General features: G+C 62.3%; 109 protein-coding genes and 10 pseudogenes (2 of these 119 running past the window's edge). 55 read left to right on the top strand and 64 right to left on the bottom strand.

Annotated features, from left to right (window positions below; translation table 11 throughout):
• The 4 genes and pseudogenes from ppsA to mfnA all read left to right on the top strand — a co-directional run.
• Nucleotides 1–1124 (top strand): annotated as a pseudogene (gene ppsA / locus A4G99_RS12925) (phosphoenolpyruvate synthase); it begins 1176 nt to the left of the window's first position.
• Nucleotides 1125–1238: 114 nt separating this feature from the next.
• Nucleotides 1239–1457 (top strand): hypothetical protein, encoded by a 219-nt coding sequence (locus A4G99_RS25210; protein ID WP_150123102.1) that lies wholly within the window; start codon nt 1239–1241, stop codon nt 1455–1457.
• 145 nt (nt 1458–1602) lie between these two features.
• Nucleotides 1603–3069, top strand: coding sequence for an extracellular solute-binding protein (locus A4G99_RS12920; protein ID WP_066144252.1), 1467 nt, complete (start codon nt 1603–1605; stop codon nt 3067–3069).
• A 39-nt stretch (nt 3070–3108) separates the two neighbouring features.
• Complete coding sequence (gene mfnA / locus A4G99_RS12915) at nt 3109–4167, top strand: tyrosine decarboxylase MfnA (protein ID WP_066144247.1); 1059 nt, start codon at nt 3109–3111, stop codon at nt 4165–4167.
• Here mfnA and A4G99_RS12910 read toward each other — a convergent pair.
• A complete protein-coding gene (locus tag A4G99_RS12910) occupies nt 4162–4794 on the bottom strand; it encodes an HVO_2922 family protein (protein WP_223301864.1) in 633 nt (210 codons plus the stop codon). The two genes, mfnA and A4G99_RS12910, sit on opposite strands and share 6 nt — an antisense overlap.
• Before the next feature lie 72 nt (nt 4795–4866).
• Here A4G99_RS12910 and A4G99_RS12905 point away from each other — a divergent pair, with 72 nt between their 5' ends.
• Entirely contained in the window at nt 4867–5433 is a 567-nt protein-coding gene (locus tag A4G99_RS12905) for a YqaA family protein (protein ID WP_066144241.1), read from the top strand.
• 394 nt (nt 5434–5827) lie between these two features.
• Nucleotides 5828–7894 carry a methionine--tRNA ligase gene (metG, locus tag A4G99_RS12900; protein WP_066144238.1) on the top strand — a complete coding sequence of 689 codons (2067 nt, stop codon included), beginning with the start codon at nt 5828–5830 and terminating at the stop codon, nt 7892–7894.
• Nucleotides 7895–7900: 6 nt separating this feature from the next.
• Here the strand turns inward: metG and A4G99_RS12895 are convergent, their stop codons facing one another.
• Nucleotides 7901–8185 (bottom strand): GYD domain-containing protein, encoded by a 285-nt coding sequence (locus A4G99_RS12895; RefSeq protein ID WP_066144235.1) that lies wholly within the window; start codon nt 8183–8185, stop codon nt 7901–7903.
• A 115-nt stretch (nt 8186–8300) separates the two neighbouring features.
• Between A4G99_RS12895 and pyk the strand changes: the two genes are divergently transcribed.
• The 5 genes from pyk (at nt 8301) to A4G99_RS12870 (ending at nt 13022) form a co-directional block, all read left to right on the top strand.
• A complete protein-coding gene (pyk, locus tag A4G99_RS12890; RefSeq protein WP_066144233.1) occupies nt 8301–10049 on the top strand; it encodes a pyruvate kinase in 1749 nt (582 codons plus the stop codon).
• A gap of 66 nt (nt 10050–10115) precedes the next feature.
• Nucleotides 10116–10298: a hypothetical protein gene (locus A4G99_RS12885; protein WP_066144230.1), complete on the top strand. Its 183-nt coding sequence runs from the start codon at nt 10116–10118 to the stop codon at nt 10296–10298.
• Between the two features lie 38 nt (nt 10299–10336).
• Nucleotides 10337–10894, top strand: a complete 558-nt coding sequence (locus A4G99_RS12880; protein WP_066144228.1) for an NfeD family protein — start codon at nt 10337–10339, stop codon at nt 10892–10894.
• An 81-nt stretch (nt 10895–10975) separates the two neighbouring features.
• A complete protein-coding gene (locus A4G99_RS12875) occupies nt 10976–12169 on the top strand; it encodes an SPFH domain-containing protein (RefSeq protein ID WP_066144225.1) in 1194 nt (397 codons plus the stop codon).
• A gap of 238 nt (nt 12170–12407) precedes the next feature.
• Nucleotides 12408–13022: a MarR family transcriptional regulator gene (locus A4G99_RS12870; RefSeq protein ID WP_066144222.1), complete on the top strand. Its 615-nt coding sequence runs from the start codon at nt 12408–12410 to the stop codon at nt 13020–13022.
• Nucleotides 13023–13151: 129 nt separating this feature from the next.
• Here A4G99_RS12870 and A4G99_RS12865 read toward each other — a convergent pair whose 3' ends face one another.
• On the bottom strand, nt 13152–13391 hold the full coding sequence (locus A4G99_RS12865; protein ID WP_066145204.1) for a hypothetical protein: 240 nt from the start codon (nt 13389–13391) through the stop codon (nt 13152–13154).
• Between the two features lie 218 nt (nt 13392–13609).
• Between A4G99_RS12865 and A4G99_RS12860 the strand changes: the two genes are divergently transcribed.
• Nucleotides 13610–15430, top strand: coding sequence for a flippase-like domain-containing protein (locus A4G99_RS12860; protein ID WP_066144219.1), 1821 nt, complete (start codon nt 13610–13612; stop codon nt 15428–15430).
• On the opposite strand, the gene yjjX is transcribed toward A4G99_RS12860, so the two are convergent.
• Together yjjX and A4G99_RS29840 are read right to left on the bottom strand one after the other, a co-directional pair.
• Nucleotides 15427–15942 (bottom strand): inosine/xanthosine triphosphatase, encoded by a 516-nt coding sequence (yjjX, locus tag A4G99_RS12855; protein WP_066144216.1) that lies wholly within the window; start codon nt 15940–15942, stop codon nt 15427–15429. The genes A4G99_RS12860 and yjjX overlap by 4 nt on opposite strands.
• A gap of 132 nt (nt 15943–16074) precedes the next feature.
• Nucleotides 16075–16750: pseudogene (locus tag A4G99_RS29840) on the bottom strand (helical backbone metal receptor).
• Nucleotides 16751–16998: 248 nt separating this feature from the next.
• Between A4G99_RS29840 and A4G99_RS12845 the strand changes: the two are divergent.
• From A4G99_RS12845 to A4G99_RS12825, 5 genes and pseudogenes are all read left to right on the top strand, one after another.
• Nucleotides 16999–17960: pseudogene (locus tag A4G99_RS12845) on the top strand (transcription initiation factor IIB family protein).
• Between the two features lie 55 nt (nt 17961–18015).
• Nucleotides 18016–19044: a site-specific DNA-methyltransferase gene (locus A4G99_RS12840; protein ID WP_066144213.1), complete on the top strand. Its 1029-nt coding sequence runs from the start codon at nt 18016–18018 to the stop codon at nt 19042–19044.
• Nucleotides 19045–19074: 30 nt separating this feature from the next.
• Nucleotides 19075–19749, top strand: a complete 675-nt coding sequence (locus tag A4G99_RS12835) for a type I 3-dehydroquinate dehydratase (RefSeq protein WP_066144209.1) — start codon at nt 19075–19077, stop codon at nt 19747–19749.
• A gap of 109 nt (nt 19750–19858) precedes the next feature.
• The gene (locus A4G99_RS12830; RefSeq protein WP_066144206.1) at nt 19859–20269 is read left to right on the top strand and encodes a hypothetical protein; all 411 of its coding nucleotides are present in this window, start codon (nt 19859–19861) and stop codon (nt 20267–20269) included.
• Nucleotides 20270–20348: 79 nt separating this feature from the next.
• Nucleotides 20349–20777: a zinc ribbon domain-containing protein gene (locus tag A4G99_RS12825; RefSeq protein ID WP_066144203.1), complete on the top strand. Its 429-nt coding sequence runs from the start codon at nt 20349–20351 to the stop codon at nt 20775–20777.
• On the opposite strand, the gene A4G99_RS12820 is transcribed toward A4G99_RS12825, so the two are convergent.
• Complete coding sequence (locus A4G99_RS12820) at nt 20764–21939, bottom strand: 3-dehydroquinate synthase II (protein WP_066144200.1); 1176 nt, start codon at nt 21937–21939, stop codon at nt 20764–20766. The two genes, A4G99_RS12825 and A4G99_RS12820, sit on opposite strands and share 14 nt — an antisense overlap.
• 118 nt (nt 21940–22057) lie before the next feature.
• On the opposite strand from A4G99_RS12820, the gene A4G99_RS12815 reads away from it, so the two are divergent.
• A complete protein-coding gene (locus A4G99_RS12815) occupies nt 22058–22729 on the top strand; it encodes an HAD family hydrolase (RefSeq protein ID WP_066144197.1) in 672 nt (223 codons plus the stop codon).
• A gap of 3 nt (nt 22730–22732) precedes the next feature.
• Here the strand turns inward: A4G99_RS12815 and A4G99_RS12810 are convergent, their stop codons facing one another.
• The 4 genes from A4G99_RS12810 to trpC are packed head-to-tail and all read right to left on the bottom strand — an operon-like array spanning nt 22733 to nt 26513.
• Nucleotides 22733–23527 carry a 2-amino-3,7-dideoxy-D-threo-hept-6-ulosonate synthase gene (locus A4G99_RS12810; RefSeq protein WP_066144194.1) on the bottom strand — a complete coding sequence of 265 codons (795 nt, stop codon included), beginning with the start codon at nt 23525–23527 and terminating at the stop codon, nt 22733–22735.
• A gap of 21 nt (nt 23528–23548) precedes the next feature.
• Nucleotides 23549–24430, bottom strand: a complete 882-nt coding sequence (gene trpA / locus A4G99_RS12805; protein ID WP_066145203.1) for a tryptophan synthase subunit alpha — start codon at nt 24428–24430, stop codon at nt 23549–23551.
• Nucleotides 24431–24480: 50 nt separating this feature from the next.
• Nucleotides 24481–25758 carry a tryptophan synthase subunit beta gene (gene trpB / locus A4G99_RS12800; RefSeq protein WP_066144191.1) on the bottom strand — a complete coding sequence of 426 codons (1278 nt, stop codon included), beginning with the start codon at nt 25756–25758 and terminating at the stop codon, nt 24481–24483.
• Nucleotides 25755–26513: an indole-3-glycerol phosphate synthase gene (gene trpC / locus A4G99_RS12795; RefSeq protein WP_066144188.1), complete on the bottom strand. Its 759-nt coding sequence runs from the start codon at nt 26511–26513 to the stop codon at nt 25755–25757. Before trpC ends, trpB begins: the two co-directional genes overlap by 4 nt.
• Before the next feature lie 85 nt (nt 26514–26598).
• On the opposite strand from trpC, the gene A4G99_RS12790 reads away from it, so the two are divergent.
• Nucleotides 26599–27060 (top strand): MGMT family protein, encoded by a 462-nt coding sequence (locus A4G99_RS12790; RefSeq protein ID WP_066144185.1) that lies wholly within the window; start codon nt 26599–26601, stop codon nt 27058–27060.
• Here A4G99_RS12790 and A4G99_RS12785 read toward each other — a convergent pair.
• Complete coding sequence (locus tag A4G99_RS12785; RefSeq protein ID WP_066144184.1) at nt 27037–27405, bottom strand: hypothetical protein; 369 nt, start codon at nt 27403–27405, stop codon at nt 27037–27039. The genes A4G99_RS12790 and A4G99_RS12785 overlap by 24 nt on opposite strands.
• An 83-nt stretch (nt 27406–27488) precedes the next feature.
• Here A4G99_RS12785 and A4G99_RS12780 point away from each other — a divergent pair, with 83 nt between their 5' ends.
• A complete protein-coding gene (locus tag A4G99_RS12780) occupies nt 27489–28085 on the top strand; it encodes a GNAT family N-acetyltransferase (protein ID WP_066144181.1) in 597 nt (198 codons plus the stop codon).
• A gap of 54 nt (nt 28086–28139) precedes the next feature.
• Here A4G99_RS12780 and A4G99_RS12775 read toward each other — a convergent pair whose 3' ends face one another.
• The 3 genes from A4G99_RS12775 to A4G99_RS12765 form a co-directional block, all read right to left on the bottom strand.
• Nucleotides 28140–28862 (bottom strand): methyltransferase domain-containing protein, encoded by a 723-nt coding sequence (locus A4G99_RS12775; protein WP_066144178.1) that lies wholly within the window; start codon nt 28860–28862, stop codon nt 28140–28142.
• Nucleotides 28859–29257: a nascent polypeptide-associated complex protein gene (locus A4G99_RS12770; protein WP_066144177.1), complete on the bottom strand. Its 399-nt coding sequence runs from the start codon at nt 29255–29257 to the stop codon at nt 28859–28861. The genes A4G99_RS12775 and A4G99_RS12770 overlap by 4 nt, the downstream gene beginning before the upstream one ends.
• A gap of 125 nt (nt 29258–29382) precedes the next feature.
• Nucleotides 29383–29847 carry a PUA domain-containing protein gene (locus A4G99_RS12765; protein WP_066144174.1) on the bottom strand — a complete coding sequence of 155 codons (465 nt, stop codon included), beginning with the start codon at nt 29845–29847 and terminating at the stop codon, nt 29383–29385.
• 131 nt (nt 29848–29978) lie between these two features.
• Between A4G99_RS12765 and A4G99_RS25955 the strand changes: the two genes are divergently transcribed.
• Entirely contained in the window at nt 29979–30155 is a 177-nt protein-coding gene (locus A4G99_RS25955) for a hypothetical protein (RefSeq protein WP_190303753.1), read from the top strand.
• On the opposite strand, the gene A4G99_RS12760 is transcribed toward A4G99_RS25955, so the two are convergent.
• The 3 genes from A4G99_RS12760 to A4G99_RS12750 all read right to left on the bottom strand — a co-directional run bounded on the left by A4G99_RS12760 (nt 30152) and on the right by A4G99_RS12750 (nt 31741).
• The gene (locus A4G99_RS12760; RefSeq protein ID WP_066144171.1) at nt 30152–30649 is read right to left on the bottom strand and encodes an NYN domain-containing protein; all 498 of its coding nucleotides are present in this window, start codon (nt 30647–30649) and stop codon (nt 30152–30154) included. The genes A4G99_RS25955 and A4G99_RS12760 overlap by 4 nt on opposite strands.
• 49 nt (nt 30650–30698) lie before the next feature.
• Nucleotides 30699–31340, bottom strand: coding sequence for a metallophosphoesterase (locus tag A4G99_RS12755; protein ID WP_066144168.1), 642 nt, complete (start codon nt 31338–31340; stop codon nt 30699–30701).
• Nucleotides 31341–31408: 68 nt separating this feature from the next.
• Nucleotides 31409–31741, bottom strand: a complete 333-nt coding sequence (locus A4G99_RS12750) for a hypothetical protein (RefSeq protein ID WP_066144164.1) — start codon at nt 31739–31741, stop codon at nt 31409–31411.
• Nucleotides 31742–32029: 288 nt separating this feature from the next.
• On the opposite strand from A4G99_RS12750, the gene dapA reads away from it, so the two are divergent.
• From dapA to A4G99_RS12720, 6 genes are read left to right on the top strand one after another with little or no spacing between them, the layout of a single operon-like run.
• Nucleotides 32030–32920, top strand: coding sequence for a 4-hydroxy-tetrahydrodipicolinate synthase (gene dapA / locus A4G99_RS12745; RefSeq protein ID WP_082837809.1), 891 nt, complete (start codon nt 32030–32032; stop codon nt 32918–32920).
• A complete protein-coding gene (gene dapB / locus A4G99_RS12740; RefSeq protein ID WP_066144161.1) occupies nt 32917–33675 on the top strand; it encodes a 4-hydroxy-tetrahydrodipicolinate reductase in 759 nt (252 codons plus the stop codon). The genes dapA and dapB overlap by 4 nt, the downstream gene beginning before the upstream one ends.
• The gene (locus A4G99_RS12735; protein ID WP_066144158.1) at nt 33672–34511 is read left to right on the top strand and encodes a 2,3,4,5-tetrahydropyridine-2,6-dicarboxylate N-succinyltransferase; all 840 of its coding nucleotides are present in this window, start codon (nt 33672–33674) and stop codon (nt 34509–34511) included. The genes dapB and A4G99_RS12735 overlap by 4 nt, the downstream gene beginning before the upstream one ends.
• Nucleotides 34508–35755, top strand: coding sequence for a diaminopimelate decarboxylase (gene lysA, locus A4G99_RS12730; RefSeq protein WP_066144155.1), 1248 nt, complete (start codon nt 34508–34510; stop codon nt 35753–35755). The genes A4G99_RS12735 and lysA overlap by 4 nt, the downstream gene beginning before the upstream one ends.
• Nucleotides 35752–36588 carry a diaminopimelate epimerase gene (gene dapF, locus A4G99_RS12725; protein WP_066144152.1) on the top strand — a complete coding sequence of 279 codons (837 nt, stop codon included), beginning with the start codon at nt 35752–35754 and terminating at the stop codon, nt 36586–36588. Before lysA ends, dapF begins: the two co-directional genes overlap by 4 nt.
• 4 nt (nt 36589–36592) lie before the next feature.
• Nucleotides 36593–37705: a M20 family metallopeptidase gene (locus tag A4G99_RS12720; RefSeq protein ID WP_066144149.1), complete on the top strand. Its 1113-nt coding sequence runs from the start codon at nt 36593–36595 to the stop codon at nt 37703–37705.
• A gap of 303 nt (nt 37706–38008) precedes the next feature.
• Here the strand turns inward: A4G99_RS12720 and A4G99_RS12715 are convergent, their stop codons facing one another.
• Nucleotides 38009–38371, bottom strand: a complete 363-nt coding sequence (locus tag A4G99_RS12715; RefSeq protein ID WP_066144146.1) for a DUF5518 domain-containing protein — start codon at nt 38369–38371, stop codon at nt 38009–38011.
• Between the two features lie 41 nt (nt 38372–38412).
• Nucleotides 38413–38631: a zinc ribbon domain-containing protein gene (locus A4G99_RS12710; RefSeq protein ID WP_066144143.1), complete on the bottom strand. Its 219-nt coding sequence runs from the start codon at nt 38629–38631 to the stop codon at nt 38413–38415.
• Nucleotides 38632–38718: 87 nt separating this feature from the next.
• Between A4G99_RS12710 and A4G99_RS12705 the strand changes: the two genes are divergently transcribed.
• On the top strand, nt 38719–39090 hold the full coding sequence (locus A4G99_RS12705; RefSeq protein ID WP_066144140.1) for a hypothetical protein: 372 nt from the start codon (nt 38719–38721) through the stop codon (nt 39088–39090).
• A gap of 16 nt (nt 39091–39106) precedes the next feature.
• On the opposite strand, the gene A4G99_RS12700 is transcribed toward A4G99_RS12705, so the two are convergent.
• Complete coding sequence (locus A4G99_RS12700; RefSeq protein WP_066144138.1) at nt 39107–39778, bottom strand: hypothetical protein; 672 nt, start codon at nt 39776–39778, stop codon at nt 39107–39109.
• A 52-nt stretch (nt 39779–39830) separates the two neighbouring features.
• The gene (gene purB, locus A4G99_RS12695) at nt 39831–41207 is read right to left on the bottom strand and encodes an adenylosuccinate lyase (RefSeq protein ID WP_066144135.1); all 1377 of its coding nucleotides are present in this window, start codon (nt 41205–41207) and stop codon (nt 39831–39833) included.
• A gap of 167 nt (nt 41208–41374) precedes the next feature.
• On the opposite strand from purB, the pseudogene purH reads away from it, so the two are divergent.
• A pseudogene (purH, locus tag A4G99_RS12690) lies at nt 41375–42990 on the top strand (bifunctional phosphoribosylaminoimidazolecarboxamide formyltransferase/IMP cyclohydrolase).
• A 169-nt stretch (nt 42991–43159) separates the two neighbouring features.
• Here purH and A4G99_RS12685 read toward each other — a convergent pair.
• Entirely contained in the window at nt 43160–43762 is a 603-nt protein-coding gene (locus tag A4G99_RS12685; protein ID WP_066144131.1) for a hypothetical protein, read from the bottom strand.
• A gap of 239 nt (nt 43763–44001) precedes the next feature.
• On the opposite strand from A4G99_RS12685, the gene A4G99_RS12680 reads away from it, so the two are divergent.
• From A4G99_RS12680 to A4G99_RS12670, 3 genes and pseudogenes are all read left to right on the top strand, one after another.
• A complete protein-coding gene (locus A4G99_RS12680) occupies nt 44002–44544 on the top strand; it encodes an SHOCT domain-containing protein (protein ID WP_066144128.1) in 543 nt (180 codons plus the stop codon).
• Between the two features lie 130 nt (nt 44545–44674).
• Nucleotides 44675–47121 (top strand): annotated as a pseudogene (gene folP / locus A4G99_RS12675) (dihydropteroate synthase).
• 37 nt (nt 47122–47158) lie between these two features.
• On the top strand, nt 47159–49201 hold the full coding sequence (locus tag A4G99_RS12670) for a S9 family peptidase (protein ID WP_066144125.1): 2043 nt from the start codon (nt 47159–47161) through the stop codon (nt 49199–49201).
• A 197-nt stretch (nt 49202–49398) separates the two neighbouring features.
• Here the strand turns inward: A4G99_RS12670 and A4G99_RS12665 are convergent, their stop codons facing one another.
• The 7 genes from A4G99_RS12665 to A4G99_RS12635 all read right to left on the bottom strand — a co-directional run bounded on the left by A4G99_RS12665 (nt 49399) and on the right by A4G99_RS12635 (nt 54017).
• Entirely contained in the window at nt 49399–50208 is an 810-nt protein-coding gene (locus A4G99_RS12665; protein WP_066144121.1) for an ABC transporter permease, read from the bottom strand.
• A complete protein-coding gene (locus tag A4G99_RS12660) occupies nt 50208–50879 on the bottom strand; it encodes an ATP-binding cassette domain-containing protein (protein ID WP_082837808.1) in 672 nt (223 codons plus the stop codon). Before A4G99_RS12660 ends, A4G99_RS12665 begins: the two co-directional genes overlap by 1 nt.
• A gap of 125 nt (nt 50880–51004) precedes the next feature.
• Nucleotides 51005–52081, bottom strand: a complete 1077-nt coding sequence (locus A4G99_RS12655) for a glycosyltransferase family 4 protein (protein ID WP_066144115.1) — start codon at nt 52079–52081, stop codon at nt 51005–51007.
• A 37-nt stretch (nt 52082–52118) separates the two neighbouring features.
• On the bottom strand, nt 52119–52718 hold the full coding sequence (locus A4G99_RS12650; RefSeq protein ID WP_066144112.1) for a hypothetical protein: 600 nt from the start codon (nt 52716–52718) through the stop codon (nt 52119–52121).
• A gap of 262 nt (nt 52719–52980) precedes the next feature.
• Nucleotides 52981–53439 (bottom strand): hypothetical protein, encoded by a 459-nt coding sequence (locus A4G99_RS12645; RefSeq protein WP_066144109.1) that lies wholly within the window; start codon nt 53437–53439, stop codon nt 52981–52983.
• An 84-nt stretch (nt 53440–53523) separates the two neighbouring features.
• Nucleotides 53524–53718: a hypothetical protein gene (locus A4G99_RS12640; protein ID WP_066145199.1), complete on the bottom strand. Its 195-nt coding sequence runs from the start codon at nt 53716–53718 to the stop codon at nt 53524–53526.
• Nucleotides 53719–53723: 5 nt separating this feature from the next.
• On the bottom strand, nt 53724–54017 hold the full coding sequence (locus A4G99_RS12635) for a HalOD1 output domain-containing protein (RefSeq protein ID WP_223301863.1): 294 nt from the start codon (nt 54015–54017) through the stop codon (nt 53724–53726).
• A 216-nt stretch (nt 54018–54233) separates the two neighbouring features.
• On the opposite strand from A4G99_RS12635, the pseudogene A4G99_RS12630 reads away from it, so the two are divergent.
• Nucleotides 54234–56038 (top strand): annotated as a pseudogene (locus A4G99_RS12630) (S9 family peptidase).
• Here A4G99_RS12630 and A4G99_RS29395 read toward each other — a convergent pair.
• Nucleotides 56035–56433, bottom strand: a pseudogene (locus tag A4G99_RS29395) (type II toxin-antitoxin system VapC family toxin). The pseudogenes A4G99_RS12630 and A4G99_RS29395 overlap by 4 nt on opposite strands.
• Before the next feature lie 629 nt (nt 56434–57062).
• Nucleotides 57063–57566 carry an N-acetyltransferase gene (locus tag A4G99_RS12620; RefSeq protein WP_223301860.1) on the bottom strand — a complete coding sequence of 168 codons (504 nt, stop codon included), beginning with the start codon at nt 57564–57566 and terminating at the stop codon, nt 57063–57065.
• 121 nt (nt 57567–57687) lie between these two features.
• On the opposite strand from A4G99_RS12620, the gene A4G99_RS12615 reads away from it, so the two are divergent.
• From A4G99_RS12615 to A4G99_RS12600, 4 genes are all read left to right on the top strand, one after another.
• Nucleotides 57688–58632, top strand: coding sequence for an ABC transporter ATP-binding protein (locus A4G99_RS12615; RefSeq protein WP_066144103.1), 945 nt, complete (start codon nt 57688–57690; stop codon nt 58630–58632).
• Nucleotides 58629–59468, top strand: coding sequence for an ABC transporter permease subunit (locus tag A4G99_RS12610; RefSeq protein ID WP_066144099.1), 840 nt, complete (start codon nt 58629–58631; stop codon nt 59466–59468). The genes A4G99_RS12615 and A4G99_RS12610 overlap by 4 nt, the downstream gene beginning before the upstream one ends.
• A 64-nt stretch (nt 59469–59532) precedes the next feature.
• On the top strand, nt 59533–60468 hold the full coding sequence (locus A4G99_RS12605) for an ABC transporter ATP-binding protein (protein WP_066144096.1): 936 nt from the start codon (nt 59533–59535) through the stop codon (nt 60466–60468).
• The gene (locus A4G99_RS12600) at nt 60465–61292 is read left to right on the top strand and encodes an ABC transporter permease (protein WP_066144093.1); all 828 of its coding nucleotides are present in this window, start codon (nt 60465–60467) and stop codon (nt 61290–61292) included. Before A4G99_RS12605 ends, A4G99_RS12600 begins: the two co-directional genes overlap by 4 nt.
• A gap of 15 nt (nt 61293–61307) precedes the next feature.
• Here A4G99_RS12600 and A4G99_RS12595 read toward each other — a convergent pair whose 3' ends face one another.
• From A4G99_RS12595 to A4G99_RS12585, 3 genes are all read right to left on the bottom strand, one after another.
• The gene (locus A4G99_RS12595) at nt 61308–61883 is read right to left on the bottom strand and encodes a response regulator (RefSeq protein WP_066144090.1); all 576 of its coding nucleotides are present in this window, start codon (nt 61881–61883) and stop codon (nt 61308–61310) included.
• A gap of 264 nt (nt 61884–62147) precedes the next feature.
• On the bottom strand, nt 62148–62798 hold the full coding sequence (locus tag A4G99_RS12590; protein WP_066144087.1) for a helix-turn-helix domain-containing protein: 651 nt from the start codon (nt 62796–62798) through the stop codon (nt 62148–62150).
• Between the two features lie 252 nt (nt 62799–63050).
• Nucleotides 63051–64100 carry an NAD(P)-dependent glycerol-1-phosphate dehydrogenase gene (locus tag A4G99_RS12585; RefSeq protein WP_066144084.1) on the bottom strand — a complete coding sequence of 350 codons (1050 nt, stop codon included), beginning with the start codon at nt 64098–64100 and terminating at the stop codon, nt 63051–63053.
• Nucleotides 64101–64237: 137 nt separating this feature from the next.
• Here A4G99_RS12585 and A4G99_RS12580 point away from each other — a divergent pair, with 137 nt between their 5' ends.
• Complete coding sequence (locus A4G99_RS12580; protein WP_066144081.1) at nt 64238–65200, top strand: formate/nitrite transporter family protein; 963 nt, start codon at nt 64238–64240, stop codon at nt 65198–65200.
• 1222 nt (nt 65201–66422) lie between these two features.
• Here the strand turns inward: A4G99_RS12580 and A4G99_RS12570 are convergent.
• On the bottom strand, nt 66423–67412 hold the full coding sequence (locus tag A4G99_RS12570) for an NAD-dependent epimerase/dehydratase family protein (RefSeq protein WP_066144076.1): 990 nt from the start codon (nt 67410–67412) through the stop codon (nt 66423–66425).
• 264 nt (nt 67413–67676) lie between these two features.
• Here A4G99_RS12570 and A4G99_RS12565 point away from each other — a divergent pair, with 264 nt between their 5' ends.
• Complete coding sequence (locus tag A4G99_RS12565) at nt 67677–68411, top strand: GNAT family N-acetyltransferase (RefSeq protein ID WP_066144073.1); 735 nt, start codon at nt 67677–67679, stop codon at nt 68409–68411.
• Between the two features lie 18 nt (nt 68412–68429).
• Here A4G99_RS12565 and gltB read toward each other — a convergent pair whose 3' ends face one another.
• The 6 genes and pseudogenes from gltB to proS form a co-directional block, all read right to left on the bottom strand.
• Entirely contained in the window at nt 68430–72935 is a 4506-nt protein-coding gene (gene gltB, locus A4G99_RS12560) for a glutamate synthase large subunit (RefSeq protein ID WP_066144070.1), read from the bottom strand.
• A 215-nt stretch (nt 72936–73150) separates the two neighbouring features.
• Complete coding sequence (locus tag A4G99_RS12555; protein WP_066144067.1) at nt 73151–73651, bottom strand: Lrp/AsnC family transcriptional regulator; 501 nt, start codon at nt 73649–73651, stop codon at nt 73151–73153.
• Nucleotides 73652–73894: 243 nt separating this feature from the next.
• Nucleotides 73895–76020, bottom strand: a pseudogene (gene ppk1 / locus A4G99_RS12550) (polyphosphate kinase 1).
• Between the two features lie 25 nt (nt 76021–76045).
• Nucleotides 76046–76743 (bottom strand): annotated as a pseudogene (locus A4G99_RS24410) (metallophosphoesterase family protein).
• A 143-nt stretch (nt 76744–76886) separates the two neighbouring features.
• Nucleotides 76887–78530 (bottom strand): AMP-binding protein, encoded by a 1644-nt coding sequence (locus A4G99_RS12545; protein ID WP_066144064.1) that lies wholly within the window; start codon nt 78528–78530, stop codon nt 76887–76889.
• A gap of 87 nt (nt 78531–78617) precedes the next feature.
• Nucleotides 78618–80075, bottom strand: coding sequence for a proline--tRNA ligase (proS, locus tag A4G99_RS12540; RefSeq protein WP_066144061.1), 1458 nt, complete (start codon nt 80073–80075; stop codon nt 78618–78620).
• Nucleotides 80076–80419: 344 nt separating this feature from the next.
• Between proS and A4G99_RS25205 the strand changes: the two genes are divergently transcribed.
• The gene (locus A4G99_RS25205) at nt 80420–80626 is read left to right on the top strand and encodes a hypothetical protein (RefSeq protein WP_150123101.1); all 207 of its coding nucleotides are present in this window, start codon (nt 80420–80422) and stop codon (nt 80624–80626) included.
• A 394-nt stretch (nt 80627–81020) separates the two neighbouring features.
• Here the strand turns inward: A4G99_RS25205 and A4G99_RS12535 are convergent, their stop codons facing one another.
• The gene (locus A4G99_RS12535) at nt 81021–81482 is read right to left on the bottom strand and encodes an 8-oxo-dGTP diphosphatase (RefSeq protein WP_066144058.1); all 462 of its coding nucleotides are present in this window, start codon (nt 81480–81482) and stop codon (nt 81021–81023) included.
• Nucleotides 81483–81572: 90 nt separating this feature from the next.
• Between A4G99_RS12535 and A4G99_RS12530 the strand changes: the two genes are divergently transcribed.
• Nucleotides 81573–81962, top strand: a complete 390-nt coding sequence (locus A4G99_RS12530; protein ID WP_066144055.1) for a hypothetical protein — start codon at nt 81573–81575, stop codon at nt 81960–81962.
• Here A4G99_RS12530 and A4G99_RS12525 read toward each other — a convergent pair.
• Nucleotides 81959–82435: a hypothetical protein gene (locus A4G99_RS12525; protein WP_066144052.1), complete on the bottom strand. Its 477-nt coding sequence runs from the start codon at nt 82433–82435 to the stop codon at nt 81959–81961. The genes A4G99_RS12530 and A4G99_RS12525 overlap by 4 nt on opposite strands.
• 300 nt (nt 82436–82735) lie before the next feature.
• Between A4G99_RS12525 and A4G99_RS12520 the strand changes: the two genes are divergently transcribed.
• Nucleotides 82736–84652 carry a beta-CASP ribonuclease aCPSF1 gene (locus A4G99_RS12520; RefSeq protein ID WP_066144050.1) on the top strand — a complete coding sequence of 639 codons (1917 nt, stop codon included), beginning with the start codon at nt 82736–82738 and terminating at the stop codon, nt 84650–84652.
• Nucleotides 84653–84750: 98 nt separating this feature from the next.
• On the opposite strand, the gene A4G99_RS12515 is transcribed toward A4G99_RS12520, so the two are convergent.
• Both A4G99_RS12515 and mce read right to left on the bottom strand, forming a co-directional pair.
• Nucleotides 84751–85611, bottom strand: a complete 861-nt coding sequence (locus A4G99_RS12515; RefSeq protein ID WP_066144047.1) for an alpha/beta fold hydrolase — start codon at nt 85609–85611, stop codon at nt 84751–84753.
• A 165-nt stretch (nt 85612–85776) separates the two neighbouring features.
• The gene (gene mce / locus A4G99_RS12510; RefSeq protein ID WP_066144044.1) at nt 85777–86160 is read right to left on the bottom strand and encodes a methylmalonyl-CoA epimerase; all 384 of its coding nucleotides are present in this window, start codon (nt 86158–86160) and stop codon (nt 85777–85779) included.
• 182 nt (nt 86161–86342) lie between these two features.
• On the opposite strand from mce, the gene A4G99_RS12505 reads away from it, so the two are divergent.
• Nucleotides 86343–87458, top strand: coding sequence for an aminotransferase class V-fold PLP-dependent enzyme (locus tag A4G99_RS12505; RefSeq protein ID WP_066144041.1), 1116 nt, complete (start codon nt 86343–86345; stop codon nt 87456–87458).
• A 133-nt stretch (nt 87459–87591) separates the two neighbouring features.
• On the top strand, nt 87592–87921 hold the full coding sequence (locus A4G99_RS12500; RefSeq protein WP_066144038.1) for a DUF1330 domain-containing protein: 330 nt from the start codon (nt 87592–87594) through the stop codon (nt 87919–87921).
• Nucleotides 87922–87975: 54 nt separating this feature from the next.
• Here A4G99_RS12500 and A4G99_RS12495 read toward each other — a convergent pair whose 3' ends face one another.
• The 3 genes from A4G99_RS12495 to A4G99_RS12485 form a co-directional block, all read right to left on the bottom strand.
• Nucleotides 87976–89658: a methylmalonyl-CoA mutase gene (locus A4G99_RS12495; RefSeq protein ID WP_066144035.1), complete on the bottom strand. Its 1683-nt coding sequence runs from the start codon at nt 89656–89658 to the stop codon at nt 87976–87978.
• A gap of 219 nt (nt 89659–89877) precedes the next feature.
• Nucleotides 89878–90189, bottom strand: a complete 312-nt coding sequence (locus tag A4G99_RS12490; RefSeq protein ID WP_066144032.1) for a transcription factor S — start codon at nt 90187–90189, stop codon at nt 89878–89880.
• Nucleotides 90190–90249: 60 nt separating this feature from the next.
• Nucleotides 90250–90507 (bottom strand): hypothetical protein, encoded by a 258-nt coding sequence (locus A4G99_RS12485; RefSeq protein WP_066144029.1) that lies wholly within the window; start codon nt 90505–90507, stop codon nt 90250–90252.
• A 181-nt stretch (nt 90508–90688) separates the two neighbouring features.
• Between A4G99_RS12485 and A4G99_RS12480 the strand changes: the two genes are divergently transcribed.
• A complete protein-coding gene (locus tag A4G99_RS12480) occupies nt 90689–91936 on the top strand; it encodes an MFS transporter (protein WP_066144026.1) in 1248 nt (415 codons plus the stop codon).
• Nucleotides 91937–91970: 34 nt separating this feature from the next.
• On the opposite strand, the gene A4G99_RS12475 is transcribed toward A4G99_RS12480, so the two are convergent.
• Entirely contained in the window at nt 91971–92747 is a 777-nt protein-coding gene (locus tag A4G99_RS12475) for an enoyl-CoA hydratase/isomerase family protein (protein WP_066144023.1), read from the bottom strand.
• Between the two features lie 890 nt (nt 92748–93637).
• Between A4G99_RS12475 and A4G99_RS12470 the strand changes: the two genes are divergently transcribed.
• On the top strand, nt 93638–94138 hold the full coding sequence (locus A4G99_RS12470; RefSeq protein WP_066144020.1) for a DUF5797 family protein: 501 nt from the start codon (nt 93638–93640) through the stop codon (nt 94136–94138).
• 3 nt (nt 94139–94141) lie between these two features.
• Here A4G99_RS12470 and A4G99_RS12465 read toward each other — a convergent pair whose 3' ends face one another.
• Nucleotides 94142–95176, bottom strand: a complete 1035-nt coding sequence (locus tag A4G99_RS12465; protein WP_066144016.1) for a DUF5787 family protein — start codon at nt 95174–95176, stop codon at nt 94142–94144.
• A gap of 135 nt (nt 95177–95311) precedes the next feature.
• Here A4G99_RS12465 and A4G99_RS12460 point away from each other — a divergent pair, with 135 nt between their 5' ends.
• A complete protein-coding gene (locus A4G99_RS12460) occupies nt 95312–96025 on the top strand; it encodes a PGF-CTERM sorting domain-containing protein (protein ID WP_066144012.1) in 714 nt (237 codons plus the stop codon).
• Nucleotides 96026–96049: 24 nt separating this feature from the next.
• Here the strand turns inward: A4G99_RS12460 and A4G99_RS12455 are convergent, their stop codons facing one another.
• Nucleotides 96050–96478 (bottom strand): bis(5'-nucleosyl)-tetraphosphatase, encoded by a 429-nt coding sequence (locus A4G99_RS12455; protein WP_066144009.1) that lies wholly within the window; start codon nt 96476–96478, stop codon nt 96050–96052.
• A 191-nt stretch (nt 96479–96669) separates the two neighbouring features.
• On the opposite strand from A4G99_RS12455, the gene A4G99_RS12450 reads away from it, so the two are divergent.
• On the top strand, nt 96670–97002 hold the full coding sequence (locus tag A4G99_RS12450; RefSeq protein WP_066144006.1) for an uS10/mL48 family ribosomal protein: 333 nt from the start codon (nt 96670–96672) through the stop codon (nt 97000–97002).
• 88 nt (nt 97003–97090) lie between these two features.
• Here A4G99_RS12450 and A4G99_RS12445 read toward each other — a convergent pair whose 3' ends face one another.
• The 6 genes from A4G99_RS12445 to A4G99_RS12420 all read right to left on the bottom strand — a co-directional run bounded on the left by A4G99_RS12445 (nt 97091) and on the right by A4G99_RS12420 (nt 101130).
• A complete protein-coding gene (locus A4G99_RS12445; RefSeq protein ID WP_066144003.1) occupies nt 97091–97534 on the bottom strand; it encodes a hypothetical protein in 444 nt (147 codons plus the stop codon).
• Nucleotides 97535–97638: 104 nt separating this feature from the next.
• Nucleotides 97639–97899 carry a hypothetical protein gene (locus tag A4G99_RS12440; protein ID WP_066144002.1) on the bottom strand — a complete coding sequence of 87 codons (261 nt, stop codon included), beginning with the start codon at nt 97897–97899 and terminating at the stop codon, nt 97639–97641.
• The gene (locus tag A4G99_RS12435) at nt 97896–99467 is read right to left on the bottom strand and encodes a Na+/H+ antiporter NhaC family protein (RefSeq protein ID WP_066143998.1); all 1572 of its coding nucleotides are present in this window, start codon (nt 99465–99467) and stop codon (nt 97896–97898) included. The genes A4G99_RS12440 and A4G99_RS12435 overlap by 4 nt, the downstream gene beginning before the upstream one ends.
• 81 nt (nt 99468–99548) lie before the next feature.
• Complete coding sequence (locus A4G99_RS12430) at nt 99549–100184, bottom strand: hypothetical protein (RefSeq protein ID WP_066143995.1); 636 nt, start codon at nt 100182–100184, stop codon at nt 99549–99551.
• Nucleotides 100185–100296: 112 nt separating this feature from the next.
• Nucleotides 100297–100854: an SRPBCC domain-containing protein gene (locus A4G99_RS12425; protein WP_066143992.1), complete on the bottom strand. Its 558-nt coding sequence runs from the start codon at nt 100852–100854 to the stop codon at nt 100297–100299.
• 90 nt (nt 100855–100944) lie between these two features.
• Nucleotides 100945–101130, bottom strand: a complete 186-nt coding sequence (locus A4G99_RS12420) for a hypothetical protein (RefSeq protein WP_066143990.1) — start codon at nt 101128–101130, stop codon at nt 100945–100947.
• Between the two features lie 158 nt (nt 101131–101288).
• On the opposite strand from A4G99_RS12420, the gene A4G99_RS12415 reads away from it, so the two are divergent.
• Together A4G99_RS12415 and A4G99_RS12410 are read left to right on the top strand one after the other, a co-directional pair.
• Entirely contained in the window at nt 101289–102572 is a 1284-nt protein-coding gene (locus A4G99_RS12415) for an amidohydrolase (protein ID WP_066143988.1), read from the top strand.
• 173 nt (nt 102573–102745) lie between these two features.
• Complete coding sequence (locus A4G99_RS12410) at nt 102746–103063, top strand: HalOD1 output domain-containing protein (RefSeq protein WP_066143985.1); 318 nt, start codon at nt 102746–102748, stop codon at nt 103061–103063.
• A gap of 171 nt (nt 103064–103234) precedes the next feature.
• Here A4G99_RS12410 and A4G99_RS12405 read toward each other — a convergent pair whose 3' ends face one another.
• Nucleotides 103235–104602 (bottom strand): geranylgeranyl reductase family protein, encoded by a 1368-nt coding sequence (locus A4G99_RS12405; protein WP_066143982.1) that lies wholly within the window; start codon nt 104600–104602, stop codon nt 103235–103237.
• Between the two features lie 122 nt (nt 104603–104724).
• On the opposite strand from A4G99_RS12405, the gene A4G99_RS12400 reads away from it, so the two are divergent.
• Nucleotides 104725–105054 carry a 2Fe-2S iron-sulfur cluster-binding protein gene (locus A4G99_RS12400; protein ID WP_066143980.1) on the top strand — a complete coding sequence of 110 codons (330 nt, stop codon included), beginning with the start codon at nt 104725–104727 and terminating at the stop codon, nt 105052–105054.
• Nucleotide 105055: 1 nt separating this feature from the next.
• Here A4G99_RS12400 and A4G99_RS12395 read toward each other — a convergent pair whose 3' ends face one another.
• Together A4G99_RS12395 and A4G99_RS12390 are read right to left on the bottom strand one after the other, a co-directional pair.
• Entirely contained in the window at nt 105056–105892 is an 837-nt protein-coding gene (locus A4G99_RS12395) for an aminoglycoside N(3)-acetyltransferase (protein ID WP_223301859.1), read from the bottom strand.
• Nucleotides 105889–106473: a flavin reductase family protein gene (locus tag A4G99_RS12390; protein ID WP_066143977.1), complete on the bottom strand. Its 585-nt coding sequence runs from the start codon at nt 106471–106473 to the stop codon at nt 105889–105891. Before A4G99_RS12390 ends, A4G99_RS12395 begins: the two co-directional genes overlap by 4 nt.
• Nucleotides 106474–106600: 127 nt before the next feature.
• On the opposite strand from A4G99_RS12390, the gene A4G99_RS12385 reads away from it, so the two are divergent.
• Together A4G99_RS12385 and A4G99_RS25950 are read left to right on the top strand one after the other, a co-directional pair.
• Nucleotides 106601–107389, top strand: coding sequence for a YihY/virulence factor BrkB family protein (locus tag A4G99_RS12385; RefSeq protein WP_066143974.1), 789 nt, complete (start codon nt 106601–106603; stop codon nt 107387–107389).
• A gap of 55 nt (nt 107390–107444) precedes the next feature.
• Nucleotides 107445–107606, top strand: coding sequence for a hypothetical protein (locus tag A4G99_RS25950; RefSeq protein WP_190303752.1), 162 nt, complete (start codon nt 107445–107447; stop codon nt 107604–107606).
• 3 nt (nt 107607–107609) lie between these two features.
• Here A4G99_RS25950 and A4G99_RS12380 read toward each other — a convergent pair.
• Together A4G99_RS12380 and A4G99_RS12375 are read right to left on the bottom strand one after the other, a co-directional pair.
• A pseudogene (locus A4G99_RS12380) lies at nt 107610–108759 on the bottom strand (MBL fold metallo-hydrolase).
• A 65-nt stretch (nt 108760–108824) separates the two neighbouring features.
• Complete coding sequence (locus A4G99_RS12375; RefSeq protein ID WP_082837805.1) at nt 108825–109862, bottom strand: phosphotransferase family protein; 1038 nt, start codon at nt 109860–109862, stop codon at nt 108825–108827.
• A gap of 109 nt (nt 109863–109971) precedes the next feature.
• Here A4G99_RS12375 and A4G99_RS12370 point away from each other — a divergent pair, with 109 nt between their 5' ends.
• Entirely contained in the window at nt 109972–110595 is a 624-nt protein-coding gene (locus A4G99_RS12370; RefSeq protein ID WP_066143970.1) for a rubrerythrin family protein, read from the top strand.
• A 50-nt stretch (nt 110596–110645) separates the two neighbouring features.
• Complete coding sequence (locus A4G99_RS12365; protein WP_066143968.1) at nt 110646–111011, top strand: hypothetical protein; 366 nt, start codon at nt 110646–110648, stop codon at nt 111009–111011.
• Between the two features lie 28 nt (nt 111012–111039).
• Here the strand turns inward: A4G99_RS12365 and A4G99_RS12360 are convergent, their stop codons facing one another.
• Together A4G99_RS12360 and A4G99_RS12355 are read right to left on the bottom strand one after the other, a co-directional pair.
• The gene (locus A4G99_RS12360) at nt 111040–111459 is read right to left on the bottom strand and encodes a DUF5518 domain-containing protein (protein ID WP_066143965.1); all 420 of its coding nucleotides are present in this window, start codon (nt 111457–111459) and stop codon (nt 111040–111042) included.
• 89 nt (nt 111460–111548) lie between these two features.
• Nucleotides 111549–111780, bottom strand: the final stretch of a protein-coding gene (locus tag A4G99_RS12355; protein WP_066143962.1) for an NUDIX hydrolase. Its footprint extends 260 nt past the window's final position; the window shows 232 of its 492 coding nt (coding positions 261–492); its start codon lies off the right edge, out of view; its stop codon occupies nt 111549–111551.

The following is a 111780-nucleotide window of genomic DNA, read 5'->3' as shown; positions in this document are numbered from 1 at the left end:
GCGGGCATCATCACGGACGAAGGCGGGATGACCAGCCACGCCGCCATCGTCTCGCGTGAACTCGGCGTCCCGGCGGTCGTCGGCTGTTCGAACGCGACCGACTCCCTCGAAGACGGCCAGATGGTCACGCTGGACGGCGACAAGGGGACCGTCCGGGAGGGCGAACCGGAGCGACAACGCGAGCGGGAAGCACAACGCGAACCCATCGAGGACGCCCGACCGAAGACGCCCGTCAAACCGATGACGGCGACGGAAGTCAAGGTGAACGTCTCGATTCCGGAGGCCGCCGAACGCGCCGCCGCGACGGGTGCGGACGGCGTCGGCCTGCTCCGAATGGAGCACATGATCCTCTCGACCAACAAGACGCCCGAGCGCTACATCGAGGACCACGGCGTCGACGCTACGTGGACGAAATCGTGGAGGGAATCCGCGGCGTCGCCGAGGAGTTCTACCCCCGGCCCGTCCGCGTTCGCACGCTCGATGCGCCGACCGACGAATTCAAACAGCTCCAGGGCGGCGAGAGCGAACCCAACGAGCACAACCCGATGCTCGGCTGGCGCGGCATCCGCCGAAGCCTCGACAAGCCCGGCGTCTTCCAGCACGAACTCGACGCCTTCCACGAACTGTATCAGATGGGCTACGACAACGTCCAGATCATGTTCCCGCTCGTCAACGACGCGGAGGACGTGTACCGCGCCCGCAGGTTGATGGCAGACACGGGCATCGACCCCGACAAGCGCGCGTGGGGCGTGATGATAGAGACGCCAGCTAGCGCGCTCCAAATCGAGGAGATGGCGAACGCGGGCATCAAGTTCGCCAGTTTCGGCACGAACGACCTCACGCAGTACACCCTCGCGGTGGACCGGAACAACGAGAACGTCGCCAATCGGTTCGACGAACTCCACCCCGCCGTCCTCCAACTCATCGGCCAGACCATCGATTGCTGTCGTGAACACGACATCAACACGAGCATCTGCGGACAGGCCGGATCGAAACCGGAGATGGTTCGATTCCTCGTCAACCGCGGCGTCTCGTCCATCTCGGCGAACATCGACGCCGTCCGCGACGTGCAACACGAGGTCAAACGCGTCGAGCAGAAACTGATGTTGGACTCGGTTCGATAAGGAAAATTCGTTTTTCGGTCGTCTTCAGCTGTTTTCAGTCTCCATAGCTGTATTTGAACGGTGTGGAGCGAAACGATTATTGTATTCGGTGGGATAATGACGGAACACTAACTCATGCGACGACGATCATTGCTATTCCTCTCTATCGTCTATCTTGGATTCATGATCCTCTGGGGGACGGCATCGGTAGTATACCGACTTCACCTCGTCGAATCTCCGCTACTCGAACATGCGCTGATGGCCGTCACCGGAATTTTCGTCGTTCTCGGTTTGCTACTGTTCCTCTGGCGCGGTATCCACTGGCTCCAGTCCGAATGGTACGCGCGGACGTGATTGACGATCCGATTCGTTTCTAGGAGGGACGAAGAGGACCGCCGGGATTCTTTCTCGCGTTCTGACGGCTACGTAGCGAGGAGATGACCCGCCCTCCCGCCGCAACGCTAAGAAGCACTGACGGCGTATTTCATTGGGGAACACGATGAGGGGGGAACATAGGGGACACGAAGAACGGATCGTCTCGCGCCGCGACGTGCTGAAAGCGGTCGGTGCGGGCGGCGCAACCGCCGCGATTACTGGTGGAACAGCGAGCGCACAGCGTGCGCCGATTTCGGTCCAGTGGGGGGCGGACTCGGATCTGGCGTCGGTCGCCGGACCGCTTCAGGAACTGTTGTGGGAGGTCGGCCTCCCGAGAAACATCAACATCGACGTCATCGCCGGTACCGAGGAGACGGACATCCGCGAGGAGCAGTACACGCGATGGCTGTCGGGGAATCTCGCCAATCCGGATATGCTGCTCACCGACAGCGGGTGGACGCTGAACTTCGTCGTCCGCGACCAACTGCTGAACCTCGATCAGCACCTGCCGAAGTCGCTGGTGAACCGGGTGAAAAACGGCTACTTCGAGGCGAGCGTTTCGACCGCGACGGGACCGAACGGCGACCTGTACGCGATTCCGCTGTATCCGGATTTCGGGGTGATGCTGTATCGGAAGGACTTGGTCGAGAAGGCGGGGTACGAACCGGAGGCGGAGAACTGGGCGGAAAACCCCATCTCGTGGCGGAAGTTCTCGCACGCGACGAAGGACGCGATGGACAAATCGGGAGTGCCGTACGGCTACACGTTCCAAGCCGACCTCTACGAGGGGTTGTCGTGCTGTGATTTCAACGAGTTCATGACCTCGTGGGGCGGCGCGTACTTCGGCGGGCGAAAGGACCTCTTCGGTCCCATCGGCGAGCGCCCGGTGACCATCGACGACCCCGGCGTGATGAACTCGATTCGGATGATTCGAACGTTCATCTGGGGGCAGGGCGACCCCGCCGCGCTCGACGGCTACGCCGGGAAAATCTCGCCGACCGGCGTCCTTCAGTGGATCGAGGATTCCTCGCTCGGTCCGTTTACGGCGGGCGACGCCGTGATGCACCGCAACTGGCCGTACGCCATCGCCAGCGCGGGGGCCGAGGGGGTGCTCGGCGACCGACTCGGCGTGATGCCGATACCGTACGCGGTGAGCGAGAAGGAGTCCGAATACCCCGGTATCGGCGGTTCGACGTCGGCCCTCGGGGGGTGGCACATGGCGGTCAACCCGAACACGGAGAAATTGGATGCGGTGCTCCGGATTCTGGAGGCGATGACCGACAAGCGGATTCAGTTGATGCTGTTCGAGAACATCGGACTCCTCCCGCCGGAGGTCAGCGTGCTTGAGTCGAAGGCGGCCCGGCAGGTTCCCATCGTCGGCGATCACGTCGACACGCTCAGAATCGCCGGAGCCAACGCGATTCCGCGGCCGGTGACGGTCGCGTGGACACAGGAATCGACGAAGATAGCGGAACTCGTCCACGAGGCGTATTCGGGCGGAATGATGCCCGAGGCGGCGATGGGAGAACTCCAGTCGCAGATCGAGGAGATCGAGGGGTACAACCGCGTGGGCGGTGCAGAGCGGAACTGATAACGGAACCGATAAACCCGTCCCGTCGAATTTTTTGATATGCAGGTGGCCGCGAGTCAGTCGTTCCGCCGGGTCCTTTCGTCGATGTGCACCGAACCCCATCCGGCGGCGCGTGACGCCGCCGAACGATTTCTGGCGTCGAACCCGGGCGACCCGACGACGTACCCGACCGTTGCCGCGCTCGAAGACGAAGCCGTCTCGCTGCTCGGCGAAATAACCGGGCTGTCGAACCCGCACGGCTACGTCGCGAGCGGCGGAACCGAAGCCAACATCCAAGCCGTCCGCGCCGCGCGGAACCTCGCCGAAACCGACGACCCGAACGTCGTCGCACCCGAGAGCGCACATTTCAGCTTTCAGAAGGCCGCGGACGTACTGGGCGTCGAACTCAGACTCGGTTCGGTGGACGAGGACCGGTGCGCCGACCCCGATACGATGGCGGAACTGGTGGACGACGATACCGTTCTCGTCGTCGGTATCGCCGGGACGACCGAATACGGGCGCGTCGATCCGATTCCGGCGCTGTCCGAAATCGCACACGACGCCGGAGCGTTGCTCCACGTCGATGCCGCGTGGGGCGGGTTCGTCCTCCCGTTCACGGACCACGAGTGGAACTTCGAACACGCCGAAGTCGATACGCTGGGTATCGACCCGCACAAGATGGGACAGGCGGCGGTTCCGGCGGGCGGGTTCCTGGCCCGCGAATCCCGCGTCCTCGATGCGTTGGCCGTCGAAACGCCGTACCTCGAATCGACTTCGCAAGCCACGCTGACCGGAACGCGGAGCGGTGCAGGGGTTGCCAGCGCGTGGGCCGCGATGGACGAACTGTGGTCCGACGGCTACCGAAAGCAGTACGAACGCTCTCAAGCCAACGCCGAGTGGGTTGCCGACGCCTTCGAGTCGCGGGGCTACGACGTGGTCGACCCAGTGCTCCCGCTGGTCGCCATCGATGTGCCCCGCAACACGGTCGAGGCACTCCAAGGGCGTGGCTGGCGCGTCTCCCCGACCGGGTCGGGCGAACTCCGAATCGTCTGCATGCCCCACGTCACCCGTTCCATGCTGGAGGAGTTCGTCGCCGACTTGGATTCGCTGAACCTATGATTCGGCCGGTTCTTCCGTCTCCTCCATCGGTGCGCCGATGGCGTTCCGCTTGACGCTCTTGATTCCGTTTTTCGCGGCGCGTTTCGACGAATAGCCCTCGCCGCCGTCGGCGATGATGTTGCCGTTTCGGTGGACGAGCCGCCAGCGCCACTCCCCCGCGTGATCCTCGTACACCTGAAACGTCGCCTGCGCCGGCGGGCGCAGCGCTTCCACGACGCTCCCGTCGTCCTGTGTGACCGCGACGGGCCACGAGTCCGGTTCGGGACTTTTCTCGCCTCCACCTCGTTTTCTCTCCGACTCTACTGTCCGTTTGCCCCGGTTCGTAAGTCGCCGGGCCAATCCGACGACCGACGAACCGTACTCCTCGATGAGTTCGGCGTCGAACTGCTTTTCCAGCAATGACTCGCCGTCGCGGGTGATGGCGATCTGCCGCCCACGCAGTTCGATGTCTCCCGCCGATTCCTCCCACTTCCCGTTGCGTCGGTACTCGACCGCCACCGTCACCGCCGAGCGGTCGTCCGTGTACGCTACCCGCGCTTGTAGCGACGGATGAACCGTGACGCGATATTCTCTGTCCGAGTTCATGCGTTTCGGTTCGTCTTCGTCCGCCATGAGTCTGTTTGCCACGACGGCGGTCGGTCCGTCGCCATCCGAGTTTCAAGCTCAAGCTTTACGTCGGTCGGTTGCCGACCTACTGCTGTGCTCGATACCCTCATTCCGCTCTCCCCCAGCCTCACCGACGGCGTCGTGCTCGGGTCGTTCGGCGGGTTGGAAGCCGCCGTGAAAACCGCTACCGGGTGGGTCGGTGTCGTCTTCATCGCCGTCTACTCCTTCCTCATCTCGTTCCTTCTGCCCCTCCCCAGCGAAATCGTCCTCCTTGCACCCCTCGACCTCGGCATCGGGAAAATCGGACGGTACTCGCTCATCATCCTCGTCAGCGGGTTCGGCAAGGCCGCCGGAAGCGTGTTCGCGTTCCACATCGGTCAGGAGGCCAAGGAGTCCGGCCCGGTCATCCGCGCACTCCGCCGTTCGCGGATCGACATCGTGGAATGGTCCGAGCGGAAGACCGTCGGACTCGCCCAACGCTGGGGTTACTTCGGCCTGGCGGGCGCGCTGTGCGTCCCCGGATTCCCCGATACCATCTCCATCTACGCCTTCTCGATCCTGGAGACGGATTACGTGAAGTTCGCCTTGGCGTCCTTTGCGGGCAGCGTCGGACGGCTCGTGTTGGTGTTGCTCATCACCAAAGGCATTCTGTCGGTCTGAACGACGAGAACGGGTGTTGCGAATCGGGTGGCGTTTTGCGGTCGTGAATGGGTCGCTCGGGAGTAAATTCGGGGCTGAAGACGATTTTTCCGTCATGGCGGAAAATCAGCATCCTCTCCCGGCCAAGCGTTTATATACGATAACGAACCTACTGCGTGGTATGCGTTCGACGGCCCACCTCACCCGATTCGCTATGCGCATGCGCCGATAGCGTCGGGTGAATCCTTCTGGGCCGGTCGCGGTCGGTTTTCGGGGGTGAAACCCGTCGATTTCGATTTTCGAGAGCGACCGCTACACGAATATAACGCAGCAGCGACCACATCATCGATGACGAACACGAACACGAACACACGAAATCGGCGGGTTTTACACCCGCAAGGAAGGAGACGATAGTATGAGCCACGACAGTTTTCCCACCGAGGAACCGGCGGTGGTGACGTGTGGACTTCCCTACGCGAACGGGGAACTCCACATCGGACACCTCCGAACCTACGTCGGCGGTGACGTCTACTCGCGCGCCCTCGACACGCTCGGCCAGCGGACGGCCTTCGTTTCGGGGTCCGACATGCACGGTACGCCCGTCGCCGTGAACGCCGAGAAGGAGGGCGTTTCGCCGCGGGAATTCGCGCTTCGCCACCACGAGAAGTACGAAGCGACGTTCCCGAAGTTCAACATCGAGTTCGACAACTACGGCCACACGGACGACGAGACGAACACGGAACTCACCCAGGAAATCGTCCGCAAACTGGACGAGGAAGGGTACATCTACGAGAAAGAGATCAAGGTCGCGTGGGACCCCATCGAGGACGACCCGCTCCCCGACCGCTACGTCGAGGGGACCTGCCCGTATTGTGGTGCCCACGCGCGCGGGGACGAGTGTGACGAGGGCTGCGGACGGCACCTCGAACCCGGCGAAATCGAGGACCCGACGAGCATCCGTACCGGGAACCCGGCGGAGTACCGCGAGCGGACGCACAAGTTCTTCCGCGTCTCGGACCTGCAGGAGTACCTGCAGGGGTTCATCGACCGACTCGAAGGGACGAGCAACGCGAAGAACCAGCCCCGAGAGTGGATCGAGGGCGAACTCCAGGACTGGTGTATCTCCCGCGATATGGACTGGGGAATCGATTACCCTGGTGACGAGGGAGACGAGGTGTCCGAAGACCTCGTGCTCTACGTCTGGGTGGACGCCCCCATCGAGTACATCGCCAGCACGAAGCAGTACACCGAGCGCGTCGGTCCCGACACCTACGACTGGGAGGAGACGTGGAAGGACGCAGGGGAAATCGTCCACATCATCGGACGCGACATCATCCAGCACCACACCGTCTTCTGGCCCGCGATGCTCCACGTCGCGGAGTACAACGAACCCCGCGCCGTCATGGCGAGCGGTTTCGTCAACCTGAACGGCAAGGGCTTCTCGACCAGTCGCAACCGCGCCGTCTGGGCCGACGACTACCTCGACGAGGGCTTCGACCCGGACCTGCTGCGCTACTACCTCGCCACCAACGGCGGGTTCCAGCAGGACGTGGACTTCTCGTGGGACCGGTTCCAGGAGCGCGTCAACGGCGAACTTGTCGGTACCGTCGGCAACTTCGTCTACCGAAGTCTGCTGTTCGCGTCGCGGAACTACGACGGCGCGCCGGACGCCGAGGCGAGCGACGAGGTGACGGAGCGAATCGAGGAAGCCGTGGAGGCGTTCACCGCGGCCGTCAACGACTACTCGCTCAAGGACCTCGGCGACGCCGCGACCGCACTGGCCGGGTTCGGTAACGAGTACATCCAGCGCAACGAACCGTGGAAACTGACCGACGAGGACCCCGAGCGGGCCGAACAGGTCATCTACGACTGCGTACAGGTGTCCAAGGCGCTCGCCGTGCTGTTCGAGCCGATTCTGCCCGGCAAGGCCGAAGCGCTCTGGACGCAACTCGGCGAGGACGGGTCTGTTCACGGAACCGAGGTCGCGGACGCGCTCGAAGCGCCGCGCGGCGACTTCGACAAGCCGACAGAACTGTTCGCCAAGATCGAGGACGAGCGCGTCGAGGAACTGAACGAGACGCTCGATGCGCGTATCGAAGCGGCTACAACCGACGACGAGGAAGACGAAGATGAAACCGTGAGCGACGAAGAACCCATCTCGGACGACAGGATCAGCTTCGACGAATTCCAGGATCTCGACCTCCGCGTCGGCCGCATCGAGTCGGCCGAGGAGATCGAGGGTGCCGACGCACTCCTGCGACTCGAAGTCGATATCGGCAGCGAGACGCGACAGATCGTCGCCGGTCTCAAACAACTCCACGACGTGGACGAGTTGCCGGGAACGAAGATCGTCGTCGTCGCCAACCTCGAAAAGGCCGAACTGTTCGGCGTCGAGAGCAACGGAATGGTTCTCGCGGCGGGCGAGGACGCCGACCTGTTGACGACGCACGCCGACGCCGAACCGGGCACGAAGATCAAGTAACCGAACTCAGAGGTCTTCGACCAAGCCCGCGAAATCTTCCATCGGGAGGATTTCCATCGTCTGCATGTCGAGTCCGTAGCGCTCGATGCACAGCGATGCTCGATACGCCGCATCGCGGTCCTCGGCGTCGATGATGAGCAGGAAGTCGTACTCCCCGAGGATCGCGTAGGTCGATTCGAGGGTCGTCTCGTGCGACTCCAGTTCGTTTCGGATGTCTCCCCAGATCGACGCCAGCTCTTGAACGTTCTGATAGTTCTGCTCGACAGTAACGAGCGACGCGTACTTCGACATATTTTCTCCTTTTGCAGGCGACACAAATATCGATTGTGGCCGGGGTCGCTACGGAATAAACTCGTCTGCGAGTTAACTGTGGGGTTTTTTTGAGTGTCCACACCAATTGCCGTTCATGAGAAATGCGAAAATCGTCTGTACCCTCGGGCCCGCTTCCGATTCTCGGAGCATGGTTCGGGAACTCTCGAACGCGGGAATGACCGTCGCGCGGGTGAACGCGAGCCACGGCTCGCGCGAGGACCGCGCCGAGATCATCGACACGATTCGGAAGGTCGACGAAGCAACCGAGAATCCTCTTTCGGCCATGCTCGACACGCAAGGTCCGGAGATTCGAACGGCGGAAGTGGACGAACCCATCACGCTCGAAACCGGCTCGACGGTTCGGTTCGTGGAGGGTGAGGACGCGACGCCGGAGGAAGTCGGCCTCTCGGTTTCCATCACGAACGCCGAACCGGGGGACACCGTCCTGCTGGACGACGGCCGGATCGAGACGGAAGTCGAGGAGATCGACGGGGACGCCGTCGTCGCACACGTCGTGAGCGGCGGCGACCTCAGCAGCCGAAAGGGCGTCAACGTCCCCGGTGTCGAACTGGGGCTGAGCGTCGTCACCGAGAAGGACAGAAACGACCTGCAACTCGCGGCCGAGAAGGGCGTGGACTTCGTCGCCGCGAGTTTCGTCCGTGACGCGGACGACGTCTACGAGATCAGCAAGGTGCTGGAGGAGTTCGGTGCCGATATCCCCATCATCGCCAAAATCGAGCGGAGCGGCGCGGTCGACAATCTGGAGGAAATCGTCGATGCGGCCTACGGCGTGATGGTCGCGCGCGGCGACCTCGGCGTCGAGTGCCCGATGGAGGACGTGCCGATGATCCAAAAGCGCATCATCCGGACGTGTCAGCAGGCGGGCGTCCCCGTTATCACCGCGACCGAGATGCTGGATTCGATGGTTCACTCCCGTCGTCCAACGCGCGCGGAGGCCTCCGACGTGGCCAACGCCGTCCTCGACGGCACCGACGCCGTGATGCTCTCGGGCGAGACGGCCATCGGCGAGCACCCCGTCCGCGTCGTGGAGACGATGGACAGGATCGTCCGCGAAGCCGAAGGGAGCGACGAGTACGCGGAGACGCTCGAACAGCGCGTCCCCGCCGGTGACGAGACGCGAACCGACGCCATCGCTCGTTCCGCCCGCTATCTCGCCCGCGACATCGGCGCGAGTGCTGTGGTCGCCGCCAGCGAATCCGGGTACACCGCGCTGAAGGTGGCGAAGTTCCGCCCCGGCGTGCCCATCGTGGCGACGACGCCGAACGACCGCGTTCGACGCACGCTCGCCCTGTCGTGGGGCGTCAACGCCCAGTACACCGACCTCGGTCACAGTGTGGAGAACATCGTCGAAGACGGCGTCCAAGCCGCGCTCGATGCCGGGGTCGCCGAAAGCGGCGATACCGTCGTCGTCCTCACGGGAATGATGAGCGAACTCGACGGCTCGGATACGGCGAACATGCTGAAGGTCCACGTCGCCGCCGAAACCATCGCCACCGGACGTAGCGTCGTTCGCGGGCAGGCGGCCGGTCCGGTCGCTCGCTCCTCGACGGCGACCTCCTCGGAGATTACCGACGGCGGGATTCTCGTCCTCGAACCGGACTTCGACGGCGAGTTCACCGGCAATACCGGACGTATCGCTGGTATCGTGGACTCTCGCCCGGGGATGACCGGCTACCCGGCACTGGTCGCGCGCGAACTCGACATCCCGATGATAAGCGGCGCACCGCTCGGCCCGACCGTCGATGACGGCGACGAGGTCACCCTCGACGCCGAACGTGGCGTCGTGTACGAGGGCGACGTCCGCTCCTCCGACCGGTCGTAATTCGGTTTTTTCGTCGTCCGTCTTTTCGTAGCCAACCTTTTGGTTGCCCGTCGCGTATCTTGACGTATGTCCGACTGGAAGTACGACGTGGAGGACGTCGGTGAAGATGCCGACGACACGCCATCCGACATGTTCGCCGAGGAGGAACCCCTCGAACCGGGGTCCCCATCGGCCGAGAACGTGCTGTTCGTTCTCCTCGGTGCTCTTACCGTTCTGTTCGTCTTTCTCCACGCCATCGGGGTCGCGTAACCCACAAACCCTTAATCGTTCGACACCAATCCCCAATCATGGCATCGCCCTTCGATTCGCTCGCGCTCTTGCTCGTCATCGCGGGCGCGGGGCTCACGTTGGCGGAAGCGCTCATTCCCGGCGCACACTTCATCGTCGTCGGCATCGCGCTCCTGCTCGCCGGATTGGTCGCGTTCCTCTTTCCGCCGCTCGCCCAACCGTTCGTGCTCTCGTTCCTCGTCCTCGCGTTCGGCGCGATATCGTTCTACGGCTATCGTCACCTCGACCTCTACGGCGGCAAGGGGTCCGGGAGGACGAAGGACTCGGACTCGTTGAAAGGGACCACCGGCCACGTGACCGAGCGCGTGACGCGTTCGGAAGGACAGGTGAAACTGGACAGCGGCGGTTTCAACCCCTACTACGCCGCCCGAACCATGGACGGCGAGATTCCGGAAGGAACGGAAGTGATGGTCATGGACCCCGGCGGCGGGAACGTCGTCACGGTCGAACCCCTCGATTTCATCGAGGACCCTATCGACCGTGAACTCGCACGCGGGCGGACCGACGCGAACCGAGCGGAGACGGACCGTGCGGAGCGGGAAACCGAGGAGCTGTAATTCTCCCCCCTTTTATTGTCGGATCATATAGGATAAAGTAGCAGAATACTTAACAAGTATGTATCCCAACATCCGAACGTAATGCTGCCCACAATACCCCTGCAGAGCGCCCCATTGACCGGGGGGCTAATGATCGTCGCACTGTTGTTGTTACTGCTCGTTATCGTTACGGTCTGGCAGGCCGTCGAAATCGTGCAGGCGACCGAGAAGCGCGCGCTAACCGTCTTCGGGGAGTACCGAAAACTCCTCGAACCGGGTATCAACTTCGTGCCGCCGTTCGTCAGCAAGACCTACCGCTTCGATATGCGGACACAGACGCTCGACGTGCCGCGACAGGAGGCCATCACGCGCGACAACTCGCCCGTGACCGCCGACGCCGTCGTCTACATCAAGGTGATGGACGCGAAGAAGGCGTTCCTCGAGGTCGAGGACTACAAACGCGCCGTCTCGAACCTCGCCCAGACGACGCTCCGCGCCGTCCTCGGTGACATGGAACTCGACGACACGCTCAACAAGCGACAGGAGATCAACGCGAAGATCCGCCGCGAACTCGACGAACCCACGGACGAGTGGGGGATTCGCGTCGAGAGCGTCGAGGTCCGTGAGGTCAACCCGTCCAAGGACGTCCAGCAGGCGATGGAGCAACAGACCAGCGCCGAACGGAAACGTCGTGCCATGATTCTCGAAGCGCAAGGTGAACGCCGCAGCGCCATCGAGACGGCGGAGGGTGACAAGCAGTCCAACATCATCCGCGCGCAAGGTGAAAAGCAGAGTCAGATCCTCGAAGCACAGGGTGATGCGGTTTCGACCGTGCTTCGCGCGAAGTCCGCCGAGTCGATGGGTGAACGCGCCGTCATCGAGAAGGGAATGGAGACGCTCCAGGCCATCGGCGAGGGCGAGTCCACGACGTTCGTCCTCCCGCAGGAACTCTCCTCGCTGGTCGGCCGCTACGGCAAGCACCTGACCGGCAGCGACGTGAAAGAAGGAGAGTCGCAGTTGGACAGCCTCGACTTCGACGGCGAGACCCGTGAACTGCTCGGTCTCGACGACATCGACGAAATCCTCGGACAGATCGACGAGGAAGCCGAGATGGACGTCGAGGAGATGGAGAAACAGGCACAGGCCATCAAGGAAGGCGAGGACAAGGCCCAAATCAAGAGCGCCGACGAAGTCATCGAGGAGATGGACGCCGAGATGGGCGGCGAGATGGAATCCGACCAAGGCGAGGATTCCGAGTCGAAAGAAGAGACCGAACTCGAAACCGAAGTCGAGTAACCTGCCCTCCCTCCGTTTTTCCGCGTGTCGACTGCGACGCCGTTTTCACACGCCGATACGGCTCACGCCGTGACGGCCGAGTGAACGACGACCGCAGTCCGGATAATGCAATCGTGTCGCGATTTTGATTACTGATGTTTTGATACCTATCGTACTTCTCACCCCGCTCGGAACCACTCGATTGTAATTGTCTCCCAAACGAAGCTGTTTTACGTTCCCCGGTTGTACCGATGTATAGATGGTTAAGCACGGGAACGTCGATGAAAATAAGCGCGCCACCCTCCGCCGCTTTGCGGTTTTGGGGGCTGCCGCGCCGCTCGCAAAGCTCGCCGAGGGGAACCATTCCGGCGGGCAGAGCGAAGCCCGCGACGCGATTGCGGGCTACGTCACGACGACACCGGGCGCACATTTCTCGAAGGTACGCGACGACCTGCAACTCGGCACCGGCGAGACACAACACCACCTCCGGCAACTGGTGGAACTCGGCGTGGTCGAAAGTCACCGGGACGGCGATTACCGGCGTTTCTTCCCGGCCGAGCAGTTCTCCGCGTTCGAACAGGTCGCGTTGGGTTATCTCCGACGGGACACGCCGCGCGGGATGATGATCGAACTGCTCCGCAACCCCGACGCGACCGGCAGTGACCTCGCGGCCGCGCTCGACGTTTCCCGACCGACGGTGAGCAAATACGCCGCCGATTTGGACGAAAAAGGCCTGCTCTCGCGTGAGAACGGCTACGCCGTTCGACACCCGGAGACGCTCATCACGCTGCTGGTCCGCTACGCTGATTCGTTCGATGCGAACGCGGAGCAGTTCGCCGGTGAAGCATCGAATCTGATTTCGTTCGATCCCTGAAAATCGGCCGTTTCTCGATCTCTTACCGTCGTTTCCGTTCCGTTCGGTAGTAACGGCTTTCGGGAAGACGAGTGGATGATGGGCCCGGCCAGTGCCGGGCGGAAAACCGACTGGGACGACGCGTCGCGATTATGCGCTGACTTTCCACGTCGTGGAGGAGGAGTAGCCCCACTTCTCGACTTCCACGTCGAAGTTTCCGTCCGCGATGGCGGTCATGTTCGTGCCGACTTCCTTCGCGGTCAGTCCGAGTTCGTCGCCGATGAGTCGGGACTTGAAGTAGGTTTTTGTCGTGCCGTTTTCACGAAGGTACCGGAGAATTCGCTGTTGTTTGTCAGTAAGCGTCGTCGTACCAGCAGTCGTGGTGCTCATACTACTGTAGAACATGGATACGACCTTAGTGGGTTTGGTACGAGCGGTTAACGCCACGCCCTCTTGTGATTTCTATGAAAATATATGTGAATATAATTCCTCCCACGGGGGTGGTTGGTACGGTTGGTTAACGCCACGTTTCGAGGCGTGTGTCGCTCTGACTCATGACAATCGTGGCCCAGAAGCTACTTACGGTGCGAGGGTGAGACAGTTCCATAATGAGCGGTGGTTCTGTAGAGGTGAGCGTCGTCCTCCCGTCGTACAACGAGGAGACGACCATAGAGAACACCGTCGAGACAACCCTCGACACATTGGAATCGTTTCTCCCTCCAGATAGTTTCGAAGTGATCGTTGCCGAAGATGGCTGTGACGACCGAACGCCGGAAATCGCAGACCGAATGGCGGCCCAGGACGAACGGGTTCGCCACTTCCACAGTGACGAACGGTTGGGACGCGGGGGAGCATTGAATCACGCATTCGAAGAGTCAAACGGAGAGACACTCGTCTACTTCGACACTGACCTCGCGACGGACATGCGACATCTCGAAGAGTTGGTCGAGAGCGTCCGTTCCGGCGAATACGACTTCGCGACGGGGTCGCGGTGGATGCCCGAAAACGTCGCCGACCGCCCGGCGAAACGTGACGTTGCGAGCCGTGGTTTCAACGGGCTGACGCGTCTGTTCCTCCGTTCGGACCTTCGTGACCACCAGTGTGGGTTCAAGGCGTTCGACCGGACCGCCCTGTTCGACGTACTCGCGGACGTCGGGGACAACCACTGGTTCTGGGACACGGAAGTCCTCGTTCGGGCACAGCGCAAGGGCTACAAAATCAAGGAGTTCTCCGTGGACTGGACGCCGAAGGGCGACACGAAAGTGGACCTCGTCCGCGACGTGTTCGGCATGGGGAGTCAGATCGGTCGCTGTTGGTGGGAGTTCACCGTCGCGCCGCGAATCACCCGCGGCGTCTCCATCGCCGTCGGGATCCTGTTGACCATCATCGCCGTCGCGCTGATGGGTCGGTATCTCCCGCTCGGGAAGGTGCTCGACCAGATGGAGCACGCGAACCTCGCACTGGTCGCTCTCGCGGCCGTGGTGTACGTGTTCTCGTGGCCGCTCCGCGGCGTTCGATACAAGAACATCCTCGAAAAACTCGGTTACACCGAAAGCACCGGTTTCCTCACCGGCGCGATATTCATCAGCCAGACCGGGAACCTCGTGTTCCCCGCCCGACTCGGTGACGGTGTCCGTGCCTACGTGATGAAGGCCCGGCGCAACATCCCGTACCCGTCCGGCTTTGCGTCGCTCGCGGTCGAACGGGTGTTCGACCTGCTGACGATAACCGTCCTCGCCGGTGTCGTCCTCATCGGACTGACCGTAACGGGACAGGCGGCCACCATCGTACAGGCCGTCACCGGTGCGAAGCACGCGGAGGCAGCGCGAACGGCGGTGTACGTCGCCGCCGGTGTCGGCGTCCTCGCAATCGCGGCAGTCGCCGTCATCATCGCCAGCGCGCGCTCGGACAGCAACCTCGTCCGTTCGTTCGTCACGCGGGTTAGTTCCGACTCGTACGCGAACCACATCGCGGGCATCGTGGAGCGCTTCACCGGTGACGTGCAGATGGTCGCAAACGACCGGGAAGCCTTCGCGAGCGTCGGTCTGAGCAGTCTCGCGATCTGGTCGCTCGACGTGCTGACGGCCATCCTCGTGCTGACCGCGTTCCGCGACGTGTCGCTGACCCTCGTCACGCTTGTCGCCGTCGGTTTCTTCGCGGTCAGCGTCGGCAACCTCGCCAAGGTCCTTCCGCTGTCACCCGGCGGCGTCGGCCTGTACGAGGCCGCGTTCACGGTCTTCGTCGCGGGTCTGACTCCGATCCCGTGGGAGGTCGCACTCGGCGCGGCTATCGTCGACCACGCGGTGAAGAACGTCGTCACGCTCGTCGGCGGCGTCGGGTCGATGTTCTCGCTCAACGTCTCGCTGACCCAAGCGGTCGAAGAGGGTCGCGACGTGTCGGTCGAGGAACCGGCCTCGCTCGACGATTAATAGAATTCGGTGACGAACGGGGCGAGCGCCCCCGCCACCGCGTGTTCCAACGCTTCTTGTCGGTCGATGATTCCGTCCGTGAGCGCCCCCGCCGCACCCTGCTTTTTCGCCACGTCGTCCTCGCCGAGGGTGTCGTCCATCACCGGTCCGAGTTCCTCGCCGTCCCGTATCCGTTCGGCGACCGATTCCGGAAGCTGTAGTCGCGGTCCGGCACCGTGTCCTATCGTCTCTCCGTTCGTCACGGCGGCCCACATGATGAGATACAATCCGTCCGTTCCCGAAACTTCGGCGACGCCGCCTTCCAAACCGACGCCGAGGTCGTACTCGCCGGAACGGACGACTCGCCGGGCGCGATTCTCCGCTCCCTCGACGGTCTCTCCTTCTCCGAACGGTTGTTCCGCGACCCCCGACTCGACGGGGACGGATTCGACGCTCGCGTCGAATCGCCCGCCGAGGGCGGCTTCCACTGCAGCCACTTTCACTGGGTTTCCACTGCCGACTCCGATTCGCATGGTCGTCGTCTCTCGTCCGCCGACTTGGTGATTGCTACTCAGTCGTTTGACTCGACGGCGTCCGGGTGCAGTATCCGGGTCATCGTCTCGATGCCGTCGAGCAGTCGCGGACTCGGCTGATTCAACAGCGAGTCATCGAGGACGTGGACGGTATTGTTCTCGACCGCCGGAATTCCCCACTCTCGGTCGAGGACGGCCTCGGGGTCGCTCTCGCTCCCCTCGGCCGCAAACGTGGAGGAACACGTGTTCCGGGTTCGCCGCCTCGACATCCGCCGAATCCACTTCGCGGGAGCGCTCCCCCGCTGACAGAAACGGATACTCCCCTCCAGCGGCCCGCACCGCGTCTGGAACCCAGTTTCCGGCGGCGGTCGGTGGCTCTGACCACTCCTCGCAGTAGACGGTCGGTCTCGGCCGCCCGCGTACCAGTCGGCGAACGCGTTCGATACGACTCCGGGCACGCCACGCGAGGTCGTTTCCCGCTTGCGGTTTCCCGAGTGCCCGGCCGACCGTCGCGAACGAGTTCGACGAGCGTCGCGAGCGTTCGCGGGTCGACGTGGACGACGCGGTAGTCACGGTCGCGGAGTTCGTCGCGCACGTCCGCTTGTAACGAGTCCGTCGTCACGACGAGGTCAGGGTCACACGCTCGGATCGCCTCGTAATTCGGGTTCAGCCACCCGCCGACCGCGGGAACGTCGTCCGAATCGACTCGGCAGTGGTGCGTGACGCCGACGAGCAGGTCCGTCGCGTCGAGTTCCCGTACGATTTCGGTGACACTCGGTGCGAGCGACACGACGCGGTTTGACTCCATGGGACTCGATTCGTTCCGGTGTGAGTAAACAGTTCGTTACCGGCCGGTAATCCCTTCTTAAACATTTCGCTCGGTTGACGCCAAACGGCGACTTCACGCCCCGTGTGACTGTTTCACGAACTCACGGGGCGTCAAAAACGAATTCTTTAAGTACCTTTCGTCATAACCACGAGTTAAGACTGCGGTATCCGGGTTTTTCGGGATTAACCTGCCCGGTAGCCGACGCTCCCTCTGAGGAGGTACTGCACATGCAAAACACGAGTATTCGAACGAGAAGCAACGAATCCGAAGTAGAGAAAAGCGGGCAGAAAGGCCAAACCTGCCCCGAATGTAGCGGAAAGCTCATCGCGGACTCCGGCCACGGCGAAACCATCTGTCAGGACTGTGGTCTGGTCGTCGAAGTGGACAACGTCGACCGCGGCCCGGAGTGGCGCGCATTCGACGCCAAGGAGAAAAACGAGAAGTCCCGCGTCGACGCGCGACGACGAACACGATGCACGACAAGGGGCTCTCGACCAACATCGACTGGCGAAACAAGGACGCCTACGGTAACTCGCTCGGTTCCCGCCAGCGCGAGAAGATGCAGCGACTCCGCAAGTGGAACGAGCGCTTCCGCACCCGCGACAGCAAGGAGCGCAACCTGAAACAGGCGCTCGGCGAAATCGACCGCATGGCGAGCGCGCTCGGCCTCCCGGACAACGTCCGCGAGATGGCCAGCGTCATCTACCGCCGCGCGCTGAACGAGGACCTCCTGCCGGGCCGTTCCATTGAGGGCGTTTCGACCTCGTGTGTGTACGCCGCCGCCCGACAGGCCGGTGTGCCGCGCAGTTTGGACGAGATTTCCGAGGTCAGCCGAGTCGAGAAGAGCGAAGTCGCACGAACCTACCGCTACGTCGTGCGCGAACTCAGCCTCGAAGTCAAACCCGCAGACCCCGAGAGCTACGTCCCACGATTCGCGTCCGGACTCGAACTCTCCGACGAGGCGGAACACCGCGCCCGCGAACTCCTCCGCAACGCGAAGGAACAGGGCGTTCACAGCGGGAAATCGCCCGTCGGACTCGCCGCGGCCGCCGTCTACGCCGCCGCGCTGTTGACCAACGAGAAGACCACGCAGGCCGAGGTCAGCGACGTGGCCGACATCAGCGAAGTCACCATCCGAAACCGCTATCACGAATTGCTCGAAGCCGAAGAAGGAACCGTCGCGCTGTAGACGAGTTTGAAAAGAGGTTTTTACGCCCCGCCGATACATTCAGGAAGCTACTGCAATGGAAACCGAGCACGAGATTCACGTCGGTGATGCACGCGACAACTCGCTTCCCGACGATTCGATGGATCTCGTCGTCACGTCGCCCCCTTATCCGATGATCGAGATGTGGGACGACCTGTTCGGCGAGGTGAACTCCGCCATCGAAACCGCGCTGGAGCGAGGCGACGGCGATACCGCATTCGAGTTGATGCACGACGAACTCGACGCCGTCTGGGCCGAAGTCACCCGCGTGTTGAAGCCCGGCGGAATCGCGGTGGTAAACGTCGGCGATGCGACGCGGAAGGTGGACGGAACCTTCCAGTCGTTTCCCAATCACGCCCGAGTGCTCCGCCACCTCCGCGAGCGTGGACTCAAACCCCTCCCCGACATCCTCTGGCGCAAGCCGTCGAACCGCCTGACGAAGTTCATGGGGTCGGGGATGCTCCCGCCGAACGCGTACACCGCGCTCGAACACGAATACCTCCTCGTCTTTCGTAACGGCGACACCCGCGAATTCGAACCCGGTATCGACCACCGCTACGAGTCGGCGTACTTCTGGGAGGAGCGAAACGAGTGGTTTTCCGACCTCTGGACCAACGTCCGCGGCGAGGAGCAGTTGCTGGACCACGGCGACCTCCGCGAGCGCTCGGCGGCGTTCCCGTTCGAACTCCCGTACCGCCTTATCTCCATGTTTTCCGTCTACGGCGACACGGTTTTCGACCCGTTTTGGGGGACCGGAACCACCTCACTCGCCGCGATGGTCGCCGGGCGCAACTCCGTCGGTTACGAACTCGAAGCCGACTTCACGGAACTGTTCGCGGAGCGGGTCGCCGCCGTAGAGGACCTCTCACGCGAGATCGTCAGCGAACGACTCGACGACCACCGCGAGTTCGTTTCCGACCACGACGGAACCCTCAAATACGACGCTCGTAACTACGACTTCCCCGTCAAGACCGCCCAGGAACGGGACATTTTGCTGTACGATGTGAACGACGTGGAACGCGACGGGACGCGATTTTTCGCCACACACGAACCGTACTCCGAGTAGTCTTTTATTCACCGACGCGAATTCGAGGCCATGAACTTCGATTCCTTCTCGCTCGCCGTGAGCACGGCCGACCTCGGCGACGAACCTCCTGCCCGCGACCACGCCGACCTCGTGGAGTTTCGAATGGACCTCGCGGACGACCCGCTCCCGTCGCTGTCCGCCTACGACGGCGACCTTCCCCTCATCGCCACCAACCGCGCCGCGTGGGAGGGCGGCGAAGCAACGGGTGACGAGCGACTGGACGACCTGGCTGAAGCGGTCGAGCATCCGTCGGTCGTCGCGGTGGACGTCGAACTCGAAACCCTGCTCATGGAGCAGGGTAAGGAGGCCGCCGCTCACGCACGCGACAACGACGCGCTCGTCGTCGCTTCGGTCCACGATTTTGAGGCGACGCCCTCGCAGAAACGGATGCGCGAACTGCTCGAAAACTGCACCGACCACGCCGACGTGGGAAAACTCGCCGTCACCGCCCACTCCCGTTCGGACGTGCTCGACGTACTCCGCGTGACGGACCTCCTCACTGAACACGGCCGAACCGTCGCCACCCTCGCCATGGGCGAAGTCGGCCGCCACTCCCGGGCCGTCGTCCCCATCTACGGGTCGAAAATCGGCTACGCACCCCTCTACCTGGCCGACGCGACCGCACCGGGACAGTACGATTTGGCCACCCTGTCGCGGCTCGTGGACGAGTTGGGAGGGAAATAGCTCGGGAGACGCCTCCTCTCTATCCCACGACCGTCGGCGCGACGATTCGATTGTCACAGGTCAGCCGTCGAGGGAAAAAATGATAACGTAATGAACCGTACCCGAACACATGGTCCCTACTCATACCATCGAACGGCGTCGCTCCCACCTGAGCGGAGTCGCCACCCTCGTCGGCGGGTTCGGCGTTTTCCTCGGTGCGGCCGCCGGACTCCACGCATCGAGCGTCGGACTCGTCTCCCTCCTCGCAGCTATCGGCGTCGCGTTCCTCGAAGTTAGCCACACGTCCCACTATCGTGGCGCGATTTCGCTCCCCTTCGCGGCGACCGGTGTGATGGTTCTCTTCTGGACGACCCTCGCCCAACCTTCGGACCCGAGTTATGCGTTCGGTGGCCTCCTTTTCGTGGTCTTCGGACTCGCGAACCTCCTCGGCCTGAGTGCCGTCAGGAGGACGTTCCGCGAGTTCGGCGAGGCCGCCGACGGCACTTTCACTGAACCGACCACCCCTCACTACGTTCGCTGACTTCCGTTTTTCGAGGGAATAACCGGGCAACTCACCACATCGGAAGAGTTTAACACACTCCGTCAGCTATCAACGACTAGTGACACGGAAGAAAAAACGCCCATGGCTCGCCGCCCTCGGTTCCTTCGTCTATCCGGGATTGGGGCATTTCTACCTCCGTCAGTGGCTTCGCGGGTTCCTCTGGTTCGGATTCATGTTGCTCACTGCCTACTTCTTCATCCCTCCAGCGGTGGCTAACGAACTATCCGTCGCGATTCAGAACAACGACATGGCCGCCTACTCACAGGCGACCCAGAATCTTGGCCTCGATGTCTCCCTCCCGCTCCTGTTCGTATCGGTCTGCAACATCGTCGACGCGTACTGGTCCGCAGTTCGGAACAACCGCGTCGTCCAAGAGGCGGCGAACGGGACGGTACGCTGTCCAAACTGCGGCCGAAAAGTGGATCCGGAGTTCGACTTCTGTCAGTGGTGTTCGTCGTCGATAGACGCCGAATCTACTGCTCGATAATACTCTCTTCGACGCTCTCGCCGAAGTGTCGCGCGCCGCCCTCCAAGAAAAGTTTGACCTCGTCGCCGACGTCGAGGTCCGTCACGGCCTTTCTCCCGTCCGGCGTGGCGACTTTGATGGTTTCCGCGTTCTGCAGTAGCGTCTCAACCCGGTCGCCGTCCTTCGTTTCCACCTGCACTCGGAACATGGGCCGCTTCTCGATTTTCACCCGACCGACCACCGCTTCGCGGGTGTTGCCGTCGGTGTCCACCAACTGAACCTCGTCGCCGCTCTGGAGTTCGGCGAGGTACTTCGTCCCGCCGTCGGGGACGCGGACGTAGGCGTGAACCGCGCCCGCGTTCACCCGGAAGGGGCGCGAGGCGACGTAGGGCGATTCGGCCGTTTCCGCGTGGACGAAGAAGAGGCCGCGGGACATCGACCCGACGAGCATCCCTTCGTCGTGTTCCATCAGCGATCCGGTATCCACGCAGACGCGGTCCGCGCTGCCGGTCTGTTCGATGGCGAGGACTTCACCCCACTCCAACTCCAGCGTCTCGCGTTCGGCGGCGTCACGCACCTCCACCGTCGAGCGAATCTCGTCCGGGTTGTCGCTGTCCAACAGCACGGCGTCAGCGCCGAGTTCCAGCGTCTCGAAGGCGGTTCGTGCCTCCTCGGCGTTCGTGACGCCCGCGACGAGTTCCGTCTCCTCGCCGATGCGTGCGATGAGGTTTTCGAGCGGGATGATGGTCCAGTCCTCGCCGACGATGATGGTGTAGTCGGCTTCCTCCGCCGCGGCTTGGGCGAACGATTCGTACTCCTTCCCCAGAATTCGGACGTAGGCACCCTCCGCCTCGTCATCGCGCCTGAGCGTCGAGAGGTCGGCGGAACCGGAGAAATCCGACGGGAGGTCTACCGTCCCGTCCCCTTCGGCGTTCTTTCCGACGATCCGAGCGTCGGCGCGCTCCTGTTCGTCCCCGTCCTCTTCCGCGTCGAAGACGTGGATGTCCCCGTCGTTGTGAAACGCCGCCACGTTCACGTCGCCGAGTTCTCGAACGCGCTCGACATCGTCGTCGTCGACCAAGATCCAGTCCACACCGGCTTCCAAACCGGCCGTGATGCGTTTGCGTCGAGTCTCCCAATCGCCGACGCTGTCGTCGGCTTTCAACCATACGGAGCGTGTCATGCTGAATCGCTCGCAGTCGTATGGCTTGAACGTGGCGGAATCCGCAACTTCTCGCCATCGCTGTCGTCGCAAGTTCGTACTCAGTAGGTTTTTCTTCCGCCTCGAATATCACTACCAAATGACCGATTTCGACGCGATTCTCTTCGATCTCGATTCGACGCTGTGCGTCTCGGACCAGGACGAGGAGGCACTCGTCGCGGAGGCGTTCGACCGCGTTTCCGTCGAACAGTACTGTACGCTCGACGACATCGCCGCCGCAGTGGACGGCATTCCGACCGCCGAAACGCCACACGAGTTCTACGAATTCTGTTTCGACGCCACCGCCCGGAACGCGGGTGTCGAGGACGCCCACGCCTCGGAACTCGCCACCGCGTACGAGGCGTGTCTCGACCATTCCGCGGTTTCGTTCCGTCCCGGCGCGAAAGCGGCGCTGGAAGCCGCCAGCGGGACGAACGTCGGCCTCGTGACGAACGGGGACGAGGCGACCCAGACCGTCAAATTGGAGGCGCTCGGAATCACCGATGTCTTCGACACGCACGTCTTCGTCGACCCTCGTGGTGGGGTTCCGCCGAAACCGGACCCAACGCCGTTCGAGCACGCCCTGAGCGAACTCGACGTGAAAGCGGAGAACACGATCCACGTCGGCGATTCGCTCCGCGCGGACGTGGCCGGAGCGAACGCTTTCGGCATCGACTCCGTGTGGGTGCCCTACGAAGAACGGGTCACGAATCCAACCCCCGAACCGACGTACACGCTCCCGTCGCTCGCGGAATTTCCGACTATCCTGTAGAAATCAGACTTCGACCGACAGCCCCGCTTCGTCCAGCGCGTCCTCGGCGGAGAGGTCATCGTGGACGACGCCCGAGACCGCCCGCGCGATGGCTTCCGGATCGTCGTGCTGGAAGACCGACCGGCCGATGGAGACGCCCGCGCCGCCCGCGTCCATCGCGCCGCGAACCGCTTCGAGGGTCGCCTTGTCGCCCTCGGGCGCACCACCGGCGATGACGACGGGGAGGCGCGTCGATTCCACGACGTGCTCGAAGCTTTCGGGGTCGCCGCTGTAGGCCGTCTTCACCACGTCAGCGCCGAGTTCCTCCGCCAATCGTACCGCGTGGCCGAGGCTTTCGGCGTCGTGTTCGTCGATTCCCGGTCCGCGAGCGTAGGACATGGCGAGGACGGGAATCCCGAACTTGCTCGCCGTATCGCAGACCTCCGCGAGGTCGGTGATCTGTTTGGGTTCGTAGTTGCTGCCGACGTTGAGGTGGAGGGACACGGCGTCGGCCCCGGCCGCGATGGCCTCCTGTACCGTTCCGGTCATTCGTTTGTCGTTCGAGTCCGGGCCGATAACGGTAGAAGCGTTCAGATGGACGATGTACCCCGCGTCGTTCTTGTGGTCGTGGACGCGCGATGCGATTCCCTTCTGGGTGAGGACGGCGTCGGCACCGCCCCGTGTCACCGCGTCGATGGTCGATTCGATGTCTTTCAGTCCCTTTACCGCGCCCAGTGTGATGCCGTGGTCCATCGGGACGATAACGTAGCGCCCGTCGGACCCGATTCGGTCGAGTCGTGCTGTGATTCCTGTGTCCATAGTATGTTAAAGAGTCCCAATCTAGTTTGAAGTTCGTTCCGGTTCCGGTATATCCTGTCTCCCTTCGCGTGCCCCGGATTTGAGTTCAGCGGCTTTGGTTTCGAGGCGTTCCGCGACGTTCTCGCCGGAGGCGACGATGTCGACGAGCGCGCTCCCGACGACGACGCCGTCCGCGCCCGCCGAAATGATCTCTCGGGCGTGTTCGCCCTCGCTCACGCCGAACCCGACCGCCTTCGGTAAGTCGCTTCCGGCCAGTCGTTGGAGGCTCTCGTGCGTATCGCCGCTCACGTCCGCCTGTGCGCCCGTCGTTCCCATCCGGGCCTGCACGTAGACGAACCCGGACGCTTGCGTGGAGATGCGTCGCTTGCGCCTATCGGTCGTCGTCGGCGCGACGATGAACACGAGGTCGAGTCCGTATTCGTCACACGCCAGTCGGAGCGGACCGCTCTCCTCCACGGGGAGGTCCGGAACGATGAGTCCCGCGATACCGGCATCGGCGGCGGCGGAGACGAACGCCTCGACGCCCTCCTCGTCTCGCGGTGTGCCACCGCTCGACCGTTCCGAGGCGCGTTGCGCCTCGCGGCCCCCATACTGGTAGATGAGATTGTAGTAGGTCATGCAGACGATGGGAACGTCCACGTCCAACGCCGAAACGAGGTCGAGATACTTTTGCGGGGTCATCCCGCCGTTCAGCGCGCGCCGGATGGCGTTCTGAATCGTCGGGCCGTCCGCGATGGGTTCCGAGAACGGCAGTCCGAGTTCGACGACGTCCGCGCCGCCGCGGACGAGCGCTCGAACGTACTCCTTCGTCTCCTCGATACCCGGGTCGCCAGCGACGACGTACGGAATCAGGGCCGGTTCGTCCGCGAAGGCCGATTCGAGATCCGATTTCGAGTTACTCATTCGAACTCCGGAACATCCTTCGGACGTTCCGTGCTCCGATTCACGTTCGTTCATCGGAATACCTCCATGCTCGGTGCCGCGTCGATGCCACGTTTCTCGCTCTCCTCGATGACCGTGTCGAGGTCCTTGTCGCCGCGTCCGGAGACGTTGACGACCACGAGGTCGCCCAACTCGTCCAAGTCCGTTACCTCTTCGAGGAAAGCAACCGCGTGACTCGATTCCAGCGCGGGAATGATCCCCTCCAACTTCGAGAGTCGGTGGAACGCTTCGAGCGCCGCGTCGTCGTCGACGTTGACCGGCGTCACGCGGCCGGTTTCGACGAGGTGAGCGAGTTCCGGGCCGACGCCGGAGTAGTCGAGTCCTGCACTCACGCTGTGGGATTCGAGTATCTGTCCGTCCTCGCTCTGGAGCAGTTTCGTTCGTGCCCCGTGGAGGACGCCGTCCTCGCCGGTCCCCAGCGAGGCCGAGTGGGGTGCGACGCCCTCGTCCTCGTCGATAGTCAGGCCCGACCCGCCCGCTTCGACGGCGAACAGGGAAACGTCCTCATCGGGAACGAAGTTGTGGAACGCGCCCATCGTGTTCGATCCGCCGCCAGCGCAGGCGACGACGCTGTCGGGCAGTCGTCCGGCCTGTTCCCGAATCTGTTCGCGGGACTCCTCGCTGATGACCGACTGGAAGTCACGGACCATCTTCGGGAACGGGTGTGGGCCGACGACGCTCCCGATGACGTAGTGGGTGTCCTCGACGTTGGTCGCCCAGTCGCGCATGGTCTCGTTGATGGCCTCCTTCAGCGTCCCCGACCCGACATCGACGGGGATGACATCGGCGTCGTGGGTTCGCATCCGGAAGACGTTCGGGCGCTGGCGGTTGATGTCGGTTCTGCCCATGAACACCTCACAGTCGATATCGAGGTAGGCGGCGGCCATCGCGGTCGCGGTGCCGTGCTGGCCCGCGCCGGTTTCGGCGACGATTCGCTCCTTGCCCATGTACTTCGCCAGCAGGACCTGCCCGAGCGCGTTGTTCAGTTTGTGCGCGCCGCCGTGGACCAGGTCCTCCCGTTTGAGGTAGATTTCCTTCCCGTAGCGCTCGCTCAGCGCGTCCGCACGCTGGAGCGGCGTCGGTCGTCCGCCGAAGTCCCGCATGTGGCGGCGGAACTCGTCTATGAACCCGTCCTCGTTATTGAGGACGTAGCGTTCGTAGGCCGATTGCAACTCTTCGATGGCGGGCATCAGCACTTCCGGAACGTACTGACCGCCGTATTCGCCGAATTTCGTTTCGTTCGCTTCGTTCATCGCGTTCCTCTCGTTCGTTTCGTTCGTCTCACTCATGCGTTGACCAACCTCCGCGTGTTCTCGGCCACGTCGCCGTCCATGATCGCGCTTCCGACAAGCAGACCGTCCGCGCCCGCGTCCCGCATTCGACGGGCGTCCTCCGTCGTCGTGATGCCGCTTTCGGCCACGAGGGTTACGTCGTTCGGCACCGCGGGCGATACCGACTCGAAGGTGTCCAGATCGACTTCCAGTCGTGCGAGGTCACGGTTGTTCACGCCGACGATGTCCGCACCGGCGTCGAGCGCTTCCGCCAACTCCTCCCCGCTGTGAACTTCGACGAGCACCTGAAAGCCGCGCTCTTCGGCGGCCGAAAGCAGACCCGCCAAATCGTCAACGAATCGCACGATGAGGAGGACGAGGTCGGCCTCCACGACGTCCAGTTGCTCCTCCCGAACGATGAAGTCCTTGCGGAGGACGGGAACGTCGACCGCCTCGCGGATTCGCCGGAGGTTTTCCGGATCGCCGCCGAAGTGGTCCGGTTCGGTCAACACCGACAGGGCGGCGGCCCCGTTTTCGACCATCGTTTCGGCCAGTTCGACGGGGTCGTCGCTTCGTTCGCCCTCCGTCGTCGGACTGGTCGGCTTTACCTCCGCGATCAGCGGCACCCGTTCGTCGTCCGCCGCCGCCGCGAGTGCGTCCGGAAACGAACGGGGAGTCACGGACACCCGTTCGGTCTCCTCGTCCGGTACCCGCTCCCGAGCGGTCCGGAGGATGGACTCGACCGCGGGTGCGAGTGCACCATCTACGTTCATTGTAGTACATCAACGGACTAGTTTGTACATAAGACTTGCGTCCGGGGGACGAATCTTGAAGGTCGTGAGGTTCGTTCGCGTCCGTATGGACGAGACTGCCGGAATCTACGCGCAGGAGTCGCCGTACTTGGAGCGATTCGTTCAGGTCGGCGTCGCCAGCGGGCGCGTGTTGCGCGTGACGTTTCCGAACGAGGCGGAGGACGACGCACTTCCCGACCACGCCGTACTCGACCGAATCATGGCGTATCTGGAGGGTGTCGAGGAAGACTTCTCGGACGTACAGGTCGCACTGACCGTTCCGACCGACCAGCGCGGCGTGTTGGAGGCCGTGCGAAACATCCCCTACGGCGACCAGGTGAACGTCGAAACAGTCGCCCGGATGACTTCCGGTATCGATCACACGGAGGAAGCCGATTTAGACCTCGTCAGGACCGCGCTCGACGCGAACCCCGCACCGATTCTGGTGCCCGACCATCGCGTCCGCGACGGTCCGAGCGCCGCACCGCCGGACGTCGAACAGAAACTACGTTCGCTGGAAGGGCTTTGAGGACGTTTCCCGCAGGCGAGACGCGTACAGCAGGGCTCCTGACCCCTCCAGAATTTCGGATACCCCTTCTCCCACCATCGGATGCGAGGCGAGGAGAACGTACCCGTTCAGCAACCCACCGCCGATCAGTAGCGTCACCGTAAGCACCGACCGCGGGGTCCTCCCGTAGTGGCGAAACGCCGCGTAACCGAAGACGATCCAAAGGGTGGAAAACACCAGGTGGCCGATGAACCCGGCCGTTCCGTTGTTCGTCACCATTCCGTACCCTTCGAGAATTAACTGCACCACGAGCAACACCATCAGGAGGGTTATTTCCCACCGTTCTCCGCCCTTCGGCCAATCCATTGAATGGTTGCCGTTTCTCGACGGGTCACTTTAACGTCCCGACCACGGATGACTTTTTGTGACTCCCGAACGTATCTCTCGGCATGTACGTCCGGGATGCCAAAAACCGTGAGGAGGTCTGGTTGCTCGATAATATCGAGGCGATGGGACTCGACGGAACCGCCTTCCGATCCCGGGATTACGTCGTCGTCGTGGACGAAACGTCGGGCGATAAAGCCGGGTTCGGGCGGGTTCGAATTCACAAGCCCGAGGACGCCCCCGAAATCTGTGAGTTGACGAGCATCGGTGTGGTCGAATCGTGGCGGGGACAGGGCGTCGGTGCACACGTCATCGAACGTCTCATCGACAAGGCGAGCGACGACGGCTTCGAACGGGTGTACGCGCTCGTCGGCGTACCCGAGTACCTCGCCCAGTTCGGATTCGAGCACATCGATACCGACGAACTACCGTCGGACCTCCGCCACCGCCTCGACACGAAACGCGAAACCATCGAACCCGACGCGATGCCGATGGTGCTCGACATCGGATCCTTCGAGGTGCCTCCGCACCTGCGCGAACGATTCAAAGAGGCTGGTCCGCACGACGTGGCGGGAGAATCGGACGAGGATGCCGACGAGATGGCCGAGGAGTTCGGCATCGACCCCGACGAAGCGACCTACAAGTACGACACCGGTCGGTAGGCGTCCGATTCGATTCCTCGAAAGTAAAATGACCGTCCGGCAGTCGCCGGGAGTCTACGCTTTCCGCGCGAAGACGAGATAGCCGGTGTGTCCGACGGGACTCGTGGACGGGCGCGTGCCGCGCTCGTCGAAGTCCATCTCGCGTTGGATGGTTTCCATCGTTCGGACGTTCTCCAATCCTACCTCGCGTGCGGCCAGTTCGGTCTCCCGGGCGCTCTCCACGAACGGCGCGTAAACGCCGAGCGAACCGCCGTCCGCGAGCAGGTCGGGCGCGTGTGCGACGACCGCCGCCGCGTCCGGGGTGTCGAGGGTGAGGACGTCGAACTCGCCGAGGTCGTCGAGGTTCTCGGTGATGTCGCCCGTCCGAACGTCAACCGAGTCGGCCACGTCGGCCATCTCGATGTTGTCGCGGGCCACTTCGGCGAAGTCGGCCTTCCGCTCGAAGGTGACGACCTCCGCGCCGATTCGGCCGAGGTAACCGGCGAGAACGCCGGTTCCGGTCCCCGCATCGAGCACTCGGTCGCCCGCGGAGACGCCCGTCTCCCCGACGACGAGGCCGATATCTCGCGGGAGCATCGGCGCGCCGGTTCGGTCGAAGTGGTGGAACAGGTCCGGGCCGCGAAGCCGCCGCACCGTGAACTCCTCGTCCAAGTGGGTGGCGAGGACGTCTCCGGGTTCGACGTCCTCGGGAACGGTGAGGACGCCGAGGTCGGTCTGGAGTTCCTCGCCGGGGTCGCGTAGATACTCGCGGTCGCCGTGAACGAGTAAGACCGTCACTTCAGTCGGCTTACCGCTGCCGCGAGGTCGCCGTTCTCCGCCTCCAGCGCCTCGCGGGCCTCGTCTTCCGTCGCGCCCGACTGCTGGACGACGATTTCCACGTCGGCGTCCGGAATCTCATCGGCACCGCCGGATCCGGATTCGACCGCACCGGCCGATTCGGACGAACCGGACGCTTCGCGCGTCTCGGCGTCGCCGACGATTTGGTACGTGTGCTGTCCGCGAGCGTCCATCCGCGTGACGTCCGGCGCGTCGAAGACGAGTTCTTCGCCGTCCGCCGTGCGGATGATCACTTCTTCGGCATCGATGTCGTCCACATCGATACCCATCTGCTTCATCATCTGTTGCATCTTGCGTGGGTCGAGCCCACCGCCGCCGCCGCCTCCTCCAAACATACTCGAACCGTCGGAACGAAGAGGCAAAAACGTGACGCAAACGGTCCGCTCGCTCGTCTTCGTTCCCGGAACGAGCGATGCGTGAAAATCTACTTTGCGAGTGGCCGTCGGTCGTCGCTTTTCGATTACTCGCCCGCGCCGTCCCGAACCTTCACGGCCATTCCGCTGTCGAAATCGAACATCGCGTCGGCGTCGAGTTCCGCACGGCCGACGGCGAGCAGGTCGCCGTTTTCGTGCGTTACGAGCACTTCGTCACCGGAGCGAACGTCGGAATCGACGTCGGCGACGAACTTGGCGAAGACGTTCTTGCCGTCGCGGACGAACGGTTCGCTCTCGTCTCCGACGATGACGCGACCGGCGGGCGTGTCGAGCGCGTCGGCGATGCGATGTCCCCCCGCGAGACCCAGCGTGAAACGCCCGTCGGTGGCGTAGGTGACGAGTCGGCGTCCGTCGGCGTGAACCTGTTGGGGTCGCCCGGACGACGAGTGGCGAACTTCGAGGTCCTCTTCCGGTGGGAACAACGCGGTACCGGCACCCGCGCCGAACTGATAGTCCGCCGTCGTGCGAAGTGCGGGCAAATCCTCTGTCATTGCGCCGGATTTCGCGCGAGCGGGTGAAAGCCCTTCGACACGCGGCCGCAGGCTTTGTCATGTGGTGACGAATGCCACGCTGGCTATCGGTTTGAGGACGATTTATTAGGAGTCAGTCCCAAAGCGGCAGTATGAACACGAAAGAAATGCTGGGAATCGCACTCTTCCTCATCGGGTGTGTCGTGATCTTCGGCGTCATCTCGATGATCGGCACCTTCGTCGGGAACGCGCTCGCGGCGGTTGCCACGGTCGCGCTCGCTGCCGGTTCGCTGCTGTACGGGACGGGCGAAGAAGGCCGCCCGGTCTAGAGCAGGAACGTCTCGGTTCGTTCGCTCAAGTCGATAAAGCTGTCAGCCGCCTCGATGAGTTCTTCTGCGGACGATTCTTGGAACCCCATTACTTCCACGCGCACCCCCTCGTGGCGGAGGTGTGTGGCGAGCTGTGCGAAGTCGCCGTCGCCGGTACAGAGGACGACGGTATCCACTTTTGGCGCGAGCGTGATCGCATCGAGACAGATCCCGACGTCCCAGTCGGCCTTTTTCGACCCGTCGCCGAACGTCTTTATCGCCTTGATCTTCGCCTCGAACCCGATCTCGGTGAGTGCGTCGAAAAATCGATCCTCGTCCGGGCTATCGGCCTGAATGACGTAGGCGATGGCGCGCGTTAGCTCCCGTTCCTGTGTCGCTTTCGAGAGGAGAGAGGAGTAATCTATATTTCGGCTGTAGACGCTTTGAGCAGTGTGGTAGAGGTTTTGCGCGTCAGCTAATACCGTGACGCGCTGAGAGGGATGAATCTCCGTCATACGTTAGTGTGATAACTACTGGCATAAAGAAGTTGCTTGTCCGATACTGTCACGATGTCGGTGTCTTGTGCCACGTAAGCGTCATCGAATCCGGATCCAACATGTAATACCGCTCCCACGTCGGCGCGACGCTGACCACGCGTGTATCGCCGATCGTCGTCTCGGCGTGTTGGTGGTGGTGTCCGATGAGACAGAGGTCGGGCGACAGCACCTCCAGCAGGTCGTCGATGTGAGAGCACCCGACGTCGTAATCCTCGGCGACCGGCAGACCGTGTGGTGCCTCGTGGGTCATCAGTACGTCCACGGAGCCGAGTTCCATCGCTTGTTCCACGTCCTCGTACGTGAAGTGCCGACGGCGTTCGCCGACGAGGTTCGCACGCGGGCGGTCGTACTGCGTCGGCGCGAAGTTCCCCGACAGTCCGGCGATTCGGAGTCCATCGAGTTCGACGGCGGTGCTGGCGAGGAGATGTGCGTTTCTCACTTGTGAGTTCGAGACCAATCCGTTACGCATTGCTTCGATGACGTCGAAATCCTCGTTGTTGCCGCCGATGAACCACGTCGGTGCGGGCAGATCGTAGAACATCAGATCACCTAACTGCAGAGTCACGTCTGGGTCTGCCTCGCGGTAGGCCGCAAAGAGCGCGCGACGGTGGGCGTGTTCGTCGGCGTGAGCGTCTCCCAAGACGAGCATCTCCGAAAAATATGTACGGAGGTGTGATAAGACCGACGGATTGTGTTCTCACGACGTCGTGGTTCGTGTCACCCGGTTACGACGAGCGTGATGGTCGCAAAGACGACGAGTCCGACGCCGTAGAAGAGGAGTTTGATGTCGTTCGCCAACGGCGTCGGTCGGTCATCTGCAGGGTCTGCGATGGTACTTCGAAGACCTATCGACTGTGCGTTCGTCACCGCCGTTCCCATCCGGATCTTTTTGGAGCCACCGAGTGCGAACACCAAACTGGCGAGTCCGAGTCCGAACAGACCGATGAGAACGACCGGTGACCGCGTGAGGGCGAACACGACTGCGACCGTCAGTCCAGCATAGACGAGCGTGTAGCGCAGGCCACACCGCCGCATGAGCGACCAGTTCATACCTGACCAATGATGTCAGTATATAAAATAATCCGCCCGCGGCGAACTCTCATCCTGCTCTGGTTCGCAGACTCTGCCGTCGGCGCAAGGCATAAGTTCTCACGCCACACCCAATTGGATATGCCACATGCTGGTGCGCTCACTACGTTCGTTTACGAACGGAAGAGCACCGGCGTCGTCGGAAAACGCACAAAACGCGCGGCATGAGGTTCGTGGCGGGCGTGGCACCCCCGTTTCGAGCCATCCTCGTTTTGCACCGCGCGCTAACCGATATTCCGACACACACCGATGACAGACACAGACACACCGTTTCGCGGGGTCTATCCCGCGATGACAACGCCCTTCGCGGGCGAACGCATAGATCACGAACTCCTTTACAGCGACGCCCAGCGCCTCGAACGTGCCGGGGTTGACGGCCTCGTTCCGGTCGGTTCGACCGGCGAGAGCGCGACCCTGAGCCACGACGAACACGTCGAAGTCGTGGAAACCGTCGTGGACGCCGTCGACATCCCCGTCATCGCTGGCGCGGGGAGCAACGCGACGCACGAAGCCCTCGAACTGGCGGGGCGTTCCGCGGACGCCGGGGCGGACGGACTCCTTCTCATCTCACCGTACTACAACAAGCCCGAACCGGCGGGGATGGAAGCCCACTTCAGGACGATCGCGGACGAGGTCGACCTCCCCCAGATCGTCTACAACGTCCCGTCCCGAACCGGACAAAACATCGCCATCGAGACGACCGTTTCGCTGGCCGAACACGAGAACATCGTCGGGTACAAGGCCGCGAGCGGCGACCTCGGCCAGATCGGGGAGATCATCGAACGAACTCAGGACGAGGCGTTCGCGGTCCTCTCCGGCGACGACGCCCTGACGCTCCCGGTACTTTCCATCGGCGGCGCGGGAACCATCAGCGTCGCGGCGAACGTCGAACCCGAACGGACCTGTGAACTGGTCGAATCGGCGCTTTCGGGCGACTACGGTCGGGCACAGGAACTCCAGTACGAACTCGGACCGCTGTTCCGCACCCTGTTCGTCGAGACGAACCCGATTCCGGTGAAGGCCGCGATGGAACACCGCGGCTACGGCCCGGGCGAACTGCGACTCCCGCTGTCCGAGATATCCCCCGACAACCGTGCGGAACTCGCGGCGATACTCGACGAACTGGAGGAAACCGCATGACTCGGGTGCTCGTCTCGGGTGCGACGGGACGAATGGGTCGTTCCGTCATCGCGGAAGCGAGCGCCCGCGACGACGTGCACGTCGTCGCGGGCGTGGGCCGTGAACCGGGCGAAATCGACGGGGTTCCGGTGGAACCGGCCGACGAACTCGGGAGCGTGCTTTCGGAGTACGATCCCGACGCACTGATCGACTTTTCGGTCCCCGACGCGAGCGTGGAGTTCGTGAAGGAATGTGCCGACGCGGGCGTGCCCTGCGTCGTCGGCACGACCGGGTTCACGGAGGACGACGAAGTCGCCCTCCGCGAAGCGAGCGAACACGCGCCCGTCCTCGTGGCGAGCAACTTCTCGCGCGGCGTGCAAGCACTGCTCCGCGCCGTCGAAGGGGCCGTCACCGACTTGCCCGGTTACGACGTGGAACTGACCGAAACCCACCACAACGGCAAGCGGGACGCGCCGAGCGGGACGGCGAAGACCGTCCTCGACCGTATCACCGCCGCTGGCGGTCCCGAGGAGCGGGTTCACGGACGCGAGGGAGACGCCCCGCGTCAGGAGAACGAAATCGGTGTCCACGCCCGACGAGCGGGCGGAATCGCGGGCGAACACGAGGTGCTGCTGGCGAACGACCACGAGGAACTGCGACTCGTCCATCGGGCGGCCGACAGGGCCGTATTCGCCGATGGCGCACTCGATGCAGCGGTATGGCTGGCCGGGCGAACCCCGGGCTGGTACGGATTTGACGAGGTAATTACGGCATGAGTCGAAGCGACTTAGAACACGACGTACGGGAACTGTGGCAACGATACGACTCCGGCGATATCGACGCGGACGGTGTCGGAACGAACGAACTGGAAGTCCTCGAAACCTTCCTCGACACGCTCGAAGCGGGCGAGGTTCGCGCCGCCGAAAAGCGCGACGGGGAGTGGGAAGCGAACGAGTGGGTCAAACACGGCATTTTACTGAACTTCGGCCTGCGAAACATCGAAGGCCGAGAATACGGCGACGTGACGTACCACGACGTGCTTCCGCTCCGCGAGACGGACGACCTCCCCGATACGGGAACCCGAAACACGCCGGACGGAACCGTCCTCCGACGGGGCGCACACGTCGGGTCGAACTGTATCCTGATGAGCCCGAGTTTCGTCAACATCGGCGTCTCCATCGGCGACGGGACGCTCGTGGACTCCTGTGATACGGTCGGTTCCTGTGCACAAATCGGCGAGAACGTCAAGCTCGGCGCGAACGCGCTCATCGGCGGCGTCCTCGAACCCGTCGAGGGAACGCCGGTCATCGTCGAGGACGACGTAACCCTCGGCGCTGGCTGTCGCGTCACGTCCGGGTTCGTCGTCGGTGAGGGGAGTATCGTCGCGGAAAACACGCTCCTCACGCCGCGAATTCCCGTCTACGACCTCGTGGACGAGGAGGTCATCTACGGCCACCTTCCACCGAATCGCCGCGCATTCACCCGATTCGTCGAATCCGGCCTTGGCGACCACGACCTGTTCGACGGCGGGGCGTACAAGCCCGCCGTCGTTGCCCTCGACGTGGAAGACGACACGCTCGCACAGGTCGAGCGTGAGGAGGCCCTCCGATGACTCCCGCAGTCGAGAGCCACAATCCGCCGGTGCGGCGACTCACCGACTGGTCGGACGCCCGACTCGAAGCGCTCGCGGACGAGCACGGAACGCCGCTGTACGTCGTCGATTGTCTGCGTGTCCGCCAGAACTACCGACGGCTCTCCCGCGCGTTCCCGGACGCGGACGTTCACTTCGCCGCGAAGGCAAACACCTCGAAGGCGGTGCTCAAAACGCTCGAAGCCGAAGACGCGAGCATCGAATGCGCGTCAGCGGGCGAGACCGTCCGGGCCTTCGATGCCGGTTTTTCCGGCGAGCGTGTCCACTACACCGCCGTCAATCCGCCCGGGGATGACCTCGACAGGGTCGTCGAATTGGCCGCCGAACAGCCGGATCTGACGATCACGGTCGGAGCCGAGGACACCATCGACCGACTTGCCGAACGCGGCTACGACGGGCGACTCTGTCTCCGCGTCAACCCCGGCATCGGTGCGGGCCACCACGAAAAGGTGCGAACCGGCGCGGACGCGAAGTTCGGCGTCCCGTACGACCGGGCCGCCCCACTCCTTGAATCCGCTGCTGCCGACTTCGACGTGGTCGGCATCCACGCTCACGCCGGAAGCGGCATCTCGGGTGACGACCTCGGCAACCACCGGGAACTCGTCTCGCGGATGGGCGAACTGGCGCGAACCATCGACCTGCCGCTCGAATTCGTGGACGTCGGCGGCGGATTCGGCGTTCCGTACCGTCCCGACGACTCGCCGCTCGACCTCGATTCCGTGGCGGCGGCGACGCGCGACGCACTCGGTGACGTGGACGCCACGCTCGTCGTGGAACCCGGTCGCTACCTCGTCGCCGACGCGGGCGTTCTCCTGACGGAAGTGAACACCGTCAAGGACACGCCGGAAACCACGCTCGTCGGCATCGACGCGGGGATGACGACGCTCGCCCGCCCCGCGCTGTACGATTCGTACCATCACATCCGAACCGTTGGAAAGGATGGTTCCCCCGTCGAATCGACCGTCGCTGGTCCGATCTGTGAGAGTTCGGACACCTTCGGAACCCACGTGCTCGCGGACCCGACGCGCGGCGACGTGCTCGCGATCGGTAACGCCGGAGCGTACGGCTACGAGATGGCGAGCCAGTACAACTCCCGACCACGCCCGGCGGTCGTCGCCGTGGACGGTGACCGGACGGCGGTCGCCCATCGACGCGAAACCATCGCGGACGTTACTGCGACCGAAACGGAGGTGACGTGGGAATGAACCTATCGTTCGAGAAGTACCACGGCACCGGCAACGACTTCGTCATCGTGAACGAGAACGCGTGTGTTCCTCACCGAGCACGCTTCGCCCGTAGCGTCTGTGACCGGGCGGAGGGAATCGGCGCGGACGGCGTCCTCTTTCTGTCGCTCGAACCGAACTTCCGTCCGCCGCGAGTCATCATGACGCTCGTCCAACCCGACGGAAGCACGGCCGAGATGTGTGGTAACGGCGCTCGCTGTGCCGCCGTCTGGGCTGCCAAGCAGGCGAACGCGGACGAAGTGATGATCGACACGCTCGCCGGAACGCGCCACGCGACCATCCACGACGGTGGCGCGACCATCGAGATGGGGGCGCCGAAATTCGACCCGAACGCCGTTCCGCTCGCGGGGGACGAACCACTCATCGAATCGCGCGTCGGCGACTACGACGTAACGACGGTGAACACCGGCGTTCCGCACGCCGTCGCGTTCGTGGACGACGTGAACGACGTCAATCTCGAACGGGATGCGCCGCCGATTCGGCACGCGGACGTGTTCCCACGCGGTGCGAACGTGACCTTCGCGTCACGTTTCGAGGGCGGATTCGACCAGCGGACGTTCGAACGCGGCGTCGAAGGCGAAACCCAATCCTGTGGAACCGGGGCGGTCGCTATCGCGGCCGCTGCCCGCCGTCTCGGACTCGTGGACGGCGAACGAGTATCGGTGTCGCCGCCGGGTGGCGACCTCGAAGTGACGGTCGGCGACCGAACCGCGACGCTCACCGGGCCGGTCGAGCGCGAGTTCGGCGGCGACATGCACGTCTCGAACGCGGGACGGCTCGATTTGGAGGCGTGATTCGATGAGCGCGGACGACTTCGATCCGATTTCGTTCCTCGAATCGGCTGTACGGACGCCGTCGCACGAATCGCCCGACGAGATGCGGACGCTGCTCGTCGAAACCCTCGAAGCGGCGGGCATCGATGTTTCCGTCGACGACGCTGGAAACGTCCTCGCCGAGCGTGTCGGGGAGGAGGACGGCCCACACGTCGTGTTGAACACGCACATCGACACCGTCCCGCCGCACGTTCCGTTCTCGCGCGGCGGTGACGAGAACGGTGATGGCGACCGGATCTTCGGGCGGGGTTCGTGTGACGCGAAGGGGCCGCTCGCGGCGCTTCTCGACGCGTTTCTGACCGTCGAACCGGAGTGCGGTCGGCTAACGCTCGCCGTGACGCCGGACGAGGAAACCGACTCGACGGGTGCGGCCGCACTCGAACTGCTCTCGGACGAACCGACGTCGCCCCCCGACGCTATCATCGTCGGTGAACCGACCGGCCTCGACGTGTGCAACGCCGCACGGGGTCGGTTTCAGGGGACGGTCTCCGTGTACGGGGAGAACGCCCACGCCGCACATCCCGAGGCGGGTGTCAATGCGATTCGCGGGGCGGCCCCGGTCTTGTCGGCGCTCTCCACGTTCGACACGGACGAGGTGCATCCCGACCTCGGTGCGCCGACGCTCACTCCGACGACGATCACCGGCGGAGCGGCGACGAACCAGATCCCGGCCGATTGCTCGTTCGTCATCGACCGACGAAGCGTCCCGCCGGAGGGCGCGGACGAGTTTCGGGAATCGCTCGAAGCCCACCTTCGGACGACGGCACCCGAATCCATCACAGTGGACGTTTCACTGGCGGAACGGGAAACGCCGTTTCTCGAAGCCTTCGAGACCCCCGCCGATTCGACGCTCGTTCGGACCCTTCGGGAGGCGAGCGGCGGCGAGGTACGGCCGTTCGGTGCGGCCACGGAAGCGTCCTATTTCGCGCAAGCCGCGCCGACGGTCGTGTTCGGGCCGGGCGTGTTGTCCGACGACGAGGGTGCGGTAGCGCACGCCCCGGGCGAGTACGTGGATGTCGACGAGGTGACCGCGGCCGCGAGCGCAGTAACCCGGACGCTTCGGACGCTCGTCCAGTAATTTTAGTTTCGGCCACTTGCACGTTGGTCGGAATACCGTTGGCACTCTCGTTCCATCGATTGCGAACAGTCGCTCCGAGTGGTTCGATTCGGGCGGCGGTCGGTCGAAGAAGACCACCGGTCGCCGTGTGACGACCGATTCCCGTGACGTCGTCGATGCTCGACTCGGCGAGTCGCGTCGCTCGTCGATGAAATCGATGGACGAGATGAACGCGACGAGGACGAGTATCGACGCGACGGGTTCGGACGTCACGCCGTGGTTGGTTTCGTGTTCGTATTTGAACCTACGGGCGATCCGCGGACGTTACCAGTCCACTTCCCCCGTTTCCCTTTCGGCCCGAAGGTACGCACCGAGGTAGCCGCCCAGTGCGCTCAGTCCCACGGTGTACAGTAGCGCAATCACGCCGAACAGCACGAGGATCGCGAGGAACCCACCGGGCATGGATCCGAAGACGAGGATACTGACGACGAAGAATCCGAAGATCGCCATCGGAATCGTGGCGATCGCACCCGAGATGGCACCGATTCGGATTCCCTCGTCGGTTGGCACGTCGCTGAGATACGCCGCCACGGCACCGCCGATGATCGGTGAGCACGGGACGAACGAGACGACGATGGTGACGACGGCACCGATGAACGAGTTGACGAACGTGTTGTTGGAGGACATGTGTGTAGTATCTGTTTCGGTGAAAAACGGTGCGTGTACTCTCAACCGAAGAAGACGTCCACCACGTCGCTTCCGCGATTGCGGACGTCTTTGTACAGTTCCGAGTAGCCGCAGTTGTCACACGAGACGACGGTGAACTTCTTCGTCTGGATGTCGAACATCTTGCTCAGCCCGCCGCCGGTGGTCGAGATGGAGTCCGTGGAGGCTTCGGTGTGACCGCACTTCGGGCAGCCGGAGGTACCGTGTGTATCGGGGTCCATACAGCGGGGAGTGTGTAGCGAGTCACTAAATACTTCGTGGTCGATACGTCACTGAAACTTATTACTCCTCGATTCACATCGACTACTATGGGTACTAACCATTCCACGTACGGAAACAAACCGAACACCGCCCCGCTCGGGATCAAGATTCTGTGTTTTCTGAGCGTAATTGTCGGTGTTCTGAGTCTCATTGGCGGGCTCGGGACGCTACTGACGGGTGGCTTTGGATTCATCGTCGGACTCATCATCATCGTCCTCGCCATCGGTCAGATCGTCGTTGCGTGGGGGCTATGGACGCTCCAATCGTGGGCGTGGACGCTCACGATCATCGTGTACGGACTCCGAATCGCGGGCGACCTGATCCAGTTGCTCTTGGGTGACTTTAGCGCCATCATCAGCCTCGTCGTCGGTCTCCTGTTATTGGCGTACATCTACAGCAAGCGCGATTATTACAAGTAACCGAGACGGAACGTCCTCAGTTCCCGCTCCCTTTCGTCTCTCCCGTTCCTTCCGCTCGCTCCTTCACGCCGCAGAGCATCTTTCGCTCCATGACGAAGTGTGCCGGTTCCCAGAACAGGTAGTCGGCGAACTTGCCTCGAACGGTTTCCTTTCCTTGCGTGCGCATCCGAACGATGAATCGCGTCGTTCCGTCGTTCATCGGTCGGAGGACGAACGCCCACGTCCATCGCGGTTCGGGTCCCGGCGGTCGGAGCACCAGTGCCCGCTCGGCGTCTAGAACCGCCACTTCGGGAGCCGATTCGGGGGTTTGTACCGGATACTCCTCGGGTGCGAGTCGAACGGTATCGCCGACGTGGAGGTCCTGTCGTTCGGGGAGAATCCGGTCGGCGTTGTGAATGTCCGCGCCGACGAGGTTTTCGAGCCAATCGTAGCTGTAGAACCCGGCGCGGCCCTGCCCGATTTGGACGAGCCACGGCCAAACGGCCTCGGCCGGAGCGTCGATGGTGATGGCGTGGGTGACCTGCGACTCGGGTGTTCGAAGGATGTCGTCACCGGGAAGGGTCATATCGACCTCCTCGTCGGTTGTGCCCCAGCGAAGGTGCCACGGTCGAACGAAAAACCAGTAGGCAAGCGCCGAGATTGCGATGAACGATGCGACGAGGGAACGTCGTTCGTACTTCGAGGGCATGCAACCGGTAACGACGGACGAAAAGGAAACCGTTCGGGCTGATTCGACGCGTTCAGTCGATGTCGGCGACGAGGTCGTCGGCGATGCCGGTGTATCCTGCAGGCGTCAGGGCGTGCAGTTCCTCGCGCACGCCCTCGTCCACGTCCAACTCGTCGAAGAGGTCGCGGAAGTCGTCGAGGGTGACGCGCTTGCCGCGGGTGAGGGCTTTGACGCGCTCGTAGGCGTCGCCGTGGCCCTCCCGGCGGAGGATGGTCTGGACGGCTTCGCCGATGATTTCTGGCGTGGCTTCGAGTTCCTCGCGCATGACCTCCTCGTTGGGGACGACCTTGCCGAGGCCGTCCTGTGCCTTGGTGTAGCCGAGCAGGCAGTAGGCGAACGCGGCCCCGATGTTGCGCTTGACGGTCGAATCGGAGAGGTCGCGCTGGAGTCGGGAGGTGGTGATGTAGTCGCCGAGGAACGTCAGGTCGGAGTTGGCTTTCGAGAGGTTGCCCTCCGAGTTCTCGAAGTCGATGGGGTTGACCTTGTGCGGCATGGTCGAACTGCCGGTTTCGCTCGCGGTGGACAGTTGACCGAGGTAGCGGTCGCTGACGTAGAGCCAGATGTCGCGGTCCATGTCGAGGAGGATGGTGTTCGCCCGGCGGAGCGCGTCGAACAGCGCCGCGAGGTCGTCGCACGGGTTGACCTGCGTGGCGAGCGCGGTGTGGTCGAGTCCGAGGTTCGTCACGAATGTACGGGAGAAGTTTTGCCAGTCAACGTCGGGATAGGCCGCGACGTGGGCCGCGTAGGTGCCGCTCGCGCCCGCAAGCTTTCCGGAGAGCGATTCGGCCGCACGCTCGACTTCGCCGACGGCTTTTCCGAGTCGAGCGGCGTAGACGGCCATCTCCTTGCCGAACGTCGTCGGCGTCGCGGGTTGGCCGTGGGTCCGCGCGAGCATGGGCACGTCGCGGTACTCGCGGGCCATGTCGGTCAGTTCGTCGCGGACGGCGGCGAGTTCGGGGAGTAGAACCTCCTCGACGGCGGGTTTGGCGAGCAGTCGGTGGGCGAGGTTGTTCACGTCCTCGCTGGTCAGCGCGAAGTGGATCCACGACCCGAGGTCCAATCCATCCGGGAGCGAGCGCCGAACGAAGTACTCGACCGCCTTCACGTCGTGGTTCGTCGCGGGGTAGTCCTCGTAGCCCTCGGTTTCGAGCGCTTTGACGATTTTTGCGTCCTCCTCGTCGAACTCCTCGTAGACGGTGCGGAGTTCCTCGCGGTCGTCCGCCGCGACTTCGAACGGCGTCACGTCGAGGTCGGACAGCGCGATGAGATACTCGATTTCGACTCGCACGCGGGCACGCATGAGCGCGGCCTCGCTCGCGTACTCGCGGAGCGGCGCGGTTCGACCCGCGTAGCGCCCGTCTATCGGTGAGACGGCATAAAGGGAATCCATACCTGTGCCTGCCGTTCGGTTCGGCAAAAGCGTGTCGGTCCGGTGACGCACAAGTATGCATACAAAACGGAAAAATAACGAATGCACTGTGAAATATATACACGAAGTTGTACAGAATTCGTCGCTGGACCGCAACTACTTTGCCTTCGCCGCGCCGTCTTTCCCCCATGACAGGGATTGCGGGTATGGCCGGAAACCGTGGTCGAAACCTCATGCACATCGCGGACCTCGCGCCGGGCGGGGCCGAACTGGCGGTCGTCCTCACGAACAGCGCGGACGCGCCGGTGTTGGACGAGGCCGAAAAGCGCGGAATTCCGACGGAAGTCGTCGAACTGGGCGAGAACGAATCGCGGAAAGAACACGAGAGCCGCGTCCTCGATGCGCTCTCGGCGTACGACTTCGACCTCGTCTGCCTCGACGGCTACATGCGAATTCTGACGGACGAGTTCCTGGACGACGCGCCGACGACGCTGAACGTCCACCCGTCCTTGCTCCCGTCGTTCCCCGGCATGGACGCGTGGGGCGACGCGCTTCGACGCGGGCGTGAGCATGACCGGTTGCACCGTCCACGTCGTCACCGACGCGACGGACGAGTCTGGCGAAGTCGAGGAGTCGAGGGTCGATTCCGGCCCCATCCTCACGCAGGAACCGGTTCGTCTACGAGGGCGATACGACGGACACGCTGAAGGAGCGCGTCCTCTATCAGGGCGAGTTCAAGGCGTACCCGCGTGCAGTCCGCTGGTTCGCGGAGGGCGACGTCGACGTCGATTTCGACGCGAACGAGGTGCACGTCGCCGACGATACGGCCGAGGAACTGCCCGTCCGGAAGGTCGAAACAGCGGACCGCGCCGCGGACCTCCGCTACGGGGAGAACCCGCACCAGGACGCCGCGCTGTACGCCGACGCGACCTGTGAGGAGGCCAGCGTGGTCCACGCGCCCCAGTTGAACGAGGGCGCGAAGGGGATGGGCTACAACAACTACAACGACGCGAACGGCGCGTTGAACCTCGTCAAGGAGTTCGACGAACCCGCCGCCGCGGTCATCAAGCACACGAACCCCGCAGGCTGTGCCGTCGCGGAAGAACTCGCCGAAGCCTACGAGCGCGCGCTCTCCACCGACGCGAAGAGCGCGTTCGGCGGCATCGTCGCCCTCAATCGTGAGTGTGACGAGGCGACCGCGACGCAAATCGTGGACTCGTTCAAGGAAGTCGTCGTCGCACCGGGCTACACCGACGACGCGCTCGAAACGCTTTGCGAGAAGAAGAACCTGCGCGTCCTCGACGTGGGCGAACTCGGCGAGATCACGGAGAGCCACAAGGAAAAGGACCTCGTCGGCGGCCGACTCGTACAGGAGCGCGACCTCCAAGCGCCGACGCCCGACGACCTCGAAATCGTCACCGAACGCGAACCCACGGACGAACAACTCGATTCCCTACTCTTCGCGTGGCAGACCATCAAGCACGTCAAGTCCAACGCCATCCTGTTCGCCAAAGGCACCGAAACCGTCGGTATCGGCGCGGGACAGGTCAGTCGTGTGGACGCCGTTGAAATCGCCACAATGAAAGCCGACCGCGACGCTGACGGCAAGGACGCCGACGGCGCGGTTATGGCCAGCGACGCTTTCTTCCCGTTCCCGGACGGCATCGAGGAGGCCGCCGAGGCGGGCATCGAAGCGGTCATCCAACCGGGCGGATCGGTCAACGACGACGACGTCATCGAGGCCGCGGACGAACACGACATGGCAATGGTGTTCACCGGGAGTCGGTGTTTCCGCCACGATTGAACGAAGTGAAATCGGGGCGGAAATACATCAGAGCTTGCTCTGACGGTACTTCAGACACGATTGAGCGAGGCGATTGAGTGTCTGAAACCAGCGAGACGCAGCGTCCGAAGGACGACCGTCTCGCGCGGTTTTCGCATTCACTCACTCCGTCCGTTCATGGCGAACCGTCCTACTGTTCACTGTTTTCCAGCCACTCCCGAACCTGTCGAGCGACCTCGTCGGGGGCGAGGTCGCTCGTGTTGACGACTTCGATTCCGTGGTCAGTTCCCCCGTCCCGATACCAGCGGTTGACGTCGAGCATGAAGTCGATGTCGTCCTGTGCCATCGACCGTTCGCGCAGTCGTTCTTCGAGGTCGGCATCGTCACAGACGAGCGTGCAGCGTTCGATGCTCGAAAAGTAGCGCGTTTCGGGACTGTCGGCGAGTTGGTGTGGATGGACGCCGCCGACGAAGAGGGCCTGCCGACCGGCGGCGTGAAGCGTCATGCAGACCCGGAAATCGAGGTCGCAGATGGTTCCCCACGAGAGATTTTCGTTCGTCAGGTCGATGTGTAAGTCCCCCTCGTAAACCGTGGGGGAGATTTCACCCTCCAACAACCCGGCGGTCGTGGATTTCCCGACGCCCGGTGCGCCCTCCAACGAGTACAGGGGGAGATAGCGGAACTCGAATCGTTCACTGCACTCGGGACATTCGGCGGTCGCGTGTCCGTCCTCGGAGTCGAGAATCTGTTTTTCGATGTCGGAATTCCGGCATCCGGGACAGAAGTGTAGCATCAATTCGGGAGATGAGTAACCGATACAAAAGCGTAGCGAGACCGTGACATAAACTCACACTGCGAACGTCCAGTGGCGAACTCCCTCCTGCCACGAATAGTTGAACGATTGGTCAATTATTCAACTATCGGTAAATCGTCTCCGACAGCCGCTCTCATCGAGATTCATCGAACGCGAAGCCTCGGCGGCCGAACGCCCGAAGAATGGCTTAATGTGTACTCCGATCAAAGACTGAGTCGATGAACGCGTTCGCCAGCACCAAGGTCAAGCGGCTATTCGCCGCGTTCGTGGTGTCCCTCCTCACCCTCCTTGCAATCGTGGTGTTCGGGGTGTTCGGCACGCTCGCCGCGCTCGGCAGTCCGGCGTACGCGAACGCGCCCTTGATCCCCGCGTTCTTCCGCGCCGCGTTTCCGTACGTCGTCGCGTTCTTCTTCGACGCGGTGGTGGCCTGCGTCTTCTTCGTCTGGATGGTCGTCGCCATCGTGCAGGGGGTATCGGTCCCGCGGAGCGACCGACTCGGACGAATGGCTCGCGTCGCGGAAGCGGTTTCGCCGCGCGCTCGCGAGGTTGGCCTCTCGGAGCACGTCACGCCGACGAAGGAGGACCGGATGGAGGAACTGAAGCGACAGTACGTCGCGGACGAAATCGACGAGTACGAGTTCGAACGGCGGATGATGCGGCTGTTGGACGACGGACGAACGAACGACGGTGCTCACCGCGATACGCGACGGTGGTTCGAGCGGGAGTTCGAACGGGAGTACGAGTGGGAGTTCGAACGGTAGCTTCCGAGCGTCGGACCGGGAACCCTTGGAACTGAAAAGACCCCCTCCCGAGCGGAATCGTAGCCGGTTCCGAATTGCCGGGAATCTCAACTCCGACAATCTAAAGCGCTCGGCTTCTGTCCACACAGCTATGGACTACCACGAGGCCGCGAACTTTCTTTTCGACCTGCGGCGCTTCCGTCCGAAACCGGGGACGGACTCCACCGCAAACCTCCTCTCCCACCTCGGCAATCCACACGACGGCGGACGGTTCGTACAGGTCGCCGGGTCGAACGGAAAGGGCAGTACGGCCCGGATGACCGAGCAGGTCCTCCGCGAAGCGGGACTGTCGGTCGGTCTCTACACTTCCCCACATTTCGACGACGTTCGCGAACGAGTCACGGTCGACGGACGAAAGATCACCGAGACGGCCATCGTCGAGTACGTCGAGTCCGTCTACGACTACGTAACGGAGACGGCGACTCGTGGCGACTCGCCGACCTTCTTCGAGGGAATGACCGCGATGGCGTTGTGGTATTTCGCCCGGGAGGACGTGGACGTGGCCATCCTCGAAGTCGGTATCGGCGGGCGCTACGACGCGACGAGCGTGATCGACCCGGTCGCCGCCGCCGTCACTAGCGTCACGCTCGAACACACGGGCATCCTCGGCGACACCATCGAGGAAATCGCCACCGACAAGGCACACGTGGCACCGGAAACCACACCGCTCGTCACCGGCACGCGAGGTGACGCCCTCGATGCCGTTCGAAAACAGGCGGGCGACGTGATCGTCGTGGGCGACGGGGAGGACGACGACAGCGACGTGCGAGCGACCTACGATGGACGGACGAACCACACCGAGGCCGCGGTTTCCATCTCCGGAGCGGATTGGAGCGTCGGGACAGAGATTCCACTGCTCGGGGAATATCAGGCGCAGAACGCGGGTATCGCCGCGGCGCTCGCCCGCCAAGTCGCGGACGTGACGGAAAACGAGATCGCCCGGGGACTGCGGAAGGGGTTCTGGCCCGGCCGGTTCGAAGTGATGGGGACGGACCGCTCGTCGTGCTTGACGGCGCGCACAACCCGGGTGCGTGTGCGGCCCTCGCCAACACCATCGCGGAGTTCGACTACGACGACCTTCACCTCGTCTTCGGCGCGATGCACGACAAGGACATTCAGGGGATGGCCGACGCGCTTCCGACGCCGGACCACGTCGTCGCTACCCGCGCGAACAACGGCCGGGCGGAGGACGAAGAGGTCGTCGCACGGGTGTTCGAGGAACACGGGGTCGAGCGCGTCGAGCGAATGAGTTCCGTCGAAAGCGCGCTCGATACGGCGCTCGACGCGGCCGAGGGGGGCGATTTCGTCCTCGTCGTGGGGTCGCTGTTCGCCGTGGCGGAGGCACGGACGCGCTGGACGCGCGCGGAGATTCCGAAACGAATCGCCTCGTTGGAGGACGCACAGGAAGCGCTCGAAAGCACGCACGCCACCAGACCTGAACGCCATCTCGCGCGGGGCAAGGCGGTTCACCGAGTCGTGAAGACCCGCGTCCAGACGCGACAGGCCCAGTACATCAAAGCCGAGATGCTCTCGCTCGGCGGCGAGTGTGCACAGTCCGGCCTCCACGAACGGGACGACGAAAACATCGATGTGCTGTTGATGGGAACGCTCGCACAGTACCGGCGACTCGCGGGGCGACTGGACGACTCACCGTACGGCTTGTCCACCTTCGCCGACGACCTCCGGGACACGCTCGGAATTCGGGAAACGGAGGGCGGCCACGGCTACCCGTGGGAGGGCCGAACGGCGGTGATGGGCATCCTCAACGTGACGCCCGACAGTTTCCACGACGGCGGGCAGTACGAGGCACACGAGGACGCCATCGACCAAGCGAAGCGAATGGTCGACGCGGGCGTCGACATCATCGATATCGGCGGTGAGAGCACCCGCCCCGGTGCCGACGAGGTTCCGGACGAGGCGGAAATCGAGCGCATCGTTCCCGTCATCGAGGAAATTCGTGACCTCGACGTCATGCTATCCGTCGATACGCGAAAAGCCGCAGTGGGTCGCGCCGCGCTGGAGGCGGGTGCGGACATCCTGAACGACGTGTCGGGACTCGAAGACCCCGAGATGCGATTCGTCGCCGCGGAATACGACGCACCGCTGGTCGTCATGCACAGCCTCGACGCACCCGTCGTTCCGGAGCACACGGTGGAGTACGACGACGTCGTCGAGGACGTCATCGCGGAACTGGAAGAACGCGTCCTGCTCGCACAGAAGGCGGGTCTCGACCGGAGCAAGATAATCGTGGACCCCGGACTCGGGTTCGGGAAGACCGCCGGGGAGAACTTCGAACTCCTCGGACGGACCGGCGAACTGCACGCGCTCGATTGTCCCGTCCTCATCGGTCACTCGCACAAATCCATGTTCGATTCCGTAACCGACGGGGATAGAACCGCCGCGACGGTCGCCGGGACGACCATCGCCGCGGAACGCGGCGCGGACATCGTTCGAGTCCACGACGTCGAGGAGAACGTCGCCGCCGTTCGCGCCGTCGAGGCGGCGAACGTCCGGGAATCCGGCAACGAGCGGCGATAACCCAAACATATTATCGGCGTGACAGGGTACGTCCCGCATGGACGCTCGCCCTTTTGAACTGAACGATATCTTCGATGTCCGACTCGTTTCTAACTGTTCCCTCTCACCCGACGGAGAGCGTATCGCGTTCGTACTGAGGGAAGCCGACAGGGCGGCCGACGAAAACCATCGGTCGTTGTTCGTCGTTCCGACCGACGGAGCCGACGACCCGCATCGGCTCACTCGTGTTTCCGGCGTTGGGTCGCCGAAGTGGTCGCCGTCCGGGTCGAAACTCGCGTTTCTCGCCGCTCGCGAACGCGACGTCTCGCTGCGCGTCGGTCGGGACGACGACGCAGAAGACGAAGGGGATGCGGACGATTTGGACGATACACCGAACTCCCAAGTCTGGCTGTTCGACCTCGAACGCGGTGGCGACGCTCGTCAAATCACCAACCGGGACGAGGGCGTTCGAGAATTCGACTGGGGACCGGACGGCGAGCGTCTCGTCGTCTCCGTCCGCGACCCGACCGACGAGGAGGCGGAGTATCTGAACGCCCGCCGAAACGAGGACGCACCGGTCGAAACCGAGCGTCTCCAACACAAGTACGACGGAACCGGCTTTCTGGACGAGGTGACGACGTATCTGTTCGTCGTGGACGTTCGGACCCGGGCTATCCGTCGGCTCGACGACGCGTACGGAGGCGGCGCGTACGAGGCCATGACCGGACTGCAACCCGCGTGGGGACCGGACCGAATCGCGTTCATATCGAATCGAACGGACCACCCGGACCGAACCTCGATGATGGACGTGTTCACCATCGACCCGTCCGGGAGCGACCTGCGACGGGTCACAGCCGGGGAACTATCCGCTTCGAAACCGCGTTGGAGCCCGGACGGCGGTCGATTGTCGTTCGTCGGTGGCAACCCGAACAACTGGTGCATCCCGAATCGAGTGTTCGTGGCCGACGGTGGGACGTACCAGTCGGTGTCGACATCCCTCAACCGGTCGGTGTCGCGGATCGGCGCGCCGACGTGGACGGACGACGATACGCTCCTCGCTCCGTTCGGCGACGAAGCGCGGACGCGACTGGTTCGACTCTCCGCGAACCAAGACGACTCGGAACGAGTATTCGACGCGCAGGGCGAGTATCGGACTATCACGTCGTTCGATGCGACGGAATCGACCGTCGCGCTCTGTCTCACCGGACCGAGCGACCCCACCGACGTGTACGCGATGCCGACCGACGCAATCGACGGGGGCGAAGCCCCAACGCGACTCACCGCGATGAACGCCGATCTCGTGGACGAGGTGGCGATGCCGAACTGTCGCCGCGTCACGTTCGAGAACGGCGACGGCGGTACGATCGAAGCCATCGCGTACCTTCCACCGACGTTCGACCCCGACGACCCCGAACCGCGTCCGCTCATCGCCGCCATCCACGGCGGGCCGATGTCGTACGACGCCCCGCAGTTCGGCGTCGACGACTGCTACTGGACCGGGAAGGGCTACGTCGTCCTCCGAGTCAACTACCGCGGAAGCCTCTCGTACGGTCGGGAGTTCACCGAATCCATCCGCGGAGAGTGGGGACCGCGCGAAAGCGACGACATCATCTCGGGTGTCGAGTGGGCGGTTCGACGCGGCTGGGCCGACGAAGACAGGTTGTTCGTCACTGGGTTTTCACAGGGCGGCGTGAACAGCGCTCACATCATCACGCGGACCGACCTGTTCGCCGCGGCCGCGCCCGAACACGGAATCTACGACTTCTACTCCCTGTTCGGAACCGGAGACCACCACCAGTGGTACGTAACCGACCTCGGCCTTCCGTGGGAGGAACCGGACGCCTACCACGCCATGTCGAGCATCACCGAGGTGGGAGGCGTCGAGACGCCCACGCTCGTCACGGCCGGGGAGAACGATTGGCGTTGTCCGCCGTCACAGGCCGAACAGTTGTACGTGAGTTTGAAAAGACAAGGAGTACCGACGAAACTCGTCATCTATCCGAACGAACATCACAATATCGGCGCGCCGAAACGGGCGCGCCATCGGTTGAAAACGCTCACCGAATGGTTCGAACGGCACGATCCGGGTAAAGACGAGTGAGGGACTGACCTCGAAAGCCCTCGCTCGTTCGCAATCGTTGCGCGAGATATTTTGGCCTCTCCCGGTCGCCCCTCGCTTCGCTCGCGGCGATGCCGTCTTCTCGCGGGCAAAGCCCGCTCGAACGGTCCGCGGAACTCCGTTCCGCGCTACTCGCTTGCGAGGTTGCTTCGCAACCTCATAACCGTACTACCACTCCATCACACCCTCGTCGCCGACCCGTCGAATCGCTTCAACTGTTCCGCCTCGGTGAACGCGTACCGACCGACGAGGAGCGTGCTCACCATGCTCGTCAGTCCACCGGCGGCGAACAACATCGCCATGATGACGAATTGGTATTCGGCCGCGTAGATGGGATTCGCCCCGGCGAGGATCATACCCGACATCATTCCGGGGATGTACACCAATCCGAGGCTTTTCAGCGATTCCACCATCGGAATCAGGGACGCCCGCACGCTCGTCGTCACGTACTCCGAGACGACGTTTTCGGGCGCGACGCCCAACGAGAGGACGGCTTCTATCTCCGCCCGGTTCGACTCTACCTCTCCCTTGAATCGGTCGAGCGCGAGGGAATTCGTCTTCATCGCGTTTGCGATGATCATCCCGCCGACGGGGATGAGGTTTCGGACCGATGCCTCGATGGCTCCGGCGGCGACCATCGCCACGATGACCACCCCCGAACCGAACGCGATTCCGACGAGCGACACGCGGAAGACGCCGGGGACGTTCTCGCCCCGGTCCTTGGAAATCCACGCGGCGATGGCCATCATCGCCACGAGCACGAGGCCGCTCCACGCGAGGTTCACCGAGAACAGGATTCCGATGACCGACCCCATCGCCACCACCTGCACGAATCCACGGACGAACGACCGACCGAGTTCGGTTTCGAGGTCGAGGTTGCGAACCGCCGAGACGCCGAGCACGACGAGCGCCAGCACCGACGCAGCGGCGACTTGAGTGAGTCCTCGCAGGACGTCCGGGTTCTGAAACTGACCGAAGAATCCCGCCATCACGCCATCACCTCCGAGACCGCGCCGATGGATTCGAGACGGCCGTCTTCGAGCAGCGCCACGCGGTCGGCCAGCCGTCGCGCCTGCGAATCGTCGTGCGTGACCAGCACCGTCGTGAGGTCGGTCTCGTGAACGAGTCCTTCGAGGAGCGTCTCGACCTGCGCCTCCGACCGCGAGTCCAGACTCGACGTGGGTTCGTCGAGAAGCAGCACCTCGGGTTCCGTGACGAGTGTCCGGGCGATGGAAACGCGCTGTGCCTCGCCGCCCGACAGTTCCGCCACGTCCCGCTCGGCGTAGCCGCCGAGGTCCATCCGCGCCAGCAGGTCCCCGACGGTTTCCTCGGAAACGGACTCGCCGCGGAGTCGCGGGCCGATGGTCACGTTCTCGAAGACCGTCCCGTCGCGGAGGGCGGGCGACTGCGGAACGGTACCGATGCGGTTACGCAGTTCCCGCGGTGGAATCTCCCGGTAGTCCGTCCCGTCGAGCAACACGGTCCCCTCGCTCGGTTCGTCGAGTCGGTTGAGTAGTCGAAGGAGCGACGACTTTCCGGCCCCGGACGGGCCGAGCACCGCGAGCACGTCGCCCTCCGCGACCGCGAACGAGATATCGTCGATGATTCGGTCGTTCCCCAGAACCCGGACGAGGCGTCGAGCTTCGAGCTTCGTGGCCATGGCGTCGGTGGCCCATACGCGCGAGAGGGTGTTGTACTCTCCCCCTATCTATCGTCGCTGTACTTTCCTCCTGGTCACCGTCGTTGTACTCTCCCCCTCGCTATCGTCGGTCGTTCGAAGGGAATTCAGAAAAAGCCGAACGAATCCTGCATGTCCCGGTAACAGTCGAGGTACTGTTCGAGTACGGGGTCGTCGTCGTATCGATCGAACTCCTCGTTTTCGGTCATGTGTGGAAGTTCGGCGGCCGAGCGAAGCGCCTCGGTGAGTTCCTGTTCGCTCGTCGTCCGAAACGTGCGGTCCTCCTGTTCGACCAACTCGTGGGCGCTCGATTCGACGTGGTACTCCACGACGCCCGAACAGCCACACGCGAGCGCTCGGAGGAGGTCGGTGGGAAAGGCCTCCCTGCGCGCCGTCTGGACGTAGACGTGTGCGCCACGAAACACCGGAATCCGCTTCTCGACGGGTTGTGCGCCCGTGAACTCCACGCGGTCGTCGATGCGGAGGTCGGCGGCCTGTCGTTCGTACCCCTCACGTTCGGGACCGTCGCCGATGATGACGGCGTTCCAGCCCATCCCGCGGAGTTCCGCCAGCGCCAGAAAGAGACTCTCGACGTTGGCGTCCTCGTCCAATCGGCGCGAATAGACGATGTCGGCCCCCTCGACGGTCCGGGCCTCTCGAATCGCGTCCGTATCGATGCTGTTGGGAATCACGCGCACGTCCGCCTCGTCCGCGCCGAGTTCCCGAACCCGGGTTTTCACCGTCTCCGACGGCGTGATGACCCCGTCCGGCGAACGCGCGGCCATCCGAAGCGATTTCGAGGCGTTCCCGGCGGTTTCGGGCGGTGACTCGTACCAGTCGACGACGAGCGGTGCGCGCGCGAGTTTGCTCGCTGTCTTCGCCGCGAGGACGTGTTTCGGCACTGCGGTCGCGTGAATCACGTCCGGTTTCACGCGGCGAAGTGCGCCGGGGAGCGAGAGCGCGAACCGGCGCGATGGTGTGTCGCCGGGCGGTTCGGTCGTCACCGCGTGGTACGTCACGTCCGCCTGTTCGAACGTATCGTGGTCGCCGTCCCACCACTGTGCACAGAAGACCGTGGCCTCGTGGCCGCGGTTCGCAAGCAGTTCCGCGATACGTCGGAGTCGGCGAGTCCTCCCCGACTCCTCGTGTTGGGCCGTTACTTCCGCGACGAACGCGACGCGCATACTCGCCGCCACGAAACGAGAAAGTAAAAGTCTTCTTTCATTGGAACCATCGGTTCTCGCCGAACTCCACGGCGAGGTCCGGCGTCGCACCCTGAAACCGTCGTTGCCAACAGTGCCGGTCGTAGAAATGTGCGAAAGCTGTCACCGCGAACACCCCGAGAACGACGACCGCGAGTTGGAACCCCGATGCAGGAACGAGACCGAGCCACCCGAGCGCGATGAGTATCGCGCCGAACGCCGAAAGCCCGACGTACAGTTTGTGCCACGGAATCGTCGTCTGTGCATCCGTCGCCAGATACAGTTCGAAGTCCTCCGCACCGTCGGTAAACGACACGCGTTTCGATTCGCGGTCGTAGCTGACGATTCCGATGTTCTCCAACTTCGGGAGATGAGTCTGGTACAGCGCGCTGTACACTGACTTCCGCTGTTCGGGGGAAACGGCATCCCGAGGGATGTTGTTCTCCCACGCCGCTATCTGTTCGGCGAGTTCCCCCAGTTCGACGGACTCCTGTGCCCGATTGAGCGAATAGAGAACGTACCGTCGTCGCAAATTCTTTACCGCATCGTACACCTCCTGTTCTGAAAACGCACGTGACCGTGTCGGATCACTGCGCTCCCGTGACTGTGTCGTATTCATTCTTCCCACCCTGTCGATGCGTAGACGCCGAGATACCGCATAAATCAGCGACTCCGTTTACCCTGTATCCCCCGATGTCTTGACGACGTGAACAGTTTATCGACTGACAAACGGGTGGGGGAGCGTATCGTCTCGGAGGGAAACGAGTATGACGCATTCTCGGGACTCTCCGCGGTGCAATCGGCTATTACCCGCTCGTTTGAGTCAAAAAAGATCACCATTCTACCGACGGTTCCACGCGACCGAATTCACCTACGATCCGTTACGCTGCTCGCACGGACGGTGCGGCACTCTTTCCGGACGGTCCGACGTGGCAACTGGACGTGTTCGTGGCGTTCGTAGACCCCTTGTTCGGATTCTGTACGGTCAAGATGGGGGTCATGTTCCCGCCGCTGTAGACGGTCACGTAGCTAATCGCCGTTCGGTTCCCTTCCTCGGGCACGTCGAGACGAGTCGTTCCGTTCATCGGACCGTACTCGAAGTACGACGTTGCCGCACCGTCCGTCGCGCTCCACGTCGTCCCGATGCCCACGCGCTCCACGTTCCCGTGAACGATGACCGAGGAGTCGTTAGCGAACTCGACGCGGACCGACTCGTGCGTGGTTATCGTGGGTTTGTCGCGGCTAGACTGGTCGTACTTCGTGGCGGCGACACCACCGCTGCCGAGGATAAGCAGGCAGACGATGGCGAGCGTCAGGATGTGTCGTCTCTCGCGTTGCATGGCAACGGGGCCACTCAGGCAGGGGTTTTTGTTATTCGCCAACTACCGGGTGGAAACGACGAATTTACCCATCGAACGGTCTCGTTACCGTTCCGATTGATCGGTGGTCGGCTTCCGTAGACGCGTGATTTCGACCATCACGTCGGGAACGTCGTCGCCCGGAAGGCGGAACGTCCACGACCTGTCGAAATCGATTCCGTTCACCGCACTTACTTCGAGCAGGTGGCCGAGTTGGTCTTCGAACTCGTCCACCGAGAGGAGTTCAAGGTCGCGGGCCACGATGTTTAGCACCTTGAGCTATCGGCGGCAAAGCCACGATTCTCCTCGTACACTTGGACGGTTCCCGTCGTGTCGATACGAACGGTACAACCGTGAAACGTAAACCCCACCTGGCCGATTCCGGACATCTCTTCGATATTAAAAGATCTAAAAAGCGATTCGAGCGAGTCACAATCGAGCGTCTCCTGCAGCGGTGGCATCTCATCCATCGGCGTTCCAGTCACGTCGGAGACGGCGTTGCTGACCGTGACGACGATACTGTCGGTCTCGTCACCGTCGAACGAGTATTGATGTATCAAATCAGAGTCAGTATGGGTATTTTGAGATGTCGCATCCATAGTATATCACTCAGCGTACTACAAATCAAGGTATCGGTCATACAAAGTCTGTGCCTTTGTATCTCCATTCTTTAAGTATAGTGAAATATCTTCGATCTGACTATTCTAGCGACGATACCGTGTTCCGGACTACCGACTACCAAAGCACTATGATGGACGAATGAAAAGAAACGGGCGATGAGTACCTACGATTTCGAGCGATATTTGAACGTTCGAAGCGCCTACGGCGCGTCGTTCGACTTCGCCGGTGAGCGGCTGTGCTTTCTGTTGAACACGACCGGCGTTCCACAGGCGTGGCAACTGGACGAGCCCCGTTCGTGGCCTCGTCAGTTGACTTTCGACGACGAGCGCGTGACGTTCATCTCCCAATCGCCGGAACGCGACGAATTCGTCTTCGGAATGGACGACGGAGGAAACGAGCGCCAGCAACTCTTCCGGTTGGACGGCGACGGCGAAACCATCACCCCGCTCACCGCGATGCCGGACGCGAAACACCGCTGGGGCGGATGGAACTCCGACGGGTCGCAGTTCGCGTTCACGTCCAACGGCGCGACAATGCCGTCTTCGACGTATACGTGCAGGACCGGGACGGGACGGGCGAGAACGCCGAACTGGTGTACGAGGGTGACGGTTGGCTCTCGCTCGCGGGGTGGAATCCCGACGACGGAAAACTCCTCGTCGTCGAATCCCACTCCTCGTTCGATCAGGACCTCTCCGTCCTCGACATCGAATCCGGCGAACTCGAACACGTCACGCCACACGAGGGCAACGTACGGTTTCAGGGGGTCAACTGGGGGCCGAATGGGGAGGCGCTCTATCTCGTCACTGACGACGGCGCGGACACGATGTACCTCGCCCGTCTGGACCTCGATTCGCTCGACGTCGAACTCGTGGAGGAGGGGGGAGAGTGGAACGTGGACGGTCTCTCCCTCCACGAGGACACGGGCCGTCTCGTCTACTCGCGCAACGTGGACGGGTACACGGAACTCACCGTCGGGGAGTTGACCGACGACACGACCATCCGCGAGTTCCCGACGCCCAACCTCCCGCGCGGCATCGCGGGCGGGGTCAGTTTCGACCCCGACGCGGAGCGGTTCGCCATCGGGGCCACCGGCAGCACGGACAACACCAACGTCTACGTGGTGGACGTCGAAACCGGCGAAGCCGAACGCTGGACCGAGGCATCGACCGCTGGTCTCCCGACCGAATCGTTCGCCCGCCCGAAACTCGTCCACTTCGAGAGTTTCGACGGGCGGAAAATCCCCGCGTTCTTCTCCGTCCCCGACGGTGCGAAGGCGGGTGAAACCCCCGTCATCGTGGACATCCACGGCGGACCGGAGGGCCAGCGCCGACCGTCGTTTCATCCGGTCAAGCAGTACTTCCTGAACCGCGGTTACGCCTACTTCGAACCCAACGTCCGCGGTTCGTCGGGCTACGGCAAGGAGTACACCCATCTGGACGACGTGGAAAAGCGGATGGATTCGGTCGCGGACATCGAGGCCGGTATCGAATGGCTCCACGACCAGCGCGCCGTGGACCCCGACCGAATCGTCGCCATGGGCGGTTCGTACGGCGGGTTCATGGTCCTCGCGGCGATCACCGAGTACCCCGAGTTGTGGGCCGCCGGAATCGACATCGTCGGCATCGCCAACTTCGTCACGTTCCTCGAAAACACGGGTGACTGGCGGCGCGAGTTGCGGGAGGCCGAGTACGGGTCGCTCGAAGACGACCGCGACTTTTTGGAGTCGGTCAGTCCCATCAACAACATCCAAAACATCGAGGCCCCGCTGCTCGTCCTCCACGGGGAGAACGACCCGCGCGTGCCCGTCGGCGAGGCCGAGCAAATCGCCGAGGAAGCCGCCGAACAGGGCGTTCCGGTGGAAAAACTCGTCTTCCCGGACGAGGGCCACGGCTTCACGAAACTGGAGAACCGCATCGAGGCGTACACGACGATTGCGGAGTTCCTAGAGGAGTACGTCTAACTGCGTTCGAGAATCTCTTCAGGTGCTACCGCACCTGCTTCGAGGAGTTCGGAATCAAAAGTGACGAGCGTTGCATCCTGACCGGTGGCACATGCGAGAATAATACAATCCATCGGATACAGTAGCGTTTCTTCTTGAAGTGAATCTGCGGCGACCATATCGGATGTTTCAGGAAACGTCAGCTCGACATGGCTAATGATCTCTTTCTCTATCTCTGCCACTTTCTCCTGTCTCTTTTACTTTTTCTTGCAGAGTACGGTTCGGAGTTCCATGATATTCAGCAAGCAAGTCAGAAATTCGTGGTCCTCGTTGAGAAGTTTCGTCGCAGCGTGTCCTCGCCCGGGTTCCGAAACGATAGCAGAAATCAGAATATTGGTGTCAAGAAATAGCCTCATTCGTCACGCCGGATCTTTCGAATGGTCTCAACTGAGTCCAGTTCGATATCGGAAAACGTTCCCGAAATCGCATCACCGAGGTTTGTTTCTGCTGATTCCTCGGACGGGATATATTTGCTGAAATCGCTGATGCTACTACCCATATATGCAGTTCGTACCACATATGGTATAATCTTTCGCCCCGCAATCGGTCCGATACAACGATGAAATAACTACGCGAATGTTGAACTTGCTCGAAGCTACGTCTCTCACCGAATCCTTGCAGTAGTGAGATTCGATCATCATCTCTGAGACGTCGACCCTGAACACCTTTGATCACTCAGTATGGATGAATTTGGCCGAGATAAGAGAGCAACAACTGCGATGAAGACCCGGAACCACCACCCGTTCGCGGCAACGCCACGAGCAAGTAGCGGTGTTCATGCGACTCGGTTCTTGCAATCACAACAAAACTAACCAGTTCACGACGAGCGGGAGAGGTTTCGAGAGCTGCTTCTTCGCAACTGCAATCATCTATCAACCAATAGACCGACGATATATGTTGGATTTATTTGATAAAACATCGACGCGGGCTTTAGCTACAAATTCTGCTCACATTTCGAACCCCCCAGTGGCTGAACGCCCGATTTTCACAGTTCCTTCTCGTACACGTACTCTTGCACTCCCAGAGCAGCGTCTTCCCGTTCTCCGATCCGCTCGAAGCCGCGGGATTCGTAAAATCCCACTCCTCTGTCGTTGTCGGCCACGACCGTCAACCGCAGTCGTTCGGCTCCCCGTTCACGAATCCGCGCTTCGGCGTGGTCGAGCAGACGGGTCCCCACCCCCGCTCCCCACTCCTCCGGAACGAGATAGATTCGAACGAGGTCGAACGCGTCGTCCTCGCCCGTAATCGGCGCGACGTGGACGAATCCGACGATACTGCCGCCCCCCTCCCGGTCGCGACGAGGAACTCGTCGCCGTCCCGCGTCGTGCTCTCGCGGAGTCCCTCGGTGTCGTACCACCGGTCCACGACCTCGTCCACCGCCGCTTCCCCCACGACCCCGTCGTAGGCCGCGTGCCACGACTCCCCGGGCGACGCGCCGGATGGCGGTCGCGTCGTCCGGTTTTGCGGCGCGGATGGTGACGTCGTTCATCTCGCTACGAGCGACTCTCGATTCGAGCGTCTTGGCTCTGTTTGTGAATGGTTATCATCGGACTCGGGAGTAGTTGTCAATCAACGGAAAGCATTTGTAGATGGCATTAAAATTATCGGCCATGCCCGCCATCGAAACTAAGTCCCTCACGAAGCGGTTCGGCGACGTCGTCGCGGTTGACGGTCTCGATTTGACCGTGGCGGAGGGCGAAATCTACGGCTTTCTTGGTCCCAACGGTGCAGGAAAATCCACCACCATCAACATGCTGTTGGACTTCATGCGCCCCACCGACGGCACGGCGACGGTCCTCGGCTACGACGCACAGACGGATTCCCGCGCCATCCGCGACTCCATCGGAATCCTCCCCGACGGCTACCACCTGTACGACCGACTGACCGCACGCGAACACCTCTCGTTCGCCATCGACGCGAAGGACGCGAGCAACGACCCGGCGGAACTCATCGACCGCGTCGGGTTGTCACAGGAGGACGCCGACCGAAAGGTCGGTGGCTACTCGAAAGGGATGACACAGCGACTCGCGCTGGCCGCCGCGCTCGTCGGCGACCCCGACCTCCTGATCCTCGACGAACCGTCCTCCGGCCTCGACCCGCACGGCATCGTCGAGATGCGTGAACTCATCCAAGCGGAGGCGGACACCGGAACGGCCGTGTTCTTCTCCAGCCACATCCTCTCCGAGGTGGACGCCGTCTGTGACCGCGTCGGCATCATGAATAGCGGGAAGCTCGTCGCACAGAACACCGTCGACCAGCTTCGGGAGCGCACCGGTTCCAAGTCGCAACTTCTCCTGTCCGTCGAGGAGACGCCGACTGCCCTCGACCTGACCGGCATCGAGGGTGTCGGCGACAGTTCCTTCGAAGGGTCGACGCTCCGCGTGTCGTTCACCGACGCCGCGGCGAAACCGGCCGTCGTCAAACGCGTCGACGCCGTGGCCACCATCACGGACATCAAGTCCGAGGAGGCGTCGCTCGAAGAACTGTTCACCACGTACACGACGGGTGACGAACCGGAAGAACCCGAAGAATCGCGCATGGAGATTCCCGCATGACCTGGCTGTCCGTCGCACGGAAGGATTTCATCGACGCCAGACGCTCGAAGGGGCTGTGGGCGCTCATCGCCGTCTACGTCGGCTTGCTCGCGCTGTTGGTGTACGCGGCGTCGTCGAACCCCCGCTCCACGATGACGAACATCCTCCAAGTGCTCACCCTCATCGGAATCTTCATCATCCCCATCAGCGCGCTCGTCGTCGCCTATCTCGCCATCGCGGGTGAACGCGAATCGGGCAGCATCAAATTCCTCCTCGGGTTGCCGAACACGCGCCTCGACCTCGTCGTCGGGAAGTTCGTCGGCCGATCAGCGGTCATCATCCTCGGTCTCCTGTTGGCCTTCGGTATCGCGGCGTTCGAGGGCCTCTTCATGCTCGATTCCATCGACTTCACCGTCTTCGCCGAGTTCTTCCTGCTGTTCCTCTACTTCGGCGTGACATACGTCGCCATCGCGGTCGGTCTCTCCTCGGCCTGCGCGTCGCGGTCGCGTGCGATGGTGAGTTCCGTCGGGGTTTTCTTCATCTTCAACGTGCTCTGGACGATTCCGCCCATCTCGCCGTCCTCGGCGCTCCGCTTCGTCGCACACGATCAACTCGGGATACAGCTCTCGCCGCGGATATACGAGTTCGTCTATCTCATCAGCCCGTCGTACGCCTTCCAGCGCGCTTCCGGGTTGGTGTTTTCGGGCGGAGGGGTGTACCACTTCCGCGTCCTCGAACACGGCGCGGCGATTCCGTTCTACCTGAAAAAGTGGTTCATGCTCGTCATCCTCGGCGCGTGGCTCGTCGTCCCGCTCGTTCTCGGCTATCTATCGTTCGAACGCGCCGACCTCGGCTGAGAAATCGTGGGGTGACTTATCATAGCAACATAGTTTTAACTACCCTAGGAATTATATGGCCGTTATGGCCGCTATACAAACAACTGGCCTCACCAAGCGGTTCGGTGAGGTGGTCGCAGTCCGTGACCTGAACCTCCAAGTCAAGGAAGGCGAAGTGTTCGGCTTCCTCGGTCCGAACGGGTCCGGAAAATCGACGACCATCAACATGCTCATGGATTACATCCGCCCGACCGACGGGACTGCAACAGTGCTCGGCTACGACGCACAGGAGGAAACGCAACCGATTCACGAACGGATCGGTATCCTCCCCGACGCGACCGACCTGTACGGACGGCTCTCCGGCCGGAAACACATCCAGTTCGCCATCGACTCCAAGGAGACCGGCGAGGACGCGGACGAAATCCTCGACCGCGTCGGCCTCTCCGAGGACGACGCCGCGCGTGCGGCAGGTGGCTACTCGAAAGGGATGCGCCAGCGGGTGACGCTCGGAATGGCGCTGGTCGGCGACCCCGACCTCTTGATCCTCGACGAACCGTCCTCCGGCCTCGACCCGCACGGGGTCAAGGAGATGCGAGAGATCATCCAGGCCGAGGCGGACCGTGGAACGGCCGTGTTCTTCTCCAGCCACATCTTGAGTCAGGTCGAAGCGGTCTGTGACCGCGTCGCCATCATGAACAAGGGCGAACTCATCACGGTCGACACTATCGACGGGCTTCGGAACGCGACCGGAACCGGGGCGACGATGATACTGACGGTCGATACCGTCCCGAGCGTCGATCTGGGACGAATCGACGGCGTCACGAACTCGACGGTGGAGGGCGACGAACTGCACGTCACGTACACGGAGGCGAGCGCGAAGGCGAAGGTCATCAACGCCGTCGAAGAGGCGGGCGCGACCGTCGCCGACATCCGGACGAAGGAGTCGTCGCTCGAAGACCTCTTCGAGGCGTACACGACCGGTTCTGAAAGCCAGCGGATGGAATCGGAGGCCCGGCCATGAGCTGGGCCGTCGTCGCGCGCAAGGACTTCGAGGACGCCGCGCGGTCCAAGACGCTGTGGGTCATTACCGCCCTGTTCGTGCTGGCGACTGCCGGAGGTATGTACGCGTTGAGCACGGCGTTCAGTAACTATACCGCCGCAGACACCATCAGGTTCCTCAACAGGCCTGCGACGCTTCTCGTCCCGCTCGCGGCGCTCGTCGTCGCGTATCTCTCGATCGCAGGTGAGCGCGAATCGGGAAGCATCAAACTGCTGCTCGGATTGCCACACTCCCGCCGTGACGTGCTGTTTGGCAAACTCATCGGGCGCTCCTGCGTCGTCGCAGTCGCAACCGTCATCGCGTTCATCGCCGGTGCAATCGTTCTCCTCGTTCAATACGGTTCGTTCTCGATAACGAACTTCCTCGTTCAAGGCGTTGCGACGTTCATCTTCGGTCTCGTGTTTGTCGGTATCGGCGTCGGGTTCTCGGCAATGACGGCAACCCGTTCACGGGCGATGGCGGGAGCAATCGGTCTGTTCGCCGTCTTCGAACTCCTCTGGAGCATCGTTCCGCTGGGGATTTACTATCTCGTCAAGGGCGGACTCCCGACGGATAACCTCCCGGCGTGGTACTTCCTCATCCAAATCCTCAATCCGACGAGGGCATACAACATTGCGACGCAGTATCTTTCCGATCCGAACGCTGTGAACCAATTTGCACCCGCTCTCGGTGGAAGTGTTCCGTTCTACCTCACTGGCTGGTTCGCAATCGTCATCCTCGCGCTCTGGTTGGTCGTCCCGCTCGGCCTCGGCTACTGGCGGTTCAAAGGCGCGGACATCAGCTGATCGAACGGCAAAAAATCATCGCCCTTGGGCGACGGTACTACTCGCCATCTCTTTTCCCAACTCGGCGTCGTCCATCTCGTCGAGCGTCGTCGAAAGCGACCCCTTCAGCGTCCGAATCTCGGCGATGAGCTCCTGATACTCCTCGTTGCGGTCCAGTTCCGACTGGTCGATGCGTGCTTCCAGAGTCGCCTGCTTCGACGACAAGGTGAGCAACTGCTGAACGTCGGTGGAGTACGTGGACCGGCGAAGCAAACTCTCCACGATGGCGTGTAGTTCGCTCGGTTCGGTTATCGGTTTGACGATGTAGGCGTCGTACCCCATCTCGATAACGTCGAAGTCCGGTTCGACGGCCGTCACCATTCCGACGCGGCAGTCGAACCCTTCCGCTCGAATCGTTTCGAGAACCGTGTCGCCGCTCACGTCGGGCATGTCCCTGTCGAGGAGCACGACGTCGTACGAGTCGTCGAGCATAGCTACGGCTTCGGCACCGTCGTACGCGATACGGACCTCGTATCGGTCTTCGAGCCAGCGGGCGAACAAATCGGCAATCGGCTGTTCGTCATCGACGACCAGTATTCGGTGGTTACTCATTCGTCATCTCCGGGTCGATGGACACACGGGCTTCGAATTGGCGAGTGACGGTACACGCCTTCTACCTCGCGGAAATCGGCAGTCCACGGTCAATATGTGTTTTGAGGCGTGAGAGTATCGTTCGCGTTTCGATCGGGTCAAAATTCCCGACCACTGCCAACGGATTTTCCGTGCGCCCGATCACATAGAAAAGATGTGGCCGGAGATAGTTCAGACCACATGTTTCCCACGAAACACACTTAAGTGCGTTCCCAATTCAACGAGCTATACATTCATCGGACGTAGTAACCCGGCGATGAGATTCGCATATCCGCGCCGAAGGCGGCCACCGACGGCCTGTGGAGAGATTCCCAGTTCGTCGGCTAACTCTTCGCGTGTGATTCCGCGCGGCCGTTCGAAGTATCCTTCCTCGTAGGCAGTGACGAGCGTCTCGCGCTGTGCAGGCGTGACGCCCGCAGAGTTGTGGACTGCTCGCTCCTGCATCGAATACACTCGTTCGACCTGCATCGGAATTTCCTCGTGTTGACAGAACGATTGGAACGCCGACATCTCCTCTTGCGCCGGGAACCGGAGATGAAACGTCCAGTCGTCGGCCGTCCCGTGTGCTTCCACGATAGTCGCGTTGGCTTCCTCGACTCCGTGGACGAAGTTCGTTATCTCGTCGTTCCACCTGATGTGGAACAACGTTTCATCAGTCAGGGTGTTTATTCTCGTGAGCTCGTCAACCGCTGGTTCGTCTCGTACTGCGGTTTCGAACCGTTGGACGTCCGTGCCGCGAGCCCAGAAGAACGGGAACAGCGACGTTCCCATCGGGACGACTCGTTCGAGTTCTATCTGCACCTGAGAGTCCGCTTGTAACGCACGGCCAAGTGCAAACTCATCGGCGGATATCGAAATCTCCACGATGGAACTCATTTGTTTTCGATACCACCACGCGAAAATCTGTTACGCGAAGGTATTCAATGTTGTTGCCAACTTCAGCTACAATCGTCCGAAAATAATCGTCGTATCCGACACGAGAGTGGCGTGTTCCATCCCCGAACGAAACCCCGATTGCGTCCGAATCGACGGCCAATTACGTCTCTTTCCCCTCCGAATCAATTCGATGGGCGTTCCGGATTCGATCGGTATCGACGTCGTCTCTGTTTCGTACGCTCCCTAAATTATTCAGATAACTTTCGTCGTCTCCGCCGCTTCGAACGCCGCCGCTCTGTTCATCCCGTTGCCGAGGATGGTGTACCGATCGCGGATCTCGTGGGCCGTCGTGAGCGCCTCGACCACCGTGTCGGCGTCGATACCCAACTCGTCGGCCGTCGTCGGCGCACCGATGGTCGAGAGCGCGTTGCGGATTCCTCGCCAATCGCCGCCGTGGAGATACTCCGTGATGATGGAACCGACGCCGACCTGATGGCCGTGCAGCGCCGCGCCCGGTGCGATCCGGTCGAGTTGGTGGGAGAACAGGTGTTCCGCCCCGCTCGCCGGACGTGAGGAGTCGGCGATGCTCATGGCGACTCCCGAGGAGACGAGCGCCTTGACGACGACCCACGCCGACTCCTCCAGTCCGGGTTTGATGCTCCCCGCGTTGTCCACCAGCATCTCCGCCGTCATCTCCGCGAGCGTCGCCGAGTACTCGTGGAACTCCACGTTCTGGAGTCGCTGTGCGAGCCGCCAGTCCTCGACGGCCGTGTAGTTGCTGATGATGTCGGCACACCCCGCCGTCGTCAGCTTCCACGGCGCGTCGGCGATGATTTCGGTGTCCGCGACGACCGCCAGCGGCGGTTCCGCCGCGACGCTGTGACGCGTGTCCTTCTCCGGTACCGAACCGCGACCGCTCACGATGCCGTCGTGGCTCGCCGCCGTCGGAATCGAGACGAACCCGCGTCCGACCTCGTCGCTCGCCATTTTGGCGATGTCGATGGCCTTCCCGCCGCCCACGCCGACGAGATAGCCCGGCTTTACCTCGTTCGCGATGTCGATGACGCGCTGTATCGCGGCGAAACTGGCTTCCTCGATGACGACCGTTTCGACGTCCAAGCCCGCTTCCTCGAACTGCGCCACGACCCGTTTTCCCGCCACCTCGTTCGGCGTCGGACTCGTCACCAACAGCGGCGTCCCCTGCAGATGTAACTCGTCAATCGCGGCGACCGTCTCCGAGAGCACGCCATGACCTACCAGGACGTTCCTCGGTAGCCGAATCCACGACGATTTTTCGAACATATCAGTGGGTCTTTTCTGCGCAGTCAAACACTTTCCCCTCCGGAGACGTGGGCAGTCGTGATGGGACCACGACCCCTCCGACTCGCGCCATCCAGATGACAACATCCTTACCGTGATTCGTCGATAGGGATGACAGGATGGATTCGGAGCCGTCGGACGACTTACCGGACGAGTTGGACGTGGACGAACGAGAGATGGAACGACGGAAACAGATTCGGGAGTTCCTCGACCGGTCACGGAGCGGCGCGCCCGCGGCGGGCGAAGCGATCCGTGACCGGTTCTCCGGCGACGAGGTGTTCGAACGCATCGTCGCGACGGCATCGTACGAGTTCAGCTGTTCCGACCGACAGTTGTTCCTCAGCGGTCTCGCCGCCGGGCTCTCGATAATGCTGTCGTTTCTCACCCGCGCGACGGTCGAGGCGACGGTTCCCGGCACCGCCGGTGAAATCCTCGGCTACCTCCTCTACCCAATCGGGTTCGTCTTCATCGTCATCGGCGGCTACCAGTTGTACACCGAGAACACGCTCACGCCGGTCACGCTCGTCCTGACCCGCATCGCGAGCGTTCCCCTCCTGCTTCGCGTCTGGGGCATCGTCTTCGTCGCAAACATCCTCGGCGCGATACTCGGTGCCGTGTTGCTCGCCGAAACGGGCATCTTCAGCCCGGACGTCGCGCGCGTCGCGACCGAGATGGGAACGCACGCGTTGCACACGCCGTGGTTGGACCTGTTCTTCAAGGGCATCGTCGCCGGATGGCTCGTCGCGGGGATGGTGTGGATGACCCACGCGGTCCGGGAATCGACCGCCCGCGTCCTGCTCGTGATCTTCATCATGGCACTCATCCCGGCGAACGGGCTATTCCACTGCATCATCGCCACCTGCGAGGTGTTCTACCTGGTCTTCAGCGGGAGCGCCGGTGTCGTCGCCGCCCTGTCCGGCGTGACGCTCCCGATCACGCTCGGCAACACCGTCGGCGGCGTGTTGCTCGTCGCGATATTGAACTACAGCCACACGCAGGAGAGTTCGCTGGACGAGAGCGAACAGCGAGACTTCAAACTCCAGTGGTACGAGTGGCTGTTCGAACAATCGCCGAGGGAGTAGTCGGTCGGGTAGTGGTGTGGATTCGGTTTTCGTGTGATTACTGGGGAAGCGATTTTGGACGTTCCCGGTCGCTGTGACGGGATTACTTTTTCTTCGATTTCAGTGGCCGAGCCGCTACGAGGGACTTCTGTTTTCTTTTAGACTACAAATACCGAGCCGCATGAATACCGCAACCGCACCACATCCTCCCCAGCCGATTCCTTCACTCCGGAAGAACTCCATTCTTCCGTGCTCCCGCTCACTGCGTTCGCGGGAACTCCGTTCACTCGTCCACCGTCAGAGCAACGCTCTGACGAGCCGTTCGCTCGCTCCTGTGTCACTCACGAAGACCTCGCGCGGGCGCAATAGCGTGCGCCTTCGCGCGCCGTGTGGCTGGTCAGTATCACTCAGCCCGTCCAGCTGGGTGGCGCGCGGGCTAGCAGGACCGAGGACAGTTCGTCCGAGGGCCTGCTAGTTATCGTGCGAGGGATGAGCGGAACGACCGTAGGGAGTCATTCGAAAATCGAAGATTTTCGTGATGCCAAAAATCTCCGATTTTTGAGCATGAAGCGAATCGGCTGGGGAGGGTGTGGCTTGCGGTTGCGGTCGCGGTGTCTGGGTGGACTTCTGAAAGACTTCGTCTTTCAACTCCCCGCTCGTTCCTCGCGGGGGCTTTCGAGGTCCGCTTCTCAGTAGCTGAAATCACAGGAAAACGACTCTGGTGAAATGGTCAGATAGTTACAAATTAATGAGTCGTGCTGAATATGGAGCGTGTATCTCTCGGTTTGGCTCAATCAGTGGTAAACAAACGGAAAATTCTTAAAATGGTTCTTCCTCGAAACAAACATGAATTCTGACTACTTTGAATTCACAAATTCACCTGACCAAACAGGCGTTGCTATCGGTGTTCTCCTCGGTATTTTTCAGAGATTCATTTACCCGGTCGGATTCCCAACAGCTACGTTCCTCATAGTCGGAATAGTCCTTGTTCAGTTCGGAGAGCGGTCTTGGCCCGAAATCGGTCGCGCGTTTGTTTTTCTCAGTATCTCAACTGCTATCGTTTCACTGATACTCAGACTCATCTTCGGAGGGCCGTGGTTCTAAAAGGAAATTAGCGACTGTTGTGATAGCCATACTTTGTATTCAAAAATTCGCTATCCAACACGCCATCTCTGTCACGCTCTGAGGGGTTCGACAGGGCCAGAGAAACCAAGATCAAACCCAACTTATCCCCATCGTCTGTTCAAATCGTATCCAGCACGCCCAGAATCCGCTCCTCGTTCTCGCGGCCGGGGTCGTACTCTTCTCCATCACGCTCGCTTTCCAAGTGCTCCTCGACGGTGCGCTCCATGGCCACGTCGAGCGGCGTGGATTCCCATCCGAGCGCTTCCAGTTTGTTCGTGTCGAGGACGTGCGGGTAGTCGCGGTAGAGGATGTAGTCGTCGGTGGAGAGGTCCGCCGTCGAGAGTTCGCGGTCGCTGGCGTGGACGAGTTCCACCTCGGTATCGAGCGCGTCGGCGATGAGCGAGAGCATCTCGTCCATGGTAACCAGTCGGTGGTCGCCGACGTTGTAGGCCTCGCCGGGTTCGCCCTCTTCGGCGACGATGCGGAGCGCGCTGGCCACGTCCTCCGCGTAGGCGCGGTGCCAGAGGTTCCCGCCGTCGCCGGGAACGACGAGGCGGTCGTGCTCGTTCACGCGGTCGATCCAGAAATCCAGGCGCTCGGTGTAGTCGTCGGGGCCGTAGACGATGCACGGTCGGACGCTCATCGCGTTGACGCCGCGCTCTGCGGCCTCGAAGATGGCTCGGTCGCCCTCGGCCTTCCGCGGCCCGTAGGTCTCCCCGGAGTCGTCGGTGGCCTGTTCGGCCGTGCAGTCACACAGTTCGGTGTCGTTCTCGCGCTTCGGAATCACTTCTTTGCCGTAGGCGCTCCCGCTGGAGATGTAGACGTACCCCTCGACGTCCGCGAAAATCTCCGTCGCCGACCGAACCTCGCGGGGTTTGTACGCCACGCAGTCGATGACGATGTCGGGGTCCACCTCGTCGCGCGCCGCTTCGAGCGCACTGTCGTTCGTCCGGTCGCCCTCGAAGTGACTCACGCCTGCCGTCTCAGAAAACGGGTTGTCGTGATTGCCGCGATTGAAAATCGTCACGGCGTAATCGTTGTCGAGCAGGTCGGTGACGAGGTGACGACCGATGAATCGCGTCCCCCCGATGACGAGTGCTGTGTCCATGCCGGTCCGATTGCGTGGCGGGCGGAAAACGGTACCGAAGGCGGAGAAGTGGGTGTGGGCGGACCGAACGGACCGCCGACGGTGGCGACACCGCAAAACTGGACGGTTGGCCGGGAAGGGAGCGATATTCCGAGAAGAATTTTCACTTCGAGTAACTATCGAGGGTGAGACGGTCCATCGAAAGATAATGTCGGCGCAGAACGATGGATGTGCAACCGATGCGGCCGGTAGAATGTTTATTGTTCATCCCGCAGTAGGCCAAGTATGCAAGTGCGCGAAGCGCGAACCGAGGACATCGCCGGAATCCAAGACGTCGCAGAGAAGTCGTTGACTGCCTCGTACTCGCACTTTTTGGACGATGAGGTTATCGAACACGCCATCGAGGAGTGGTACGACGAAGAGAATCTGGAAGGCGAGTTCCAGAGCAGGGGTACGCTGTACCTCGTCGCGCTCGACGGCGGCGACGTGGTCGGGTTCACCCAGAGCGAAGTACTGCCTGACAGTCCGGAAGGGAACATCCTCTGGCTCCACGTCGACCCCGACCGACGCGGCGAGGGGGTCGGAACCAAGCTCCTCGGCCAGACGAAGGAGAAACTCGAAGACAAGGGCGTCGAGAACCTCTCGGGGCTCGTTCTCGAAGATAACGAGGACGGCAACGAGTTCTACCGCGAACACGACTTCACCAAGGTCGGCGAGCGCACGGCCGAAATCGGCGAGGCGACCTACACCGAGAACGTCTACGCGGAGAGCGACGAACCGATACTCGAAGCCCGCGAGTTCGACGGCGAAACCCGATACATCAACCACTCCGAGAGCAGTCGCGGCTCGAAAGCGCCGTTCTTCGCCGTGTTCAACGACGAGGATTGCGAGGAGCGCTACGGCTACTACTGTTCGAACTGCGAGACGCTCGACAACGCGATGGACAGCATGGAGCGCATCGAATGTAACGAGTGTGGCAACAAACGCAAGGCGGCGCGGTGGGACGCGGCCTACCTGTAAAAAGTCGAACTCCCTTTTTCAGTCGTCAGACGGGACGCGAAACCCCGAGGACCGACGGGCCGCGGGCACCGGACGGGGTGGCGACGTGCGAACGTCCTCCTTCCCTTCCTCGATAGCCTGCCGGTACGCATCGGGCATGACTTTCACGAACGAGACGGAGTCCCACTCCTCCAACAGCGACAGCGCCGTTTCGCTCCCGGTCGCGGCGGCGTGGTTCTCGACCAACCGCCGAACGACCTGTTCGTCGCGCTCGTCCAAATCCGACGAGAGCGTCACGGTCTCGTCGTTGACGCGCTCCCGGAACGCATCGTTTTGGCCGTCGTCGAGCACGTAGGCAACGCCACCGGTCATCCCGGCGGCGAAGTTCTCGCCCGTCTCGCCGAGGACGACGGCGACGCCGCCGGTCATGTACTCACACCCGTGGTCGCCGACGCCCTCGACGACCGCCTTGGCGCCACTGTTCCGGACGGCGAAGCGCTCGCCCGCGACGCCGTTGACGTACAGTTCGCCCTCGGTCGCGCCGTACAGCGCGACGTTGCCGATCACGATGTCGGTCGCGTCGTACGTGGCTTCCGTCGGCGTATCGACCACGAGTCGTCCGCCGGAGAGACCTTTCCCGACGTAGTCGTTGGCCGCGCCCGTCAGGAACAGGTCGAGACCGGACTGGGCGAACGCGCCGAAGCTCTGTCCCGCGTAGCCGTCGAAGTGGCAGGTGACGGACCCGTCCGGTAGCCCCGCCTCGCCGTGGACCGCCGAGATTCGACCCGAGAGCATCGCGCCGATGGATCGGTCTTGGTTCGAAATCGTGCGTTCGAGTTCGACCGATTCGCCGTCCTCGATGGCCGGTCGCGCCGCATCGAGCAAGTCGTGGTCGATGTGGTCGTCCAACTCGTGATCCTGTTCCTGCGTTTTGGTACGACCGTCGCCCGTCGGTTCGGCGAGAACGCGCGAGAGGTCGAGACTGCGCGCCTTCGGGTGGTCGGTCTCGCGCTGGCGGAGCAGTTCGACGCGTCCAACCATCTCCTCGATGGTCTCGAAGCCGAGTTCGGCCATGATCTCCCGGAGTTCCTCGGCGATGAAGACCATGTAGTTGATGACGTGGTCGGGTTCGCCGGGGAACCGCGCCCGGAGGTCCTCGTCCTGCGTGGCGATGCCGACCGGACAGGTGTTCTCGTGGCAGTTACGCGCCATCACACAGCCGCTGGTGACCAGGCTCGCCGTCCCGAACGCGTACTCCTCCGCGCCGAGGAGGGCCGCGACGGCCACGTCGCGCCCGGTCTTCAGGCCGCCATCGACGCTGACGCGGATGCGCGAGCGAAGGCCGGTCTGCCGGAGCATCTGGTTCGCCTCGGCGAGACCGAGTTCCCACGGCAGGCCCGCGTTCTTGATGGACGTCCGCGGACTCGCGCCGGTGCCGCCGGAGTGCCCCGAAATGTGGACCACGTCGGCCTTGGCCTTGGCGACCCCGGCCGCGACGGTGCCGACGCCCGCCTCCGAGACGAGCTTCACGTTGACCTCCGACCCGTCGCTTCCCGCCTTCAGGTCGTAGATGAGCTGTTTCAGGTCCTCGATGCTGTAGATGTCGTGCTGTGGCGGCGGCGAGATGAGGCCGACGCCCGGCGTCGCGTGGCGGACGTGAGCGATCATCTCGTTCACCTTCTTTCCGGGGAGGTGGCCGCCTTCACCGGGCTTCGACCCTTGAGCCATCTTGATCTGCACTTCGTCGGCCGATTGCAGGTAGCGACTCGTGACGCCGAACCGCGCGCTCGCGACTTGTTTTACCGAACACTCGCGCTCGGTGTCGAACCGCTCCGGCGGTTCGCCGCCCTCGCCGGTGTTGGACTTGCCGCCGATTCGGTCCATTGCGATGGCGTTGTTCTCGTGCATCTCGGGTGAGAGCGATCCGAGGCTCATCGCCGCCGTCGAGAAGCGGGTGACGATGTCCTCGACGGGTTCGACCTCCTCGACGGGAATCGACTCGCGCGCTTCGGTGTCGAATTCGAGCAACCCGCGGAGCGTCTGGAGCGTCCCCTGCTGGTCGTTTATGCCCTCGGCGAACGTCTCGTACTCCTCGACGTCGTTCTTCCGAACGGCGCGCTGGAGCGCACCGACGGATTTCGGGTTCCACTGGTGGTGGATTCCGTTCGAGCGGTGTTCGTACTCGCCCTTTCGTGCCATTTCGGGGTCGTCGAACGCCGCCTCGTGGCGTTCGCGCACGTCGTCCTCTATCTCCTCGACGCCGATGCCTTCGGTGCGGTTCTCCGTCCCGGCGAAGTACTCCTCGACGAACTCGCCGTTCAGACCGACCGCCTCGAAAATTTGGGCACCGCGGTAGCTCTCGACCGTCGAGATACCCATCTTCGCCATCGTCTTCAGCAGGCCCTTCTCCAGTGCCGTGACGTACTTGTCGATGGCTTCGCCCTCGTCAGCGCCGTCCGGCCCGGCCACCAGATCAGAGATGGTCCGGTAGGCGAGGTACGGGTTCACCGCACCCGCGCCGTAGCCGACGAGCGTGGAGAGGTGGTGAACCGTTCTCGGATCGCCCGACTCCACGACGAGACCGGTCCTGGTTCGCAGTCCCTCGCGCACGAGGTGATGGTGGACCGCGCTCGTGGCGAGCAGGGAGGGAATCGGAACCCTGTCGGTCGTCGTCGCCTTGTCCGAGAGCACGACGATTTCGGCACCCGATTCGACCGCGTCCTTCGCCTCCTCGCGCACCCGTGCGACCGCCGTTTCGAGGTCGCCATCGGCGTCGAAGGTGATGTCGACGACTTCGGTCGGGAAGTCCGTCCCTTTCACGCCCGCCAGTTCCTCGTCGGTCAGCACGGGCGAATCGAGGACGAGTTGCCGTGCGTGGGCGGGCGATTCGTCGAGGAGGTTCCGCTGGCGACCGAGACGGGTTTCGAGGCTCGTCACCAGTTCCTCGCGGATGTAGTCGATAGGCGGGTTCGTCACCTGTGCGAACAACTGTTTGAAGTACGAGAACAGCGGTCGGTCGAAGTCCGACAGGACGGACAGCGGCGTGTCGTCGCCCATCGACCCCACCGGGTCCTTGCCCCCCCGGGCCATCGGTTCGAGGAGTTCGCTCAGTTCGTCGTGGGTGTACCCCCAGACGGCTTGCCGGGCGCGGAGCGGGGAGGAGTCACCCGAACCGATATCGTCCTCGTCGAGGAAGTCCTCAAGCTCCGAGGGGCCGTCCCAGTCCGAATCCGTTTCCTCGTCCAGTCGAACTTGCTCCTCGGCGACCCACTCGGCGTACTTCTCGTCGGTCAGGTCGTCGAACACGTCCTCGTCCGAGACGAGACCGCCCTGCTCGGGGTCCGCGAGGAATAGCTGTCCCGGCTTGAGGCGACCCCGCTCGACGACTTCGTCCGGTTCGAGGTCGAGCGCTCCGGCCTCGCTGGCCATCACGAGTCGGTTGTCGGTCGTCACGTCGTAGCGGCACGGACGCAGGCCGTTCCGGTCGAGCACGGCACCGACGCGGTCGCCGTCCGTCGCGGCGACGAGCACCGGGCCGTCCCACGGTTCGATGAGGGAGGCGTGAAAGTCGTACCACGCGTTCCGGTCGCCGTCGGTTCTATCGCGCCACGCTTCGGGCACCAACATTCGGAGGGCGTGGGGGAGTTCCCGTTCGTCCTGCATGAGGAGTTCGAGGACGTTGTCCACGACCGCCGTGTCGCTCTGGTCGAGCGTCGTCACCGGCGTGATTCGGTCGATGTCGTCGCCGAGCACGTCGCTTTCGAGGTCCGTCTCGCGCGCCGCCATCCAGTTGCCGTTCCCCTGAATCGTGTTTATCTCGCCGTTGTGGATGACGCGGCGGTAGGGGTGGGCGAGTCGCCACGCGCCGAGCGTGTTCGTCGAAAACCGTGCGTGAACCAGGGCGAGGGACGATTCGAACAGTTCGTCCCGGAGGTCGGGGAAGTAACCGCCCAGTTGGTCACCCTTGAGCAGCCCCTTGTACACGAGCGTCTTCCGGTCGAGCGAGCAGACGTAGAATTTCTCCGCGTCCTCGCGCGCCGCGACGGTGTTCTCCAGTGCGCGCCGGGCGACGTACAGCGTCCGGTCGAACTCCTCGACGTCCATCTCCTCGCCCGGTGCGACGAAACACTGTTCGATGACGGGTTCCGAGTCGAGCGCCGTCGCCCCCAAATCTTCGTTCTCCGTCGGTACCGTTCGCCAGTCGAAGACGCTCACGCCCTCCGCCTGGAGCACGTCCTCGACGGTTTCTTTCAGTTCGGCGCGGAGTTCGTCGTCCTGCGGAAGGAACAGTTGGCCGATGGCGTACGTCTCCGGCAGGTCGGTGCCGAGTTCGACCGCGAAGAAGGCGTCCGGTCGTTGAACGAGGATTCCGGCACCGTCCCCGGTGTTCGATTCTGCGCCCGTCGTACCGCGATGTTCGAGGTTGGCGAGTAGCGATAGGCCGTCGGTTACGATTTCGTGGCTGGTGTGGGCGTCGAGGTCCATTACGACACCGACACCGCAGTTCGACCGCTGGTCGGTCGGATCGGCGAGGAAGTCAGTCATATGCGAGCGCATGACAAACACACATAAGAGGTTTCTCCTGAAGGGGAAAGGGTGTGCTATTGTCAATATGTGTTCCTTATATATTGGACGAACGTGTGATAGAAAGGGCTGTAACTGGAACTAAAGGGGATAGTATGGTGAACAAGAGGCGAAATATCTCCATATACGTGTTGTCTCTACAAATAGTCAATGCGGTTCTTTTCGTTCTTTTCGTTCTATTCGCTCTCGATGAGCGCCATCAAATCCTCGTCGTCGTAGTTGACGAGGAGTCTCGATTCGTCCTTGAAGGTTCGAAGTGCGATCTGCGTCGAGGAATGTTCGACCCCATCGGTGTGGATGATGTCGTCGATGTACTCCTGTAGGTGGTCGTGGTCACGCAGGTGAGCGATGACGGTGAACGACTTCTCCCCGAGCATGAAATATACCGTTTGGACGCCGGAGATGTCCGTGAGACACTCGCCGATTTCGTCGTATCCGGGGCCATAGTCGCTCTTGATCTCGCTGATGACGGTGAGCTCCAGACCGAGCTCCCGCGCGTCGAGTTTCGAGACGGTTCCCGCGAGGATTCCCTGTTTTCGATACTTGTCTAGTCGATAGTACACGGTAGAGGTACTGATACCGAGTTCATCACTCACTTCGTCGACGTCGATATCTCCCTCTCTGTCGAGCCATTGAAGGATTTTAAAGTCTTTTTCGTCTAGATTGACTTCGGTCATATCTAACCGATTGTAGCCGGGTTTCTAAAACTTTGCTAACGATTCCTGCATTGGTTGAATGGTGATCCTACGGATTCCAACATATGATATTTGATATTATTATCACAAAATACGCAACTTTTCGTATATTACCCGCTTCCCCACCGTCATCTACCTCTCTTTTATATCATATTATATAAATAACTTTGTGAATATTTGCAGTGCGGGAAAACGTGTTCGGCAACCGATGGACGTTCGGGGAGGCTACGAATCGTTCGTCCTATTCGCCCGTCGCATCAGAATCTCGTGTGTGTCCACCGTCGGTTCGTCCTCGCCCGGTCGCCGTTGGTGATAGCCCCCATCGGACTCCATCTCCCAACAGCGTCGATTGTCGACGAGCATGGTTTCGAGGATGGTCGAGAGTTCCTCCCGAAGCGTCGAATCCCGCACCGGCGCGATGGTTTCGACTCGGTTGTCGAGGTTTCTGGTCATCCAGTCGGCCGAACCGATGTAGTAGTCCGGGTCGCCGTCGTTACCGAAATAGAAGATCCGGGAGTGTTCCAGAAACCGACCGACGACGCTGTAGACGTCGACCGTCTCACTCAGTCCGTCCACGCCAGGTCGAAGCCGACAGATGTCCCGGACGATGAGGTCGATATCGACGCCGTCCATCGCCGCGCGATACAACTCCTCGACGATTTTCGGATCTTCGAGCGAATTCATCTTGACGACGATTCGTCCGTCCTTGCCCTCGCGGGCCAGTGCCGTCTCGTTTCGAATCGCCTCCGTAAACCGCTCGCGCATGTTCCCCGGCGCGATGAGCAGTTTTCGGTACTCCTCGTGGTGGGTGTGGCCGGTGAAGAAGTTGAACAGGGCGCTCAGGTCCTGCCCGATCTTTCGGTCGGCGGTCAACAATCCGAGGTCGGTGTACGTCTTCGCCGTCTCCGAGTGGTAGTTCCCGGTTGCGATGTGCGAGTACAACCGGACGCCGTCTTCCTCCTCGCGGACGACGAGCGCGGTCTTGCTGTGTGTCTTGTAGCCGATGGTCCCGTAGGCGACGTGAATCCCCTCCTCCTCCAGTTTCTTCCCCCACTCGATGTTGTTCTCCTCGTCGAATCGAGCCTTGAGTTCGACCATCACCGCCACCTGCTTGCCGTTTCTCGCCGCCTCGATGAGGCTCTGGACCACCTCGAATCGCTCGCGGTTCGGTAGATGGAGAGTTTGATGGCGAGCACGTCGGGGTCAGTTGCGGCCTGACTCAGGAACTTCTGGACGGTGTCCTCGAAGGAGTGGTACGGATGGTGCACGAGCACGTCGTTTCGCCGAATCTCCTCGAAGACGTCCACTCGTTCGTCTGGCACGCCGCTGGTGAGTCGTGGATGGGGTTGTGGCGTCCACGGCGCGGTCTTCAACTCGGGCCTGTCGAGGTCGGTCAGATCCATAAAATCGCGGAAATCCAGCGGTCCCGGTAGTTCGAAGACCTCGCGCTCGTCCACGTCCAACTGTTCCATCAGGAGGTCCCGAACCGCGTCGGGCATCCCCTCCTCGATTTCGAGACGGACGACGGTGGCGAACCGCCGTTCCCGCAACACCGTCTCTATCATGTCGATGAGGTCCTCGGCGACCTCCTCGTCCTTCCCGACCTCCGCGTTTCGGGTGACGCGGAACGTCGAATGGTCGATGATTTCGGTGCTCGGAAACAGCAGGTCGAGGTTCGACCTGATGACGTCTTCCAGGGGGACGAAACGTGGTTCGTCCCCGATTCTCACGAGACGCGGCCGATTTCGCGGAATCTTCACGCGCGAAAACGTCGGCTCCGAGTCCCCGTCCCGGCGGGTCAACACCGCGAGCGAGAGGCTCAAGTTGGAGATGAACGGAAACGGGTGTGCCGGGTCGAACGTCAGCGGCGTGAGCGTCGGTAATACCGACTGCTCGAAGTACTCCCGAAGGTCGTCGCGTTCCGCCGACGAAAGCGAATCGTACGACACGATGTCGATTCCCGCCGCCGCGAGTTCGTCGTGAATCACGTCCCGGTAACAAGCCGACTGGCGACGAAACATGTCGTGTGTCACGTCGAGGATTTCGTCTATCTGCTCCTCCGGCGTCCGGCCGTCGGGCGAGAGTTCCGTGACGTCCGCCGCCATCTGCTGTTTCAGACCGCCGACCCGCTTGCGGAAGAACTCGTCCATGTTCGTCGTGAAGATGGCGAGAAACTTCACGCGCTCCAGCAGCGGGTTGCGTTCGTCTATCGCTTCGTGGAGCACTCGCTTCTGGAATTCGAGTTGGCTCAACTCACGGTTGAGGTAGTATCGCGGGTCACCGAGGTCGATATCCGCGTTTTCGGCTCCCGATTCGTCGTCGCCGTCGTCCGGTAACTCGTGTTGTGACATGACTACTCGCGGAGGGCGGTGGGGATTACTGGGAGTGCGGGGACTGTGGAGTGACGATGGAGTCGTCGCTTCTGTCCGCGTCCGTTCGCAACGATTCCTGTGTGACGAACTCGTCCCGCCGATAATCGTACGCGGTGAGTTCCCCGCCGTAGACACACCCCGTATCGAGACCGACGGCCCATTCGCGTTCACCGGCCGTTCGAGCACGGTGTGACCGAAGAACACCCGTTGCGGCCCGTCGTACCGCTCGAACCAGAACGGCCGGTCGTAGCTTCCGTCCGGGTCCATCGAACGCGTCGTTTCGAGGTCGTCCACGGAGTGCTCGGAAAGCGGCTTTCGCGGGTCCACCCCGCCGTGAACGACGAGCGCGTCCTCCCACGAAATCGCCGCCGGGAACTCCCGGACGAACTCGATTTCGTCCTCGCCGAACTCGTCCAGTTCGACGTCCCCGTCGAGGAGTTTCTGCTCGTTGTTACCCCGAATCGACCGGAAGTTGTCGTGCTCCTGCACCAACTCGACGACGCCGAGACTGTCCGGTCCTTTACGAATCAGGTCGCCGACGAACACCACGAGGTCGTCGTCGGTCGGCGACAGTTCTTCGAGAAGCGATTCGAGTTCCGGCAGACAGCCGTGAACGTCCCCGACGACGTAGATTTCCTCCCACTCGTCGGCGTCGATTCGCTCGTGTGCCACTTCATCGTCGAACGTTGGACTCGAAACCATTGTTGTAGTCGTGGCCGCTCATCACAACGATAAGCGGCCGCTTGGCGGGGAAAATCCGGTCTGCGGTATAAACGGTTTATAATTCCCGACCGTAGCGGTCTGATCGATACGTATGCGAATGAATCTCAATAGCGGCGAACTGCCTACTCCTCGGTCGTTCGCTCCCGCAAATCCGTGCGCTGAATCTTACCGGTCGTCGTCTGCGGGAGTTCGGAGACGAACTCGATTCGACGGGGATACTCGTACGCCGCGAGGTCGTTCCGGACGAGGGTGCGTATCTCCTCCCTGAGCGAATCGTCCCCATCGACGCCGGAGGTGGGTTGGACGAACGCCGCGATTATCTCGCCGCGCGTTCCGTCCGGGATACCGACGACGCCCACCTGTTCGACGGACGGGTGTTCGAGAATTGCCTTCTCGATTTCGCCGGGACCGACCCGGTAGCCGCTGGTGATGATGAGGTCGTCGTCGCGCGATTTGAACCAGATGTAATCGTCCTCGTCCTGCACCGCGAGGTCTCCGGTGAGGTGCCAGTCTCCGACCCGAACCGACTCGGTCCTCTCCGGTTCGTTCCAGTACTCCTCGAATATCGCCGGTTCGGTGGGGTTTCGAACCGCTATCTGGCCGACCTCGCCGCGGGGTAGTTCCGTCCCCGTCTCGGGGTCTACGATGGCGACGTCGTGGCCCGGTACGGGTTTTCCCATGCTCCCCGGTTTCGCCTCGAACCAGTCGTGACAGTTGGCGACCAGCAGGTTCGCCTCCGTCTGGCCGTACAGTTCGTTCACCGTGACGCCCGCCAGTTCCTCCTCGGCCCACGCGAGGATTTCCGGGGTCAGCGGTTCGCCGCCGGTGCTGATGGAATCGAGGTCGAGGTCGTAGGCGTCGGTCGGGTCGGACACCTCCATCATCATGCGGATGGCCGTCGGCGGGATGAACGCGTCCGTGACGCCGAACTCCTCCGCGATTTCGAACGCCTCCTCGGCGTCGAACTTCCCCATCGGATAGCCGACGACGGGGCGGCCGTAGTGCCACGACGGATACAGCAGGTCGCCGAGCGCGCCGATCCACGCCCAATCGGCGGGCGTCCACGCCACCGTCTTCCCGACCACGTCCCGTTCGAACACCATCGAGTACGTCGGGCAGTGGCCGACCCAGACGTGGTGTCCGTGGAGCGCACCTTTCGGCGGCCCGGTGCTCCCGCTCGTGTACATGACGATTGCGGGCGTTTCCGGCGTCGTCTCCGCGAGTTCGAACGAGCGCCCGCCATCTCGGAGGAGGTCCTCGAAGTCGATTGCATCACCCTCGGCGTCGCCGTCCACCTCGACGACGTGGTCGAGGTTCGGACAGTCGTCCCGGACGTCCGCGAGCGTCGGTCTGACCGATGCGTCCACCACGGCGACCAACGCGCCGCTGTCGTCGAGTCGGTAGCCGAGCGACTCGGACCCGAACAGCACCGACAGCGGTATCGATATCGCGCCGAGTTTCCAGCACGCCAGATGGGTGATGGGGTTCGCCGGTTTCTGCGGAACGGCGACCGCTACCCGGTCGCCGAACCCGACGCCGAGGTTCGAGAGGGCGTTCGCAACGCGGTTCGACAGCACGTCGATGTCGTGGAACGTGTACGTCTCCCGCCGCCCGTCGGGGTACGCTTGGAACAGCGCCACCGACCCCTTCGGGTCGTCGTGCTTCCGGAGCAGGTCGTCCGCGATGTTGAACGACTCGGGCAGGTCCCACGAGAAGTTCTCGCGGGTCGTTTCGTACGTGTCGTCGAGCGTGACGTACTTCGGCATGGTAACTGCTTACACGCACGGGACTATCTAATCCAAGGTTCACATGTCACGGTCGGTGTGTCGGTCGCCGAAAAAGTAGCGTCCGGTTCAGTACGACTTCGCGAAGTACGCCGTCTCCTCCGCTTCGTCGCCGCAGATGGAACACTCGTCGCCGCAGGGTTCCTCGTCTCGGTCGAGTGGCACCATGACGATTTCCGCCGAAATCTGGTCCTTGATCTCCGTCTCACAGTCCTCGTCGCCACACCACGCGGTCTTCACGTAGCCGCCGTGCTGGCCGATGGTGCCGAGGATGTCGGCCCGCGAGTCCGCCTCGCGGACGTTCTCCTCCAGGTTCTCCTCCGCCGCCTCGTACATCTTGTCGAACACGACGTCGAAGTGGTCCTGGACGGTTTCGGCGATGCCCGCGCGGTCCTCCACGACGTTCTCGCCGTCGGGGCGGTGAACGACCGTGATCTCGTCGTCTTCGACCTCGTGTGGGCCGATTTCGAAGCGGACGGGGACGCCCTTGAGCTCCCACTCGTTGAACTTGAATCCGGGGTTGCGCTCGTCGCGGTCGTCGAGTTCGACGCGGACGCCCGCGTCTTCGAGGTCCTCCGCGATGCCCTCGGCGTACGAGAGCACTTCCTCGCGGTTCTCCTCCTGCCAGATGGGGACGATGACGACCTGCTCGGGCGCGAGTGTGGGCGGGCAGACGAAGCCCTGCTCGTCGCTGTGGGTCATGATGAGCGCGCCGAGGGCACGCCACGACAGTCCCCACGAGGTAGTGTGGGCCACGCGCTCCTCTTCGTTCTCGTCGGTGAAGTAGAGGTCGTACGCCTCCGCGAAGCCCTGCCCGAGGTAGTGGCTCGTCGCACCCTGCACCGACTTGCCGTCGGGCATGAGCGCCTCGACGGTCGTCGTGGTGTCCGCTCCGGGGAACTTGTCGTGTTCGGGTTTGCGGCCGGGCATGACCGGAATCGCCAGCACCTCCTCGAAGACGCGCTGGTACTGGTCGAGTCGGGTCATCGTCTCGTCCCACGCCTCGTCGCGGGTCTCGTGGGCGGTGTGACCCTCCTGCCAGAGGAACTCCTTCGTGCGGAAGAACGGCTTCGTGTCCGTCGCTTCCCATCGGATCACGCTACACCACTGGTTGAGTCGGAGCGGCAGGTCGCGGTGACTCCGGACCCACTGGCTCATGAACGGCGTGATGATGCTCTCGCTGGTGGGGCGGAACGCGAGGCGCTCGTCGAGTTCGTCGTGGCCGCCGTGGGTCACCCACGCGACTTCCGGGTCGAACCCTTCCACGATGTCGCTCTCGCGTTCGAGGTAGCTCTCGGGGATGAGCGCGGGGAAGTAGGCGTTCTGCGCACCCGTCTCCTTGAACCAGCCGTCGAGGCGGTCCTGCAGGCCCTCCCAGAGGGCGTAGCCGCGCGGTCGGGTCACGATGAACCCGCCCATCGGCGCGTAGTCGGCGAGACCCGCTTTCAGAACCACTTCGGCGTACCAGTCGCCGGGACTGTACGATTTGGACTCGGTGATGCCGAGTTCCTGATCGTCGTTGCTCATTACTCCTACCCAGTCCGGATGCGCTCTTAAATCTCCTGAAGCAACGACACGGGGAGATGAAGGGTCTCGGAGCAGAGGTTGATTGAAATGAGAGAAGAACTACTGAGACGATGGTTCTAAAAATCCCTGCCAGTTTGCTTCGAACAGAAGTACCTGGATTTTCTGCGATCACAATTACCGAGCGGCAATGAGACCGCACCGCGACCGCCGACGCCCTGCACCACACACCTCCCCAACCGATTCCCTCGCTCCTGCGTCGCTCACTCATCCCTCGCGCGGGCGCACTGTCGTGCGCCGTTCGCGCGCCGTGTAGTTGGTCAGTATCGGCCACCCCGTCCAACCGAGTGGCGCGCGCTGACGAGACGGGTCGGCCGAACCACTGGCCGACCCGTCTCGGAAAAATCGTGCGAGGGATGACGGAGGGAGCAAAGCGACCGGAGGAATCGGTTGGGGAGGCGTGTGGCAGACGAGGTTCCTCCGGAACCTCGCAAGCGAGCGGGCACGGCCCGCGAGCAAGCGGTGCGGTTGCGGTGTCTGGGTGGGATTTCTGAAAGACTTCGTCTTTCAACTCCCCGCTCGTTCCTCGCGGGGATGAAAGGGGCCGCCCGCTCGCGTTTACGTGGTTGCTGTGCAGGCCCTATCCGCGAGTTGTGCGGAGAGCGGATATCCTGCACAGCAACCGCGAGCGGGCGGGGGCTTTCGAAGCGGTCTGTTTCTCAGCGACTCCAATCACACGCCAACCAAACACTTCTGTGCGTAGCGAGCGGGCGGGGACTTTCGAGATGGTCTGCTCCCCAGTCGTTGCAATCGAAGAAGTACCAAACGCCTCTGTTTGGAGCGGGTAGGGGATTTCGAGGTAGTGAGGTGGTCCTCTCGGCTACTGCAATCACAACAAAACCGGATTCATATCCAAACGATCTCTCCGCTAAATCCTCAACTCGTCTCTCAAAACTCCACGCCGGTCTCCAACTCCTCTTCCACCATCTCGTCCCCGTCCTCGTCGAACCGGAACCACCCCGAAAACGTCTCGCCTGACAACAGAGACGGCATCCAAAGGCGGTCGTCCTCCCACATCTCGTCGTAGGGCATCTCATCGACGTCGAACCATCCCGGGTCTGCCTCTTCGGTCTCCCGCGGTGTCCCCGAAAACTCTTCGGCGCGGAAGACGTGGACGAACATCTCCGACTGCTCCCCGAAGACGAACTCGAACTCGCCGACCTTGGTCGGGTTCTCGACGGAGACGCGAACCTCCTCTCGGACCTCCCGTACCGCGGCTTCGCGGGGCGTTTCGCCATCCTCGACTTTCCCGCCCGGTCCGACGAGTTTACCCTCGCCGAGGCCGCGCTTCTTGCGGATGAGGAGGATTTCGTCGCCCCGAATCGGGTAACAGAGCGTCGCGGGTTGCATATCTTCTGCTGTCAGGGAATCGTACTGAAGATTTCGAATCGACGACAGGAGGAGTGAACCTTTTTGAATTCAATTATCCAACAAATAGGCATGAGAATTCCGATCGAGGCCGCACCGACAGGCGAGACGAGACGGTGGTACAAGTGGCTCGGGTTGTTCGTGCTGGTAGCCAACGTCGGGTTGGTCGCCGTTTTCGGACTACAGGAACTGTCCGCGACGGGCCAACTGGTGCAGTTCTGTATTGCCCTCGCCGCTGGCGTGCTGTTGATCCTGTCGAGTTTCGACCTGCCGTGGGGCGTCGAATGGTATCGTCTCGCCGGTGCGGGGTACGTCTGTCTCGCGTCGCTGTTTCTGTTCAGCGGCGTCGATGACGGATTGTGGATGCTGTTCGTGGGCATCGTGGGCGCACTCACGATAGGCCTGTTCGGCTTCGACCTCGCACTCGGCGGGCGCTTTTTCCGGGTCAACACCGACGCTTAATCGACCGAAAACGGACTCTCTCCCTCCGTCCAATCCCACCCCGGCAGTCGCGTCTGAAACCCGGCGGCGAGGGCGGCGTCCAAGTCGTCCCTGCCCGCTTCCTCGTCGTCCAGATGGTGCATGATGTCCGCGTAGTGGAACGTGGCTTCCCCGAGCAGTCGGAACGGTTGATTCCCGGCGATCATCCCGGCGAGTTCCCGGCCGAGGAGTTCGTCCACGACGAACCCGGGATAGTCCTCCTGTACGTCGAGGTCGCGGAGGAGGGCGACGAGCGCGGCGACGTTCACGGCGAGGTCCCCGTCGGCGAAGATGGCGTCCACCTCGGTCCGATACTGGGATTCAGACACCGAATCGACGTCCGTTCCGAACGCTTCGCCGAGGTTCGCTCGAACGTCGTTGATGAGCGCCACGACTTCGGTCCGCTCGCGGACCCATTCGTACTCGTCGGCGACCGTGGCGGGTGAGAGTTGCATAGGGGACCTGTCGTGTAGGATCACTTTAGGAGTTTTGAGAAAGCTTTTATAACCACACCGTTTAGTGGGTGATAAGCGGGTTTTCCTGTGTCATCCATGAGCAGATTGCTTTCGGAGACCGGGACCACATTATGCGCATTCATGCGTATCCGACAATCCCGCAGAACAAGCGAGACAATCTATGCTGTGCTGTATACGTCGTAGTGAACACGGTGGTTTTCCCCGCCGTCTGCGGCAATCCAAAATACGCCGGACCGACAGCATTCGCTCTCTCAACGGACGAAGCGGACTGTTTTCACCATGAGTAAAGTAGAGCAACAACTCGAAGACCTCAAAGCAACGATCACGAGCGAACTCCCGAGCGACATTTCGGTATCTGACGTCAAATACGAAGGACCGGAACTCGTCGTCTACACGCGTGACCCGAAGAAGTTCGCGCGCAACGGCGACCTCATCCGAAAGTTGGCGAGCCAACTGCGAAAGCGCATCACGGTTCGTCCCGACCCCGACGTTCTTTCGCGCCCCGATACGGCTCGTAGCGAAATCCTCGACGTTATCCCCGAGGAAGCGGGCGTTACCGACCTCGATTTCCACGCCGATACCGGCGAAGTCGTCATTCAAGCCGAAAAACCCGGAATGGTCATCGGCAAACACGGCAGTACGCTCCGAGAAATCACACAGGAAGTCGGCTGGACGCCGGAAGTCGTTCGAACGCCGCCCATCGAATCCTCGACGGTCTCCAACGTCAGGAACTTCCTGAAACAGGAACGCGACGACCGCCGCAACATCCTGGAGAAGGTCGGTCGCCAGATCCACCGCGAGGAGATGAGCAACGAGGAGTGGGTTCGCATCACGACGCTCGGTTGCTGCCGAGAAGTCGGACGCGCGAGCTTCATCCTCTCGACGCCCGAGACGCGTATCCTCATCGACTGCGGTGACAAACCAGGTTCCGACGACGTGCCGTACCTCCAAGTCGAGGAGGCGCTCGGTGCGGGTGCGGCCACCATCGACGCGGTGGTGCTCACCCACGCTCACTTGGACCACAGCGCGCTCATCCCGCTCCTGTTCAAATACGGTTACGACGGCCCGATCTACACGACGGAGCCGACCCGCGACCTGATGGGCCTGCTCCAACTCGACTACCTCGACGTGGCCGCCAAGGAAGGCCGCGTCCCACCGTACGAGAGCGAGATGGTTCGGGAAGCGCTCAAACACACCATCCCGCTCGAATACGGCGACGTGACCGACATCGCCCCCGACGTGAAACTCACGTTCCACAACGCGGGCCACATTCTCGGCTCCTCGGTCACGCACTTCCACATCGGCGACGGACTGTACAACGTGGCGTTCTCGGGCGACATCCACTACGACGACACGCGCCTGTTCAACGGCGCGGTGAACGACTTCCCCCGCGTCGAGACGCTCATCCTCGAATCGACGTACGGTGGTCGCAACGACTACCAGACCGACCAGAAGGATTCCGAGGAGAAACTCAAGCGGGTCATCAACGAGACGTACGAGAGAGGCGGCAAGGTCGTCATCCCCGCGTTCGCGGTCGGCCGTTCACAGGAGATGATGCTCGTCATCGAAGAGGCGATGCGAAACGGCGACATCCCGGAGATGCCCGTCCACCTCGACGGGATGATCTGGGAGGCGACGGCGATTCACACGACGTACCCCGAGTACCTGCGTGATGATCTCCGGGACCGCATCTTCCACGAGAACGAGAACCCGTTCCTCGCGCCGCAGTTCAACCACATCGACGGCGGCGAGGAGGAACGACAGGACGTGGCGGACGGCGACCAATGTATCATCCTCTCGACGTCCGGGATGGTCACCGGCGGCCCCATCATGTCGTGGCTCGAACACATCGGTCCGGACCCGGACAGCAGGATGGTGTTCGTCGGCTACCAGGCACAGGGTACCCTCGGACGCCGTATCCAGAGCGGATGGGACGAAATCCCGCTCAACGGACGCGGCAACCGGAGCAAGACGCTCAACCTCAAACTCGACGTGGAAACGGTCGACGGCTTCTCCGGCCACGCCGACCGCGCCGGTCTGATGAACTTCGTCAAGACGATGAACCCGCGACCCGAGAAGGTCCTCTGTGTTCACGGTGACGAGAGTTCGACCCAGGACCTCTCCTCGTCGCTCTACCACGAGTTCAACATCCGAACGTTCGCGCCGAAGAACCTGGAAACGTTCCGCTTCAAGTAGTCGTCGGGATTCGCTTCGGAAGGTTTCTAGCCCTCGAAAACCCACTCGTATTCGTTACCGTTTCGTCGTCGTGTCCGGAGAGCCATCGATACGCGCAGTCAGCCGTCGAAGAACTCGCGGATGGTGTCGGTAACTCGACGCTGAGCGGTCGACGACAGCATGTGGCTCTCTCCCGGCAGCGTTTCGGTGTGCACGAGGTTGGGAATCAGTTCACGGGCACGGGGTATCGTCGTCGCCGCCGGAAAGAACACGTCGTCCTCGGCGACGAACAGTGCGACCGGCGCATCGAAAGCGTCGAGTTCCGATGCATCCACCTCGGGAAACTCGTTTTCGAGTTTCAGATGCCGTAGCGAAGCGGCGATGGTGGTCCGAACCACTCGATTCGGCTTCTCGCTGCACAATTCGCCGAGCGTTCGCTCCAACAGCCACTCGTTCGGGAACACGTGATAGAGCACGGCCGGGAGACTGACGCGCAGCAGCGACACGACCGACCCCGTTCCGAATCCGGCCGGAACGACCAGGGCGGCGCGTTCGATTCGCTCCGGTGCGAACGCCGCCGCCCGCAGCAGGACGCCGCCACCATACGACGTTCCCATCATCGGGGCCGACCGGAGTTCGAAGGCGTCCAAGAGGTCGACGACCCACTCCCCGTAGTCGTCCCCCTGTGGGTCGACTCTCGTCTCGGCGCTCTTTCCCGGTTGTCCGATGATATCCGGTGCGATCAGTCGATACTCGTCCGCCAAATCGGTGTACCAGGCGAGCGACATCGGGTTGGTCGCGTTTCCACCGTGGAAAACGACGACGGGTTTTCCGTCCGCCGGTCCGGCGACGAGAACGTGGGTCGAACCGTGACGCGTCTCGACCACTCGTTCTTCCACTTCGACTTCTAGGTGTTCGACGGCGTCCCAGTATGCCTGTTCGAGAACCTGTCGCCCCGCCCGTGAACGGTAAATCGACATGGTCAACGAGTTTCATTTCGGAAAATCGAGAGAAAAGGCTGCCGATGACACCGCTCGGTTCGTTATGTCGGGTACCGTCCTCATCGAGTGGATATTCTGTCGGATCTGTACTCGGGGATTTGCCCCCACGGACTGCGCGCCGCCGACTGGTTCTGACGAGTTGTCTTAGTGTTCGACGTACTCCACCAGCACGCAGCCCGTCGATTTCGGGTGGAGGAACGCCACGTCGTGACCCCACGCGCCGAGTCGCGGTTCCTCGTCGATGAGGGAAACGCCGTGGTCGCGGGCCGTTTCGAGCGCGCCCTCGATGTCGTCGGTTTCGAGCGCGACGTGGTGAATTCCGGGTCCGTTCCGTTCGAGGTACCGCGCAATCGTGCCGTCTTCGAGCGGTTCGAGCAGTTCGAAGTAACTCCCGTCGAAGTCGAGGAAGACGACGGACATCCCGTCGAACTCCTCCTCGTGGACGACCGGGGCGTCGAACAGCGCCTCGTAGGTCTCGGCGAGTTCCGCGGCGTCGTCGGTTGCGATACCGATATGGTCGATTTGCATATCCTATTCTCATTCCGGGAGCGGATAACTTCGATGAAATCGCCGTTCGAGCGCCGTCCGATGGCCGCCCGAGCACCGTTCGATGGCCGTCCGAGCGCCGTTCGATAGCCGGTTCCGGGAACCCGCTCGGCGTGATTTCCGCCAACAAAGCCACTATCACGCCTCGCTTCGTGAATCGGTCCATGACGCCGACGGAGCTTCGTTCGGAGATTCCAGTATTGAACCGCACGACGTACATGAACACGGGCGCGAGCGGTCCCAGTCCAACTCGCGTCGTCGAAGCAGCCGAATCCTGTCTGGAACGCCACGAGTACGAGGCCTCGGCCGCGGAGGGGATGTACCCGATGGCGTTCGACGTACTCGACCGAACGCGGGAAACCGTCGCCGACCACCTCGGCGCGTCGGCGGACGAGATAGCGCTCACGCAGAGCACGACCGATGGCATCAACCGGATCGCGGCCGCACTCGACTGGGAAGAGGGAGATACGGTCGTTCGGACCGACCTCGAACACTCGGCGGGAATCCTCCCGTGGAAGCGGTTGGAAGGGCACGGCGTCGAGACTCGAACCCTCGCGAGCGAGAACGGGCGACTCGATACCGACGCCATCAAGGACGCGGTCGCGGGCGCGAAACTCCTCTGTTTCAGTGCATTGACGTGGACGCACGGGACGATGCTCCCGGTCGAGGAACTCACGTCCATCGCGCACGACGCGGGGGCGCTCGTCCTCGTGGATGCGGTGCAGTGTCCGGGGCAGATGGCGACCGACGTGACCGAATGGGGCGCTGACTTCGTCGCCGGAGCGGGGCACAAATGGTTGCTGGGTCCGTTCGGCGCGGGATTCTGCTTCGTCCGGGACGGGGCGGAAACCGGCCTCGAACCCGCACACATCGGCTACCGAAGCGTCGAAGACCCCGACGCGGATGCGTTCTCCTACGGACCCGGTGCGCGCCGACTCGAAGTCGGTACCGTCTCGCCCGCTCCGTACGCCGGACTGGGTGAAGCGATCTCGGTCATCGAGGAACTGGGCTACGAAACCATCGAGGGTCGAATCCGTGAACTGACCGCCCGACTCAAGGACGGACTCGTCGCCGCCGACGGCGTTCGGTTGCTCAGCCCACGCGAGTACGAATCCGGGTTGGTGACGTTCGAGGTGGACGACCCCGAACTGTTCGTCGAACGCCTCGCCGACGAGGACGTTCGTATTCGCCCGCTTCCGTATCCGGAGAACTCCGTTCGCGCCTCGGTACACGTCTTCAATACCGAGGACGACATCGACGCGTTGTTGGAGTACGTCTGAGCGGCGAACCACGTTCCCCATTCTCCTCGAATCAGGCCGACCGTACCCCATACGTTCATCGTGACAGTTGTTGTCATGGTATGCGTCCGTCGGACCGAGGAGTTCGGTATCGGCCGACGGTGGGGAAAAAAGGATGTCTCACGATACGCAACGAAAGGGATACGTTATCGCCGTCGACGGAATAACCGACGTGGACCGCTTCATGGACGAGTACCTCCCCGCTGCCGGGGAGACGGTTGCGGACCACGATGGCGAGGTACTCGTCGGATCGACCGACATCGACGTGATAGAAGGCGACTGGGACCACTCCTTGACCGTCGTCCTCGAATTCCCGTCCGTCGAAGCCGCCGAGGAGTGGTACAACGACGATACCTATCGGGAACTCAAGCGGGTTCGCCACGAGACCTGCGAGTACACCGATTTGATCATCACCTCCTCGTTCTCGCCCGACGACCTCGACTGAGGAGGTACTCAGCAAGCACTTTTCGAACGGGTCGAGGGGGTTCGACTCGCCCGATTAAATCGCCGTGCCCGGCCGGTACTCGCCGAACACGTCCCGGAGCACGTTACAGATCTCGCCGACGGTGGCGTAGGCCTTCACCGCGTCCACGATGTACGGGAGGAGGTTGTCGTCACCCTCCGCCGCGTCGCGGAGCGCGGCGAGCGTTTCCTCGACCGCCTCGTCGTCCCGTTCGTCCCGAACCTCGCTCAGGTTCTCGATCTGACGGCGTTCGTCTTCGGCGGTCACCTCCTGAACGTCTATCTCGGCCTCCTCGTCCACCTCGAATTCGTTGACGCCGACGATGGTTCGCTCGCCCGCCTCGATCTCCTGCTGGCGGTCGTAGGCCACGTCCTGAATCTGCCGCTGGACCCACTGGCTCTCGATGGCCGAGCGCATGCCGCCCTTCTCGTCGATGGTGTCGAGCAGGTCGAACGCCTCTTCTTCCAAGTCGTCCGTGAGCGCCTCGACGTAGTAACTCCCGGCCAGCGGGTCGATGGTGTCCGCCACGCCGCTCTCGTGGGCCAGAATCTGCTGGGTGCGGAGCGCGGTTCGCACGCTCTCTTCGGTCGGGAGCGCCAGCGCCTCGTCCTTCCCGTTCGTGTGCAGGCTCTGCGTGCCGCCAAGCACCGCCGCGAGCGCCTGGTACGCCACACGGACGACGTTGTTCTCGATCTGCTGGGCGGCCAGCGTCGACCCCGCCGTCTGGGTGTGGAATTTCAATTGTTTGGATTTCTCGGACTCCGCGCCGAAACGCTCCTCCATGATTTTCGCCCACATGCGCCGCGCGGCGCGGAACTTCGACACTTCCTCCAGAATGTCGTTGTGCGCGTTGAAGAAGAACGAAAGCTGTGGCGCGAAGTCGTCCACGTCCAACCCGGCGTCGAGTGCCGCCTCGACGTACTCGATACCGTCGCCGAGCGTGAATGCCAGTTCCTGTGCCGCCGTCGCGCCCGCCTCGCGGACGTGGTAGCCCGAAATCGAGATGGTGTTGAACTTCGGCACCTCCTCGGCACAGAACTCGAAGATGTCCGTGATGATGCGCATCGACGGTTCGGGCGGGTAGATGTACGTGTTCCGCGCGATGTACTCCTTGAGCAGGTCGTTCTGAATCGTTCCCCTGAGTTCCTCCCGCGGAACGCCTTGTTCGTCGCCGACCGCGATGTACATCGCCAGCAGCACCGACGCGGGCGCGTTGATGGTCATCGACGTGCTCACCTCGTCCAGCGGAATCCCGTCGAACAGCGTCTCCATGTCCGCCAGCGAGTCGATGGCGACGCCCGACTTCCCGACTTCCCCGGCCGACATCTCGTCGTCCGACGTGTACCCCATCTGGGTCGGCAGGTCGAACGCCACCGACAGCCCCGTCTGGCCGTTGTCGATGAGGTAGTGATAGCGCTCGTTGGTCTCCTCCGCCGTTCCGAACCCGGCGTACTGGCGCATCGTCCACAACCGCCCCCGGTACATCGTCGGGTAGACCCCGCGCGTGTACGGGTCTTCACCCGGATAGCCGATGTCCTCGTCGTACTCCGTGTCGGCGACGTCGTTCGGCGTGTAGAGGCGTTCTACCGTCTGCCCGTCCGTGTCGGTCGTGAACTCCTCCTTTCGCTCGCCGAAGCGCTCCAGCGTCGGGTCGAGGGTTTCTTCTTCCCACTCGTCTTTCCCCCGGCGGATTTTGTCGAGGTCGTCCGCGTCAAACATTGCCTGAACTGTTGTGGGGATTCGCCTTAAGGATTGACGGACGGCCTCGACGGCGGCGGTGATGAGTCGGAGTTCGTGGGAGTGCGGATGCTGTGACGACGGTCCGAAACGCCGCCGGGCGTTTATGCCGAACGGATCGAACTCGTACTCTCCTTCTCAGAAGCCTCTCTATCGCAGTCGAAACCGTGTGGGAGAACCGACTCCCGGAAAATCGCGCCGTTAGTGGTCGTCTTCGCGCCACTTGTGTTCACATTCGGTACAGACGAAGAATCGGGTTTCGCTCTCGTCGGCCGAGCGAATCTGTTGGAGGTACCAGTAGGCCTCGTCGTTGTCACAGCTAGGACACCGTGCGCTGGTCTTGGGCAGGCCGTTGCTGCCGCCGCCACTCTCGATGATCTCGCTGGCTTCCTGGTCCTCGGTGATGACGTACTCCGATGAGTCGCCGCGCGGCGTTTCGTGACCACAGCTCCCGCAGACCCAGAACCCGTCGTTCGCTTTCATCATGGAACCGCACTCGTCACAGAACTCCATTGTTGTCCCGGACTAACAAACGCGGCCATTTAAGTCGCGTGCTTTTTCCCATCCACTGAATCAGCCCTCGCCTTCTGATTGGTACGGTTCGCCGACCGCCTCCCTCGGCAGGACGTTGTTGATCTCGGCTTCGAGGTCGCGAGCGGACTCGTACTCCGACTGATCGGTTTCGGCGATGAGTTCCCCGAGATTCCTCTCGCCCTCGGCGAGCACGAGGATCGTGTCTTCCAGTTCCACGGCCGCATCGTCGCGCGGAATGGGATAGGAGAGTTCCCGAAACACCGTCTCGACGCGGTTATACTTGACTCTCTGTGCCATGGTACATAGACGGCCGGGTCGTGCTTAGATGTTATCACGAACCACGGTTTTGTCGTCTCACGGTAGGGAATAATTCGCGGGTAGAAGGCATCTAATTCCTGCATACGACGGTGTGGCGAATTCATGTCAGGGCCGCCGCCATCACAACTGTCTTCACCGTGCGGCCGATATTTCGTATCGAATGTTCGATATCGACAGACGAGTCCTCGCGCTGGCGATAGCGCGGATGGCCGACTCGGCCGGGAACTCGTTTCTCATCGTCGTCCTGCCGCTCTACATCACCAGTGGGGTGATTACCGGCGATGCGTTCGGGCTGACCGCGACGGCCATCACCGGTATCGTCCTCTCCCTGTTCGGGTTCTTGAACAGTTTCACCCAACCGTTTGCGGGCTATCTCTCGGACAAATCCGAGCGCCGAAAGGTGTTCATCCTGCTCGGGTTGGCGATTCTGGCGCTGACTAACTTCTCGTACTCGCTGGCGAGCAGTTATCCGGTTCTCATCGCCATCCGAGCGGTGCAGGGAATCGGCGTCGCGTTCACCATTCCGTGTACCATCGCACTCGTCAACGACCTCGCGTCGAAGGAGAACCGGGGCGGGAACATGGGTCTCTTCAACACGTTCCGTCTGCTCGGGTTCGGAGCGGGACCGATTGCGGCCGGTGCGTTGGTCCATCAAGGGCCCTACCACCTCGCAGGCATCGACATCACCGGTTTCGAAGCCGCGTTCTACATCGCTTCGGCGGGGGCACTCATCAGCTTCCTGCTCGTCACGCTCCTCGTGAGTGACCCCGAATCGACCGACGCCGAGGCGGCCGACGACTTCTCCATCTCGATTCTGAACTCGCGCGGCGGTCTCGACCCCATCTTCACGCTCGCGCTCGCCTCGCTATTCATGGCCATCAGCATCGCCCTCATCTCGACGCTGGAGACGACCATCAACCAACGACTCGACCAGAACGAACTCTGGTTCGGCCTCGAGTTCGCGGCGTTCGTCCTCGCGCAGGTCGCCCTGCAGACGCCCATCGGACACGCGAGCGACCGCTACGGCCGCCGCCAGTTCATCGTCGTCGGCCTCGTCCTGCTCGTCCCCGCGACGGTCGTACAGGGCTTCGTGACCACCCCGATGCAGATGCTCATCGCGCGACTCGCCCAAGGTGTCGCGGGCGCGTTGGTGTTCGCCCCGGCGCTCGCGTTGGCGGGCGACATCGCACGCAAGGGCCAGTCCGGAACGCAACTCTCCTTGCTGACGATGGCGTTCGGTCTCGGCACCGCCATCGGCCCGCTCTCGTCGGGATTCCTCGTCAAATTCGGTTTCCCGGTGCCGTTCGAAATCGGCGGCGTGCTCGCGGCCATCGGTGCCGTCCTCGTCTACACGCAGGTCGAACAGGTCCAACCGTCCTCGGGTGCCAAGCCCACGCCGCAGGACTGAGAAAACAGTACTTTCGTCCGATTATTATTCGTCGTTATTCGAACTCCGGCTCCCTGTCCTCCACGAACGCGGCCATCCCTTCCCGCTGGTCGTGCGTGCCGAACAGCGAACTCCAAAGCCGACGCTCGTAGCGCAGTCCGGCCGACTGGGTTCCCTCCTGCACCTGATTCATCGCCTCCTTCGCGGCTTGGAGGGCGTACGCCGGGCGTTCCGCGAGGTCGGTCGCCATCTCGTCGATACGGTCGTCCAGTTCGTCGGGCGCGACGACCTCGCCCACCAACCCCATCTCGTTGGCGTCTTGGGCGTCGATTCGTTCCCCGAAGAAGATGAGCCGTCGCGCCAGTTCGTCGCCGACCAAGCGCGAGAGGCGCTGTGTGCCGCCCCATCCCGGAATGATGCCGAGATCGATCTCCGTCTGGCCGATGACCGCGTTCGAACTCGCCACCCGGAGGTCACACGCCAGCGCGAGTTCGCACCCGCCGCCGAACGTGTAGCCGTTGATGCCCGCGATGACCGGCGCGGGGAACGATTCCAGTGAATCCGCGATCTCGTGGCCCAATTCCGCGTACTCCTGTGCCTCCGTCACCGAGAGGTCCTGCATGTAGCTGATGTCGGCCCCGGCGATGAACGCCTTCTCGCCAGCCCCCGTCAGGACGAGCGCGCGGGCACCGTCGGCCTCCGCCGCCGAAATCGCTTCCTGGAGCGCGTGGAGCGTCTCGACGTTCAGCGCGTTGAGTCGGTCGGGTCGGTCCACCGTGACGGTCGCCACGCCGTCCGAAAAGTCGTATCGTACCGTGTCCCATTCGGGCATGTCTGAACCCTCTCGGGGTGTTCGGTTAATCATTACGGACGGATCGTGGAGAGGAGAAGGAATGTGGTGTGGCGCTTTCGAGAAGAGGACAGCAACTGGTGGGTGAAACCCACGTCGCTCGCTACGCACAGGAGTGTTTGGTCGGTTTGTGATTGCAGTTCCCGAGAATACTTCCTCGAAACCCACACCTACACCGCAACCGCTCCGCTGCCGCACCGCACCACGTCCTCCCCAACCGATTCCTTCACTACGTTCGGTCATCCCTCGCGCGGGCGCACTGGCGTGCGCCATTCGCGCGCCGTGTGGCTGGGTCGGTATCGCCTGTCTCGTCCGACCGAGTGGCGCGCGGGCCATCAGGGCCGAGGACACGTCGTCCGAGGACCTGACTGGCTATCGTGCGAGGGATGAGTGAGCGAGTGTGACGAGCGAAGGAATCGGTTGGGGAGGGTGTGGCAGACGAGGTTCCGGAGGAACCTCGCAAGCGAGCGGGCACGGCCCGCGAGCAAGCGGTGCGGGTGCGGTCAGGTGGGATTGAAAGGGGTCGCCCGCTCGCGCACCGTTTAGTCGCTGTGTAGGCACTGTTCTGGCCGAACGTGGCGGAGAGGCCAGAATATCCTGCACAGCGGCCGCGAGCGGGCGGGGGCTTTCGAGGTAGTGTTCTCAGCAGTTGCTCTCTCAATGAAACCAGAAGCAACTCGTAGCGAGCGTGGCGAGGGCTTTCGAAGTCGTCATCGTCGTTGCTGGTTCTCGTCAGAGCCAAAATAGTCTCGTCGTAGCGAATTCAGTCGGAACCGAGTTCCGACAACGTCCCCCTCGCTCCACCACTTTCCTCATCGCCATTCACGTCGCTCCGGAAGTTGGAAATAACCCCCCGTCATAATCACGCGACAATGACGTTGTCCGAGGAAGCCCGCGATCGACTCGCGGACTTGGTCGAACTTCAACCCACGAAGAACAGCGAACTCCAGGATCGCTGGGGGTTGGAGAGCGGGAGCGAGGTGCATCAATATCTCGAAAACGAACTCAAGGAGTACTACTACCGCGACGAAAACAGCTACATCCGCGCGACGACCGAGGCGAACGACCTCGTGGACGTGGAACCCGGCGTCGTCGCCGACGAGGAGGACGACGTACCGAGCGTCGTCCGCGTCCCGAAACTCCAGAAACAGGTGTTCGACGTCGTCCCCGGTCCGGACGAACGGTCGTCGAGCGTCGTCGCCGTTCTCCACAGCCTCCGCGACGAGTTCGATATCGACCCCGACGTCGATGACGTGCGCTCCGCGCTCCAGAGCCTGAAGCGAAAGGGCGTCGTGGACGTCGTCTACCGAACCGTTCCGACGTTCAAACTGACCGTGGCGCGCGACGAAATCACGGTCGAAGAGTCGGGTTAACGGCTACCGTTTCGCCTCGCCCGGCCGAAACCGCTCCCGACGGGATTCGAGCAGACGCTTGCTCGCTTTCCCCGGCCCGCCCTCGATGGGCCACCCCTTCTGCCGCCAGGCTGGCGGCTCCGGTTCGAACGACGGACAGCGACCGGAACACTCCCGCGCCGTCTGGTGGCAGGCTTTCGCGGCGCAGTACGGCAACACCAGTTCGTCCTCGCGGAGCAGTTCGAAGTGCCGACAGTCCGGCCGCATGGTCCGGGTGTAGGTTCGCCAGCCGCGTTCGTAGGCCCGCTCCGCGATTGCGAGTCGTTTTCGCCGTTTCTCCTCGGGGGACACGTACTCGAACCGCGCCGCCGACTGGTCGTACTTCCCGCCGCCGGGGCGTTCGAGGATTCGCGTTCCGGGCGCCTCCGCGTCGAGCGTCCGGGGATACCACGCCACCGTCACGTCGTGGCCGTCGAAGGTCAGGATTCCCGCTTCGACCGGGATGGATTCGAGTAACGCCGGTTCGACGCGCTCTCCCGTCCGGTTCGTCGCCACCCAGACCTCGTCGGCCAGCGAGAGGGCGACGTCCCGCTCCAACTGCGGGCGTAAGTTCCGTGCGGCGCTGGCGTCCAGGTCGGGTTTGTTCTCGATGGCGACCATGCGTCGAACCCAGTCCGGGTAGACGAACCGCCGCCGGATTTCGAGGCGGTTTCCGTTCCTCCGAACGTCCAGAATTTCCCGGTCGTCCGCCTCGTGAATCGTCTCTCGCACGTAGCGCCACGGATAGCCGGGGTCCGGAAGGGCGTCGCGGTACCACTCCCACTCCTCGGGGGCGTGTTTCACGAGGTGCAACATGTCGCCGTCCAATCGGTCACGACCGAAGTTCGCGCGCCGGGCCAACGCGTCGGCATCGACTTCGATGACGAGGGTGTCCCATCGCCGACGCTTCGTGCCGAGTTGCCGCGCGACGAGGACGGCACGCTCGCCGTCGCCGGGCGGCCACCGTCGCTCGGCCCATCGGCAGGTTCGCAGTTCGAAGACGAACTCCGATTCGTCCATACCCTCCCGTCTCACCCGACGTTGGTAAGGGATTCGACTACGGCGTATCAAAAAACATTAGTTGGATAACGAGAAAGTAACATCAATCTCGTCAGCTGACGAGTATAACCGGACGACTACCGGGATTCAACACATATGAACCTACGAAATGCTCTTACGGCCCTCGTGCTCGTCTCGCTTCTCGCAAGCGGCTCGGTCATCGGTCCCGCCGCCGCGACGACTGCCGGAAACGCGATGAGCGCGGACAACCCCGCGGTACAGTCCCCCGACCTCTTCGAGAACGACGCGAACAGCACGGTCACGTTCAATCGCTCCATGTACGAAGTGCAGAAGGGTGAAACGGTCACGATGAGTTTCGACCTGAAAGACGCCGATGCGATAACCGTCCAGATCGGTGGTGGCGCGAAGGCGTACAAACTCAATGCGACCGTCACGGACGGTAACGGCGACGGCACCGTCGTCCTGATATTCGACACGTCCAAGGCAGGAAGCGGTGATGGCTCGGCGCTGACGGTGAACGGCGACGACGGACTCACCGTCAAAAACGAGACGAAGTCGGAGTTCTCCCCAGACATGTACGGACTCACCGTCTACGCCGGAACCGGGAAGAACGTCCCGAAAATCGGCTACGGCGGCCTCGAAGTGAAGGGTGACTCGACGACCACCCGCGAAACGACGAGCGGGTCGGATTCCGAGACGACGACCACGAACCACGAGAGGACGACCACCACGACAGCCAACGATTCCAGCACCACCACGACCTCGGACAGCGGTGGTCAGCCTGGTTTCGGACTCGGCGTCTCGGTCGTCGCACTCGCGGCGGTCGCGCTGCTCGCTCGGCGGCAGTAAGCCCCCAAAAATCGATTTCTTCTTTCAGGCGTCGTCGTACTCGTCGAGGAACTCGTGTGCATCCCGGAGGATGTCGCGCGGCCCGTCCTGCGTGATGGTGTTTATCGCCTGTTCGTAGTCGCGCCACTGCAGGTCCCGGTGTTCGGTCGAGAGTTCCGCACTGGCCTCGTACGATTTGGCGATGAACAGGTGGACGGTCTTGTGTATCGTCGTCCCGTTCGCCTCGAAGACGTAACTGTAGTCGTCACGGAAGCCGTCGAGGAGGCGAAAATCCTCGATTCCGGCCTCCTCTTTGACTTCGCGTATCGCCGTTTGCTGTAGCTCTTCGTCGCCCTCCACGCCGCCTTTCGGGAACTCCCAATCGCCCGGACGGCTTTTGAGGAGGAGGTATTCTCGTCGACCACGGGTATCCCTGAACAGGATCGCACCCGCGCTCGTAGCGTTAACTGCCATTGGGTCCATGTACGCGGGTAGCCATTAAAGGAATGTCGAAGCAATACAGTCGTTTTCCCGTCTACTCCGTCCTGCGCTTTGAATTCATCCTCTACTTTTTTATTATATGCCCTCGAAATATAAGGGGAAAGTGGCGAGCCGGAAGCAGACGTTTTACGTAGCAGGATTGTGTACTGCCTACAGAGCTAGCCATGACCTTCATCACAAAAGTACTCCTACAGAGCGGGAACCGGCCCGTTCTCGACAATGTCGTCTCCGACATTCGAGATCTCGCCGGACGAAAAGGCGCGGACTTGCGCGGCCCGCATTCGGACCCGCCGGAACACCACCGCGTACCACAGTATAAAACGCTCTCCGGGGAGGAGGGACGCCAGTTCCGAAGTTGGGACTACACCGTCTACACTCGACGGCTGGAAATCGTCGGTCACAACGACGTGTCCCGCCGCGTCGCCCAGATGGACTTCCCGCCCGGAATCCGCGTCGAGGTCGAACTCGAACAGATTCAGGGCATGGGCAAAGCCTGATTCTCGTTTTTTTCGGTTCTCGAATTCTCGAACGTCCTCCAACTCGAATCGACGGCTGGTAGTGGTGACTCGGTTCCTCGACGCCGACTTAGCTTCGGCTGACGGTGGTGTCGAGGAGTCCGAGACGGCTACTGAAGACCGCCGCGTCGTTCGAAAATCGATACTTCGTCCGCTCCCGTAGCGTCCCCTTCGTGAACACGTAGGAGGCACCCGCGACGTTGGTCCCCCGCACGTACCGAATCGCGTAGCCGTTGTAGTCGTCCGGTTGCGAGATTTCGGGTGCTTCGCCGCCTCCCGGGAGCATCAACATCCGAACCGTGATCGTCGCCGGAAGCATCGAGACGACCCGAAACTCCGATTCCGCGACGTAATCGTCGAAGTACACCAGTACGCTCCGGTCGCTCTGTGCCGCCGCCGTCCCGACCCCTGCTATTCCGAGGCCGAGCGCGCTCGCCGTGAGCAGTCCTTTCTTCATGAACTCCCGGCGCGAATCGCCCGCGTCCGGTAGTTCGATCGAGTTCTCCGTTTCCATCGTTCCGCACCCCCCAAGGTACGTACTCGAAAAGAGGCTTTTAGAAGGCATAAACCGGCCGTAAGCGCTCGGTTACGGAGTTACCTCGACGTAACCGAGTCGGCTCACTCCCCGTCGATGGTTTCGACGAACGTCGCCCGTCCCCTGTGCTCGTTCGCGTCGAACTCCTCGACGCGCAGTCGAACGCGGTCGTCGACCTTGCCCGGCGGTGCCCCTTCCACTCGGAGGACGGTGTCGCCGACTCGGGCGGTCGCGGTTCCGTTGCGCTGCCCGGTGAGGTAGACGTCTATCTCCTCGCCGACCTCGAACGACGGGGTGCTCGTCCGGAACGACCAGCCCGCGAGATACTTGTCGAGGAGGCTCATACCCGCGCCACCTCCTCGGAACGGCGGTCGGAAACGTATTCGAGGCCGAACCCGGTGAGCGCCGAGAAGAGGAACACGGCGAACAGGAACCAGCCTTGGAAGACGAACGGCCAGACGTGTGCGGGGCTGACGACCATCGACCGCGTGAACCAACCGAACTGGTCGCTGCCCACGAGTTGAACCATCGTCGCGTAGCCGACCAAGACGCCGCCGCCCCACGGGAAGATGTAACCCATGGCGGAGCTATTGGCGTCGAGGATGTTGGCGCGACGGTAGCCGTTGATGTTGAACCGCTGCCCGATGCGGGCGACGTACGGCGCGATGGCGATTTCGGCGGCGGTGTTGATGGTGATCATGGCGTTGACGCTCGCCGTCCCGAGCACCATGGTCGTCTCGGCGCGCCGAACGTTGGTCGCAACGGTGTTCAACAGCCAGTTCTGCAGCGCCTCGAAGCCGCCGCCGCGGATCATGATCTGTGCCCCGGCGACGATGAGGAGCGTCAACACGATGAGCGGGAAGAATCCCGTCGCACCGCTGTAGAGGCTTCCGCCGACCGTGCCCGCGTTGTCCGCGTTCACGGCGACCGTATGAACGAACGGCAGGAATCCAAAGGTGCTAGCGAGCGGGCCGTTGTTCGGCGCGTAGAACACCAACATCTTCTGAATCGGCGCGAGACCGGTGACGACGTTGATGACGACCGCGAACACGAGTCCCCACGAAATCGCCTCGACGATGTGGCGGCCCGAGATGGCCGTCACGATGACGATGCCCATCGAGACGAGGTGGATGAGGCCGACCGGGTTGCTGTTCAACGAGACGTTCCCCGAGATGTTCGCACCATCCATCATCGTTCCGGCGATGACGTACCCGACGAGCGCGAACACCGCCGCGGTGAGCGCGTACTTGAATCGGGAGGCGACGACGCCGCCGATGTCCGAGTCTTGCGTCACCGCGCTGACGATGGTCGTGTCGCTGACCGGGGCGAGGTTGTCGCCGAACACCGCGCCGGACAGGATGGCACCGAATAGCAACACCGGGTTCGCACCGACCACGAGTCCCGCGGGGAAGAACAGACCCGAGAACGCGATGGTCGTTCCGTATCCCGTCCCGATGCCCGTCGCCAACAGCGCCGCGAGGATGAAGGTCGCCGCCGGAAACAGCGACGCGCCGACGTGTAGCGTCTCGGCGGCCCAGACGAGTCCCTGGACGAACTTGCCATCCTGTAGCACCTGGGCGAACATTCCGGCCCAGAGCCACGCGACGATGGCCGTCGCGGCCACGCGCTGGGTCATCCCCTCGAAGATGGTGTTGGCGTACGTCTTCCAATCGCCCTTCGCGAAGAACATCCCGACGATGAGCGAGACGAGCATCCCGACGACGAGTCCCGATGTGTCCCCGACACCGAGAAACCCGCTCTGAAATATCGCCCAGACGATGAACAACCCGATGGGGAGCGCGCTCATCGCCGTCCCGCCGTGGAACTCGATGCGGGATTCGTGTCGCGCGTGCTCTGCCTGCGCTAACTCTTCTTCTACTTCTTCGTCACGCTCGTCGCTTGGCGTACTCATTCGTATTTCCCTCTGACATCCTGTGACAAGCGACCGGGGTCGTATAAATGTAGTCGGTAACAATCGACGGATGACGCGACGTCAGGCGGAAATCGTGAACGGTCGTGTTATTCCGGAGGCGACTTTCCGGAGGAGTCCCGAAACTCCGGACCACGATTCGTCTATCGAGTAGGTTCTGCCGCGCTTCGTGACGATACCCATCCGCGAGAGGCGGTCGAGGGCGTCGTCGATTTCCTCGTTGTCTTCTTCGAGCGCGGCGTGGAGTTCGTCCCTCGTCTTCGCGTACTCTCGGAGTTCGGCCCGTATCGGTTGGGCTATCCGAGAGAACTCTTGCATCTCGTGCATGGTCGTGCTCACCGATCTGCTTTCGGTCTTTTCGCGTCGTTCGATACCGTGTCGGTAGTCGTACACCGTGTCGAGGACGAGCCAACCACCCCCGACGAGGAACGCGACTGCGGGCCAACTACCGTCTTGCACCGACACGACCCCTGTACCGAGGACGATGAGACTGAACAGGACTTTGAAGATCCGTCGGTCGATTTCATAGGAGTCGATAACAGCGACGAGTACGCTTGCAAGGGCGACCCCGACGAGGGTGAAGAGTATCGATTCGTTGTCGGTACCGTTGAGATACAACAGAACGGCCAACACGGGGACGATGGAGAGAAAGCGCTGGAGGGGAAGTCGCTTTCGCACTGCTTGGAGGAACCGTTGCATGAGGCGATATTCGTTATGGTTCCACATACAAGTTGTGTCATCAACAGGTTCGAGGGACAGGCACCTCTCACCGAGAAAACTGTGTCTACCGAGCGAATGTGAACCGAGACGGTCACCCGTGATTCGGCGATTCGACGTCATCAACGACCGGCGTATAGATTTCGTAGCGTTCCTCGAACCGAGCGTAGACGCCGGTACCCCCCGTCCGTTTTCCATCCGCTCCAGCGGGGGGACGTTGGTGTTCACCCACTGCCACGCCGTCGAGATACGCCGCGAGCAGTTCGATTATGGTGTGCAATCCGGCCATATCCCTCACCCAATCGTCCGAGCTGTCGGCCGGTGCGGTGTAGGTGAGCGTCAGGAGACAGCCCTCCGGATGCGGTTTCAATTCCCACCGGACGACGCCATCCGGGTTCATCTCCTCCCACCACGTGTGTTCCAAGACGTGTGGCGGTTCGATGCGAAGGATACGATCCTCCACGACGACGTCGTCGTCGTGCTCGGTGACCAACTCGCCCCCGACTTCTCCCTCGAATTCGACGGCGTCGAGCCATTCCCGCAAATGCTTCAGGTCGCTCAATGCCTCCCAGACCTTCTCGACCGGGTGGTCGAGGATACGTTCGAATCGTGCTCTGTAACCGTCTTCCGTTTCGGTGAGTTCTCCTTTCATGGAATCAGATCCTGTCCAAGTACGCTTCCAAATCGTCCAGTCGCTCGGTCCGGAGGGGACCGTACTGCAACAACCAATCCCGCATCTCGCTCAGTTCTTCGGTTCTGCCTTGTACAGCCGTTTTCGGCCCGACGGACGGATACAGTCCTCCCTCCTTGAGCGTTCCCAGTTGCTTGGATACGGCTGGCTGAGTTCGGTACCATCGACGAGTTCGCCAACGCTTCGGTCCCGGGTGGCGGTTAACTCCACCAACCGTCGGTGCGTCGGACCCACCATCAATTGAAATACATCGGCCACGGAATAACGTATGACTTTTCAGAAAGATAACCGTTTCTGCAGACGATGGCGATTCTGTGTTCTCCTTCAGCCGAGCCGACACGTTCCCCCTGGCCGCTTTTCGAGTGTTTAAGACCCCCGCAATCGTGGCCCATGCTATGAGTCAACAGGAACACCGCGACCGACTCGTCTCGCTCCGACGCGACCTTCACCGCCACCCCGAACCGGCGTGGCGCGAGTTCTACACCACCGCACGGATCGTCGAGGAACTCGAATCAATCGGCGTGGACGAGTTGTTCGTCGGGCCGGAGGTGCTCGCTCAGGAGGAGCGCATGGCCATCCCGGACGACGACGAACTCGAAACGTGGTACGAACAGGCTCGCGCGGCGGGGGCACGGGAGGACGTCCTCGAACGCCTCGAAGGCGGCAACACGGGCGCTATCGCCGTCCTCGAACGGGGCGAGGGACCGACGGTCGCCCTGCGCGTGGACATCGACGGCTTGATTCGTGAGGAATCGACGGACGACGACCACGTTCCCGCCGCCGAAGGCTTCCGCTCGGAGCACCCGGGCGCGATGCACGCCTGCGGGCACGATTCGCACATCACGATGGGAATCGGTGTACTGGAGGCGATCAAGGATAGCGATTTCGAGGGTACGTTCAAGGTGCTCTTCCAACCGGGCGAGGAGATGGTCGCCGGGGGGAAACCGATGGCGAAGAGCGGCCATCTGGACGACGTGGACTACCTGCTGGCGGTGCACATCGGCCTCGACCACCCGACCGGCGAAGTCGTCGCGGGTGTGGGCGGTTTCCTCGCGGTGGATCACTTCCTCGCGGAGTTCACCGGCCAACCGGCCCACGCTGGCGGTCAACCGAACGCGGGCGAGAACGCGATTCAGGCGATGGCGACCGCCGTTCAGAACCTCTACGCCATTCCGCGCCACGAGGACGGCCCGACGCGGATCAACGCGGGACAGGTCGGCGGCGGCACCGCGACGAACATCATTCCGGAGGGGGCGTTCATCGACGGCGAGGTGCGGGGCGAGACGACCGAACTCAAGGATTACATGAAGGAACGTGCCGTCCGCGTCCTCGAAAACGCGGCGGCGATGCACGGCTGTTCGGTCGAACTGAGCTCTGAGGGTGAAGCGCCGAGCGCCGTGAGCGACGACGGACTGGTAGACATCATCCACGACGTCTCCCTGAACACGACCGGCGTCGATAACCCGATACGGCGCGACACGCTCGGCGGCAGCGAGGACGCGACGTATCTGATGCAGGAAGTTCAGGACAACGGCGGCCTCGCGGCGTACGTCGGCGTCGGAACGGATCACCCGGGCGGCCACCACACCTCGACGTTCGACGTGGACGAGGACAGCCTCGGAATCGGGGTCGATCTACTCTCGACATCCGTCCTCGAAATCGCACAGCAACGACCATAGGTGTTCATCAACGGGCAATCAATCGCAATCGCGCCTATGCCCGAGACTTGTTAGACAGCAATTGATAATATAATTCCAACCATTTCAAATGAACACGGTAATTTTTATATGCACCCGTCACAACCCTCTGAATGATTCGAACGAGTGTTGCAGTGTTCGAGAGGTACACACCTATGAACGGGAACATCAACGACAGTAACGACGGTGCCGTCATCACGAGTACAGCACAACCGAACCGATACACCAGCTATGCGGACGGGGAGCAACTAAGCACGGCGGTGGTCATGGCACTCGCCGACGTTGCCGGTGTCGATCCAGCGGAGATCGGCGTACCGCTATACGACGTGATCGACCCTGACGCACTCGACAACCTATTTAGCGACAAACACGATGGCTCTCCACGTATGGGTGGAAAAGTCATCTTCACCATTCTCGACTACGAGGTAACCGTCCAGAGTTATGGCGAAATCGTTATTCGCGAGATAGAGTAGCTCGTTTCTGTTTTTTTGCGCCCGCTGGTTCCCGTTCCTTCTTCACGGCTCTAACTGTGATATGCAATAACATCTCATCCTCGTTCCCCATCCTTCCGATGCTCGATGTTCCCGTAATCGAACCGACTTCGGTCGGCGTTCGTCGAACGAAAAAACCGCTTCTACCCGGATTCAGTATTTCGGCACCGCGCCGGTCGTCGCGTACACGTCGTCCATCAGGTCGTCACGAACGTCCTGCCACGCCGCGAGGCCGCGCGGGTCGGTCGGGTAGTGTTCGTAGTGGTCGAGGAGTTCGTCGGCCAGTCGCTTCGTCTTGTAGAGGTCGTAGACGAGTCGCCAGTGATTGCGCGCGTCGAGCGCGGTCTGGAGTTTGAGCTTCGTCCCGATACTGGCACTGCCCGAGTACAGCGCCTCCGAGAGTTTCTCCGCGGGGAGCGCGCCGAGCATCCCCATCAGGTCGTCCACGTCCACCGCGGTCGTGAAGATGTTGTAGATGTCGAGACCGGCGTAGCGCGCACCGAAGTGGTCCATGACTTTCCGGTTGTACTCCCAGAGGGCGTGCTCGCTCGTATCGCCGGTTTCGATGGCCTCGATGGCCTGCTCACCCGCGTACTTGCCCGCGTAGGCCGCACCCGCGATGCCGCCGCCCGTGGTCGGGTTGACGTGTCCTGCGGCGTCGCCGACGGCCATGTAGCCGTGTGCGGTCGCCGAATCGTACGGCCGTCGGGTCGGCAGCGCCGCCCCGAGTTTGTCCGTGACGGTCGCACCCTCGAACTCCGGTCGGTTTCGGAGGTCGTGTTTCAGGTCGTCGACGAGCTCCATCGGCTCCTCGTTCATCTGGAAGCCGAGACCGGCGTTGATCTCCGTGCTGGTGCGCGGGAAGTACCACAGGTATCCCGCGGCGCGGTCGGTCGGCTTGAAGACGAGCGCGTCGTCCCACTCGACCGGCTCCTCGACGTGCACGATTTCGCGATAGGCCGAACAGAACTGCGAGTACGAGACGTTGGTGTCGAACGTGACATTCGAGAAGTCCGTCTTGTCCTGCAACAGCGACATCGACCCAGCGGCGTCGATGACGATGTCGGATTCGTACTCGATGACGTCGCCGTCCTTCTTGGCACGAACGCCCGTGACGCGTCCGTTGCCCTCCTGCGTCACGTCCTGCACGACCGTGTCGTAGTGGAACTCGGCACCGGCGGCCTTCGCCCCCTCGATGATGAGTCGTCCGTACTTCCAGCGGTCGATGACGGCGAGTTCACCGGGAACGGGGATTTCGAGCACCGTGTCCTCCTGGGGAATCTCGAACCGACCGTGGTCCACGCCGGTGTTGGTGAACGCCGGTTGGATTCGCTCCTTGGGAATCGCCTCCGGGAAGGCGTCCGCACCCTTCAACGCGTCACCACACGCGATGTGCCCCGCTTCTTCCTCGTTCTTCCGCTCGATGACGGCCACATCGAACCCCTCACGCGCGACGGTCGCCGCGGCGTAACACCCCGACGTTCCCGCACCGACAACGACCATATCAAACTGTTCGCTCATGTGTTTCGCTACGAGAGGGCAACGAGAAAACTCTTTATCCCCTATTGTGTCGCATCTTCCACGACTAAAATGTCCGGCGGCGTCCATAAAGAGTTTTGCCGAGTTGTTCCGTACGCCGAGGTATGACCGAGTACACCGTCGAGTTCGTCGGGACCGGTGAATCCATCGAAGTTTCGGACAAACAGACCATCCTCAAGGCCTGCATCGAGGAGGGCATCGCACAGGAGTACTCCTGCCGCGTCGGCATGTGTCTCGCCTGCTCGGCCGAAATCATCGAGGGGGAGGTCACCCAACCCGCCGCTCGCGGCCTAACCGAAGAAGAGGCCGAACGCTACGCGCTCACCTGCATGGCCCGACCGCGAAGCGACCTGAAACTCGACCGTGGAAAGTATCCCCCGAGCATCGAAGCCGACGCCGACGCGATGGACGAAGCCGCCGCGGCCGACGACTGAGCTATCTGTTCTCCGACATCCATCTCGTCCCGAACTCGACCAGTTCCCGCTGTGAGAGCAGCGTCGCGTCGGCTTCGCCGACGCGTCCGCGCCGCACCGAATAGTCGTCCTCGAACGCCGCTTCGACCTCCCGGAAGTCGTCCTCGCTCTCGGGTTCCTCGTACGTCACCCATCGACGCTCGCCGTTTTCCAGCACCGGTCCGCCGTTTTGCTCGTACGACTTGCCGTCGTACTCCGCCCGATACTCCGCCAGATGGAGCGACGTGTTCGCGTCCACGCCCAACCGGAGGACCCGCGCGTCGAGGTCGAACAGTCGCGCCAGCGGTGACTCCTCACCGAGCGACGAGTCGTAGGCGTGGTTCTCGACCACGAACTCGGCGTCCGCGCCCCACGCCGCGAACGACGAGACGGGATGGGCGCTCCGGCGGACGCCGGGATAATCCCGGAAACAGTCCGCGATGGCACCGATGCCCCGCGTCGGCGTGAGTTCCGGACGGAACGGCGGCGACGCTTCCTTGATCGTTTCCACCCAGTCGTCGGGAACGGGCGGGTTCTCCCAGTGGGTTGGGTCCGATAGCTGTGAGGAGTGAGCGGGCATGGCGAGCGTCCCCGTCGCCGCGACGACGCCCATCAGCGCGTCCACGACGGCCGGTGCACCGCCGGGAACCCACCCGAGCGCAGAGAGCGACGCGTGGACGAGCACCGTGTCCCCCGCCGACAAGCCGAGTTCCCGAAGGTCGGACTCCAACCGTTCGACCGTCACCGGTTCGTCGCTGCGCTCGACCGCGTCCCCCTCGCCCGTCTCGCTCCTCTCACTCATCTCGCCCGTCTCGCTCATGGCGGCCGCTCCATCGAAAATCGGTCATCCGTGTGGGTGTAGAGGCTTCCCGAGAGGCGTCCGACGGCGTCGATTTTGTTCACGTCGAGTTTCCCGTCGGTCGTCACGTCGTCGTCCACGTGCACCCACTCGACCTTTCCGAGCACCATCGTGGACGCGCCGAGGTCCACCATCTCGTGCAGCGAACACTCGAACGAGACCGGCGATTCGGCGACACGCGGCGCGTTCACGGTCTCCGATTCCGCGCGGGTGAGTCCGGCGTGGTCGAACTCGTTCTCCCCGTGGGGGAGCGTCGCGCTCGTCTCGTTCATCGCCTCGGCGACCGATTCGGTGACGATGTTGACGACGAACTCCTCGGTCTCCCGGATGTTCGTCGGCGTATCCTTCAGGCCGTCCTGTGCGTCCGCGGCCGAGAACATCAGCATCGGCGGTGCGACGCTCGCGACGTTGAAGAAACTGTACGGTGCGAGGTTCTCCACGCCGTCGGTGCTCCGCGAACTCACCCACGCGATGGGGCGCGGAATCACCGCTCCCGCCAACGTCCGGTACAGCGAACCGCCTGCGTCCGGGTCGATTTCCATACGCAGTGAACGAAACGCGATGACAAACGGATTTCGGGTGCGGTCGGTTCTGCCGGGACGGTCTCGTCTCCCGATTCGTCATTTCTACAGCCGAACCAAACATTACGTAAGAAACCCATTGTCCTGTATGAGCGTCACAGAGTCGGCACGGTCGGTCATCGATGTCGTCCAAGAACGGAACATCACGTTCCTCGCGGCCAGTTTCGCGTACTACGCGTTCGTCTCGCTCTTTCCGCTACTCATCCTCGCGTTGACCGTCGGGACACTCCTCGGCGGAAAGGAGTTCTCGACCATGCTCATCGACGCTTCCAAACAGTTCCTCTCCAAGGAAGGTTCGGCCATCGTCGACCGGACGCTAACCAACTCCTCCGGAAGCGCCGGGGCGTCCATCGTAAGCGTCATCCTTCTGGTCTGGAGTAGCCTCAAGCTGTTTCGAGGGCTGGTTATCTCCTTCGAGGAAGTGTATCAACGATTCCCGGACACGGGTATCGTCGAACAGGTCAAGAAAGGTCTCGTGACACTCCTCGCGGTGGTTCTCGGCATCGCGTTGATGGTCGGCATCGGCACCGTCCTCGGGTCGTCGCTGTTCGTGAACGTTCCGCACATCGGGACCATCGCCAGTGTCGTCCTCCTGTTGGGTCTCGTGTTCGTCTTCTTCCCGCTGTACTACGTCCTTCCGCCGGTGGACATGTCGTTTCGGGAGGCGCTACCGGGGACGATTTTCGCCGCACTCGGCTGGTTGGTCCTTCAAGCCGGATTCCAACTGTTCCTCGGTGGGGCGGGCAAGTACGGACTCACCGGAATCCTCGGGGCGATTATCGTCTTCCTCACGTGGCTCTACTTCGCGGGTATCATCATACTGGCCGGTGCCGCCGTCAACCTCGTCGTCGCGGACCGCAGTGCGGCGGCCATCTGACCGTCGCTCCACGGCCATCACACGGAAATACCGTATCGATGTAGTCAGCGTCGCGATGGCTGAAGACAACCGCGACCGAGAGCGAGAGATGCAGCGCGAGCGAAAACGAGAGATCGAGGAGGAAGTCGACCGCGTGGACGAGGACGGCGACGAGCGTCTCGATTCCGACCTCGACGAGCCACAGGTCGAGGTGAACGAGGAAGTCGACCGCGCATAACCGCTACACCGCACAGTTGTTCGGACCGAGTTCGAGTTCGAATGCGGTCTCCGAATCGACCGCTTCTTCTCCGAGATTCACCGACACGATTTCCTCGTAGTTGGCCGGTCGCGGCGGCAAATCGTCCGCGACGCGTGCGACGAACGCGTCCCTGTCGAGCGAGAGGAGCGAAACCGAATCGCGGACCGCTGACAGGGGTGCGGTGAACGTCCCGTCTTCGCTCGGGGCGTCCCCGAGCGAACGTGCCCGGGCGCGACGAGCGTCTCTCCCGGCAGCGCACGGATGCGGTCGTGGAGCGTCGCGTAGAGCGAGTCGGCGAGCGAGCGCGCGCCGTCGCTCCCCGCCTCCAAGTCGGGGCGACCGATGCCGTCCAGAAACAGCGTGTCGGCGCTGAAGAGAACGCCGTCGAACCTGAACAGGGTCATCTCGCTGGTGTGCCCCGGCGCGTGGAGCACGGTCAGCGTTCCGTCCCCGAGTTCGAGTTCGTCGCCGTCCGCGACGAACGTGACGTTCGTGGCGTCGAACGCCAATCCCCGTTCTTCCGCTCCCGTCGGGAGCACCGGCGTCGCTTCGCTCCGCTCCGCAACCGCTCGAATCCCGCTGATGTGGTCGGCGTGGACGTGCGTGTCGATGGCGTAGCGGAGATCCGCACCCCGCTCGGCCGCGTCCGCGACGTATCGGTCGGCGAATTCGCGCAACGGGTCGATGACGGCGGCTTCGTCGCCCGAAATCACGAGGTAGGACAGACAACCGCTGGACGGGCGCTCGTACTGCACGACGGTTTCCGGGTGGGCGTCGATTTCGCGGGCGACGTACACCGTTGCCCATCCGTCCATCCCCGATTCGAGGTTCAACACGTCCAACCCCTCGTCGCGGAGCAGTTCGGCGACGCGTTCGCTCGCGTCGCCCTACGGCATACCGCGACGATCGGTCCGTCTTCGTCGGCCGAATCGAGGCCGAGCGATTCGACGAGTTCCGGGATTTCGCCGCGCACCTTCGCACCCATAAAATCGACGTACGGTCGCTGTACGGTGCGTGGTGCGTCGATGTGCCACGCCTCGAACTCGTCGCGGTTGCGAACGTCGAGTATCGAGAGCGACTCACCCCGCTGGAGTCGGTCGTACAGTTCGGTCGGTGAGAGGGCGTCGGCCATGGAGGACGTACGCCGTGCAACTCCAAAAGAGAACGGCCGTAGTCGGGGGAACCGGTGACGAACAACTACGCCAGCAAATCCTCGACGAATTTCCGGTGTTCCGCCGCCTGCCGCCGTCGCTCACCGGTGGGAACGCCCTCGGTCCATTCGGAGAACCAAACGAGCGGCTGAAGACGCGCCACGGCGAGATAGAGTTCTCGCCGCTCTTCGAACCGGGAATCACGTTCCAACTCGTTCGTCTCCGCATACCCTTCTGCGAGAGCCGTTCGAACCCGTTTTCTGCGGTCGGCGTCGAGCGGTGCCCAGCGACCGAGGTGTTCCTCGGCCAAGATGAGATCGTAGTAGGGAGCCATCGTACTCGCGTGAGCCCAGTCGAGAACCGCCGCCGTCTCCCCCGTTTCGGGCCGTATCAGGACGTTCCACGGCTTGTAGTCGATATGGCCGAGCACCGGGTCGAACGACCGGTCGAGCGTATCGAGACGCGTTTCGACGAACGCTTCCAGATCGGAACGGAGGTCGGCGAACTCGTCGTCGAGGTCGTCGATCCGTCCTTCGTACAGGTCTTCGAGGAATGCTCGCCACGACCGTGCGGCGTCGTCGGCGACGGCGAGCGTGCGGCCATCGACAACCACGTCGCCACGTGAGTTGGAGCGGTCGCAGTCGAGACGAACGTAGCCGAACCGCTCGAAATCACTGAGGGCATGGTACGAACCGGCGAATCGGCCCGCATCTCTCGCCATCCGTTCGTGCATCTCCGGCGTGAGGTCGGCGTCGTCCGCGAGGACGCCCTCACACCGCTCCATCAGGAAGAACGGTGCGGGGAGGTCGGCGTGGGTGTCCACCGCGTCGATAACGTGGGGAACCGGTACCGATGTCCCGGCTTCGAGCAACGACAACACGTAGGGCTCTGGTCGGAAATCCTCCGAAGGTACCGCCGTGCATACCTTCAGAACGAATTCTCTGTCTCCGGTCTCGGTTTCCACAGTGAGAAACGAGACGGCGTCGGTACCGGATGTGATGGGGGTGTTCTCGCGAACTGTCCACCCCGGCCGAATCGACCGAATCATCCGCTGTACCATCTCGTCCGAGAGTTTCCTCGTCACGATCAGTTAGATGTCTGATAGGTATAAATATCTGGTTCTCGCCCACCGGGGTCACGGCGTTGCTCGCATCTCGCCCAAACGTTATACTCGGCGTCGTCGTGTGATGGCTATGAACCCGGACGACTTCGCCGACAGGGTGGGTGCGGAGAAATCGACCGAACTCGACCGCCTCGGGTCACAACAACTGCTGGTCGCACTGACGGGTGCCGACCTCGAACCCGAGGTGGTCCTCACGGCGTCCGCGAACAGTGAGCACAGCGCCGCCGAGACGTTCGCCGAATGGGCCGACGGGAGCGACGATGCCCGGGAGACGTTCGAGCGGTTGGCCGATCAGGAACGGGAGCACTACGAGCGCGTCGTCGCGGAGTTGGACGAGTTCGAACCGCTGGATTCCATCGACTCGATGCAGGCGTATCTCCGTGGATTGGACGACGATATCTCGCGGGCAGGTGGACTGGTCGGCCGGTCGCTCGTCGGAAATCGAACCCTGCTGCAGGTCGTGAACTTCTTCGTCAACGAGGCCGACAAGCGTCGTGCGAACCTCTTCCGCGACTTGCGCGCCGATACGCGGGAAAACGTCGAGGACGGCCGTGCCGTCCTCGCCGAGTGCTGTGCGGACGACGACGATTGGAACCGAGCGTTCGATGTCGCGACCGAAACCGTCCAGATTGCCTACGACGACTACGCCGACGCCCTCACCGGAATGGGTCTCGACCCGAAACCCATCTGTTGAGATTCCGTCGATGTAGCTACACTTATCACACGCCTCCGGCAACACGCGGCATGGTCGATGGCTCCCGAATCCTCAGCACCACGCTCGCGCTGAGCTTGGCGTTGGTGACGCTCGCCGGTCCGTTGGCGACCGCGCTCGGCTTCGGAACCCAGCAGTTTTGGGTGGTTGGCGTGCTGGGCATCGCGCTCGTCGTCGCCTACGCCGCGCTCTCGTACAACCCCGACCTGTACGTCGATGGCGTCTGGCACTTCGCTTTTCTCGTCTTCCTGCTCTCCATCGGGGTTCACTTCCTGCTCGGAACGGGACTGACGGACGGGAACGCCACGGCGACGGAAATCGTGTTGGTATGGCTGTTTTCGGCCGGTGTGGTCGCCGTCGCGTTCAAAACGACCGTCATCGAGCAGTTGCGAGTGTAAAATTGCCCTTCCTCCCCGGATTGACTCCCTACGCGGGCCGATGACGTGGACCCTTCCGCTTCGCCAACTTGTTCCCGACTATCGCGCCCAACTCGCCGGTCAGCGCGGCCAGACCGAAGGAGAGCACGGCGAACGCAAGTGTCATCAGTACGGCGGCGACCGAGAACCACAGCGGGTTGGACGATTCGAACGTGAATCGTAGCATATCGAACAGCATCACCAGTATCGGAAGCCCGCCGATCAGTCCGGCGCGCGCTCCGACGTGATCACGCGTTCCCGTATCCCGGGCTTGGAAGTAACCGGCGAGAAGGCCGCCGCCGAACACTGACACGAGTGATACCCTCGACCCGGTCTGCCAGTAGCTAGCCGCGGTAAACGGGAGCGAGGCCACCCCTCCAAGGATGGCGTACTTCCACGCGTCGTCCAACTGCCGAAGGGAGGGCGTCATGAGAAACAGGAGAGATAACTCCTCGTCAGAATATAGATTATTTGTATATTCTCGGAATGGTAGAAATCCGTCCCTCTCCCGACTCGGATTCACAGATACCCTCGAAGCAACTCCCCGTCGTGCAGGTTCTCGGGAACCCTATCGAACCATCGCGCCGCGGAAATCCCCTCACCCGCCACGCCCAACCGGGATGCATCCGGAATCTCACCGTCCGCACGTGCCGCGTACACGACGTACTCCGCCGTGAACCACTCCTCGCCGTCTTCCGCCGCGACGTACGACTGTTTCAAAACGACCAGCGGGGCGTCGATGGTCGCGTTC

It is taken from the genome of Haladaptatus sp. R4 (assembly GCF_001625445.1).
GTDB lineage: Archaea > Halobacteriota > Halobacteria > Halobacteriales > Haladaptataceae > Haladaptatus.
This window is presented reverse-complemented; position numbering and strand designations above follow the sequence as displayed.

Excerpts from the sequence above, each read along its gene's own strand:
- A4G99_RS25210 (WP_150123102.1), top strand. The coding sequence starts at position 1,239 with ATGCGACGACGATCATTGCTATTCCTCTCTATCGTCTATCTTGGATTC.
- A4G99_RS12920 (WP_066144252.1), top strand. The coding sequence starts at position 1,603 with ATGAGGGGGGAACATAGGGGACACGAAGAACGGATCGTCTCGCGCCGC.
- mfnA (WP_066144247.1), top strand. The coding sequence starts at position 3,109 with ATGCAGGTGGCCGCGAGTCAGTCGTTCCGCCGGGTCCTTTCGTCGATG.
- metG (WP_066144238.1), top strand. The coding sequence starts at position 5,828 with ATGAGCCACGACAGTTTTCCCACCGAGGAACCGGCGGTGGTGACGTGT.
- A4G99_RS12895 (WP_066144235.1), bottom strand. The coding sequence starts at position 8,185 with ATGTCGAAGTACGCGTCGCTCGTTACTGTCGAGCAGAACTATCAGAAC.
- pyk (WP_066144233.1), top strand. The coding sequence starts at position 8,301 with ATGAGAAATGCGAAAATCGTCTGTACCCTCGGGCCCGCTTCCGATTCT.
- A4G99_RS12885 (WP_066144230.1), top strand. The coding sequence starts at position 10,116 with ATGTCCGACTGGAAGTACGACGTGGAGGACGTCGGTGAAGATGCCGAC.
- A4G99_RS12880 (WP_066144228.1), top strand. The coding sequence starts at position 10,337 with ATGGCATCGCCCTTCGATTCGCTCGCGCTCTTGCTCGTCATCGCGGGC.
- A4G99_RS12875 (WP_066144225.1), top strand. The coding sequence starts at position 10,976 with ATGCTGCCCACAATACCCCTGCAGAGCGCCCCATTGACCGGGGGGCTA.
- A4G99_RS12870 (WP_066144222.1), top strand. The coding sequence starts at position 12,408 with ATGGTTAAGCACGGGAACGTCGATGAAAATAAGCGCGCCACCCTCCGC.
- A4G99_RS12865 (WP_066145204.1), bottom strand. The coding sequence starts at position 13,391 with ATGAGCACCACGACTGCTGGTACGACGACGCTTACTGACAAACAACAG.
- A4G99_RS12860 (WP_066144219.1), top strand. The coding sequence starts at position 13,610 with ATGAGCGGTGGTTCTGTAGAGGTGAGCGTCGTCCTCCCGTCGTACAAC.
- yjjX (WP_066144216.1), bottom strand. The coding sequence starts at position 15,942 with ATGCGAATCGGAGTCGGCAGTGGAAACCCAGTGAAAGTGGCTGCAGTG.
- A4G99_RS12840 (WP_066144213.1), top strand. The coding sequence starts at position 18,016 with ATGGAAACCGAGCACGAGATTCACGTCGGTGATGCACGCGACAACTCG.
- A4G99_RS12835 (WP_066144209.1), top strand. The coding sequence starts at position 19,075 with ATGAACTTCGATTCCTTCTCGCTCGCCGTGAGCACGGCCGACCTCGGC.
- A4G99_RS12830 (WP_066144206.1), top strand. The coding sequence starts at position 19,859 with ATGGTCCCTACTCATACCATCGAACGGCGTCGCTCCCACCTGAGCGGA.
- A4G99_RS12820 (WP_066144200.1), bottom strand. The coding sequence starts at position 21,939 with ATGACACGCTCCGTATGGTTGAAAGCCGACGACAGCGTCGGCGATTGG.
- A4G99_RS12815 (WP_066144197.1), top strand. The coding sequence starts at position 22,058 with ATGACCGATTTCGACGCGATTCTCTTCGATCTCGATTCGACGCTGTGC.
- A4G99_RS12810 (WP_066144194.1), bottom strand. The coding sequence starts at position 23,527 with ATGGACACAGGAATCACAGCACGACTCGACCGAATCGGGTCCGACGGG.
- trpA (WP_066145203.1), bottom strand. The coding sequence starts at position 24,430 with ATGAGTAACTCGAAATCGGATCTCGAATCGGCCTTCGCGGACGAACCG.
- trpB (WP_066144191.1), bottom strand. The coding sequence starts at position 25,758 with ATGAGTGAGACGAACGAAACGAACGAGAGGAACGCGATGAACGAAGCG.
- trpC (WP_066144188.1), bottom strand. The coding sequence starts at position 26,513 with ATGAACGTAGATGGTGCACTCGCACCCGCGGTCGAGTCCATCCTCCGG.
- A4G99_RS12790 (WP_066144185.1), top strand. The coding sequence starts at position 26,599 with ATGGACGAGACTGCCGGAATCTACGCGCAGGAGTCGCCGTACTTGGAG.
- A4G99_RS12785 (WP_066144184.1), bottom strand. The coding sequence starts at position 27,405 with ATGGATTGGCCGAAGGGCGGAGAACGGTGGGAAATAACCCTCCTGATG.
- A4G99_RS12780 (WP_066144181.1), top strand. The coding sequence starts at position 27,489 with ATGTACGTCCGGGATGCCAAAAACCGTGAGGAGGTCTGGTTGCTCGAT.
- A4G99_RS12770 (WP_066144177.1), bottom strand. The coding sequence starts at position 29,257 with ATGTTTGGAGGAGGCGGCGGCGGCGGTGGGCTCGACCCACGCAAGATG.
- A4G99_RS12765 (WP_066144174.1), bottom strand. The coding sequence starts at position 29,847 with ATGACAGAGGATTTGCCCGCACTTCGCACGACGGCGGACTATCAGTTC.
- A4G99_RS25955 (WP_190303753.1), top strand. The coding sequence starts at position 29,979 with ATGAACACGAAAGAAATGCTGGGAATCGCACTCTTCCTCATCGGGTGT.
- A4G99_RS12760 (WP_066144171.1), bottom strand. The coding sequence starts at position 30,649 with ATGACGGAGATTCATCCCTCTCAGCGCGTCACGGTATTAGCTGACGCG.
- A4G99_RS12755 (WP_066144168.1), bottom strand. The coding sequence starts at position 31,340 with ATGCTCGTCTTGGGAGACGCTCACGCCGACGAACACGCCCACCGTCGC.
- A4G99_RS12750 (WP_066144164.1), bottom strand. The coding sequence starts at position 31,741 with ATGAACTGGTCGCTCATGCGGCGGTGTGGCCTGCGCTACACGCTCGTC.
- dapA (WP_082837809.1), top strand. The coding sequence starts at position 32,030 with ATGACAGACACAGACACACCGTTTCGCGGGGTCTATCCCGCGATGACA.
- dapB (WP_066144161.1), top strand. The coding sequence starts at position 32,917 with ATGACTCGGGTGCTCGTCTCGGGTGCGACGGGACGAATGGGTCGTTCC.
- A4G99_RS12735 (WP_066144158.1), top strand. The coding sequence starts at position 33,672 with ATGAGTCGAAGCGACTTAGAACACGACGTACGGGAACTGTGGCAACGA.
- lysA (WP_066144155.1), top strand. The coding sequence starts at position 34,508 with ATGACTCCCGCAGTCGAGAGCCACAATCCGCCGGTGCGGCGACTCACC.
- dapF (WP_066144152.1), top strand. The coding sequence starts at position 35,752 with ATGAACCTATCGTTCGAGAAGTACCACGGCACCGGCAACGACTTCGTC.
- A4G99_RS12720 (WP_066144149.1), top strand. The coding sequence starts at position 36,593 with ATGAGCGCGGACGACTTCGATCCGATTTCGTTCCTCGAATCGGCTGTA.
- A4G99_RS12715 (WP_066144146.1), bottom strand. The coding sequence starts at position 38,371 with ATGTCCTCCAACAACACGTTCGTCAACTCGTTCATCGGTGCCGTCGTC.
- A4G99_RS12710 (WP_066144143.1), bottom strand. The coding sequence starts at position 38,631 with ATGGACCCCGATACACACGGTACCTCCGGCTGCCCGAAGTGCGGTCAC.
- A4G99_RS12705 (WP_066144140.1), top strand. The coding sequence starts at position 38,719 with ATGGGTACTAACCATTCCACGTACGGAAACAAACCGAACACCGCCCCG.
- A4G99_RS12700 (WP_066144138.1), bottom strand. The coding sequence starts at position 39,778 with ATGCCCTCGAAGTACGAACGACGTTCCCTCGTCGCATCGTTCATCGCA.
- purB (WP_066144135.1), bottom strand. The coding sequence starts at position 41,207 with ATGGATTCCCTTTATGCCGTCTCACCGATAGACGGGCGCTACGCGGGT.
- A4G99_RS12685 (WP_066144131.1), bottom strand. The coding sequence starts at position 43,762 with ATGCTACACTTCTGTCCCGGATGCCGGAATTCCGACATCGAAAAACAG.
- A4G99_RS12680 (WP_066144128.1), top strand. The coding sequence starts at position 44,002 with ATGAACGCGTTCGCCAGCACCAAGGTCAAGCGGCTATTCGCCGCGTTC.
- A4G99_RS12670 (WP_066144125.1), top strand. The coding sequence starts at position 47,159 with ATGGACGCTCGCCCTTTTGAACTGAACGATATCTTCGATGTCCGACTC.
- A4G99_RS12665 (WP_066144121.1), bottom strand. The coding sequence starts at position 50,208 with ATGGCGGGATTCTTCGGTCAGTTTCAGAACCCGGACGTCCTGCGAGGA.
- A4G99_RS12660 (WP_082837808.1), bottom strand. The coding sequence starts at position 50,879 with ATGGCCACGAAGCTCGAAGCTCGACGCCTCGTCCGGGTTCTGGGGAAC.
- A4G99_RS12655 (WP_066144115.1), bottom strand. The coding sequence starts at position 52,081 with ATGCGCGTCGCGTTCGTCGCGGAAGTAACGGCCCAACACGAGGAGTCG.
- A4G99_RS12650 (WP_066144112.1), bottom strand. The coding sequence starts at position 52,718 with ATGAATACGACACAGTCACGGGAGCGCAGTGATCCGACACGGTCACGT.
- A4G99_RS12645 (WP_066144109.1), bottom strand. The coding sequence starts at position 53,439 with ATGCAACGCGAGAGACGACACATCCTGACGCTCGCCATCGTCTGCCTG.
- A4G99_RS12620 (WP_223301860.1), bottom strand. The coding sequence starts at position 57,566 with ATGAACGACGTCACCATCCGCGCCGCAAAACCGGACGACGCGACCGCC.
- A4G99_RS12615 (WP_066144103.1), top strand. The coding sequence starts at position 57,688 with ATGCCCGCCATCGAAACTAAGTCCCTCACGAAGCGGTTCGGCGACGTC.
- A4G99_RS12610 (WP_066144099.1), top strand. The coding sequence starts at position 58,629 with ATGACCTGGCTGTCCGTCGCACGGAAGGATTTCATCGACGCCAGACGC.
- A4G99_RS12605 (WP_066144096.1), top strand. The coding sequence starts at position 59,533 with ATGGCCGCTATACAAACAACTGGCCTCACCAAGCGGTTCGGTGAGGTG.
- A4G99_RS12600 (WP_066144093.1), top strand. The coding sequence starts at position 60,465 with ATGAGCTGGGCCGTCGTCGCGCGCAAGGACTTCGAGGACGCCGCGCGG.
- A4G99_RS12595 (WP_066144090.1), bottom strand. The coding sequence starts at position 61,883 with ATGAGTAACCACCGAATACTGGTCGTCGATGACGAACAGCCGATTGCC.
- A4G99_RS12590 (WP_066144087.1), bottom strand. The coding sequence starts at position 62,798 with ATGAGTTCCATCGTGGAGATTTCGATATCCGCCGATGAGTTTGCACTT.
- A4G99_RS12585 (WP_066144084.1), bottom strand. The coding sequence starts at position 64,100 with ATGTTCGAAAAATCGTCGTGGATTCGGCTACCGAGGAACGTCCTGGTA.
- A4G99_RS12580 (WP_066144081.1), top strand. The coding sequence starts at position 64,238 with ATGGATTCGGAGCCGTCGGACGACTTACCGGACGAGTTGGACGTGGAC.
- A4G99_RS12570 (WP_066144076.1), bottom strand. The coding sequence starts at position 67,412 with ATGGACACAGCACTCGTCATCGGGGGGACGCGATTCATCGGTCGTCAC.
- A4G99_RS12565 (WP_066144073.1), top strand. The coding sequence starts at position 67,677 with ATGCAAGTGCGCGAAGCGCGAACCGAGGACATCGCCGGAATCCAAGAC.
- gltB (WP_066144070.1), bottom strand. The coding sequence starts at position 72,935 with ATGACTGACTTCCTCGCCGATCCGACCGACCAGCGGTCGAACTGCGGT.
- A4G99_RS12555 (WP_066144067.1), bottom strand. The coding sequence starts at position 73,651 with ATGACCGAAGTCAATCTAGACGAAAAAGACTTTAAAATCCTTCAATGG.
- A4G99_RS12545 (WP_066144064.1), bottom strand. The coding sequence starts at position 78,530 with ATGCCGAAGTACGTCACGCTCGACGACACGTACGAAACGACCCGCGAG.
- proS (WP_066144061.1), bottom strand. The coding sequence starts at position 80,075 with ATGAGCAACGACGATCAGGAACTCGGCATCACCGAGTCCAAATCGTAC.
- A4G99_RS12535 (WP_066144058.1), bottom strand. The coding sequence starts at position 81,482 with ATGCAACCCGCGACGCTCTGTTACCCGATTCGGGGCGACGAAATCCTC.
- A4G99_RS12530 (WP_066144055.1), top strand. The coding sequence starts at position 81,573 with ATGAGAATTCCGATCGAGGCCGCACCGACAGGCGAGACGAGACGGTGG.
- A4G99_RS12525 (WP_066144052.1), bottom strand. The coding sequence starts at position 82,435 with ATGCAACTCTCACCCGCCACGGTCGCCGACGAGTACGAATGGGTCCGC.
- A4G99_RS12520 (WP_066144050.1), top strand. The coding sequence starts at position 82,736 with ATGAGTAAAGTAGAGCAACAACTCGAAGACCTCAAAGCAACGATCACG.
- A4G99_RS12515 (WP_066144047.1), bottom strand. The coding sequence starts at position 85,611 with ATGTCGATTTACCGTTCACGGGCGGGGCGACAGGTTCTCGAACAGGCA.
- mce (WP_066144044.1), bottom strand. The coding sequence starts at position 86,160 with ATGCAAATCGACCATATCGGTATCGCAACCGACGACGCCGCGGAACTC.
- A4G99_RS12505 (WP_066144041.1), top strand. The coding sequence starts at position 86,343 with ATGACGCCGACGGAGCTTCGTTCGGAGATTCCAGTATTGAACCGCACG.
- A4G99_RS12500 (WP_066144038.1), top strand. The coding sequence starts at position 87,592 with ATGTCTCACGATACGCAACGAAAGGGATACGTTATCGCCGTCGACGGA.
- A4G99_RS12495 (WP_066144035.1), bottom strand. The coding sequence starts at position 89,658 with ATGTTTGACGCGGACGACCTCGACAAAATCCGCCGGGGGAAAGACGAG.
- A4G99_RS12490 (WP_066144032.1), bottom strand. The coding sequence starts at position 90,189 with ATGGAGTTCTGTGACGAGTGCGGTTCCATGATGAAAGCGAACGACGGG.
- A4G99_RS12485 (WP_066144029.1), bottom strand. The coding sequence starts at position 90,507 with ATGGCACAGAGAGTCAAGTATAACCGCGTCGAGACGGTGTTTCGGGAA.
- A4G99_RS12480 (WP_066144026.1), top strand. The coding sequence starts at position 90,689 with ATGTTCGATATCGACAGACGAGTCCTCGCGCTGGCGATAGCGCGGATG.
- A4G99_RS12475 (WP_066144023.1), bottom strand. The coding sequence starts at position 92,747 with ATGCCCGAATGGGACACGGTACGATACGACTTTTCGGACGGCGTGGCG.
- A4G99_RS12470 (WP_066144020.1), top strand. The coding sequence starts at position 93,638 with ATGACGTTGTCCGAGGAAGCCCGCGATCGACTCGCGGACTTGGTCGAA.
- A4G99_RS12465 (WP_066144016.1), bottom strand. The coding sequence starts at position 95,176 with ATGGACGAATCGGAGTTCGTCTTCGAACTGCGAACCTGCCGATGGGCC.
- A4G99_RS12460 (WP_066144012.1), top strand. The coding sequence starts at position 95,312 with ATGAACCTACGAAATGCTCTTACGGCCCTCGTGCTCGTCTCGCTTCTC.
- A4G99_RS12455 (WP_066144009.1), bottom strand. The coding sequence starts at position 96,478 with ATGGCAGTTAACGCTACGAGCGCGGGTGCGATCCTGTTCAGGGATACC.
- A4G99_RS12450 (WP_066144006.1), top strand. The coding sequence starts at position 96,670 with ATGACCTTCATCACAAAAGTACTCCTACAGAGCGGGAACCGGCCCGTT.
- A4G99_RS12445 (WP_066144003.1), bottom strand. The coding sequence starts at position 97,534 with ATGGAAACGGAGAACTCGATCGAACTACCGGACGCGGGCGATTCGCGC.
- A4G99_RS12440 (WP_066144002.1), bottom strand. The coding sequence starts at position 97,899 with ATGAGCCTCCTCGACAAGTATCTCGCGGGCTGGTCGTTCCGGACGAGC.
- A4G99_RS12435 (WP_066143998.1), bottom strand. The coding sequence starts at position 99,467 with ATGAGTACGCCAAGCGACGAGCGTGACGAAGAAGTAGAAGAAGAGTTA.
- A4G99_RS12430 (WP_066143995.1), bottom strand. The coding sequence starts at position 100,184 with ATGCAACGGTTCCTCCAAGCAGTGCGAAAGCGACTTCCCCTCCAGCGC.
- A4G99_RS12425 (WP_066143992.1), bottom strand. The coding sequence starts at position 100,854 with ATGAAAGGAGAACTCACCGAAACGGAAGACGGTTACAGAGCACGATTC.
- A4G99_RS12420 (WP_066143990.1), bottom strand. The coding sequence starts at position 101,130 with ATGGTGGGTCCGACGCACCGACGGTTGGTGGAGTTAACCGCCACCCGG.
- A4G99_RS12415 (WP_066143988.1), top strand. The coding sequence starts at position 101,289 with ATGAGTCAACAGGAACACCGCGACCGACTCGTCTCGCTCCGACGCGAC.
- A4G99_RS12410 (WP_066143985.1), top strand. The coding sequence starts at position 102,746 with ATGAACGGGAACATCAACGACAGTAACGACGGTGCCGTCATCACGAGT.
- A4G99_RS12405 (WP_066143982.1), bottom strand. The coding sequence starts at position 104,602 with ATGAGCGAACAGTTTGATATGGTCGTTGTCGGTGCGGGAACGTCGGGG.
- A4G99_RS12400 (WP_066143980.1), top strand. The coding sequence starts at position 104,725 with ATGACCGAGTACACCGTCGAGTTCGTCGGGACCGGTGAATCCATCGAA.
- A4G99_RS12395 (WP_223301859.1), bottom strand. The coding sequence starts at position 105,892 with ATGAGCGAGACGGGCGAGATGAGTGAGAGGAGCGAGACGGGCGAGGGG.
- A4G99_RS12390 (WP_066143977.1), bottom strand. The coding sequence starts at position 106,473 with ATGGAAATCGACCCGGACGCAGGCGGTTCGCTGTACCGGACGTTGGCG.
- A4G99_RS12385 (WP_066143974.1), top strand. The coding sequence starts at position 106,601 with ATGAGCGTCACAGAGTCGGCACGGTCGGTCATCGATGTCGTCCAAGAA.
- A4G99_RS25950 (WP_190303752.1), top strand. The coding sequence starts at position 107,445 with ATGGCTGAAGACAACCGCGACCGAGAGCGAGAGATGCAGCGCGAGCGA.
- A4G99_RS12370 (WP_066143970.1), top strand. The coding sequence starts at position 109,972 with ATGAACCCGGACGACTTCGCCGACAGGGTGGGTGCGGAGAAATCGACC.
- A4G99_RS12365 (WP_066143968.1), top strand. The coding sequence starts at position 110,646 with ATGGTCGATGGCTCCCGAATCCTCAGCACCACGCTCGCGCTGAGCTTG.
- A4G99_RS12360 (WP_066143965.1), bottom strand. The coding sequence starts at position 111,459 with ATGACGCCCTCCCTTCGGCAGTTGGACGACGCGTGGAAGTACGCCATC.